This is a genomic window from Halogeometricum sp. S1BR25-6, assembly GCF_031624495.1.
GTDB classification, from domain to species: Archaea; Halobacteriota; Halobacteria; order Halobacteriales; family Haloferacaceae; genus Halogeometricum; species Halogeometricum salsisoli.
The window spans coordinates 1-111,497 of record NZ_JAMQOP010000001.1; the positions used below are offsets into that span (position 1 = coordinate 1).

Annotated in this window: 109 protein-coding genes (1 of these 109 running past the window's edge); 41 read left to right on the forward strand and 68 right to left on the reverse strand. The window is 68.2% G+C overall.

The genetic code is table 11. From position 1 onward, the window contains the following. Positions 1-514 precede the first annotated feature (514 nt). Positions 515-829 carry a non-histone chromosomal MC1 family protein gene (locus NDI76_RS00005; RefSeq protein WP_310921887.1) on the reverse strand — a complete coding sequence of 105 codons (315 nt, stop codon included), beginning with the start codon at positions 827-829 and terminating at the stop codon, positions 515-517. A gap of 222 nt (positions 830-1,051) precedes the next feature. Between NDI76_RS00005 and NDI76_RS00010 the strand changes: the two genes are divergently transcribed. The 3 genes from NDI76_RS00010 (at position 1,052) to NDI76_RS00020 (ending at position 3,840) form a co-directional block, all read left to right on the forward strand. Continuing rightward, the gene (locus NDI76_RS00010; RefSeq protein ID WP_049937926.1) at positions 1,052-1,249 is read left to right on the forward strand and encodes a hypothetical protein; all 198 of its coding nucleotides are present in this window, start codon (positions 1,052-1,054) and stop codon (positions 1,247-1,249) included. Positions 1,250-1,292: 43 nt separating this feature from the next. Further along, positions 1,293-2,351 carry a quinone-dependent dihydroorotate dehydrogenase gene (locus tag NDI76_RS00015; protein WP_310921888.1) on the forward strand — a complete coding sequence of 353 codons (1,059 nt, stop codon included), beginning with the start codon at positions 1,293-1,295 and terminating at the stop codon, positions 2,349-2,351. Positions 2,352-2,427: 76 nt separating this feature from the next. Continuing rightward, the gene (locus tag NDI76_RS00020; RefSeq protein WP_310921889.1) at positions 2,428-3,840 is read left to right on the forward strand and encodes an SGNH/GDSL hydrolase family protein; all 1,413 of its coding nucleotides are present in this window, start codon (positions 2,428-2,430) and stop codon (positions 3,838-3,840) included. A 64-nt stretch (positions 3,841-3,904) separates the two neighbouring features. Here the strand turns inward: NDI76_RS00020 and NDI76_RS00025 are convergent, their stop codons facing one another. The 4 genes from NDI76_RS00025 to pheS all read right to left on the reverse strand — a co-directional run bounded on the left by NDI76_RS00025 (position 3,905) and on the right by pheS (position 11,290). Continuing rightward, positions 3,905-6,529, reverse strand: a complete 2,625-nt coding sequence (locus tag NDI76_RS00025) for a valine--tRNA ligase (RefSeq protein WP_310921891.1) — start codon at positions 6,527-6,529, stop codon at positions 3,905-3,907. A gap of 107 nt (positions 6,530-6,636) precedes the next feature. Next, on the reverse strand, positions 6,637-7,842 hold the full coding sequence (locus NDI76_RS00030) for a trans-sulfuration enzyme family protein (protein ID WP_310921892.1): 1,206 nt from the start codon (positions 7,840-7,842) through the stop codon (positions 6,637-6,639). A gap of 143 nt (positions 7,843-7,985) precedes the next feature. Further along, positions 7,986-9,779: a phenylalanine--tRNA ligase beta subunit-related protein gene (locus NDI76_RS00035; RefSeq protein WP_310921893.1), complete on the reverse strand. Its 1,794-nt coding sequence runs from the start codon at positions 9,777-9,779 to the stop codon at positions 7,986-7,988. Next, complete coding sequence (pheS, locus tag NDI76_RS00040; RefSeq protein WP_310921894.1) at positions 9,779-11,290, reverse strand: phenylalanine--tRNA ligase subunit alpha; 1,512 nt, start codon at positions 11,288-11,290, stop codon at positions 9,779-9,781. Before pheS ends, NDI76_RS00035 begins: the two co-directional genes overlap by 1 nt. 615 nt (positions 11,291-11,905) lie before the next feature. Here pheS and NDI76_RS00045 point away from each other — a divergent pair. From NDI76_RS00045 to NDI76_RS00060, 4 genes are all read left to right on the forward strand, one after another. Continuing rightward, positions 11,906-12,313: a hypothetical protein gene (locus tag NDI76_RS00045; protein ID WP_310921897.1), complete on the forward strand. Its 408-nt coding sequence runs from the start codon at positions 11,906-11,908 to the stop codon at positions 12,311-12,313. Between the two features lie 106 nt (positions 12,314-12,419). Further along, positions 12,420-12,668: an amphi-Trp domain-containing protein gene (locus NDI76_RS00050; protein WP_310921899.1), complete on the forward strand. Its 249-nt coding sequence runs from the start codon at positions 12,420-12,422 to the stop codon at positions 12,666-12,668. Between the two features lie 127 nt (positions 12,669-12,795). Then, positions 12,796-13,266 (forward strand): SRPBCC family protein, encoded by a 471-nt coding sequence (locus NDI76_RS00055; RefSeq protein WP_310921901.1) that lies wholly within the window; start codon positions 12,796-12,798, stop codon positions 13,264-13,266. Beyond that, positions 13,263-14,231 carry an ornithine cyclodeaminase family protein gene (locus NDI76_RS00060; protein WP_310921903.1) on the forward strand — a complete coding sequence of 323 codons (969 nt, stop codon included), beginning with the start codon at positions 13,263-13,265 and terminating at the stop codon, positions 14,229-14,231. Before NDI76_RS00055 ends, NDI76_RS00060 begins: the two co-directional genes overlap by 4 nt. A gap of 35 nt (positions 14,232-14,266) precedes the next feature. On the opposite strand, the gene NDI76_RS00065 is transcribed toward NDI76_RS00060, so the two are convergent. Together NDI76_RS00065 and endA are read right to left on the reverse strand one after the other, a co-directional pair. Further along, the gene (locus NDI76_RS00065) at positions 14,267-15,883 is read right to left on the reverse strand and encodes a tryptophan--tRNA ligase (protein WP_310921905.1); all 1,617 of its coding nucleotides are present in this window, start codon (positions 15,881-15,883) and stop codon (positions 14,267-14,269) included. Beyond that, a complete protein-coding gene (endA, locus tag NDI76_RS00070) occupies positions 15,880-16,902 on the reverse strand; it encodes a tRNA-intron lyase (protein WP_310921906.1) in 1,023 nt (340 codons plus the stop codon). Before endA ends, NDI76_RS00065 begins: the two co-directional genes overlap by 4 nt. Before the next feature lie 234 nt (positions 16,903-17,136). Between endA and NDI76_RS00075 the strand changes: the two genes are divergently transcribed. Further along, complete coding sequence (locus NDI76_RS00075) at positions 17,137-17,631, forward strand: hypothetical protein (protein ID WP_310921907.1); 495 nt, start codon at positions 17,137-17,139, stop codon at positions 17,629-17,631. A gap of 34 nt (positions 17,632-17,665) precedes the next feature. On the opposite strand, the gene NDI76_RS00080 is transcribed toward NDI76_RS00075, so the two are convergent. Further along, a complete protein-coding gene (locus NDI76_RS00080) occupies positions 17,666-18,406 on the reverse strand; it encodes an endonuclease NucS domain-containing protein (RefSeq protein ID WP_310921909.1) in 741 nt (246 codons plus the stop codon). Between the two features lie 76 nt (positions 18,407-18,482). Here NDI76_RS00080 and NDI76_RS00085 point away from each other — a divergent pair, with 76 nt between their 5' ends. Next, positions 18,483-19,133: an HAD family hydrolase gene (locus NDI76_RS00085; protein ID WP_310921910.1), complete on the forward strand. Its 651-nt coding sequence runs from the start codon at positions 18,483-18,485 to the stop codon at positions 19,131-19,133. A 33-nt stretch (positions 19,134-19,166) separates the two neighbouring features. Here the strand turns inward: NDI76_RS00085 and NDI76_RS00090 are convergent, their stop codons facing one another. Further along, positions 19,167-21,521, reverse strand: coding sequence for a DEAD/DEAH box helicase (locus NDI76_RS00090; protein ID WP_310921911.1), 2,355 nt, complete (start codon positions 21,519-21,521; stop codon positions 19,167-19,169). Positions 21,522-21,958: 437 nt separating this feature from the next. Then, a complete protein-coding gene (locus tag NDI76_RS00095) occupies positions 21,959-22,645 on the reverse strand; it encodes a helix-turn-helix domain-containing protein (protein WP_310921912.1) in 687 nt (228 codons plus the stop codon). Between the two features lie 212 nt (positions 22,646-22,857). Between NDI76_RS00095 and NDI76_RS00100 the strand changes: the two genes are divergently transcribed. The 8 genes from NDI76_RS00100 (at position 22,858) to lpdA (ending at position 32,232) form a co-directional block, all read left to right on the forward strand. Beyond that, positions 22,858-23,337 carry a hypothetical protein gene (locus tag NDI76_RS00100; protein ID WP_310921914.1) on the forward strand — a complete coding sequence of 160 codons (480 nt, stop codon included), beginning with the start codon at positions 22,858-22,860 and terminating at the stop codon, positions 23,335-23,337. Positions 23,338-23,346: 9 nt separating this feature from the next. Further along, positions 23,347-24,903, forward strand: a complete 1,557-nt coding sequence (locus NDI76_RS00105) for an alpha,alpha-trehalose-phosphate synthase (UDP-forming) (RefSeq protein ID WP_310921915.1) — start codon at positions 23,347-23,349, stop codon at positions 24,901-24,903. Further along, positions 24,896-25,807, forward strand: a complete 912-nt coding sequence (otsB, locus tag NDI76_RS00110; protein ID WP_310921916.1) for a trehalose-phosphatase — start codon at positions 24,896-24,898, stop codon at positions 25,805-25,807. Before NDI76_RS00105 ends, otsB begins: the two co-directional genes overlap by 8 nt. A gap of 54 nt (positions 25,808-25,861) precedes the next feature. Next, on the forward strand, positions 25,862-26,797 hold the full coding sequence (lipA, locus tag NDI76_RS00115) for a lipoyl synthase (RefSeq protein WP_310921917.1): 936 nt from the start codon (positions 25,862-25,864) through the stop codon (positions 26,795-26,797). A gap of 274 nt (positions 26,798-27,071) precedes the next feature. Continuing rightward, positions 27,072-28,175: a pyruvate dehydrogenase (acetyl-transferring) E1 component subunit alpha gene (pdhA, locus tag NDI76_RS00120; RefSeq protein WP_310921918.1), complete on the forward strand. Its 1,104-nt coding sequence runs from the start codon at positions 27,072-27,074 to the stop codon at positions 28,173-28,175. Between the two features lie 5 nt (positions 28,176-28,180). After that, entirely contained in the window at positions 28,181-29,176 is a 996-nt protein-coding gene (locus NDI76_RS00125; protein WP_310921919.1) for an alpha-ketoacid dehydrogenase subunit beta, read from the forward strand. Between the two features lie 3 nt (positions 29,177-29,179). Continuing rightward, positions 29,180-30,805: a dihydrolipoamide acetyltransferase family protein gene (locus NDI76_RS00130; protein ID WP_310921920.1), complete on the forward strand. Its 1,626-nt coding sequence runs from the start codon at positions 29,180-29,182 to the stop codon at positions 30,803-30,805. Next, positions 30,805-32,232, forward strand: a complete 1,428-nt coding sequence (lpdA, locus tag NDI76_RS00135) for a dihydrolipoyl dehydrogenase (protein WP_310921922.1) — start codon at positions 30,805-30,807, stop codon at positions 32,230-32,232. The genes NDI76_RS00130 and lpdA overlap by 1 nt, the downstream gene beginning before the upstream one ends. A gap of 49 nt (positions 32,233-32,281) precedes the next feature. Here the strand turns inward: lpdA and NDI76_RS00140 are convergent, their stop codons facing one another. The 4 genes from NDI76_RS00140 to serB form a co-directional block, all read right to left on the reverse strand. Beyond that, entirely contained in the window at positions 32,282-32,998 is a 717-nt protein-coding gene (locus tag NDI76_RS00140) for a hypothetical protein (RefSeq protein ID WP_310921923.1), read from the reverse strand. Positions 32,999-33,091: 93 nt separating this feature from the next. Further along, positions 33,092-34,660, reverse strand: coding sequence for a methyl-accepting chemotaxis protein (locus NDI76_RS00145; RefSeq protein ID WP_310921925.1), 1,569 nt, complete (start codon positions 34,658-34,660; stop codon positions 33,092-33,094). A 1-nt stretch (position 34,661) separates the two neighbouring features. Beyond that, positions 34,662-34,946 carry a hypothetical protein gene (locus NDI76_RS00150; protein WP_310921926.1) on the reverse strand — a complete coding sequence of 95 codons (285 nt, stop codon included), beginning with the start codon at positions 34,944-34,946 and terminating at the stop codon, positions 34,662-34,664. A gap of 149 nt (positions 34,947-35,095) precedes the next feature. Continuing rightward, on the reverse strand, positions 35,096-35,785 hold the full coding sequence (serB, locus tag NDI76_RS00155) for a phosphoserine phosphatase SerB (protein WP_310921927.1): 690 nt from the start codon (positions 35,783-35,785) through the stop codon (positions 35,096-35,098). Positions 35,786-35,852: 67 nt separating this feature from the next. Between serB and NDI76_RS00160 the strand changes: the two genes are divergently transcribed. Further along, the gene (locus NDI76_RS00160) at positions 35,853-36,302 is read left to right on the forward strand and encodes a DUF7522 family protein (RefSeq protein ID WP_310921928.1); all 450 of its coding nucleotides are present in this window, start codon (positions 35,853-35,855) and stop codon (positions 36,300-36,302) included. Here the strand turns inward: NDI76_RS00160 and NDI76_RS00165 are convergent. Next, positions 36,296-36,964: a DUF7504 family protein gene (locus NDI76_RS00165; RefSeq protein ID WP_310921930.1), complete on the reverse strand. Its 669-nt coding sequence runs from the start codon at positions 36,962-36,964 to the stop codon at positions 36,296-36,298. The genes NDI76_RS00160 and NDI76_RS00165 overlap by 7 nt on opposite strands. A gap of 177 nt (positions 36,965-37,141) precedes the next feature. Between NDI76_RS00165 and serA the strand changes: the two genes are divergently transcribed. After that, positions 37,142-38,734, forward strand: coding sequence for a phosphoglycerate dehydrogenase (gene serA, locus NDI76_RS00170; RefSeq protein WP_310921931.1), 1,593 nt, complete (start codon positions 37,142-37,144; stop codon positions 38,732-38,734). A gap of 72 nt (positions 38,735-38,806) precedes the next feature. On the opposite strand, the gene NDI76_RS00175 is transcribed toward serA, so the two are convergent. From NDI76_RS00175 to NDI76_RS00200, 6 genes are all read right to left on the reverse strand, one after another. After that, positions 38,807-39,325: a hypothetical protein gene (locus tag NDI76_RS00175; RefSeq protein WP_310921932.1), complete on the reverse strand. Its 519-nt coding sequence runs from the start codon at positions 39,323-39,325 to the stop codon at positions 38,807-38,809. Between the two features lie 94 nt (positions 39,326-39,419). After that, complete coding sequence (thrC, locus tag NDI76_RS00180; protein ID WP_310921933.1) at positions 39,420-40,685, reverse strand: threonine synthase; 1,266 nt, start codon at positions 40,683-40,685, stop codon at positions 39,420-39,422. Positions 40,686-40,754: 69 nt separating this feature from the next. Next, positions 40,755-41,159, reverse strand: a complete 405-nt coding sequence (locus tag NDI76_RS00185; RefSeq protein ID WP_310921934.1) for a helix-turn-helix domain-containing protein — start codon at positions 41,157-41,159, stop codon at positions 40,755-40,757. 71 nt (positions 41,160-41,230) lie between these two features. Further along, positions 41,231-41,470, reverse strand: coding sequence for a DUF8001 family protein (locus NDI76_RS00190; protein ID WP_310921935.1), 240 nt, complete (start codon positions 41,468-41,470; stop codon positions 41,231-41,233). An 89-nt stretch (positions 41,471-41,559) separates the two neighbouring features. Beyond that, entirely contained in the window at positions 41,560-42,246 is a 687-nt protein-coding gene (locus tag NDI76_RS00195) for a DUF5828 family protein (protein ID WP_310921936.1), read from the reverse strand. A 117-nt stretch (positions 42,247-42,363) separates the two neighbouring features. Next, the gene (locus NDI76_RS00200; protein WP_310921937.1) at positions 42,364-42,609 is read right to left on the reverse strand and encodes a DUF8007 family protein; all 246 of its coding nucleotides are present in this window, start codon (positions 42,607-42,609) and stop codon (positions 42,364-42,366) included. A gap of 93 nt (positions 42,610-42,702) precedes the next feature. Here NDI76_RS00200 and NDI76_RS00205 point away from each other — a divergent pair, with 93 nt between their 5' ends. Together NDI76_RS00205 and NDI76_RS00210 are read left to right on the forward strand one after the other, a co-directional pair. After that, complete coding sequence (locus NDI76_RS00205; protein WP_310921938.1) at positions 42,703-43,089, forward strand: cupin domain-containing protein; 387 nt, start codon at positions 42,703-42,705, stop codon at positions 43,087-43,089. Next, on the forward strand, positions 43,086-43,730 hold the full coding sequence (locus NDI76_RS00210) for a DUF8052 family protein (protein ID WP_310921940.1): 645 nt from the start codon (positions 43,086-43,088) through the stop codon (positions 43,728-43,730). Before NDI76_RS00205 ends, NDI76_RS00210 begins: the two co-directional genes overlap by 4 nt. 75 nt (positions 43,731-43,805) lie before the next feature. Here NDI76_RS00210 and NDI76_RS00215 read toward each other — a convergent pair whose 3' ends face one another. The 3 genes from NDI76_RS00215 to NDI76_RS00225 form a co-directional block, all read right to left on the reverse strand. Beyond that, positions 43,806-45,638: a carbon starvation CstA family protein gene (locus NDI76_RS00215; RefSeq protein WP_310921941.1), complete on the reverse strand. Its 1,833-nt coding sequence runs from the start codon at positions 45,636-45,638 to the stop codon at positions 43,806-43,808. Positions 45,639-45,777: 139 nt separating this feature from the next. Further along, positions 45,778-46,746: an ArsA family ATPase gene (locus NDI76_RS00220; protein WP_310921942.1), complete on the reverse strand. Its 969-nt coding sequence runs from the start codon at positions 46,744-46,746 to the stop codon at positions 45,778-45,780. 2 nt (positions 46,747-46,748) lie between these two features. Next, on the reverse strand, positions 46,749-47,045 hold the full coding sequence (locus tag NDI76_RS00225; RefSeq protein WP_310921943.1) for a DUF7990 family protein: 297 nt from the start codon (positions 47,043-47,045) through the stop codon (positions 46,749-46,751). A gap of 225 nt (positions 47,046-47,270) precedes the next feature. Between NDI76_RS00225 and NDI76_RS00230 the strand changes: the two genes are divergently transcribed. Continuing rightward, on the forward strand, positions 47,271-48,629 hold the full coding sequence (locus tag NDI76_RS00230) for a CobW family GTP-binding protein (protein ID WP_310921944.1): 1,359 nt from the start codon (positions 47,271-47,273) through the stop codon (positions 48,627-48,629). A gap of 11 nt (positions 48,630-48,640) precedes the next feature. Here NDI76_RS00230 and NDI76_RS00235 read toward each other — a convergent pair whose 3' ends face one another. The 3 genes from NDI76_RS00235 to NDI76_RS00245 all read right to left on the reverse strand — a co-directional run bounded on the left by NDI76_RS00235 (position 48,641) and on the right by NDI76_RS00245 (position 49,505). Next, complete coding sequence (locus NDI76_RS00235; RefSeq protein WP_310921945.1) at positions 48,641-49,057, reverse strand: SRPBCC family protein; 417 nt, start codon at positions 49,055-49,057, stop codon at positions 48,641-48,643. 94 nt (positions 49,058-49,151) lie between these two features. After that, on the reverse strand, positions 49,152-49,343 hold the full coding sequence (locus tag NDI76_RS00240; RefSeq protein WP_310921946.1) for a hypothetical protein: 192 nt from the start codon (positions 49,341-49,343) through the stop codon (positions 49,152-49,154). Positions 49,344-49,346: 3 nt separating this feature from the next. Next, positions 49,347-49,505, reverse strand: coding sequence for a hypothetical protein (locus NDI76_RS00245; RefSeq protein WP_310921947.1), 159 nt, complete (start codon positions 49,503-49,505; stop codon positions 49,347-49,349). Between the two features lie 203 nt (positions 49,506-49,708). Between NDI76_RS00245 and NDI76_RS00250 the strand changes: the two genes are divergently transcribed. Then, a complete protein-coding gene (locus NDI76_RS00250; RefSeq protein WP_310921949.1) occupies positions 49,709-49,897 on the forward strand; it encodes a DUF8107 family protein in 189 nt (62 codons plus the stop codon). Positions 49,898-50,009: 112 nt separating this feature from the next. Then, positions 50,010-50,690, forward strand: coding sequence for a uracil phosphoribosyltransferase (gene upp, locus NDI76_RS00255; protein WP_310921950.1), 681 nt, complete (start codon positions 50,010-50,012; stop codon positions 50,688-50,690). A gap of 216 nt (positions 50,691-50,906) precedes the next feature. Here the strand turns inward: upp and NDI76_RS00260 are convergent, their stop codons facing one another. Beyond that, positions 50,907-51,284: a DUF8097 family protein gene (locus NDI76_RS00260; RefSeq protein ID WP_310921952.1), complete on the reverse strand. Its 378-nt coding sequence runs from the start codon at positions 51,282-51,284 to the stop codon at positions 50,907-50,909. Positions 51,285-51,625: 341 nt separating this feature from the next. Beyond that, complete coding sequence (locus NDI76_RS00265) at positions 51,626-53,707, reverse strand: S9 family peptidase (RefSeq protein WP_310921953.1); 2,082 nt, start codon at positions 53,705-53,707, stop codon at positions 51,626-51,628. A gap of 162 nt (positions 53,708-53,869) precedes the next feature. Between NDI76_RS00265 and NDI76_RS00270 the strand changes: the two genes are divergently transcribed. The 3 genes from NDI76_RS00270 to NDI76_RS00280 are packed head-to-tail and all read left to right on the forward strand — an operon-like array spanning position 53,870 to position 58,249. After that, positions 53,870-54,910 (forward strand): TAXI family TRAP transporter solute-binding subunit, encoded by a 1,041-nt coding sequence (locus NDI76_RS00270; protein ID WP_310921954.1) that lies wholly within the window; start codon positions 53,870-53,872, stop codon positions 54,908-54,910. Between the two features lie 10 nt (positions 54,911-54,920). Continuing rightward, the gene (locus NDI76_RS00275; protein ID WP_425498302.1) at positions 54,921-55,427 is read left to right on the forward strand and encodes a DUF1850 domain-containing protein; all 507 of its coding nucleotides are present in this window, start codon (positions 54,921-54,923) and stop codon (positions 55,425-55,427) included. Beyond that, the gene (locus tag NDI76_RS00280) at positions 55,424-58,249 is read left to right on the forward strand and encodes a TRAP transporter permease (protein ID WP_310921955.1); all 2,826 of its coding nucleotides are present in this window, start codon (positions 55,424-55,426) and stop codon (positions 58,247-58,249) included. The genes NDI76_RS00275 and NDI76_RS00280 overlap by 4 nt, the downstream gene beginning before the upstream one ends. A 3-nt stretch (positions 58,250-58,252) precedes the next feature. Here the strand turns inward: NDI76_RS00280 and NDI76_RS00285 are convergent, their stop codons facing one another. From NDI76_RS00285 to trpY, 5 genes are all read right to left on the reverse strand, one after another. Beyond that, the gene (locus NDI76_RS00285; RefSeq protein ID WP_310921956.1) at positions 58,253-59,431 is read right to left on the reverse strand and encodes an NAD(P)/FAD-dependent oxidoreductase; all 1,179 of its coding nucleotides are present in this window, start codon (positions 59,429-59,431) and stop codon (positions 58,253-58,255) included. 89 nt (positions 59,432-59,520) lie between these two features. Beyond that, entirely contained in the window at positions 59,521-59,793 is a 273-nt protein-coding gene (locus NDI76_RS00290) for a HalOD1 output domain-containing protein (RefSeq protein WP_310921957.1), read from the reverse strand. A 122-nt stretch (positions 59,794-59,915) separates the two neighbouring features. After that, positions 59,916-60,536: an IMPACT family protein gene (locus NDI76_RS00295; RefSeq protein WP_310921958.1), complete on the reverse strand. Its 621-nt coding sequence runs from the start codon at positions 60,534-60,536 to the stop codon at positions 59,916-59,918. Between the two features lie 71 nt (positions 60,537-60,607). Further along, a complete protein-coding gene (locus tag NDI76_RS00300; protein WP_310921959.1) occupies positions 60,608-60,889 on the reverse strand; it encodes an acylphosphatase in 282 nt (93 codons plus the stop codon). 53 nt (positions 60,890-60,942) lie between these two features. Continuing rightward, entirely contained in the window at positions 60,943-61,446 is a 504-nt protein-coding gene (gene trpY, locus NDI76_RS00305) for a TrpY family transcription regulator (RefSeq protein WP_310921960.1), read from the reverse strand. Between the two features lie 135 nt (positions 61,447-61,581). Between trpY and NDI76_RS00310 the strand changes: the two genes are divergently transcribed. Then, positions 61,582-62,604 carry a prolipoprotein diacylglyceryl transferase gene (locus NDI76_RS00310; protein WP_310921961.1) on the forward strand — a complete coding sequence of 341 codons (1,023 nt, stop codon included), beginning with the start codon at positions 61,582-61,584 and terminating at the stop codon, positions 62,602-62,604. 8 nt (positions 62,605-62,612) lie between these two features. Here NDI76_RS00310 and hisB read toward each other — a convergent pair whose 3' ends face one another. Together hisB and NDI76_RS00320 are read right to left on the reverse strand one after the other, a co-directional pair. Next, positions 62,613-63,242 (reverse strand): imidazoleglycerol-phosphate dehydratase HisB, encoded by a 630-nt coding sequence (gene hisB, locus NDI76_RS00315; protein ID WP_310921962.1) that lies wholly within the window; start codon positions 63,240-63,242, stop codon positions 62,613-62,615. Positions 63,243-63,288: 46 nt separating this feature from the next. After that, complete coding sequence (locus NDI76_RS00320) at positions 63,289-64,143, reverse strand: TrmB family transcriptional regulator (protein WP_310921963.1); 855 nt, start codon at positions 64,141-64,143, stop codon at positions 63,289-63,291. A 384-nt stretch (positions 64,144-64,527) separates the two neighbouring features. Here NDI76_RS00320 and NDI76_RS00325 point away from each other — a divergent pair, with 384 nt between their 5' ends. Then, a complete protein-coding gene (locus NDI76_RS00325) occupies positions 64,528-65,382 on the forward strand; it encodes a TrmB family transcriptional regulator (RefSeq protein ID WP_310921964.1) in 855 nt (284 codons plus the stop codon). Between the two features lie 18 nt (positions 65,383-65,400). Here the strand turns inward: NDI76_RS00325 and NDI76_RS00330 are convergent, their stop codons facing one another. Continuing rightward, positions 65,401-66,066 carry a helix-turn-helix domain-containing protein gene (locus tag NDI76_RS00330; RefSeq protein ID WP_310921965.1) on the reverse strand — a complete coding sequence of 222 codons (666 nt, stop codon included), beginning with the start codon at positions 66,064-66,066 and terminating at the stop codon, positions 65,401-65,403. A 360-nt stretch (positions 66,067-66,426) separates the two neighbouring features. Between NDI76_RS00330 and NDI76_RS00335 the strand changes: the two genes are divergently transcribed. After that, positions 66,427-66,612: a hypothetical protein gene (locus NDI76_RS00335; RefSeq protein ID WP_310921967.1), complete on the forward strand. Its 186-nt coding sequence runs from the start codon at positions 66,427-66,429 to the stop codon at positions 66,610-66,612. 83 nt (positions 66,613-66,695) lie between these two features. Here NDI76_RS00335 and hisA read toward each other — a convergent pair whose 3' ends face one another. After that, complete coding sequence (gene hisA / locus NDI76_RS00340) at positions 66,696-67,430, reverse strand: 1-(5-phosphoribosyl)-5-[(5-phosphoribosylamino)methylideneamino]imidazole-4-carboxamide isomerase (protein WP_310921968.1); 735 nt, start codon at positions 67,428-67,430, stop codon at positions 66,696-66,698. Positions 67,431-67,647: 217 nt separating this feature from the next. Here hisA and glmM point away from each other — a divergent pair, with 217 nt between their 5' ends. Beyond that, on the forward strand, positions 67,648-69,012 hold the full coding sequence (gene glmM / locus NDI76_RS00345) for a phosphoglucosamine mutase (RefSeq protein WP_310921969.1): 1,365 nt from the start codon (positions 67,648-67,650) through the stop codon (positions 69,010-69,012). Positions 69,013-69,179: 167 nt separating this feature from the next. Here glmM and NDI76_RS00350 read toward each other — a convergent pair whose 3' ends face one another. The 8 genes from NDI76_RS00350 to NDI76_RS00385 form a co-directional block, all read right to left on the reverse strand. Then, a complete protein-coding gene (locus NDI76_RS00350) occupies positions 69,180-70,319 on the reverse strand; it encodes a DUF7118 family protein (RefSeq protein ID WP_310921970.1) in 1,140 nt (379 codons plus the stop codon). Between the two features lie 6 nt (positions 70,320-70,325). Further along, the gene (gene hisI / locus NDI76_RS00355) at positions 70,326-70,691 is read right to left on the reverse strand and encodes a phosphoribosyl-AMP cyclohydrolase (RefSeq protein WP_310921971.1); all 366 of its coding nucleotides are present in this window, start codon (positions 70,689-70,691) and stop codon (positions 70,326-70,328) included. A gap of 74 nt (positions 70,692-70,765) precedes the next feature. Continuing rightward, positions 70,766-71,164, reverse strand: a complete 399-nt coding sequence (locus NDI76_RS00360; RefSeq protein WP_310921972.1) for a hypothetical protein — start codon at positions 71,162-71,164, stop codon at positions 70,766-70,768. Positions 71,165-71,215: 51 nt separating this feature from the next. Continuing rightward, positions 71,216-72,175 carry an A24 family peptidase gene (locus tag NDI76_RS00365; RefSeq protein ID WP_310921973.1) on the reverse strand — a complete coding sequence of 320 codons (960 nt, stop codon included), beginning with the start codon at positions 72,173-72,175 and terminating at the stop codon, positions 71,216-71,218. A 157-nt stretch (positions 72,176-72,332) separates the two neighbouring features. After that, positions 72,333-72,485, reverse strand: coding sequence for a hypothetical protein (locus NDI76_RS00370; protein ID WP_310921974.1), 153 nt, complete (start codon positions 72,483-72,485; stop codon positions 72,333-72,335). Between the two features lie 53 nt (positions 72,486-72,538). Beyond that, positions 72,539-72,886, reverse strand: a complete 348-nt coding sequence (locus NDI76_RS00375; protein WP_310921976.1) for a DUF7576 family protein — start codon at positions 72,884-72,886, stop codon at positions 72,539-72,541. Then, positions 72,870-73,223, reverse strand: a complete 354-nt coding sequence (locus tag NDI76_RS00380) for a HalOD1 output domain-containing protein (RefSeq protein WP_310921977.1) — start codon at positions 73,221-73,223, stop codon at positions 72,870-72,872. Before NDI76_RS00380 ends, NDI76_RS00375 begins: the two co-directional genes overlap by 17 nt. Positions 73,224-73,301: 78 nt before the next feature. Continuing rightward, positions 73,302-76,223, reverse strand: a complete 2,922-nt coding sequence (locus tag NDI76_RS00385) for a PAS domain S-box protein (protein ID WP_310921978.1) — start codon at positions 76,221-76,223, stop codon at positions 73,302-73,304. 405 nt (positions 76,224-76,628) lie between these two features. Here NDI76_RS00385 and NDI76_RS00390 point away from each other — a divergent pair, with 405 nt between their 5' ends. Continuing rightward, positions 76,629-76,850 carry a DUF7835 family putative zinc beta-ribbon protein gene (locus NDI76_RS00390; protein ID WP_310921979.1) on the forward strand — a complete coding sequence of 74 codons (222 nt, stop codon included), beginning with the start codon at positions 76,629-76,631 and terminating at the stop codon, positions 76,848-76,850. 194 nt (positions 76,851-77,044) lie between these two features. On the opposite strand, the gene fer is transcribed toward NDI76_RS00390, so the two are convergent. From fer to NDI76_RS00425, 7 genes are all read right to left on the reverse strand, one after another. Next, complete coding sequence (gene fer / locus NDI76_RS00395; RefSeq protein ID WP_310921980.1) at positions 77,045-77,434, reverse strand: ferredoxin Fer; 390 nt, start codon at positions 77,432-77,434, stop codon at positions 77,045-77,047. Between the two features lie 110 nt (positions 77,435-77,544). Next, a complete protein-coding gene (locus NDI76_RS00400) occupies positions 77,545-78,699 on the reverse strand; it encodes an inorganic phosphate transporter (protein ID WP_310921981.1) in 1,155 nt (384 codons plus the stop codon). 164 nt (positions 78,700-78,863) lie between these two features. Continuing rightward, positions 78,864-80,201, reverse strand: a complete 1,338-nt coding sequence (locus NDI76_RS00405; RefSeq protein ID WP_310921983.1) for an O-acetylhomoserine aminocarboxypropyltransferase/cysteine synthase family protein — start codon at positions 80,199-80,201, stop codon at positions 78,864-78,866. Positions 80,202-80,256: 55 nt separating this feature from the next. After that, entirely contained in the window at positions 80,257-80,634 is a 378-nt protein-coding gene (locus NDI76_RS00410) for a hypothetical protein (protein ID WP_310921985.1), read from the reverse strand. Positions 80,635-80,679: 45 nt separating this feature from the next. Continuing rightward, positions 80,680-81,045 (reverse strand): hypothetical protein, encoded by a 366-nt coding sequence (locus tag NDI76_RS00415; RefSeq protein WP_310921986.1) that lies wholly within the window; start codon positions 81,043-81,045, stop codon positions 80,680-80,682. Next, a complete protein-coding gene (metX, locus tag NDI76_RS00420; protein ID WP_310921988.1) occupies positions 81,042-82,250 on the reverse strand; it encodes a homoserine O-acetyltransferase MetX in 1,209 nt (402 codons plus the stop codon). The genes NDI76_RS00415 and metX overlap by 4 nt, the downstream gene beginning before the upstream one ends. Before the next feature lies 1 nt (position 82,251). After that, a complete protein-coding gene (locus tag NDI76_RS00425; RefSeq protein WP_310921989.1) occupies positions 82,252-83,535 on the reverse strand; it encodes an O-acetylhomoserine aminocarboxypropyltransferase/cysteine synthase family protein in 1,284 nt (427 codons plus the stop codon). A 109-nt stretch (positions 83,536-83,644) separates the two neighbouring features. Between NDI76_RS00425 and NDI76_RS00430 the strand changes: the two genes are divergently transcribed. After that, the gene (locus NDI76_RS00430; protein WP_310921990.1) at positions 83,645-86,035 is read left to right on the forward strand and encodes a HEAT repeat domain-containing protein; all 2,391 of its coding nucleotides are present in this window, start codon (positions 83,645-83,647) and stop codon (positions 86,033-86,035) included. Here NDI76_RS00430 and NDI76_RS00435 read toward each other — a convergent pair whose 3' ends face one another. Further along, positions 86,036-86,473, reverse strand: coding sequence for a hypothetical protein (locus tag NDI76_RS00435; RefSeq protein WP_310921991.1), 438 nt, complete (start codon positions 86,471-86,473; stop codon positions 86,036-86,038). An 81-nt stretch (positions 86,474-86,554) separates the two neighbouring features. Continuing rightward, the gene (locus NDI76_RS00440; RefSeq protein WP_310921992.1) at positions 86,555-87,772 is read right to left on the reverse strand and encodes a pyridoxal-phosphate-dependent aminotransferase family protein; all 1,218 of its coding nucleotides are present in this window, start codon (positions 87,770-87,772) and stop codon (positions 86,555-86,557) included. A gap of 144 nt (positions 87,773-87,916) precedes the next feature. Between NDI76_RS00440 and ligA the strand changes: the two genes are divergently transcribed. From ligA to NDI76_RS00455, 3 genes are all read left to right on the forward strand, one after another. Next, a complete protein-coding gene (gene ligA / locus NDI76_RS00445) occupies positions 87,917-90,031 on the forward strand; it encodes an NAD-dependent DNA ligase LigA (RefSeq protein WP_310921993.1) in 2,115 nt (704 codons plus the stop codon). Positions 90,032-90,140: 109 nt separating this feature from the next. Beyond that, entirely contained in the window at positions 90,141-90,545 is a 405-nt protein-coding gene (locus tag NDI76_RS00450) for a DUF7344 domain-containing protein (RefSeq protein WP_310921994.1), read from the forward strand. Between the two features lie 7 nt (positions 90,546-90,552). After that, on the forward strand, positions 90,553-91,287 hold the full coding sequence (locus NDI76_RS00455; protein ID WP_310921995.1) for a DICT sensory domain-containing protein: 735 nt from the start codon (positions 90,553-90,555) through the stop codon (positions 91,285-91,287). Positions 91,288-91,328: 41 nt separating this feature from the next. Here NDI76_RS00455 and NDI76_RS00460 read toward each other — a convergent pair whose 3' ends face one another. From NDI76_RS00460 to NDI76_RS00470, 3 genes are all read right to left on the reverse strand, one after another. Next, a complete protein-coding gene (locus tag NDI76_RS00460; RefSeq protein WP_310921996.1) occupies positions 91,329-92,258 on the reverse strand; it encodes an ABC transporter permease in 930 nt (309 codons plus the stop codon). Further along, positions 92,255-93,292: an ABC transporter ATP-binding protein gene (locus NDI76_RS00465; RefSeq protein WP_310921997.1), complete on the reverse strand. Its 1,038-nt coding sequence runs from the start codon at positions 93,290-93,292 to the stop codon at positions 92,255-92,257. Before NDI76_RS00465 ends, NDI76_RS00460 begins: the two co-directional genes overlap by 4 nt. A gap of 98 nt (positions 93,293-93,390) precedes the next feature. Next, positions 93,391-93,702, reverse strand: a complete 312-nt coding sequence (locus NDI76_RS00470) for a DUF7967 family protein (protein WP_310921998.1) — start codon at positions 93,700-93,702, stop codon at positions 93,391-93,393. 183 nt (positions 93,703-93,885) lie between these two features. Here NDI76_RS00470 and NDI76_RS00475 point away from each other — a divergent pair, with 183 nt between their 5' ends. After that, a complete protein-coding gene (locus NDI76_RS00475) occupies positions 93,886-94,260 on the forward strand; it encodes a DUF7344 domain-containing protein (RefSeq protein ID WP_310921999.1) in 375 nt (124 codons plus the stop codon). A 156-nt stretch (positions 94,261-94,416) separates the two neighbouring features. Continuing rightward, positions 94,417-96,150 carry an excinuclease ABC subunit C gene (locus NDI76_RS00480; RefSeq protein WP_310922000.1) on the forward strand — a complete coding sequence of 578 codons (1,734 nt, stop codon included), beginning with the start codon at positions 94,417-94,419 and terminating at the stop codon, positions 96,148-96,150. A gap of 15 nt (positions 96,151-96,165) precedes the next feature. Here the strand turns inward: NDI76_RS00480 and NDI76_RS00485 are convergent, their stop codons facing one another. The 3 genes from NDI76_RS00485 to mdh form a co-directional block, all read right to left on the reverse strand. After that, positions 96,166-96,537, reverse strand: coding sequence for a hypothetical protein (locus NDI76_RS00485; protein WP_310922001.1), 372 nt, complete (start codon positions 96,535-96,537; stop codon positions 96,166-96,168). A gap of 276 nt (positions 96,538-96,813) precedes the next feature. Beyond that, positions 96,814-97,725, reverse strand: a complete 912-nt coding sequence (locus tag NDI76_RS00490; RefSeq protein ID WP_310922002.1) for a CPBP family intramembrane glutamic endopeptidase — start codon at positions 97,723-97,725, stop codon at positions 96,814-96,816. Positions 97,726-97,826: 101 nt separating this feature from the next. Next, positions 97,827-98,741: a malate dehydrogenase gene (mdh, locus tag NDI76_RS00495; protein WP_310922003.1), complete on the reverse strand. Its 915-nt coding sequence runs from the start codon at positions 98,739-98,741 to the stop codon at positions 97,827-97,829. A 188-nt stretch (positions 98,742-98,929) separates the two neighbouring features. Between mdh and NDI76_RS00500 the strand changes: the two genes are divergently transcribed. After that, positions 98,930-99,655 (forward strand): Sjogren's syndrome/scleroderma autoantigen 1 family protein, encoded by a 726-nt coding sequence (locus tag NDI76_RS00500; RefSeq protein WP_310922004.1) that lies wholly within the window; start codon positions 98,930-98,932, stop codon positions 99,653-99,655. 391 nt (positions 99,656-100,046) lie between these two features. On the opposite strand, the gene NDI76_RS00505 is transcribed toward NDI76_RS00500, so the two are convergent. The 4 genes from NDI76_RS00505 to NDI76_RS00520 all read right to left on the reverse strand — a co-directional run bounded on the left by NDI76_RS00505 (position 100,047) and on the right by NDI76_RS00520 (position 103,566). After that, the gene (locus NDI76_RS00505) at positions 100,047-100,319 is read right to left on the reverse strand and encodes a hypothetical protein (RefSeq protein ID WP_310922005.1); all 273 of its coding nucleotides are present in this window, start codon (positions 100,317-100,319) and stop codon (positions 100,047-100,049) included. A gap of 101 nt (positions 100,320-100,420) precedes the next feature. Further along, the gene (locus NDI76_RS00510; protein WP_310922006.1) at positions 100,421-102,919 is read right to left on the reverse strand and encodes a DEAD/DEAH box helicase; all 2,499 of its coding nucleotides are present in this window, start codon (positions 102,917-102,919) and stop codon (positions 100,421-100,423) included. A gap of 103 nt (positions 102,920-103,022) precedes the next feature. Beyond that, positions 103,023-103,160: a hypothetical protein gene (locus tag NDI76_RS00515; protein ID WP_310922007.1), complete on the reverse strand. Its 138-nt coding sequence runs from the start codon at positions 103,158-103,160 to the stop codon at positions 103,023-103,025. A 163-nt stretch (positions 103,161-103,323) separates the two neighbouring features. Beyond that, positions 103,324-103,566, reverse strand: a complete 243-nt coding sequence (locus NDI76_RS00520) for a ferredoxin (RefSeq protein WP_310922009.1) — start codon at positions 103,564-103,566, stop codon at positions 103,324-103,326. A gap of 112 nt (positions 103,567-103,678) precedes the next feature. Between NDI76_RS00520 and NDI76_RS00525 the strand changes: the two genes are divergently transcribed. Together NDI76_RS00525 and cgi121 are read left to right on the forward strand one after the other, a co-directional pair. Continuing rightward, entirely contained in the window at positions 103,679-106,180 is a 2,502-nt protein-coding gene (locus NDI76_RS00525) for an ATP-dependent DNA helicase (protein WP_310922010.1), read from the forward strand. After that, entirely contained in the window at positions 106,177-106,665 is a 489-nt protein-coding gene (cgi121, locus tag NDI76_RS00530) for a KEOPS complex subunit Cgi121 (protein ID WP_310922011.1), read from the forward strand. Before NDI76_RS00525 ends, cgi121 begins: the two co-directional genes overlap by 4 nt. A 1,168-nt stretch (positions 106,666-107,833) precedes the next feature. Here the strand turns inward: cgi121 and NDI76_RS00535 are convergent. From NDI76_RS00535 to NDI76_RS00545, 3 genes are all read right to left on the reverse strand, one after another. Next, positions 107,834-108,898, reverse strand: a complete 1,065-nt coding sequence (locus NDI76_RS00535) for a mannonate dehydratase (RefSeq protein WP_310922012.1) — start codon at positions 108,896-108,898, stop codon at positions 107,834-107,836. 453 nt (positions 108,899-109,351) lie between these two features. Further along, the gene (locus NDI76_RS00540; protein WP_310922013.1) at positions 109,352-110,587 is read right to left on the reverse strand and encodes an outer membrane protein assembly factor BamB family protein; all 1,236 of its coding nucleotides are present in this window, start codon (positions 110,585-110,587) and stop codon (positions 109,352-109,354) included. After that, positions 110,577-111,497, reverse strand: partial view of an outer membrane protein assembly factor BamB family protein gene (locus tag NDI76_RS00545; protein WP_310922014.1) — the 3' portion only. Its footprint extends 258 nt past the window's final position; the window shows 921 of its 1,179 coding nt (coding positions 259-1,179); its start codon lies off the right edge, out of view; it ends in the stop codon at positions 110,577-110,579. The genes NDI76_RS00540 and NDI76_RS00545 overlap by 11 nt, the downstream gene beginning before the upstream one ends.

Consider the following 111,497-nt stretch of genomic DNA (forward strand, 5'->3'; position numbering starts at 1 on the left):
CGAGGGGACCGTGTCCGAGTGTGCGACGGGTTTGAACCGTCGCACGGTCGCGGTGTGTCGTTCGCATTCTTCCGAAGTGGGCTCGAACACTTAAGGGCGTCGTCTCGCGTTCGTCGTGAGAGTGCGAGGCACTCCCCCGGACGGAGACGAGGCGGTTCGGGCGTACTCGGAAAGTGGCGCTCCGGGCCTCGGTGGCCCGGGGCGCCCCGCGTATTTCTACGAATGGCCGGGTAACATAAAAGGTCGTCGAACCGAACCCGCCGCGTCATGCGATTTCATACCCCGTCGCCCCGGAGTCGAGAGCAAAAGGCGAGGGCAGTCGCTCGCGAGCGAAGAGATATCGCGCGGTCGGAGGCCGGTCGGTCATCCCTCGCGTCTCGCGTCGGGTCGGACCGGGTGGTGTCCGCGCGAGTACGCATCGCCCGGCGACGGTCAAAGCCGTGTCGGATGCGTCTTCGCGCGGGGTTCGCGCGTGTGCGTGAAGAAAAAGCGAACGGCGACGTCGTCATCCTCGTTACTCGTCGAGGTGTTCGATACCCTGCTTCGAGACGTTCCCTTTCGTGATGTCGCCCTCCATCCAGTCGGGCTTGTCCCCGGGAGCGTCGTCGACCCACGCCCACGCGTGAAAGATGTGCACCTTGTCGGTGCCTTTCTCGCGGAGATGGATCTCTGTGGCGTGTTCTTTGGCTTCGTCCTCCGACTCGCGCGGTTCGAGACGTCGGGCGGCCTTCAGGGCGGCTTGGCGGGGCATGCTTCCGGAGAAGACACTCGACTCCGAACCGTCCTCCTCCCGCAGCACGAAGTTCCGCTTACCGTCCTCGCGTACCATGGTTTGTGACCTCCATGGCAACCGAACACATGGCTCGGCTTAAATATATCGGCAAAATTGGGAGGCGGCGGCGAGGTACTTATATACTCGGCCGGTCTCGGCGGTCGCTCGGGTCCGACCGAAGGCGAAGACGCGCGAAGAGACGCGACGTCGGGGGGCCAGCGGTCGGGTAGACAACACTTATGTACGTCCTACGGCGAAGCATCGAACAGAGAGACCCCGATGGTCCGGAAAAAGAAGCTCAGCCCAAGTGGCGCGAAAGACGAGAACGGCGAGTACCACAACGTCCACGTGAACCTCCACGAGGACGAACTCGCCGTCGCCGGGATGGACATCGGTGACGAAGTGTTCGTTCGGGTCCGTGACGGTAAGATCATCATCCAGAAGGCCGACCCAGACGACGTCGAGCACGACTTCTGAACCGTCGCGCACGCCGACCGACCGCCGACACACCCACACACGGATGCGAACCCTCTACCGAGCACTGAAACCCGCACTCTTCTCGTTGCCGCCGGAGACGGCGCACGGACTCGTCCACCGCGGCCTCCGGACCGCACAGCACACCTCGCTGGCCGACGCGTTCGCCGCCCGGTACCGCGTCGACGACGACAGACTCCGAACCGAGGCGTTCGACTGCTCCTTCGAGAACCCCGTCGGCGTCGCCGCCGGGTTCGACAAGAACGCGGAGGTGCCCGACGTCCTCGGTAACCTCGGCTTCGGCCACGTCGAAGTGGGTGGCGTGACCGCCGAACCGCAGGACGGCAACCCGCGTCCCCGGATGTTCCGCCTCCGCGAGGACCGCGGCATCGTCAACCGCATGGGCCTGAACAACGAGGGCGCCGACGCCGTCGGCGACCGACTCGCGGCCGGACCGGACCCGGACGTCACCGTAGGCGTCAATCTCGCCCTCTCGGAGTCGGCGGACGCCGAGGACGCCCCCGCGGACTACCGCTACACCTACGAACGGGTCGGCGAGCACGCCGACTACGTCGCGGTCAACGTCTCCTGTCCGAACAGCGAGGGCTTCCGCGACCTGCAGAACCGTGAGTCGCTCGAAGCCATCCTCGGCGAACTCGTCGACGCGGGCGCCTCCCCCCTCCTCGTGAAACTCTCCCCGGACCTTCCGGACCCCGCCGTCGAGGACGCCCTCGCCGTCGTCGACGAGTACGGCCTCGACGGCGTCGTCGCCACGAACACGACCACCGACCGCCCCGCGGGACTGCGCAGTCCGAACCGCGCCGAACGCGGCGGCCTCTCCGGCGCCCCCATCGAGGACCGGGCGACCGAGATGGTCCGCTTCGTCGCCGAACGGACGGACGTGCCCGTCGTCGGCGTCGGCGGCGTCTCCTCGGCCGAGGGCGCCTACGCGAAGATTCGCGCCGGGGCGAGTCTCGTCCAGTTGTACACCGGCCTCGTCTTCGAGGGGCCGACGCTCGCGCGCGACATCAACGAGGGACTCCTCGAGTTACTCGACCGCGACGGCTTCGACTCGATAGACGAAGCGGTCGGCGCGGACCTGTAGCGCGCCGTTCTGTCACTTCCCATAGATTGGCCGGTAGACATTTCTACCCCGAACCGGAACCGCGAGTCGTATTCGCATGATTAATCGCAGAGAATTTACCAAGGCGGTCGGCGCGGCCGTCGGGACGGCCGCTCTCGGAACGGGTGCCGTCGCGGCGACGGGGTCGGACTCGGACTCGAAGTGGAACGGTCGGACGGACGGGACGGGAGACGGACACTTCGTCGGCGCGTGGTCGGCGGCGCCCGCCCCGCCCGCCGAGAGCGGCCTCTCGGAGGAGGGGTTCGAGAACCGGACGGTTCGGCAGATGGTCAACCCGAGCGTCGGCGGGTCCGTCGCCCGCATCCGACTCACGAACCGGTACGGCGAGGACCCCGTCACCTTCGAGAAGGTCACCGTCGCGGACCGCGACGGCGGCGCGAGCGTCGTTCCGGGGTCGACGGAGACAGTGACGTTCGGCGGCGAGGAGTCCGTCTTCCTGCCGGCCGGTGCGGCCGTCTACAGCGACCCCGTGGAGTTCGACGTGAGCGCGGACGAGGACGTCGCCGTGAGTTTCTACGCGGTGGACGCGACGGGACCGGCGACGCGGCACCCCCTCGCCCTGAAGCAGACGTACTCGGCGCTCGGCAACTACACCGAGGCGTCCGACGGCGACGCCTTCGAGGAGGCGGCGACGTCGTGGTTCTTCCTGAAGGGGGTCGACGTTCGCGCCGACGAGGAGGTGGGAACCGTCGTCGCGTTGGGCGACTCCATCACCGATGGCTTCGCGTCGACGCCGGGCGCGGATCACCGATATCCGGACTACCTGGCCCGTCGGTTCGTCGCGAACGGCGTCGAGCGCTCCGTCGTCAACGCCGGCATCTCGGGGAACCGCGTGCTCTACGACTCCGTCTCCGGGACCGGGTTCGGCAACAACGCCCTCGCCCGCCTCGACCACGACGTCCTCGCCCAACCCGGCGTGACGGAGGTCATCCTTCTGGAGGGGATAAACGACATCGGCCAGTACCCGCCGGCCGTCGGCGCCGACCGCATCATCTTCGGGTTGAAACAGATAGCCCGGCAACTGCACGCGCACGATATCGACGTCTACGCGGGCACGCTGACGCCGACGCAGGGGGCGTCCTACGAGGAGGACTACGACAGCGCGGAGGCCGAGGCGCAACGACAGGCCGTCAACGAGTTCATCCGGACGACGGACGCGTTCGATGGCGTCGTCGACTTCGACGCGGCCCTGCGCGACCCGGACCACCCCGAGCGGATGCTGCCGAAGTACGACAGCGGCGACAACCTCCACCCCGGCGACGCCGGCTACCGCGCGATGGCCGAAGCGGTCGACCTCTCGCTGTTCGAGGACGGCGGGAAAGGGGAGAGCGGTCGGGAGGGCGAAGCCGAGGACGGGACCGAGAGCGAGGAATCTGACGGGACGACGGCCTCCGAGACCGAGTCGAACCGGAACTCGATGTCGACCCGGACGGCCCCGCCGGCCGAGTGACGAAGGGGGACGGCGGGCGGCGGGAGACGAGCGGTGGTCCGGTCCGGCGCGGTTCGAGCCCTCCTCAGTCGCCGTGCTGAACGATGACGACGGCGTCGCCCGCTTCGAGCATCTCGCCCTCGCCGGTGTACCGGCGCTCCTCCTCGATGGTGAACATCTCGGGGTCGAGTTCGGCGCCGCCGGCGCGGAGGTTCCCGTCGACCACTTCGTACTCCTCCGCTTCGATGTCCGCCTCGATGTCCGGCACCTGCGAGCCGAACTCGGGACCGACCAGGGAGTAGTCGAGGTCGACGCCGGTGACGACCGACTCTATCTGCGGTTCTTCGTCGAGGGTCTCCAGTTCCTCGACGTGCATCACGCCGCTGATGTCCTCCTCGAAGCCGTGCACGTCGCCGTACACCTGCACGCGGTCGACGGAGGCGTTCATCGACAGTTGGTTGTCGCTCTTGTACTTGCGGAGGGCGCCGACGACGGCCATCGCCGTCTCGCCGGCCGCGACGTCGGCGTCGACGTCGAGCGACTCGGGCCATGCGGCGCGGTGGACGCTGTCGGCCTCCTCGCCGTACATGTCGCGCCACAACTCCTCCGTGGCGTGCGCGAGGACGGGCGCGAACAGTTTGACGAAGCGGCGGTGCGCGGTCTGAAGCGTGTACTTCGCGGCGTCGTCGTCCGACTCGCGGACCCGCTGTTTGGCGATTTCGAGGTAGTCGTCGCAGAACGTGTTCCAGAAGAAACTCCGGAGACCGTCGCGCGCCTTCGAGAACTCGCGGTTCTCCAGTTTCTCCGTGAGGCGCGTTCGCTCGCGGTCCAACTCCGCGAGGAGCCACCGATCGAGTGCGCGGAGGTCGTCGTGGTCGAACTCCTCGGGGGCCTCGTCGGTGAGGCTCTCGACCAGTTTCGAGGCGTTCCAGAGCTTCCGGATGAGTTTCTCGCCCGCGCGGAGTCCCTTCTCGGAGTACGGCAGGTCGTCGCCGACGGCCGACCCCGCGGCCCAGTAGCGCGCGGCGTCGACGGGGTACTTCGAGACGACTTCGTCCGGCGAGACGACGTTACCCTTCGACTTCGACATCTTCTCGCGGTTCTCGTCGAGGACCATCCCGTTTATCATCACGCTGTCGAACGGCACCTCGCCGGTGTGCTCGTAGCACTTCACGACGGTGTGGAACAGCCAAAACGAGATGATGTCGTGGCCCTGCGGGCGCAGGTCGAACTGGAACAGTTCCGGCCGTTCGAGCGTCGTCTCTCCGGCCTCCGGGTCCCAGTCCCACCCGGCGTTGATGAGGGGGGTGAGAGAGGAGGTGGCCCACGTGTCGAACACGTCGTTCTCCGGGACGAACTCGTCGTGGCCGCACTCGGGACACGAGTCGACCGGCGGGTCGTCCGCGAGGGGGTCGACCGGCAGATTCTCTCGCTCCGCGACGACGACGTGTTCGCACTCCCCGCAGTACCAGACGGGGAACGGAATCCCGGAGGAGCGCTGCCGGGAGATGGACCAGTCCCACTGGAGCCCCTCGATCCAGTTTTTGTATCGCGTGAACATCTTCTCGGGGTACCAGTCCATCTCCCTCCCGGCTTCGAGGTACTCGTCGGTCTTGTCGAGGAGTTCGACGTACCACTGGTCCTTGACGAGGAACTCGACGCTCGTCCCGCAGCGCTCGTGGACGTTCACCGTGTGCGTGATGGCGCGTTTGTCGAGGAGCGCTCCGTCATCCTCTAAGTCGTCGACGATGGCCTCGCGCGCCTCCGCCGAGGACATCCCGGCGTACTCGCCCGCGACGTCGGTCAGCGTGCCCGACTCGTCGATGGCGATGCGGAGGTCCAGGTCGTGCGCCTGATACCACTCGATGTCGGTTTGGTCGCCGAACGTACAGCACATGACGATGCCCGACCCGGTTTCGAGGTCGACGCGGTCGTCCTCGATGACGGGCACCTCCTGTCCGAACAGCGGAATCCGCGCCTCCTCGCCGACGAGGTGCTCGTTCTCCTCGTCGTCGGGGTGGACGAACACGGCGACGCAGGCGGGCAGGAGTTCGGGTCGCGTCGTCGAGATGACGAACGACTCCGCCGAATCGACGACGTCGAACTCGATGTCGTGGAAGTGGCTGTCCTGCTCGTCGTCCTCGGTTTCGACCTGCGAGATGGCCGTCTCGCACTCGGGACACCAGATGGCCGGGGCGCGCTGGCGGTACTCCCGGCCCTCGTCGTACAGTTCGATGAAGGAGAGTTGGGAGGTGCGCTGGACCTCCGGCGAGATGGTCTGGTAGGTCTGCTCCCAGTCGATGGAGATGCCGAGGCCCTGCATCTTCTCTGCGAATTCGGCCTCGTACTCCTCGCAGACCTCCCGGCACATCCGCTGGAACTCCCGCCGGTCGTAGTCCTGGTGGCGGACGTCGAGTTCCTCTTCGGTCAGACGCTCGGAGGCGATGCCGTTGTCGTCGAAGCCGAACGGGAAGAAGACGTTCTCCCCGCGCATGCGCTCGAACCGAGCGACGAAGTCCTGCAGGGTGAAGCCGTAGGCGTGGCCCCAGTGCAGACTGCCCGAGACCGTCGGTGGCGGCGAGTCGATGGAGAAGGCGGTGTCGGGGTCTACCGCGTCCGCGTCCTCGGCGTACGCGTACGTGTCCTCGGCAACCCACCTGTCCTGCCACTTCGCTTCGACCGTCTCGGGGTCGTATTCTCCGCTCGGCATTCTTGTGCAGAAGTACCGCCGGACGTCGTGTTAAGTCACTCGATTGAACCGGCGAGACGACCCGACGGGGACGATACCGGACGAGGGGGGCGGCGCGCGGACGACGGTCAGAGGGCGTCGAGTCCGGTCGCGAGGTCCGACAGCAGGTCGGCCTCGTGCTCGACGCCGACGGAGATTCGAAGGAGGCTGTCGGTGATGCCGAGGTACTCCCGTTCGGACGGCGAGAGCGGCGAGTGCGTCATCGTCGCCGGGTGTTCGATCAGCGACTCGACGCCGCCGAGGCTGACCGCCAGCGGGAAGTGGTCGAGTTCGGAGACGAAGCGCGCCGCGCCGTCTAAATCCGTCGCCAACTCGACGGAGAGGACGCCGCCGTAGCCCGACATCTGCCGCGCCGCGAGGTCGTGTTGCGGGTGGGAGTCGAGGCCGGGGTAGTGGACCGCCGACACCGCCGAGTGGTCCGCGAGGAACTCCGCGACGGCCTGCGCGTTCGTGGCGTGCTTCTCCATCCGGAGCGGGAGCGTCTTCAGGCCGCGGAGGGTGAGGTAGGCGTCGAACGGCGCGAGCACGTTCCCCATGCCGACGCGTTGAAGGAACGCCACCTCCTCGGCGAACGCCGCGTCGTTCGTCGCGAGTGCGCCGCCGATGGAGTCGGAGTGACCGTTGAGGTACTTCGTCGTCGAGTGGACCACCACGTCGGCGCCGAGTTCGAGCGGTCGCTGGAAGTACGGCCCGACGAACGTGTTGTCGACGCCGAACGTCGCCCCGTGTTCGTCCGCGACGGCGGCGACGGCCTCGACGTCGCAGAGTCGGAGCAGGGGGTTCGTCGGCGACTCCATCCAGACGAGCGTCGTCTCCGGACGCATCGCCGCCGCGACTTCCTCGGTGTCGCGCGCGTCGACGAGCGTGACGGCCACGCCGAGGCGGTCCTCGAAGAACCGCGAGAGCATCGACTTCGTGCCGCCGTACAGGTCGTCGAAGGCGACGACGTGGTCGCCGGGTTCGACGGCGGCCGAGATGGCGGTCACGATGGCCGCGGTTCCGGACCCGAACGCGAAGGCGTGCTCGGCCCCGCAGAGCGCCCCCAAGCGGTGTTCCAGCGCGTTCCGCGTCGGGTTCGACAGCCGCGAGTAGAGGAACTCGCCCGCGTCGGGGTCGAGCGTCTCCAGCGACGCGTCCGGGTCGATGTCCGGCACCGCGTACGTCGAGGAGAGGTGGACGGGGACGGCCACGTCCTCGACGCCCTCGGCGGGTCGCTGTCCGCGTTCGCCGTGCGTCACCGCGAGCGTCTCGAACTGCTCCTCAGCATCGTTCATGAAGGATAGCGAGGCGACGGCGTACTAAACATTTCGATGGTTAAGAGATAAATACTTGGAGATAATTTCGAATTCGTAAAGATTCTCGCGAGTTATTTTTCTCCGGAGCGAGGCGGGGTGCCCTGCCGGTGCGAGCGGGCGGCTTACCGGAGTGCGTCGAGGTCGAACTCGAACGCCGCGACGGGCAGTTCGAGGTCGTGTTCGACCAGTACCTTCGGATGAACTTCCCCGACGACGCCGACGTCCTCGCCGTCGATTACGACGCTCGCCGCCCGGCCGTCGATGAAGGAGGGGTGTTCGGTCGGCGGCGTCTCCAAGTCGACCGCGAAGTCACGGCAGAGCGTCTGCAGTCGGGCCTTCGCGTCCTCGAACGTCGCGTCGTGCCGGGCGAGGACGGCCGCGACGTGCCGGCGTTCCTTCACGCGGGTGTTCACCGAGTCGTCCCGTTCGGCGACGAGGCCGATTTCGGCCAAGTCCTGCGGGTACGCCCGGTGGGTGTTGTTCTCCAGCACCATCAGCAGCGACGGGAGCGCCCACGTCCGCAGGACGGTGTAGTCCTCGCTGTACGGCCCCGTGATTTCGGCGGGGTCGCCGCCGCCGAGCACCTCCGACCCGGCCTCGACGCCCATTCGGTCCTGAATCTCCGCCTCGCTCGTCATGTGGAAGTTGAGCATGTCCTCGAAGCCCAGTCCGACGAGCGAGTTTCGGGCGGCGTCCTCCAGTCGGGAGCGCTCGTGTCGCCCGCCGACCGTGCCGACGTTCGGGTAGCGCGGGTCGAGTTCGTTGAAGCCGTACGCCCGACCTACGTCGTCGACGAGGTCCAAGGGGTGAAGCACGTCGACGCGGTACGGCGGAATCGACACCTCGTAGACGGTCTCATCGTCCTCCTCGCCATCGTCCGCCCCGTGGCCGGGTGCGTCGTCACCGGCACCGGCACCGGCGCCGGCGTCCCCGTCGGCCTCGTCGTCCGCGAGTTCGGCGTCCAATCCGGAGCGCTCGAACAGGTCGGCGACCTCCCGCCGTTCGAACTCGACGCCGAGCATCGTCTCGATTCGGTCGTGGGAGACGCGCTTGGTGTCCACCTCGAAGTCGGGCTTTGGGAGCGTCCCCGACTCGTACTCGACTTCCACCTCCTCGATGGTCGCGCCGCGGGCCGCCAGCGCGTAACAGACGATGTTGCACATCCGGTCGATGGTCCACTGGTCGGTGCCCGTCAGTTCGACGAGCAGTTCGCGCGACTCCGTGGACACCTCCGTCCGACGGCCGTTGATGACTGGCGGGAACGAGAACAGACCGAGTTCGTCGTAGATGGCCGGGTAGCGCTCGTACTCGCTCACCAGGTCGGCGTACTGCTGTCCGGTCTGGTGCTCTTCGAGCACTTCGGCGGGCGTCATCTCCCGGTCGCCGTCGAGGGGGACGAACGTGTCGCCGTCGGGGTCGACGCCGCGGTAGGTGATTGAGTTCCCGCCCGACTCCTCGCGCAGGGCGTCGCCCTTGAGCATCGTCAGGTCGTGGATGCCGATGGCGCCTTTCGCGCGCTTGCGGCCCATCGTCGCGTGCAGCTTTTCTTGAAGCTGGATGAGCGAGTCGAGGCCCTCCTCGTCGAGGTCGACGCCGCGAATCACCGCGCCGGTGACGTACGGACGCTCCTCGGGCACGCTCTCGTCGACGACGAACGTGAAGTCGGGGCTGTTCGTGTTCGGCACGTAGACGCCGCGGTCGTCGCCGTACTGGTAGCGCAGCGACCGCGCGACGCCCTCGACGGAGAGGCGGTCGAGTCGGTCGGGACCGAACTCCAGTTGGAACGCCCCCTCCTCGGTCTCGCCCTCGAACTCCAAGCCGAGGGCGAAGAGGTCCTCCTTGAACGCCTCGTCGGATTTGTCCTCGTGGCCCGTCAGCCGTCTGAGTTCGTCGGGGTGAACGTCGACGACGGGCATTATCTGAGCACCTCCGTCTCCCGCAGCAGTTCGATGTCCGACATCGTCCCGTGCACGTCGCGGATATCGTCGAAGCCGTACATGAGCATCAGTAGTCGTTCGAGGGCGAGGCCCCACGCCATCACGTCGCACTCCACTCCGAGCGGTTCGAGCACCTCGTCGCGGAACATTCCCGAGTTCCCGATTTCGATCAGTTCGCCCGTCTCGGGGTGCCGTCCGAACAACTCGAAGGACGGCTCCGTGTAGGGGTTGTAGTGCGGTTTGAACTGGATATCCGTAATTCCGAACTGCGCGTAGAACTCCTCGAAGGTGCCCATCAGGTCGCGCACCGAGAGGTCGTCGGCCATCACCCAGCCCTCTATCTGGTAGAACTCCAAGAGGTGGGTCGGGTCCAAAGTGTCGTTGCGGTACACCTTCTCGACGGAGAAATACCGCTGCGGAGGTTCCAACTCGCCAACCTCGTGCCCCGAGAGGTAGCGCATCGACAGCGAGGTGGTGTGTCCGCGGAGGGCGATTGCCCGCGCGAAGTCCTCCGACCACGGCGAGTGGTAACCGTCGCCGTCCGGGCCGACGCCGCGACGGTGGGCGTCCTCGACTCTATCGACTAAGTCCTCGGGCAACTCCTCGATGGGCGGCACGTCGAGGGCGAAGCGGTCCCAGTGGGTTCTGGCGGGGTGGTCCTGCGGCATGAACAGGCAGTCGTTGATCCAGAAGTCCGCGTCGGCGTGCGGCCCCTCCATCTCCTGAAAGCCCATGCCGACCAGGACGTCCTTCACCCTATCGGCGGTCTGTCTGAGGATGTGCGTCTTCCCGCCGCGCGCCTCCGCCGCGTCGGCCTCGACGTTGTACTCGGTGAACTCCACGTCCTCCCACTCACCGGACGTGAGCATCTCCGGGGTGAGTCGGTCGACCGTTTCGGCGGCCTCGACGCCCTCCATGAGGAGCGTGACGCCCTCGTCGGTGAGCGTCACCGAGCGGACCGTCTCCTCGCGGCGGTCGAGGAGGTTGCGCGAGACGAGTTGTTCCAGGGTCGACTCGTCCGCGTTCTCGATACCGTCGCCGTCGGCGAGGGCGGCCAGAACCGTCGACTCGGGGTCGCTCCCGGCGTCCGCGTCGGCGTCGGCCGAGAGTTCGCCGCTGTCTATCTCGCCGTAGCCCTTCCGCCCGAAGTTCGCGAGGGCGATGTCGACTTCCGGACCGCCAAGGCCCGACGCGCCGATGACCTGCCCCATCGGGACGGGGTCGTCGGCCGCGCCCGCCTCGACGGCGGCGCGGTAGAGTCGCACCTCTGGGAGGCCGTCCGCGACGTACTCGCGTCCCTCTTCGGTGAGTTCGTACTCGACGTCGGTTCGCTCCTCGACGGCGACATACCCGTCGTCTCGCAGTTCGAAGGCGGCCTGCGTCACCGTCTCCGGTTTCAGGCCCGTCTCGTCGGCGAGGCGTTCGATGGTCTGTGCGTCCGTCGCGCTCGCGGCGTTCAACACCGCGAGCTGTGATTCGGGTACTCTCATTGGCTCGGATTCGCGTCGGTCGTTGTCGTGTCTACTGGCTAAGACCCAGTTAGCAGTTCCGAAGGGCGCGGGCGGCAGTGACCGCGCCCGCGTCGGGCCGATTCGGACGGGTTCGTCGCCGCGGACGCCGGGGCGGGAGTGCGCCCGCCGCGTCGGTCCTCGGGGAGTCCGCCGTCGTCGCGAGAGCGATTGTGACGGTACGACGGTGGTCGCCGCCGTCGCGGCGGCGACTCCGGCGCGGGACTACGGTCGCTCTCGGTTCGGGACCCGAAAGAAGAAACCGGACCCGTCGGTCGCGGTCGGTTCGCGCGCGTCGCTCCCGCCGTCGGTGGGTCCGGTCGGCATGGTCGTGGGGTACCGGCCGCGGGGCAAAACGGTTCCGAATCCGTGCGAGGTGCTGTCAGCGCGTCGAGCGGGGGAGTAGACCGAGACGAAGCGGTCGCCGCGGCCCCGCCGCCGGCGCTCGCCCCGCCGAAGTATCTCGACGTCCGTATCGCCCCCCAGACTCATACCCGCCGCGTCCGTTTAATCGGACGAGATTATGAGCGGAGAGACACCGACGCGCGAGCGCGGCGAATCGACGGGTCGAACGGCGGAGTCAGGGAGGCGGTCGAGATGAGCGGTCTCGGTCTCCTCACGTTGCAGGGGGCGGGGTCGAACGCCGGGTCGCTCGCCGGCGCGGTGCTCGTCTTCGTCGTCAACCTCCTCATCGGCGCCGTCGGCATCCACACCGGCGCGCGACTCATCGTCGACAAGGACGTGGGCTACCGCAGAGCCGTGTTCACGGCCCTCATCGGCGCCATCGTGTGGGCCGTCGTCGCGTTCTTCCTCGGGTGGATTCCGCTGCTCGGACCCATCCTCGCGCTGGTCGCGTGGATCGGCGTCATCAACTGGCGCTACCCCGGCGGGTGGGGGGCCGCGGCGCTCATCGGCTTCATCGCCTGGATCGTCGCCGCCCTCGTCCTCTACGCCCTCGCCGCCATCGGCCTGTTCGAGTTCTCGGCGCTGGGCATCCCCGGATAGCCGTCGAGTAACGGGCGACTGAACGACGAATCGGTTCCCGCCGTCGGAGACCTCTCGACTCGCCCTCGGCCGTGCGCTTTATTCTCACCCCGTCCTACGGGTCCCTATGGTCAGCAAGACGCTCAACGCCGAGAAACTCTCCCGAGAGGAGACGGCCGATCGACTGCGAGCGCTCGCGGACGCCATCGAGGGCAACGACGACGACGCCGACGTTCGCGTCGGGAACAAACAGATAACGCTCCGTCCGCGCTCCTCGGTCGGGTACGAAATCGGCGTTCGAGAGCGGTCGTCCGTGCTCCGCGGCAGTCGCGAGAGCGTGACCGTGACGCTGGAGTGGAAGGCGCGCAAGGACTGAGAACGGCCCGCTTTTCCGTTCGGCTCCGACCCGCCCCGACGAGCGACGGCGTCGGCGTGTCGGCGTCCGAGACAGTCACCCGAGAGCGGCGCAGGAACTGATACCCCCGGCGCGCGAACGCGCACCCGTGCGAACGATACGAACGGAACGAGAGATAGCGGCCCCGGCGGGAGCGGTGTGGGAGGTGCTGACCGACCTGTCGGCGTACCGCGAGTGGAACCCGCACGTCGTCGACGCCGGCGGGCGACTCCGCGAGGGAGAGACGGTGGAGATTCGCGTCTCCCGCGGCGGCGGCCGGGCGCGGGCGCTTCCGGTGCGCGTGACGGAGGTCGACCCGCCGCGGACGCTGTCGTGGGTCGGCCGCGTCCTCGCCGCGCCCCTGTTCGAGGGGCGACACACCTTCGAGTTGCACGAACTCGGGGAGCGACGAACGCGGCTGGTGAACCGCGAGACTGCGACGGGGTTGCTGGTACCCCTGCTCGTCGCTGCGGACGCCGAGGCGGACTACGAGGCCATGAACGACGCGCTGGCCGCGAGGGTCGAGGCACGGGTCGAAGAGAGCGGCAACGACGGCGGTCGGGGAACGGGGGCGGCGTGACCGACGTTCGCGTCCTCTCGGACGACGACGTGGCCGCCCTGCTGTCGCTCCCGGACCTCCTCCCTGAGATAGAGCGGGCGTTCGTGAAGCAGGGCCGCGGCGAGGTGGAACGCCCCCCGCGCCCGCACTACCCGGTGGGGGCGGAGACGCCGGGCACCGCGCTGACGATGCCCGCGTACCTGCACGGCGACCCGACGTACGCGACGAAACTGGCCGCCGTCCACGAATCGAACGCGGAGCGAGACCTGCCGACGGTGAACGCGCAGGTGGCCGTGACGGACGCCGAGACGGGCCTGCCGCTCGCGTACCTCGCCGGCACCCGCGTGACGAGCGCTCGAACCGGCTGTATCGGCGGCCTCGCCGCGCGCGATCTGTCGAACGGCCCGGTCAGACTCGGCGTGTTCGGCGCGGGCACGCAGGCGCGGTGGCAGACGCGCGCCATCGCCGCCGCGGCGGACCTCGAACGGGTGCGTGTCTACTCGCCGTCCGAGTCGCGCGAGGCGTGCGCGACGGACCTGCGCGGGCGACTGCCCGACGTCGATGTGAGCGCCGTCGACTCGCCGGAGGAGGCGCTGTCGGGGTCGAACGTCGTCGTCACCGCGACGACCAGCGCCGAACCGGTGTTCGACGGCGACGAACTGGAAGAGGGAACGCTCGTCGTCGCCGTCGGCGCGTTCACCCCCGAGATGCGCGAACTCGACGCGACGACCGTGCGACGGGCGAGTCGACTGTTCGCAGACGTGCCCGAGGAGGCCGTCGAGACGGGCGACTTTGCGGACGTCGGCGTGGACGCGACGGACCTGACGCCCCTCTCGGACGTCTTCGAGGGCCGCGCCGGCCGCGAGTCCGACGGGGAAATTCTCGTCGTCGCCAGCGTCGGGTCCGCCGTGCTGGACGCGGCGACGGCAGGGTACCTGTACGAACGCGCCGACGACGAGGACGCGGGGACCGTCGTCGAACTGTAGGCGGGTCGGGCGTCGCTCGGACCGTTCCGTACCGCTCAGTCGTCGCCGGGGGCGACGCCGCGTCGCGCGGACTCCGTGGAGATGTCAAGGTCGTCGAGCACTTCCTCCATCTCCGCGCGCTTCTCCTGGTGGTCTTCGAGGAACTCCTCCATCAGTTCGGCGGCCTGCTCCTTACACCCGCCGCAGAGGCGTTCGCCGCCGACGCACTCCTCGTACACCTCCGTGGCGAACTCGTCGTCGTCGCCCGAGAGGAGGTACGCGTACAGTTCGTAGACGGGACACTCGTCGGCCTCGCCGCCGAGTTCGCGCTGTTTCTCGGCCGTCTCGCGGCCGCCGGTCGTCGCGGACTTCACCTTGTCGTAGCCCTCCTCGGGGTCGTCGAGTAGGGAGATGTGACTCGCCGGAATCGAGGATGACATCTTCCCGCCCGTGAGGCCGGTCATGAAGCGGTGGTAGACGGACGATGGGGCGCGGAAGCCGTAGCCGCCGTGGTCGAGTTCCACCGCGCGGGCGAGTTCGTCGGCCTCCTCGAAGGAGAGTTCGAACGCGTCGACGTGTTCGTCGTAGCGGCGCTTCTCGCCCTCGACGGCCTCGATGAGCGCCTCGAACGCATCGTCGGTGGCGTTGGCGTCGAGGAAGCGAACGCGCGGGCGGAGCGGTTCCATGCCGGCGTTCTCCAGTTTCTCGACGGCCGACTCGCGGGCCGACTCGGCGGCGACGACGCCGTGCGCGTCGAGGTTCGCCGCAGAGAGCCACTCGCCCGCTTCCTCACAGCGCGGCGTCTCGGGGTCCTCGGCGTACTCCTCGCGGGCGTCGTAGGTGGCGGCGACGAGAGGGCGTTCGGCGTCCCGAAGTTCGAAGCTCGCGTACGCTTCGGTCACCTTGAAGAAGCGCATCCTGTCGGCCAAGTCGCGCGCGAGGCGGACGTGCGGGTCCTGGTCCGGGCCGACGGGGATGACCGTCGGTTTCGGCTCCTCTAATTGTGGATAGAGGATGTCGGCCATCTGCGTGACGACCGACTGCACGTGCGAGACGTTCGTGCTCCCGTCGAAGCCGTAGATGGCCTCGAACTCCGAGTAGTTCGCCTTCGAGCCGAGTTCGAAGGCGAGGTCCTGCAGTTCCCTGTTGTCCGACTGCCGGTAGAGTTCGCCCTCCTCGGGGTCGAACCCAAGCGCCAAGAGCGAAAGGAGGTAGTCGCGCGCGTGTTCGTCGATCTCCGCCCACGTCATCCCGCGGGCCGAGTGGGCCTCCAAGTCAGCGATGAGGCCGTACGCGTCGCCGCCCTGTTCTTGATGCCAGATTATCTCGTCGAAGACGAGTTTGTGGCCGATGTGGGGGTCGCCCGTCGGCATGAATCCGGAGAGGACGGCGAACGGGTCGCCGTCGCGCATCGCCTCGGCGACGGGGCGGTAGTCGCGGTGGCCGAAGATGACGCCGCGGCGCATCAGGTAGTGAGGGTCCGGCACCTCCGGCAGCACCGCATCGAACTCCTCGATGCCGAACTCCTCGAACAGCTTCCGGTAATCCGAAATGGTCGAGGAACCCCACGGGTCGAGCGACGTGTCGTCCGCTCCCTCTGCGGAGGCGCCCCCGTCGGTTCGGGCGTCCTCGCGTACCGACTCGTCGGTCTCGGTGTTGTGGTCTCGTGTCATGGGGTGAGCCGGGCTACCGAAAGCCAGTCTATCTGTTCGTTGGCGCCGGTGAGCGCAAAAACCATTCGCTTGCGGACCCCGCCGGCGAGGCGGACGTCCAAGGAGAGGTCCCGCGGCATGAACGCGTGGTCGGGCGCCACGACGCGTACCAAGTCCGCGGAGTGACTCAGTTCCGAGACGGACTCGAAGTCGGTGTACAGCCGAAAGTCCGCTCCGAACTTGAACCCGCTCTTCGGGACCGCGTCGGCGTCTCTGAGCGCCGCGTAGGCGCGCAGGCGGCGGTCGAACCGGTCGCCCTCCACGTCGCGGGCGAGACCCACCACGTCGGCGGCGTCGACGTCGAGAGCGCCGCGTTCGGCGAGGTACGCGCCCTCGATGAGCGACAGTTGGAGGGGGCCGTCGTCGGCGTTGCGGCCGAACAGGCGCTGGCCGTAGAAGCCGTGCTCGTACACCTCGTCGGGCGACTCGTAACAGACGACGCGGTCCGAGAGGAGGTCCGCGTCGAGGCCCGCCGGCGGGTCGTAGTCGCCGGTGCCGCTCACATCGGGGTTCGAATCGGTGTCGAAGTACGTCAGGTCGCCGTCCTCGTCGACGACGGCCAGCACCACATCGCCGAGCGACGACGCGGCGACGCGTTCGCGTTCGCCGATGACGCGGACGCGGTGCTCGACGACGCCGTCGGTCGGACCCTTTCCCCTGGGGTAGACGACGAAGTCGACGCCGTCGGGGTCGTCGACGCCCGGCCACTCCTCGCGGGCGGGCGAGAGGTAGAACCCCCTGTCCCGGAGGTCTTTGTAGACGACGAACTCCAGCACCGCGCCCGTCGCCGCGAGAAACTCGCGGAAGTCCATCCCGTTGATGCTGTCGAGGTCCCCCCGAGAGAGCAGGTGCGCCGCCTCGACCGGCGCGAGTTCGAGGCGGTCCCCGTCGAGGGGGCGACCGTACCCCCTCGCGTCGTAGAACCGCTGACGTGCGTCGTCGGCCGCCCGGACGACGCCGTCGTGCAGTGTCGCGTCCATGTTCGGAAACGGGACGGGTGGCGACATAGGGCCTGCGATGCTCTCGCGGTTCCGCGGCCGACGAACGGCGGCGACCGCGAGGGCGATGTTCCGCTTCGGTCTCTCGGTGGTACCACAGAGACGTTCGATTCCGGGAGGAACGCCTCTCTCCCGCCGAGACCGCGGCGCGAAGAGGTCGAAGAGACCTGTCGGTCTGAACGGAATACCCATACGTCGACGCGACGTATCGTGGGCATGGTCCACTGGTCCCCGTCTCGGGCGGCCCGGCGACGCCCATCGGTCACGTTCGGCGTCGCCGGAGGGGTGTCCGCCCTCGTCTTCGTCGCGGTGGCGACGGCTCAACGCGCGGCCGGCGGTGGCGGATACCTCCCGTCGGGACCGGAGATGCTCATCGTCGTCGGCGGGGCCCTCGGTGGCGCACTGCTCGCGCGGGTGCTCTGGACGCGCCTCGGCGGGGCGGAATCACCGCTTCGGGGGGCCGCCGTCGGCGCACTCGTCGGGTTACTGGCGATGCCGGTGCCGATGTACCTCCTCGAATTCGCGCTGGTCGTCGTGGACGGGATGCCGTTCGAGGCGGTGCCCGGTGTGTCGCCGTGGATGCAGGTGGGGAGCGACCTACTGCTCTTACTGGTGACGCCGCTCCTTCTCGCCGCGTTCGGCCTCGTCGTCACCTACGGGGGAACCGTCGTTGTCGGCGCCGTCACCGGCTATCTGCTCGCCGGCCGGTGAGCGCCGCCGGAGTTCGTCCGCGAAGCGCCTCCGCTCACCCCGCGAACCGCTCGCACGTCCCGTCGAGACACCGTCGCCCTCGCGCCGTCTCGAACACCGGGAGGCCGCAGTCGCAGTCGTCGACGACGACGCCGGCGGGAATCGAGAAGGCCGTCTCGCAGTCGGGGTACGCCGCGCATCCCGCGAGGAGGCGGCCGCCGCGCCGGATGATTCTCAGGTCGGACCCGCAGTCCGGGCAGGTCCACTCGCCGTCGAACCGGTCCCGCACGGCGTCGTCGAGTGACTCGCAGGCGCGGTCGATACAGAGTTCGAAGACCGCACCGCACTCGGCGCGCATCGTCGGGAGACCGCAGTCGTCGCACGTCTCCTCCAGCACCGTCGCCCCCGCCGGGAGTTTGTACTTTCTCTCGGTGTCGAGGGCGACGACGGCCCCGCCCGTCCGCACCAGCGGTTCGCCCGTCGACGGGTGCGACCCGACGGGGACGCCCGCCTCGGTGACGGGGTACTCGGCCCGTCCGCTGGAGTCGTGGCTCCGGACGCGCAGGACTTGTTCGTCCGCGCGGGCGACGAGGCCGAACCCCGAGTCGTCGGTCTCGACGGTCAGCGAATCCGGGCGAGTGAGCCACGACACGGGTTGGTAGCCGTCGGCGTCGTGGACGAGGACCGTCCGGTCCGGCTTTACTACTACGACTACGCGTCCGCGCTGTGTACGGGCGCGCGCCCCCTCGAAGGTGGTCGTACAGTCGCCGGCGAACACGCGAATCGTCTCGGACATAGGGGGCGCTGGCCGCCCCATCGGTGATAAACCGTCTCACGAAGGACTTTGAGGGGTGGCGCGCGTTGGACCGCGCATGGAAGTCCCCGACGACGCGGTGTTGTTCGACATGGACGGCGTGTTGGTCGACTCCGAGACGTACTGGCACCAGTTCGAAGACGAGTGGGTGTTCGCCGAGGCCATCGAGTCCGGCGACCCGGCCCACGAGGAGGTGACCGGGATGAACTACCGGGAGATACACGACTACCTCACCGAGGAGTACGGCACCGCCGTCACCAAAGAGGAGTTCGTGGAGGCGTACAACGAGCGAGCGGAGTCGCTGTACGGCGAGCAGGTCGAACTGATGGACGGCGCGAACGAACTGTTCGACGACATCCGCGCGTCGGGGCGAAAGCTCGCAATCGTCTCCTCGGCGCCGCAGGACTGGATCAAAATCGTCCGCGACCGCTTCGGCCTCGACCCCCTCGACTTGGTCCTGAGCGCCGACGACATCGACGAACCCGGCAAGCCCGAACCGCACATCTACGAACGCGCCGCGGACGAACTCGGTTTGAACCCCGAGGAGTGCGTCGTCGTCGAGGACTCCGTCCACGGCGTCGAGTCGGCCGCGCGGTCCGGCGCGTTCACCGTCGGCTACCGCTCGACGCACAACGCCGAGTTAGACCTCTCGGAGGCGGACGTCGTCGTCGAGGGACCCGGGGAACTGCGCGAGACGATTCTCGGCTGAGTCGATTTCGAAGCCGGAGCGCTCGTCCGACGCTCACTCAACGCGGACGGTCCGCGTCTCCGTAATCGGGTGAAGCGGTGCGTCGGGGAACGTCACCTCGACGCGGTAGGTCACCTCGTCGGCCGGCGCGCCGAACACGCCGACGTGGACCGTCGTCTCGTCGGTGAGGTACGTCCGCTTGGTCGTCATCTCCACCTCGTCGCCCTCGTCGGCGACGGCCGAGACGCGGAGGCCGACTGCGGCGCCGCCCGCGCGGTTGCGGATTCCGACCTCGCACATCCGGTTTTCTCCCGTCGCTATCGACTCGGGGAAGTCGCCCCACGAGACGTCCACGTCGGGGAAGTTCTGCGCGTTCTTCACCACCTGTTTCGCCACACCCTCCGAGAGGTCGGCCTGCCGGAGTTCGGCGGCGCCGGCGGCCACCACGTCCCGCGGGGAGCGCAGACCGCCGGTGGCGAGTTTGTTCGCGCGGTTCGGCCCGATGCCGTCGACGGCGGTGAGGGCGACGGCGTCGCGGGAGACGCCGTGTTCGACGCGCGCCTCGACGCGACGGGCGAGGTTCGCCGCGCGCGGCCCGGCGAACTCGTCGAGGAACTCTCTGAGCGCCGAGAGCAGGCGGAGCGCGTTCTGCCGGATGACCCACGCGTCCGAGCGGAGGTCCGCGGGGGTGCTGTTCGACATGCTCGCCTGGAGGATGGCAAACACCTTCCGCGGGCCGTCTTCGAGGGTGGTGTCGACGCCCCGCAGCACCGAGTTCACGGCGTCCATCTCCGAGGAGCGGGCGGAGACGTCGTGGAACTCCGCGGCGCCGGCGACCGTCTCCAGAATCGAGTCGTCGGTGATGGTGTCGCGGTCGCAGAGCGTGGCGAACCGGCGGGCGGTGTCGAGGCGGAGGTAGTATTTCGAGGCGAGGCGGCCGAGCGTCGTCGCCTCGATGGAGAGGTCCGACCCCATCTCGACGAACCCGCGGGCGACGAGCGATTCGAGCGTCTCGCGCACCCGGTCGCGCAGGCCATCGAAGTCGTACGCGTCGGGTTTCGAGCGGGCGCGCTGGTAGAAGAACGTCGTCTCCAGCCACGACATCACGTCCTCCAGGTCCCCGATGGTACCCATCGCGATTTCGGCGTTGAGGTGCGAATCGAGGTCCTCGGCGAGTCGCGACTCGATTTCCTTGCCCTCGCGGAGGAGTTTGCGATATTTGTCGGCGTCCGAGCGGTCGCAGACGACCCAGCCGTACCCCACGTCGTCGTAGCCGGGGCGACCCGCCCGCCCGAGCATCTGGAGGATGTCCAGCGGCGAGATGTCGACTTCGCCTTCGAGGGGGTCGTGGTACTTGGTGTCGCGGATGACGACGCACCGCGCGGGGAGGTTGACCCCCCACGCCAGCGTCGACGTGGAGAACAGGAGCTGAATCTTCCCCTGCTTGAACCACTCCTCGACCCTGTCGCGGTCGTCCTTCGCCAACCCGGCGTGGTGGAAGCCGACGCCGTCGGGGGCGGCCTTCCTGAGCGAGTCGTTGCTCAGTTCCTTCGCGTCGTTGTGGAAGTCGTAGTCGCCGCGCGCGCCCATCGGGATGTCGCGCTTACCGAGTTCGTCTCGGGCCTTCCCGGCGGCGCGGACGGTGTCCTGTCTGGAGGAGACGAACACGAGGGCCTGCCCGCCGTCGCGGATGTGCTCTTCGGCGAGGTCGATGGCGCGGTAGAGCCGCCGGTACTTGTCGGCGAACGCGTTGTCGCCGTGCGAGTACGTCTTCACGCCTGCGTGGAGGTCCACCGGGCGGTAGTCGTCGCCGAACTCGAACGTCGTCTCCGGCGGGGCGTCCAGCCAGTTCGCCACGTCCTGAATGTTCGGCATCGTGGCGGAGAGCGCGACGATGCGGGGGTCGCAGATGCGCCGGAGGCGCGAGACGGTGACTTCGAGGACGCCGCCGCGGGTGTCCGAATCGAGGAGGTGCACCTCGTCGATAACGACGCAGTCGACGTCGGTGATGAAGGAGTAGCGCGCGGAGTCGTGCTTTCTCGTGGCCGAGTCCGTCTTCTCGGGCGTCATCACGAGGATGTCGGCGCGTTCGGCGCGTCGGGGGTTCAGGTCGCGTTCGCCGGTGACGACGTAGACGGAGTATCCGAGCGACTCGAAGCGCTCCCACTCGGCCTCCTTCTCGTTTGTGAGCGCGCGGAGGGGAGCGATGAAGAGGGCGGTGCCGCCGCGCTTCAGCGTGCGGCAGATGGCCAGTTCCGCGAGGGCCGTCTTTCCGCTGGCCGTCGGCGCAGCGGCGACGACGTTGTCGTCGCGTTCGAGGATGGCGGGCGCCGCCTCCCGTTGCATCCGATTGAACTCGTCGAACCCGAAGGCGTCGGCGAACTCGGGGACGACGGACGCGACTTTCACGGGAGGGGCCTCCGCGGAAACGAGACGGGGAGAGTCATACGCGACACCGGGTTCTACGGACTAAAAGGCGTTTCTCCACGGGGGCGTCGCCGGTCGGCGAGTCGGAGTCGGTATCTAGGTGAAGAGTCGAACGGCGCGTGAGGCGCGCACGCGCCCTTACGCGGCGCCGAGGGCGGCGGCGATGAACGACCAGTCGGTGCCGCTCGTGGCTTCTTCTTTCTTCGCTTCTGCGCTCGTGCGGTCGCGGCGGTGTTTCCAGTTCACACCTGCGTTAGGATTTACTCGAACTTGAGTTTTCCGCTTATCTGATATATACATCACGGTCTTCGATGCTGAATGCGGAACTGTCGTGACGGTTCGGGCGGAATCGTGAACGACTCGGAGCGAGGGGAGAAGAGACCGGACGGCCCTCCGGACGCCCGAACCGGGAGACCGACTCACTCCAAGTGCTGTTTCGTCGGTTCGCCGAAAGAGCTCTCGCCGAGTTCGAGGGTGCTCTCGAGGAGGTTCTTGTGTCCGCGGCGGAGTCGCTCGGAGACGGCCTGCTGGGAGATGCCGAGCGTCGCCGCCAGGTCGCTCATCGTGGCGCTACGCGGCACGTCGAAGTAGCCCTGGTCCATGGCCGTCGTGAGCACCTCGTACTGGTCCTTCGAGAGACCGTACTGGCCCCGTCCGACGGACCCGGTGACCTCGTAGATGTGCTTGATGACGAACGTGAGGTTCCGCCCCTCGCAGAACTGGGCCGTCTCGGTGAGCGACTCGCGGTCCGGCAGGAGGACGCGGAGGCGCCAACCGTCCTGGTAGCCGTTCATCTCCAGGACGACCCCCTCCTCGTCCAACAGGAGGTGGACGACGACGAGGATGTCTTCGACCCACTCCATGCGGTACAGGCGTTCGTCGCCGAGGTCGTCGACGAGTCGCCACTCCTGCACCGTCGGGTCCTCGTCCAACGCCTCGCCGAACGAGTCGAAGTCGTCCGCCGACACGCGGACGTACGGGACGAGGGTGTCGCGGTTCGTCGCGGCCACCCGGATGACCTCTAGCTCGCCGTTCTCCAGTTTCGGCAGCGACCGGCCGAGCGCGAACTCGTCCACGTCCAGTTCGACTGACGCGATGGTACTCATCACGAGAGAGGGTGCCCGCGACGGATATGAAACCGTCGGCCAGTGACCAACAGATAGACAGTGCAACTCAGAAGAGTGTAATTTTCCTCGTATAGTTGGATATGATGTATTGTTGCGAGAAACTACATTAATTTACGCAGAGGGGTTATAAAATACAAGAATATACAACCACAATCAAGTACGGCGAAGCGAGAGTACTTTATTTCACGACGATGGACCCCTACAACCGACTCGACAGGGGACAACTCCCCTATCACTGGCACGTGGTGTCCTCGCGGGACTGTCTCGGTTTCAGACACCGCGAGCGGAGCATCACGGTCGAGGCGGTGGAGGCCGACGGCCCCCGCCGCGAGTTCGAAGGTCGGTGGCAGCTACAGTGTCGGCAGCAGTGCAACGAGGCCGAGTCGCAGCGTATCGTGGGCCACGTGACGACCGAGTCCGAGGCCCTCAGCGCGCTGTTCACCTGGATGGAGCGTATCAACACCGCCGCGGCGGAGAACGAGGCCACGGTCGACGTCGTCGGCCTCGGGAAGATGGCCGCGGCGGACACGGCTCCGCAGAGTAGCACGCATTGGGTACCGGACGAGAACGACGCGACGGAACCGCGCGACCCCGGTCCGCAGACGCGGAACGGCCGCGACGGACCGAAGGACGTGCACGGAAGCGGTCCCCGCGAACGAATTCGGAAGTAATCACAGTTCATGGCAAAGACCCCACCGGCGGAGAGTGTAGACGATATTCGTCTGGAGACGGACGACGGGATAGAGCCGAACGGACGAGCGGACGCCGACGAGACGGCGGGGAGCCGCCACCTCGTCGTCGTCTCCAACCGGGAACCGTACCAGCACCACTACGAGGACGACGGCAGCATCGGCGTTGAGGAACCCGTCGGCGGACTGACCGCCGGACTCGACCCCGTCCTACGGAAGACGCGCGGCGACTGGGTCGCCTGGGGCGACGGCGACGCCGACGCCGTCGTCACCGACGACGAGGACTGCGTGGCCGTCCCGCCCGGCGACGAACGATACACGCTGCGCCGGGTGTGGCTGACCGACGACGAGGTGTCGGGCTACTACTACGGCTACAGCAACCGGGTGCTGTGGCCCCTGTGTCACGACCTGGTCGACCGCATCGAGATGGAACCGGCGTACTGGGACACGTACAAGTCGGTCAACGAGTCGTTCGGCCGCGCGGCCGCCGAACGCGCGACGGAAGACTCGACCGTCTGGATACAGGACTACCACTTCTGTCTCGCGCCGAAGACCATCCGGGAGTCCCTGCCGACGGGCGCGAACATGGTGCAGTTCTGGCACATCCCGTGGCCGGCGTGGGACACCTTCCGCGTCGTCCCGCACCCCGAGGAACTCATCGAGGGCCTCTTGGCCAACGACGTGGTCGGGTTCCACGTCGAGCGCTACCGGGACAACTTCCTCGAGTGCGCCGCCCAACTCGACGGGACGGACGTCGACCGCGAGGCGGGTATCGTCCGCATCGACGGGCGCGAGGTCCGCGTCGGCGCGTTCCCGATGGGCGTCGACGCCGAGCGCATCGAGTCCATCGCCGACGGCTTCGGCCGCGACGACTGGGTCGGCCTGGCGGAGCGGTACGGCATCGACCCCGACACGCGCATCGCCGTCGGCGTGGACCGCATCGACTACACGAAGGGTATCCCCCACCGAATCGACGCCCTGGAGACGTTCTGGGAGACCCACCCCGAGTGGCGCGGCGAACTGACGTTCGTCCAGAAGTCGAGCCACAGTCGCTCGCAGATTCCTGCCTACCAGGAGATAGCCGAGGACGTCTGCGAGGCCGTCCGGCGGGTCAACGAACGGTTCGGCACCGACGAGTGGACGCCCATCGTCCACGTCGACGACTACCTCTCCCAGCGCGAACTGTTCGGCCTCTACCGCCACAGTGACGTGGCGCTGGTGAGTCCGCTCCGCGACGGGATGAACCTCGTCGCCAAGGAGTACGTCGCCGCGCAGGTCGAAGAGGACGGCGTCCTCCTCCTGAGCGAGTTCGCGGGCGCGCACGAGCAGATGGACGAGGCCGTCCACATCAACCCCTACTCGCCGGACGGCTTCGCCGAGTCGATTCACGACGCGCTGACCATGCCGGCCGGGGAACGCCGCCGCCGGATGCGGTCGCTCCGCGACCACGTCCGCGAGGACGACTTGGACGCGTGGGTGGCCGACCTGCTGGAGGCCGCGGGGCTGACCGCCACGGAGCGACTCCTCGCCGGAGGGCAGGATGTCTGAGGCGCGGAGCGCGGCGTTCACCTCGACGGTCGAGACGCTGGGCGCGAAACTCCGGGAGCGCGAGGAACTGCTCCTCTGCGTCGACTTCGACGGGACGCTCTCGCCCGTCGTCGACGACCCCGACGCGGCGACGATACTGCCGGAGAACCGCGCCGCCTTGGAGGCGCTACAGAGCCACCCGAACGTCACCGTCGCGGTGGTGAGCGGGCGGGAACTCTCCGACGTCCGCTCGCGCGTGGACCTCACGGGCATCACCTACGCCGGGAACCACGGCCTCGAACTCCGCACCGAGGGGACGACGAAGGTGCACCCCGTCGCCGCGGAGCACAAATCGGACATCGAACGGCTGAGCGCGGAACTCCGCGAGACGTTCGAGACGGTCAGGGGCGTCCACGTCGAGGACAAGGGCAAGACGCTGACGGTTCACCACCGCCGCGCGGCGGACGCCCACGCCGAACGGGCCCGCCGGACCGTCGCGCGACTCGTCGGCGAGTTCGGCGGCGAGACGCTCACCGTCGGCGGCGACGAGGAGATAGTCGAGGTGCGCCCCGCCATCGACTGGGACAAGGGCAGCGTCGTCTCCTCGCTCCTGCACGACCACGCGTCGTGTCTCCCCGTGTTCGTCGGCGACGCCCGGACCGACGAGGCCGGGTTCCGCGCCGTCGAACGCGACGGCGTCGGCGTCCGCGTCGGCGACCCCGACGACCGGGCGACGGTCGCGACGGAGTTCGTCAGCGACCCCGCGGAGACGGCTGCCCTGCTGGAGTGGTTCCGGCGGACGGGCATCGACCGACTGGCGGCGCCGCTGGAAACAACGCAGGCGAGGCAGGCGGGGCAGGCGGGGCGGACGGGCACGTCGCCGACTTCGTCCTCGGACGACCGACCGGACGCCGCGGGCGGCTGAATCCGTCACCGTACCTATCCTTATGTTTTTCACCTCCGCGCCGAACGGTTTCGTATGAGCGGCAGGCGCAAACCCGACTGGCTGAAGATGCGTCCGCCGTCGGGGCGACGCTTCACGGACATCAAACAGACGCTCAGGGACCGCGACCTCCACACCGTCTGCGAGGAGGCGAACTGTCCGAATATGGGCGAGTGCTGGAGCGGTACCGACGGCCCCGGCACGGCGACGTTCATGCTGATGGGCGACCGCTGCTCCCGCGGCTGTAACTTCTGCGACGTACAGACCGGCGGGATGGAGCCGCTGGACCCCGACGAACCCGCGAACGTCGCCGCGGCGGTCGCGGAAATCGGCCTCGACTACGTCGTCCTCACCTCCGTCGACCGGGACGACCTGCCCGACCAGGGCGCCGCGCACTTCGCCGAGACCATCCGCGAGATAAAGCGCCGGGACGATTCGATTCTGGTAGAGGTGCTCATCCCCGACTTCCAAGGGGACGAGGACGCCGTTCGGAAGATCATCAACGCCGAACCCGACGTCATCGCCCACAACATCGAGACGGTCGACCGCCTCCAGTGGCCCGTTCGGGACCGGCGGGCGAACTACGAGCAGACGCTCTCGGTGCTCGAACAGGTGAAGCGCGAGTCGGACATCTACACGAAGACGAGCGTCATGCTCGGCCTCGGCGAGTACGACCACGAGATATACCAGACGCTGTCGGACCTCCGCGAGGCGGACGTGGACGTGGTGACGTTGGGACAGTACCTCCAACCCTCCAGGACGCACCTCGACGTGTTCGAGTACGTCCACCCCGACGCGTTCGAGACGTGGCGCCGCGTCGCCGAGGAGGAGTTGGGCTTTCTCTACTGCGCCTCCGGGCCGATGGTCCGGTCGTCGTACAAGGCCGGCGAACTGTTCGTCGACGCCGTCCTCCGCGACGGCAAGAGCGTCGAACGGGCGCGTCGCGAGGCCCGCACCGCGGCCGGGGATTGATACCGTATCGCACGACCGCGGCGCGACGAGAGGTCGCTCGGACCGGAAGCCGGCGCATGATTTCACACATTCGTCCATTATCGTCCGGCGTCAGTTCCGGACGGGGGACGAATCGTCGTCCTGGGAGAAGGAAAATCGAAGGATTCGATTTCTCTCCGGGACCAGATGGACGCTTTTCGCGTGGCCGGCAGTATTTCTTGGCATAGTAAACTATTTACGAAAACACTTTACGCGGGGCGGGTGAGGACCCGAACATGAGCAGGTGGGTTCACCCGTGAGTGTACTACAGCGAGACCCGCAGGACATGCTTCGCGTCCTCGAGGAGGACGGCACCCCCGTCGGCGAGGTTCCCGACCTGAGCGACGACGAGTTGGTGACCATGTACCGCGAGATGTACCTCGCGCGCCACTTCGACACGCGGGCCGTCAGCCTCCAGCGACAGGGTCGGATGGGGACGTACCCCCCGCTGTCCGGGCAGGAGGGCGCCCAAATCGGCAGCGCCTTCGCCCTCGACGAGGAGGACTGGTTGTTCCCCAGTTACCGCGAGCACGGCGCCGCCCTCCACCGCGGCCTGCCCCTGAAGCGGACGCTGCTGTACTGGATGGGCCACGAGAAGGGTAACCGCATCCCCGAGGACGTGAACATGTTCCCCGTCGCCGTCCCCATCGCGACGCAGGTGCTCCACGCCACGGGCGCGGCGTGGGCCAAGAAGTTGCAGGACGAGGACGCCGCGGTGATGTGCTGCTTCGGCGACGGCGCCACCTCGGAGGGCGACTTCCACGAGGGGCTGAACTTCGCGGGCGTGTTCGACACGCCGAACGTATTCTTCTGCAACAACAATCAGTGGGCCATCTCGGTCCCGCGGGAGCGACAGACGGCCTCCGCGACCATCGCGCAGAAAGCCACCGCCTACGGCTTCGAGGGCGTCCAGGTCGACGGGATGGACCCTCTCGCCGTCTACGCGGCGACGCGCGCCGCCGTCGAGAAGGCCAAGAATCCCGACGAGGGCGAACGTCGGCCGACGCTCATCGAGGCGGTGCAGTACCGCTTCGGCGCGCACACGACGGCCGACGACCCGACCGTCTACCGCGACACCGACGAGGTCGAAGAGTGGAAGAAGAAGGACCCGATTCCGCGGTTGGAGGCGTTCCTGCGGGAGACGGGCCGCCTCGACGACGAGAAGGTCGAGGCCATCGAGACGAGCGTGAAGGACGAAGTCGCCGAGGCCATCGAGGCGGCGGAGTCCGAACCGCGACCCGAACCGAGCGAGATGTTCTCGAACGTGTTCGCCGAGCAGACGCCCGAGATTCGGGCGCAGGCGGAGGCGTTCGCGGAGATGTACGAACGACACGGCGACGAGGGGTTCCTCCGGGAGTAATCTACATGAGTCAGAGCCAACAGACGCAGAATCTCACGCTGGTACAGGCGGTGCGGGACGGTCTCCACACCGAGATGACGAACGACGACCGGGTGGTCGTGATGGGCGAGGACGTCGGGAAGAACGGCGGCGTCTTCCGCGCCACCGAGGGCCTCTGGGACGAGTTCGGCGACGACCGGGTCATCGACACCCCCCTCGCCGAATCCGGCATCGCCGGCACCGCCATCGGCATGGCGACGATGGGGATGCGTCCCGTCGCGGAGATGCAGTTCTCCGGGTTCATGTACCCCGCGTTCGACCAAATCGTGAGCCACGCGGCCCGCCTGCGCACGCGCAGTCGCGGCCGGTTCACCTGCCCCCTCGTCGTCCGCGCACCCTACGGCGGCGGCATCCGCGCGCCCGAACACCACTCCGAGTCGAAGGAGGCGTTCTACGCGCACGAGGCGGGCCTGAAGGTGGTCATCCCCTCGACGCCGTACGACACGAAGGGGCTGCTCATCTCGGCCATCCGCGACCCCGACCCGGTCATCTTCCTCGAACCGAAACTCATCTACCGCGCGTTCCGCGGGGACGTCCCCGAGGGCGACTACGAGGTGCCCATCGGCGAGGCGGCGGTCCGACGGGAGGGGACTGACGTCTCCGTCTACACCTACGGCGCGATGACGCGGCCGACGATGGAGGCGGCCGAAAATCTGGAGGAAGACGGCGTCAGCGTCGAAGTTGTCGACCTCCGAACCGTCTCGCCGATGGACAAAGAGACGATAGTGGAGTCGTTCGAGAAGACCGGGCGGGCGGCCGTCGTCCACGAGGCGCCGAAGACGGGCGGTCTCGGTGCGGAGATAACGGCGACGCTGCAGGAGAAGGCGCTCTTACACCAAGAAGCGCCCGTCGAACGCATCGCCGGCTACGACGTTCCCTATCCGCTGTACGCGCTTGAAGACTACTACCTGCCCTCGGTCGCGCGGGTCGAAGAAGGTATCCGGAACGCCGTGGAGTTCTGAACGATGGCTATCAAGGAATTCAAACTGCCCGACGTGGGCGAGGGCGTCGCGGAGGGCGAACTCGTCACGTGGCACGTCGCCCCCGGCGACACGGTCGAAGAGGACCAGGTCGTCGCGGAGGTGGAGACGGACAAAGCCCTCGTGGACGTTCCCTCCCCGTACAACGGGACGGTGAGCGAACTCCGCGCCGAGGAGGGGGAGATGGTCCCCGTCGGCAACGTGATAATCACCTTCGAGGTCGAGGGCGAGGACGGAGACGAGGCGGCGAGCGGCGAGACCGGGACCGAATCCGAGTCCGAAGCCGAATCTGCTGGCGGCGACGGCGACGCACAGTCGGCCGACGAAGGCGCCGAGGAGACCACCGATACCGCCGAGACCGAGACCAAGTCGGGCCGCGTGTTCGCGTCGCCGAGCGTCCGCCGACTCGCGCGCGAACTCGACGTCGACATCGCTTCTGTCTCGGGGTCCGGCCCGAGCGGTCGGGTGACCGAATCCGACGTGCAGGCGGCCGCCGAGTCGGGGAGCGGCGACGGAGACGCCGACGCGGCGTCCGACGGTCCCCGCTCGGTGTCGTTCTCCGGGAAGTCGGCCGTCTCAGAACGCGGTGACGCCGGAAACGGCGAAGTCGCGTCCGGTTCGGCATCGGCGGACGCTGCCGGCCGGGAGAAGACGCTGGCCGCGCCCGCGACGCGCCGCATCGCCGACGAGGAGGGCGTGAACATCGACGACGTGCCCGCGAGCGAGGAGCGAGACGGCGAGGCGTTCGTCACCCCCGAGGCCGTCCGCGAGTACGCGCAGGCCCAACGCGAGGCGCAGGCGGCCGACGCGAAGGCGCTCTCCGAGGAGGCCGAGGCCGGCGAGGCGACGGCCGAAGCCGAGACGGAAGCCGATGCAACGGCCGGCGGAGCGGACGCGGCCGAATCCGGCCCCGCGGCCGGCGAACGCGTCCCCTACCGGGGCGTCCGCCGCGCCATCGGCGACCAGATGGAGCGCTCGAAGTACACCGCGCCGCACGTCACCCACCACGACGACGTGGACGTGACCGAGTTGGTCGAACTCCGCGAGGACCTGAAACCTCTCGCGGCGGAGCAGGGCGTCTCGCTCACCTACATGCCGTTCGTGATGAAAGCCGTCGTCGCGGCGCTGAAGGAGTTCCCCTACGTGAACGCCCAACTCGACGAGGAGAACGAGGAGATCGTCCTCCGCGACGAGTACAACCTCGGCGTCGCCACCGCGACGGACGCCGGTCTGATGGTCCCCGTCGTCCACGACGCGGACGCGAAAGGGCTCTCGGACCTCGCGCGCGACATGAGCGAGAAGGTGGAGAAGGCGCGCGAGCGCAAGATTTCGCGCGAGGAGATGCAGGGCGGCACGTTCACGATAACGAACATCGGCGGCATCGGCGGCGAGTACGCCACGCCCATCATCAACTACCCCGAGGTGGCCATCCTCGCGCTCGGAGCGATAAAAGAGAAACCGCGCGTCGTCGACGGCGACGTGGTGCCGCGGAAAGTGCTGACGCTGTCGCTGTCGGTCGACCACCGCGTCGTCGACGGCGCGGTGGCCGCGCAGTTCACGAACAAGGTCAGGGAGTACCTCGCGAACCCCAAACTCCTCATGCTCGAATAATGGTCGTCGGAGACATCTCGACGGGAACGGAGGTACTGGTCATCGGCGCGGGTCCGGGCGGCTACGTCGCCGCCATCCGCGCCGCACAGCGCGGTCTGGACACGACGCTCGTGGAGCGAGACGCCTACGGCGGCACCTGCTTGAACCACGGCTGTATCCCCTCGAAGGCGTACATCACGGCGTCGTCGCTGGCGCACGAGGCGGGCAGCGCCGAGGAGATGGGCATCCACGCCGACCCGGCGGTGGATATGTCGCAGATGCGGAGTTGGAAGGACGACGTGGTCGACCGACTGACGGGCGGCGTCGAGAAACTCTGCAAGGCCAACGGCGTCAACCTCATCGAGGGGACGGCGCGGTTCAAGGACGACTCCTCGGTCCGCATCGAACACGGCGGCGAGGGGCAGGGTTCGGAGACGGTGGAGTTCGAACGCTGCATCGTCGCCACCGGCTCTCGACCGGTGCAGATTCCGGGCTTCGAGTTCGCGGACGACCCCGTCTGGTCCTCGCGGGACGCCCTCGCGGCGGAGTCGGTGCCCGACGAACTGCTCGTCGTCGGCGCGGGCTACATCGGCATGGAACTGTCCACCGCGTTCGCCAAACTCGGCGCGGACGTGACCGTCGTCGAGATGCTGGACGACGTGCTCCCCGGTTACGAGGACGACGTGGCTAACGTCGTCCGCCGGAGCGCCGAGGAACTCGGCGTCGAGTTCCACTTCGGCGAGGGCGCCAGCGGATGGTCGCTCGACGGCGAGGACGTGGTCGTCGAGACGGAGACCGAAGACGGCGAGACGTCGTCGTACCGCGCGGACAAAGTGCTCGTCGCCGTCGGCCGGTCGCCCGTCACCGACACCGTCGACGCCGAGAACGCCGGGTTGGAGACGGACGAGAAAGGCTTCTTCGAGACTGACGACCGGATGCGGACCTCCGTCGACCACATCTACGCCGTCGGCGACGTGGTCGCCGACTCGCCGATGCTGGCGCACGTCGGGTCGAAGGAGGGCATCGTCGCCGCCGAACACGCCGCGGACGAACCGGCAGCCTACGACGCGCAGGCCGTCCCGGCGGCCGTGTTCACCGACCCCGAGATAGGGACGGTCGGCATGACCGAGGCGGAAGCCGAGGAGGCGGGCTTTTCCCCCGCCGTCGGTCAGATGCCGTTCAACGCCTCCGGGCGCGCGATGACGACGGGTCACACGGAGGGCTTCGTCCGCGTCGTCGCCGACGAGGACAGCGGGTTCGTCCTCGGCGGACAGATAGTCGGCCCAGAAGCCTCGGAACTCGTCGCCGAACTCGCCCTCGCGGTGGAGATGGGAGCGACGCTTGAGGACGTGGCCGGCACCGTCCACACCCATCCGACGCTGGCGGAGGCGATAATGGAGGCCGCGGAGAACGCGCGCGGCGAGGCGATTCACACGCTGAATCGCTGAATCGCCAATCCGCTGAATCGCCGAATCGTCGAACCGTCGACCCTATTTCTCACTCCCCGCGGAGGTCCCCCGCGTCCACGGCTTCGACGAGTGCCCGAACCTGCGCCGGCCCGTTCTCCAGTAGCGCCCGCGGCAGTCGCCGCATCCCGTTCGCGACGGCGTCTTCGAGCGCCGCCGCGGCGTTCTCGAACACCCCCTCGCCGTGGCCGACGAGTATCCGCTCGGGGTCGTAGCCAAGGAAGAACTTCGGCGCGACGAGTCGCTGGAGGAGGTAAAGGCCGAGTCGCTCCTCGCCGGCGGTGAACGGGGGAGCGGTGCCGAGCGTGTCCGGCGCGTACAGCGTGTCGTCCGCGCGACGATACGCGATTGCCTCCGACCACCCCGGGAGCGGCGCGTACTCGCGGACGCGGAAACCCGTATCCGCGAGTTCGCCGTCGAATCGCTCGACGGGCGCGTCGACGCGCGCTTCGACCCGAGGGAGCCACCGCGGGAGCGACACCGGCACGTCGTAGCGGTCGGCGAACGCCGCGGCGTCGCGCGCGTGGTACGCCGAGAGGACGGCCACGCCCGCGACGGGGCCGAGGTCCGCGAGGGCGTCGTGCACGTTCCCGGCGTCCAGGGGGTCGAGCACCCAGACGCCGTCGGCGCCGCGGACGGCGTGACTGCTCCGCGCCGCCGTCTCCTCGGGGAACGCGAGCCAACTCATCCCCCCGTCCCACCGCCGGAGGCGGGCCTCGGCCGACACCCCGCGGTCGTACATCGTCATCGCTCGGTCAGTGGACCACCGGTGCAAAAAGCGTGTCCTGTCTCGACGTCCGAGAGCGACGCGGCGAAAGCGATGAAGAAGACGAGAGAGCCGTCAGCGGTCGAATCCCGGCCGCCAGCCGAGGGGGTCGGACCGGCCGCCGTCCGTCGACATCCGGGCGGCGGACCCGGCGGTCGCCGGCCTCGACACCGCGTTCGGCGCGGGAGACGAGGGGTCCGTCGCCGCTCCGACGCCGGCGGAATCGCCCACCTCGAAGCGGGCGAGACGGTCGCGGAGCGCCGTCGCCGCCGTCGAGAGGTCGCCGATGCTGGTCGCCACCTCGGAGACGGAGGCGGTCTGCTCCTCGGAGGCGGCGGTGACGCTCGAAACCTCCTCGCTGGTGCGCTCGCCCGCCTGTCGGGCGTCCTCGACTTTCAGGAGGGCGTCCTCCGTGGAGGTCGCCTGCTCGGTCGTCGCGCGGTCTATCTCCTGGATGCCGCCGTTGAGTTCCTCGACGCGCGTGGCGATGTCTTCGAGGGCGGCCAGCGCGGACCCGACCGTCTCGGTGCCGGAGGCGACCCGGTCGCCCACCTCGCGCATGTCGCCGGCGGTGCCCGCGGCCGACGACTGGATGTCCGTGACGAGCGTCTCGATGCGGCCCGTGGCCGTCGTCGACTCGCTGGCGAGTTCCTTTATCTCGGCGGCGACGACGGCGAACCCCTTGCCGGCCTCGCCCGCGCGGGCGGCCTCGATGGAGGCGTTGAGAGCGAGGAGGTTCGTCCGGTCGGCTATCTCGGTGATGAGGTCGACGATGGCGACGATTTCGTCGAGTTCGTCGCGGAGCGCCTCGACCTCTCCCACTGTTCGGTCGGTCGTCTCCCGGACGTGGTCCATCTCTTTGAGCGCCTCGGTCGCGGACGCGCGACCGTTCTCGCCGAGTTCGGACGCCTCGTTCGACGTCTCGGCCACCTGCGTCGTCGACGCCGCCACCTCCTCGACCGTCGCCGAGAGCGTGCTCATCTCGTCGGCGGCCGCCGAGAGATGTCGGTGCTGTTCGTCGGTCTCGCCCGCGACGGCGGTCATGGAGGTGCTCACCTCCTCGCTGGCCATCCGTATCTCGTCGGCGCTGGCGTCTATCTGCGCCGTCGAGTCGGCGACGTCGCCCGCGAACGACTGGATGTTCACGACGGTCGTCTCCAGGTCGGCCATCATCCCGTTGAACGACTCGGCCACGCGGGCCATCGCGTCGCTCTCGCCGTCGCGACTCATCCTGACCGTGAGGTCGCCGGCGGCCGCGGCGTCCATCACGCGGTCGAACTCGACTGCGCCGGACTCCAGCGACTCGGTCAGCGACTCCGCCGCCGCGCGGGATTCGGCCTCGCTGGCGCGGGAGCACTTCATGTCCTCGACGACGGCGTAGGTGCCCGTCGCGCCGACGGCGAAGACGGCGATGGTCGCCGTCAGGAGCGACACGCTGATGATATCGAACACCTCGCCGCCGATTCCGAGGTGTTCGGCGCTGACGACGCCCGCCCAGAAGAACCCGAGCAGGGCCGCCAGCCCGAAGTTCAGCCAGAACCCCGCCTCGGCGTCGGCCCGCCGGTACGTCCGGAACGCGACGACCGCGGCGCCGAGATACGCGACGGTGCCGACCACGTCGAAGACGGCGGTGAACTCGACCATCTCACTCCTCCCCCTCCGCGAGGACCTGACTCCGCTTGCGGGCCGCGATGAAGAACACGATGCCGGACGCGGCGATGCCCGCACCGTGTTCGACGACGTTGAACAGACCGCTCAGCGCCAGCGCTTCGAGGTTCGTCGCCAACGCACCGGCACACAGCAGGAGATAGCCCCCCATGAACCACTTCGACTGCGAGGAGCGAAGGAGCAACACCGGGACGATGCCCACCAACGCGATGAGTATCAGCACCAGTTCTTTCGGGTCCAATGCGGTAAGTTCGGCTGCCATGTCTCTGCGAGGACGTACCAAGGTTCCCGATATAAGCGTGTGCGCCCGAATATCAGAACTGGGAGTCCGGGACGTCCGAGTCCCGGACGAACTGGGCGTTCGCCGGGTGAACGACGGAACAAAGTCGAACTGGGACGTCGGAGGTCCGTCTACTGCTCCGTCTTCCGCACGATGCCGTAGCCCTCGAACACCTTGCCGAGGCGGTACATGGAAGCGACGACGGCGTCGCAGGACGACCGAACGGCGGGTTTGGGGACGAAGCCGACGGCGAGACCGGCGACTTCGAGCATGGGGAGGTCGTTCGCGCCGTCGCCGACGGCGACGGTCCGGGAGCGTTTCACGCCGAGTTCGTCGGCGAGCGATTCGAGCGCCTCGTCCTTCGTCCCCTCGATGAGCGACCCTTCCACCTCGCCGGTGAGACGGCCGCCGCGAACGGGCAGGCGGTTGGCGACGACGGTGTCCACCTCGACGCCTTCCTTCTCCAGGGCGCGTTCGACGCCGCGTTCGAACCCGCCCGTGAGCACGGCGACGTGGTGGCCGGCGTCGCGCAGGCGGCCGATGAGTTCCGCCGCGCCGGGGCGGAGCGTCACCTCGTCGTACGCCTCCTCGGCGTCCTCGGCTTCCAGTCCGTCGAGGAGTTTCGCCCGCTTCCGGAGGCTGTCGGCGTAGGATATCTCGTCGTTCATCGCCCGTTCGGTGATGTCGGCCATCTCGTCGGCCACACCCATCCGGCGGCCGAGGAGCACCGTCATCTCCGAGTCCGAGAGCGTTCCGTCGAAGTCGAAGGCCACGAGTCGCATACTCCTCACTCGTCGGCGGGCGGTTTGAAACCAACTCATCCGCCCGCACGCGGTCCGTCCCGGGGACGACTAGCTATATCTACCGGCGACGAGACAGTACGCAACAATGACTGATTTCCCGGACGCGGACGGCGAGGACGACTTGGCCGACGTGGAACAGGAGCTTCGAGCGGACATCGAAGAGGAGGGCGGCCGGCCGGGGCAGGCGCTGGAGGCGTTCGTCGAGGAACTCAGAGAGGAGAACGACGACTCGGTCCGGGGAATCGGGTTCTACGACCACGAGGGCGTCGAGATACTCTACCTGCGCGAGGAGATTCGGGCGAAACTGACCGACGAGGAGATACAGGAGCGACTGAAGACGTTCGCGATGATTGGGCTGGCCGAGTCGCCGTCCGACAGCACGCTCGAAGAGTACGGCCGCCTCGACGCGACGCTCCGGTGGTACGACAACGCCATCGTGGCCGTCTACCCGCTGACGGAGTGGTCGGGCGTCATCGCCACGTTCGAGCGCCGCGCCTCGCCGCTCATCGACGCCGCGATGACCCACCTCTACTGAACCACGGCCTCGAACCCGACCGGAGTCCATCGGCTGGGTCCGAAGTCGGCGCCGCGGACGCGCAGTTCCGTCCGCTCCTCGTCTCTGACCTCCATGACGGCGTCGAACGGTTGGAGCATGATCGTCTCCTCGCGTTCGGAGACGACATTGTCGTCGAGGACGAACACCCCGGAGAACCCCGAGGTGGCGATGCGGCCCGTGACGACGTGGAGAAACTGGAACACCCGCTTGAGGTCGACGTACATCAGCATCGTCGAGAGCGTGTGGAGTCCGATGCGGGCGTCGCACCCGCGGTCGTAGAACCGGCGCATGAACTCCGTCATCGCGATACCGATGCCCGTCAGGTCGCCGGGGTCCGAGATGTACCGCCGTCCCGGCGTTGCCGCGGCGAGACCGAACCCGCCGGAGCGACTCACGCAGTCGACGACCGAGAACTGCTCGTCGGGAACGTCGGCGAGCGCTCGGAACTCCCGTTCGACGGTGTTCCCCGGCTTTCGGGTCGTGACGATGGCCGTCCCCCGCGCCGCCGGGTCGCCGGCCGCGAGCAGCGAATTCATGAGCCGACGTTTGCCGGTCAGCACCGGACCGGTGACGAGGAGACTCGTCCCGTCGGGAATCGAGACGAGGTCCGAGACGGCGTTGTTGTCGGTCAGTTCGACCACCGGTGAGATCCCATCACACGGGGGTATATCGTCGGGAATCATAGTTCTAGCGAGTCGGATACGAACCGGAGCGCCGACGCCGAAACGAAAACGCCGTCGTGAGCCACGAGAGCACCTAACATAACCAATACCGCCTTCGAAGAAACTCTTAACCGGGAACCAGCGGTCGGTAGGGGTATGAAGGTACTCGTCACGGACCCCATCGACGATGCGGGTCTGGAACGCCTTCGTGAGTCGGGTCACGAAGTCGAGACCGCCTACGACGTAACAGGGGAGGCGCTGTTGGACGCCGTCGCGGACGCGAACGCACTCGTGGTTCGCTCCGGGACCGAAGTGGACGAAGCGCTGTTCGAGGCGGCGCCGGACCTCGTCATCGTCGGCCGCGCCGGCATCGGCGTCGACAACATCGACATCGACGCCGCGACGGACCACGGGGTCATCGTCGCCAACGCGCCCGAGGGGAACGTCCGCGCCGCCGCCGAGCACACCGTCGCGATGGCGTTCGCCGCCGCGCGCTCTATCCCGCAGGCGCACGCCCGCCTCAAGAACGGCGAGTGGGCCAAGGGCGACTACCTCGGCACCGAACTGAACACGAAGACGCTCGGCATCGTCGGCCTCGGGCGCGTCGGGCAGGAAGTCGCGAAACGGCTCGACGGCATCGGCATGGACCTCGTCGCGTACGACCCCTACATCAGCGAGGAACGCGCCGACCGACTCGGCGCCGAACTCGTGGAGTTCGAGGCCTGTCTCGAACGCGCGGACTTCCTGACGGTCCACACGCCGCTGACGCCGGAGACGGCGGACCTCATCTCCACCGACGAGTTGGAACTGATGGGCGGCGGCTACGTCGTCAACTGCGCCCGCGGCGGCGTCGTCGACGAGGACGCCCTCGCCGCCGCCGTCGAGAACGAGACGCTCGACGGCGCGGCCATCGACGTGTTCGCCGACGAACCCGTCTCGCCCGACAATCCGCTGCTCTCGGTGGAGGACGTCGTCGTCACCCCGCACCTCGGCGCCTCGACGGAGGCCGCACAGGAGAACGTCGCCACCTCCATCGCCGACCAGATAGACGCCGCGTTCGCAGGCGAACCCGTGATGAACGCGCTGAACGCGCCGTCGGTCGACGAGGCCGCCTTCCCGCGCATCCGGCCGTACATCGACCTCGCGGAGACGGCCGGCAAGGTGGCCGCCCAACTCTTCGACAACCGAATCTCTTCGGTGGAGGTCTCCTACGAGGGCGAAATCGCGGAGGAGGACATCGAACTCGTCACCGCCTCGGCGCTGAAAGGCGTCTTCGAACCGCTGGAGTGGCAGGTCAACGCCGTCAACGCCCCGAGCATCGCCGAGGAACGCGGCATCGACGTGACCGAGTCGAAGACGCTGCAGGCCGAGGACTTCCAGAGTCTCGTCACCGTCACCGTCGGCAACGACGAGGACTCCCTGGCCGTCTGCGGGACGCTGTTCGCCGGCGACGACCCGCGCATCGTCCGCATCGACGGCTTCCGCGTCGACGCCATCCCGCACGGACAGATGCTCGTCGCTCGAAACTACGACAAACCGGGCGTCATCGGCTTCATCGGCGGCGTCCTCGGCGACAACAAAATCAACATCGCCGGGATGTTCAACGCCCGCAGACACGAGGAGGGTGGCGAGGCGATAACCGTCTACAACCTCGACGACCCCGTCTCCGAGGCGGTCCAGGAGAAACTGCTCGCGGACGAACGCATCACCGACGTGAAGTACCTCACGCTGAACGGCGCCGACGAGTAATCCGAACGACGCGGGTTCCCGCGTTCGATCCGTTCGATTCCGGTTTTTCGCACGGCGCGACCGACGACCCCGTTAGAGCCCGGTCTGTCGCTGCCAGGCGTTGTAGCGCCGCCGGAGGCGCGTCCACTGCGCGTCGAGTTCGTCGGCGACCCGCCCCGCGAGCGACGTTGTCGGCGCGGGCGAGGTTCGCGGCGGCGACGGCGGCGACTGCGCGGACGCCTCCGGCGTCGACGGCGACGGGTCGGTCTCGGTCTCCGTTTCCGTTTCGGTCCCGAACCCGGCCTCGGCCGCCGCCTCCGCGTCCGAATCTCCGTCGAGGAGTCGTTCGTACCGGTCGATGACGTCCTGCCGTCGCTCGCGCGTCTCCCGCAGCGCCCGCCGGAGGTCCTCGTTCTCCGCTCGGAGCCGTTCGACTTCCGCTTCGGGCGTCGGCGGCCCGCCGCCGCGTCCGTCCGTTCGGGCGTTCGATTCGCTCGCGTCCGAGGCGGCGTCGCGGGGGCGGTCGAAGCGATGTTCGTCGCGAATCGGAAACGTCCGCGACCCGTTCGACCCACCGCTCACCGTTCCGGTCGGCATCCTTGGCGAGGGCATGTGCGTGGGGAGGTACCACGGCGGTATGAAGCTACGTCAGACTGCCGTCATTCGGCGTTTGGATAGATTGAATGTCAGATAGTTTGTCCGGTTCTCACTCGGCGCCGATGTGGTCGAGCACCGCTTGCGTGTCGTTCGCCACCGGTTCGGGTTCGTTACCCGCCTCGAACGCCGCGTCCGGGTCCTTGAGCAGGTGGCCGGTGGTGAGACAGACCACGTCCTCGTCGGCGTCGACAACGCCGTCGGAGCGGAGTTTGCGCAGGCCGGCGACGGAGGCCGCGGAGGCGGGTTCGACGCCGATACCTTCGCGGGCCAAGTCTCGCTGCGCCGAGGTTATCTCCGCGTCGGAGACGGCGACGGCCGTCCCGTTCGTCTGGCGGATGCCGGGCAGGGCTTTGGGCGCGTTGACGGGGTTGCCGATGCGGATGGCCGTCGCGCGCGTCTCCACCTCCTCCCAGCGCTCGGTGTCCGCCCACCCGTTCTCGATGGCTTCGACCATCGGCGCGGCGCCCTCGGCCTGCACGCCGGTGAGTTTCGGCACCTCCTCGGGGTCCAAAGAGCCCGCCTGGACGAGTTCGCGGAACGCCTTGTACAGCGCCGCAGTGTTGCCCGCATTGCCGACGGGGAGGACGATGCGGTCCGGGAAGCGGCCGTAGTCGTCGCGGAACTCCTCTAAAATCTCCAGTCCGATGGTTTTCTGTCCCTCGAGGCGGAAGGGGTTCAGCGAGTTCAGCAGGTACACCTCGCCGCGTTCGGCGAGGTCCTGAACGATATCCAGACAGGAGTCGAAGTTGCCGTCGACTTCGAGGATGCGGGCGTCGTGGAGGGCCGCCTGCGCTATCTTGCCGGCGGCGACTTTGCCGGAGGGGAGGAGCACGAGCGTCTGCATCCCGCCGCGGGCGCCGTAGGCGGCGAGGGCGGCGGACGTGTTGCCCGTCGAGGCGCAGGCGAGTCGGTCGACGCCGAGTTCCTTCGCCACGCGGACGCCGACGGTCATCCCGCGGTCCTTGAAACTGCCTGTCGGGTTCATCCCCTCGTGCTTGATTCGGAGGGTGTTCACGTCGATGTCCTCGCGCAGGCGCGGCGCCTCGTGGAGGGGCGTGTCGCCCTCCGGGAGGCTGACGCCCTCCTCGAACGGGAGCGCCGAGCGGTAGCGCCAGACGCCGCGGCCCTGCCCCTCGAAGTCGTCGAGGGAGGGCGGGTCGGCGTACTTGACTTCCAGCAGGTGGCCGCCGTCGCTGGTGTAGCGTATCTCGTCGAAGGGGGCGTACGCCTCCCCCGTCTCGATGCACTCCAGCCACACGCCGTCCTCGGCGACGTCCGGGGCGTCCGGCGCGGGCGCGGTGAGGTCGAGGCTCATTGTCCGATGCGACACGTTCGGTGGGCAAAAGGGGGACGGTTCGGGCGCGTGCTGCCGGACCGCCGGGGGTTACGGCCGGCCCTGTTCTCCGTCCTCGTCCCCGCTCTCGCGTCCGTACCCCTCGATGCTCGCGTGGACCTGTTCGACCCACTCGTCGAGGGCGGCGTGGAGCATCTCCTTGGCCTCCGGCAGCGGCGTCGCGGTGTACTGATAGACGTAGCCGCCGGGGTCGAGCAGTCGCCGCTCGCGGTCCGCGAGGCTCTTCTCCATCAGCGTCGTCAACGAGCGGTTGACGTTGCTCCGGTCGCGCTCTAAGATGTCCGCGAGTTCGGCGACGGTGCTGCCGGGGTTGTCGAGGAGGGTGAGGTAGGTCCGACTCTCGTGGGTCTGGATGCCGAACACGCACGCGAGCACGTGCTGGAAACTCGGGTCGTCCGTCTCGATGAGGTCCCCTATGGCTGGCGTGTCGCTCATATCCTCCTCTTGACCGCCCGGCCGATTAAAACGACCTGCAACCGGCGGCCGCCGCGGACGCCGGCCCCGCCTCAGTCGCTCCGCGCGTAGCCCATCTTCACGATGCAGTCGCGCATCCCCTCCTCGTCGGCGTGTTTGTGCAGCGTCGTCGGCGTGTCGCAGTAGTACGTCGTGCCGTCGTGCCGGAGCGACACCTCGTGGACGCCGCCGAGCATCTCCGCTTCGACGACGACGCGGCGGCCCTCGCGGACCGCGTCGATAATCTCTTCGACCGTCAACTCGCCGGACTTCGCGCGAAGCGGCTCGGACATCGGCCGTACCGAGGGACCTCTCGATAATGAGGGTACCGTCGGCGGAAGCCCGTGGCGGGGAGAAGGGACTCGGCGCGAACGCGACGACGTCAGTTCGTGCCGGGGTTCGACTCGGGTTTCGACGTCGGCGGTTCGACGCCCTCGGCCGCCTCGGCGTTCGTCGTCTCCTTTTCGACGTCGACGTGCCAGCGGTCGACGGTGTCGTCGTACTCCCCCAACCGCGTGCTGACGGCGGATTTCAGCTCGTCGTCGTTGATGTTCACCTCGAAGATGAACGTCACCTCCTCCTCGCCGCGGTGGGATTTCTGGATGTTGGCGCTGATGAGTTCGTTGTCGAAGTAGTACGGCGCGAGTTGGGTCATCACCTTTCGGTAGACGGTGTCCTCCACCTTCCGGAGCGCCCGCCGGCCGGCGGAGTCGGCGGCGCGGGCGACGTAGCCGATGGACTCGCTCCAGCGTTCGACGGCGCCGTCGTTGTCCCCCTCGTCCACCTTCTGGTAGGACTCCGAGAGCTTCTCGCCCGCCGTCTGCAGGTCCTCGTTGGGCTCTTTGCCCGCCTTCTCCCCTTCACCCTCGCCGACGCTGGCCTGCGCCGCCGTCTTCTCGTTCACGTCCTCGCCCAGTCGCTCGTGCGCCTTCGGACGCCACTCGTCCCACTGCTCGAACGCCTCTCCCTCGACGCCGGCGTCGCGGAGCGCGCGGGTGATACGCTCGCCGTGTTCGACGACGTCGCCCCACGACCCGCGGATTTTGAAGCCGGAAACGCTCTCTTCCATCTGGTTGATGGGTGATAAGTCCGGAGCCGTATAAAACTCTACTTGCGGCTTGCATCCGTCGAACTGTCACACGGTACCCCGTCTCAGAGCCGTCGACGCGGCCGAATCGGGGCGAGTCTAGCGCGACCCGTAGACGAACCGCGAGGCGGCCGAATCGAGGCGGGAGACGGCGCTCGAAAGCCACGCGGCGGGCGAGGTGGCCCGCAACTCCCGGTCGGAGAGTTCGATGCGGTCGTCGCCGAACGCCGACGCGCGCCCCCCGTTGTCGTCGCTGCCGTCGTCCGTCGCCTCTTCCGCTCCGACGGCGTCCACGACGGTGGACATCGCACACCGACCGCAGGACTCGGTTCGTTTTTCGGACATCTCGTTCGCTCTCTAGCAAGAACCATCACGATTAAAGCGTTGCGACCACAGCGGACCCGAGGCGCTTTTCAGAACGTGCGGAGTGTGAGCGGTATGGGATACCGCGTCGTGGACTGCGAGGACGTAGCGCCGAGCGACGACAGGGACTGTGAGATGCGCCGCCTGTCCGAGCCCGCGGGGTTGGAGAACGTCGCGCTCAATCGGTTCCGCGCGGAACCGGGGCAGGAGATTCCGCTGGCGTATCACTACCACGAGGAGCAAGAGGAGGTGTTCTACGTGCTCTCGGGGACGCTGGCGGTCGAGACGCCCGAGGAGACGTACGAGGTGGGCGAGGGCTGTCTGTTCGCCGTCGAGCCGAAAAGCCCGCAACGGGCGTACAACCCCGCGGACGCCGACGACGCCGTGAGCGTCCTCGCCCTCGGCGCGCCGCCCGTCTCCGGCGACGCGGTGCCGTACGACCCGGAGGACGGGGAGGAATGAGCGAGGCGGCCGACGACGCGGACGACTCGTTCGACCCGAAGGCCGCCGCCGAGGAGGCGGGCGTCGACCTCTCGGCGGTGCCCGACTGGGCGGACGAGTACCTCGACAGGGTGTCCGACCGCCTGATGTTCAACTACGATTTGGAGAAGGACCGACGCGTCCGCGGCGAGCGGTTCGACCTGTTCGGCGAGATGCGCATCGAATCGGAGAAGCGGTTCTTCCACCCCGCGCTGAACTACGCGAACCACGAGACCCGCGAGTTCCTGTTCGCCCGGCGCGTCTCGACGGCGACGAGGGCGGAGTTAGAGCGACTGGTCGACCTCGGACACCAACTAGCGGGCGAATGGATAGACGCCGACGAGGAGCACTTCGGCACCGACTTCACGTTCGTCCTCGTCGCCGACGCGGTGCCCGAGGACGTGCGCGCGTTCGTCGCCGAGTTCTCCGACCGGACGCTCCTGAAGTTCGGCTACTACGGCCACTACGAGGTGAACCTCGCCGTCGTCGCGCCCGACTCCGAAGACGCCGTCGCCAGCGAGGGCGCCGACGCGGCGCGGGCGTTCACGCTGTGGGACGACGCGGACCCCACTCGGAGAGAACGGGGCGTCGTCGCCCGCTTTCTGGACCGTCTGCGCCGCTGAGCGGGCGGAATCGAAGGAAAGCGAGAAACGAGAGACGAGACGCGAGGAGGCTCGGGACGGCGGTTCGCGCGCGGTTCAGTCGTCGCCCGGCGAGTACCCGCCCTCGCCGGGACGGTCGCGGACGCGGTTGATATTGCGGTAGCCCATCACCACCAAGGAGAGTGCGAGGTAGATGAGCACGAACGCGATGGCGATCTGAACCACCGCCGAGAGCATGGCGAACGCGCCCGCCTGAGCCATCCACTCCGCGTTGAGGAACTTCGCGTAGATGTTGTCGTGCACCGCCAGCCACAGCAGTCCGATGACGGTGACGAACGTCATCAGCGCCATCGGCGCGCCGGTGCTGATGAGCTGTTTAGACTCGCTCCAGTTGGCCAGCCACACCGTCGCGGTGAGCAGCGCCAGGGCGGCGAGCAGTTGGTTCGCGCCGCCGAACAGTTGCCACAGGGTCAGCCACGAACCGCTGGTGATGAGGACGTACGCCGGGAGCGCCTGCACGACGGCGTTGCCGTAGCGGTCCGCCGCGAACGATTCGACCGAGGACTCGGGCGTCCCGATTATCTCCTCCATCATGTACCGGCCCAGACGGACGGCCGTGTCCGTCGAGGTGAGGAGGAAACTGACGAGCACGAGCGCCATGAACGGCCCGCCGAAGGAGGCGGGGACGCCGAAACTCGTCAGGATGATGCCGCCGCCCGTCGCGAACGTCGGAAGCGCGAGGCCGATGCCGCCGCCGACTTCGGGCGCGACGATGGCGACGGTGATGAGCGCCACGGTGGCGAGCAGACCCTCGCCGAGCATCCCGCCGTAGCCGATGACGCGCGCGTCGGACTCCCGATTCAGCTGTTTGGAGGTGGTGCCCGAGGAGACCAGCGAGTGGAAGCCGCTGATGGTTCCGCAGGCGATGGTGATGAACAGGAGCGGGAACAGCGGCGCGCCCGAGCGACCGATGAAGCCGTAGTACGGTTCGAGGTTGGTCGTCAGCGGTTGGCTCGGCGTCACCGCCGCGATGCCGAACGTCGCGCCGACGGTGCCGACGATGACCGCGAGGAGCGCACCGCCGACGCCGGTGTACAGCAGGAATGACGACAGGTAGTCGCGCGGTTGCAGGAGCACCCAGACCGGGAGGGCGCTCGCGAGCGCACCGTACAGGAGGATGACGGGCACCCACGCCGCGGTGTTGGTGCCGAGCGAGGACGTCCCCGGAATCCACGACCCGCCGCTCGCGAACAGCACGAGGGTGTCGGCGGGCGCCCGCGAGGCCGGTTCGAAGAGCGCGAGGGGATACATCGTGCCCAACCAGACGCCGACGAACATCGCGACGACGAACGCCACGGTGCCTGGGATAAAGGGGAGGTTCAGTTGGTAGAGGTAGACGCCGAAGACGACGGCGAGTCCGATGTAGATCAGACTGGCCGTCGCCGCCTCGGGGTAGGCGTTGAACACGATGGCGACCACGAGGGCGAACACCGCCACGACGAGGACGATGGTGAGAAAGGCGAACCACAACAGCATGTTCTTGCCCCGTTCGCCGACGTACTCGCCGATGATGTAGCCGATGGACTTCCCCTCGTGTCGGAGACTCGCCGACAGCGAGACGAAGTCGTGGACGCTGCCCATCAGCGGGTTCCCGATGGCTATCCACGCCAGGGCCGGGACCCACCCCCAGACGACGCCGGCCGTGATCGGGCCGACGATGGGCGCCCCGCCCGCGATGCTCGAATAGTGATGCCCGAGTAAGACCGGCTTCTTCGCCGGGACGTACTCCTGCCCGTCCTCGTACTTGTGCGCCGGCGTCTCGCGACTGTCGTCGAGTTCGACGAACCGGGCGAGATATCTCGAATACCCCAGATACCCCGCCGTGAAGAGCACGAGTACCGCCGCCACGAGCCAGATGACTTGTACCATTGTATGACAGCCTCACTCACCCCTCATGGATAACAGCGGTTTAATGGTAACGATTGTTATCGTTCGAAACCGGACGCTGAAAACCTCTCGCCGGCGATACTCGGCAAAATGGTCCGATTTCCGGGGAGAGTACCGGTCGCTACGCGGGCCGTTCGGCGGTCGCGTCGATGTCCAACTCGGCGGCCACCTCTTCGAGGAAGTCGCCCTTCACCTCGGAGACGCGGGTGGCTATCTCGGCGACGACCGGGTAGTCGAACGACTCGCGGAGTTCGCGCAGGCGTTCGCGTTCGGTCGCAACCCGGTCGCGGAGGAAGCGCGCGCCGCGGCCCTCCTCGTGCGGTTCGGGTTCCGGCGTGAGGCGGTTGACGGCGAGGCCGCCGACGGTCAGCCCGTAGGATTCTAAGTCGTCGGCCGCCCGGCGGGTCTCCCGCAGGGAGAGTTCGTCGGGGTTGACGACGAGGAAGAACGTCGAGGACTCCCTCAGCGTCTCGCCCGCGAACTCGAAGCGCTCCTTCCTGCCCCGCAGGCGGGCGAGGATGGGGTCGCCGTCCATCACGCGCCGGGGTTCGTTGTTGCCGATGGCGGCCTTCTCGTAGAGGTCGATGGACTTCTCGCGCTTGTGCGCGAGGCGGTCTATCCACCCCTCCAAGAGGTCGGGCAGGGAGAGCAATCGGAGCGTCCCGCCGGTCGGCGAGGTGTCGAAGACGACGCGGTCGAACTCCTCGGCGGACTGCATCACCTCGATGAAGCGGTCCATCAGCGCCGACTCGTACGCGCCGGGCGTCTGGTGGGCCATCTCGATCTGCCTGTCGATTTCGTTGACCATCGCCGGACTCACCTGACTGCTCATCGCCCGCTTGGTCTCCATCAGGTGCCGTTCCACCTCGCTGTCGGGGTCCACCTCCATCGCCGAGAGGTTCTCGACGCCCTCCACCGACCGGGGGTCGTTCCCGAACTCCTGGTCGAACACGTCGGAGGTACTGTGCGCCGGGTCGGTGGAGACGACGAGCGTTTCGAGGCCGGCGCGGGCGCACTTTACTCCGTAGGCCGAGGAGAGGGTGGTCTTGCCGACGCCGCCCTTGCCGCCGAAGAAGACGAACTTGCGCATCGTCAGAAGTGGTACTGGTGGCCCTTGCGTTCGAGCAGCGACCCGCGGTCCCACATCCGCCGCTCCCACGCCTCGAACTCGTCTTCGAGGTACGGGAGGAGTTCGGCGGTGTAGTAGGAGACAGGACTCGGAATGCCGAATGCCTCGGGGAAGCACGCCAGCATGAACGCGTCCTCCTGGTCTTCGGCCTCCTGCTCTATCTTCTCGTACGCCGGGTGCGAGATGAGTCCGTGGTAGAAGCCGCGAAGCCACTCTGCGAGGGCCTCGCGATAGTCGCCGATGCGGTCCGCGAGCGTCATGCGTTCACGTCTCTCCTCCGAGATGGAAAGGATGTCGTTCGCGGGCATCGACGGGAATTCCGCCGGTTCAGCCCGCGACGTACCGAAAGCCGTCTCGGAGTGATTCGGTGCGTCGGGCGGGACGTTCGACCCGGTAACGGCGTCGGATTCGACGGCGGTACCGCGAGGAAAGAGCGCGCGAGGAGGCACCGCAGGTTGAAATACCGTGCCGAACCAGTCTGGAACATGAGTCTGGGCGCGGCGGACGCGATTCCGGTGACCGTGCTGACGGGGAGCCTCGGTGCCGGCAAGACGACGCTTCTGAACCACCTCCTGCGGAACGCGGGCGACCGGAAGGTGGCCGTCCTCGTCAACGACATGGGCGAGTTGAACGTCGACGCCGAACTCGTCAGCGAGGACTCCGACCTCTCCGTCGCCGACGGCACCGTCGCCGAGTTGTCCAACGGCTGTATCTGCTGTGAACTCCGCGACGACCTCGAAACCGCCGTCGTCCGCCTCGCCCGCGAGCGCTCGTTCGACCACCTCGTCGTCGAACCCTCCGGCATCAGCGACCCCGCGCCCGTCGCGCGCCTGTTCACAGGCGGGTCGCCCGCGGCCGCCAGATACGACGTGGACGCCGTCGTCGCCGTCGTCGACGCCCGCCAGTTCGCGGATACGTTCGACGTCGACGAGACGCGTGGCGTCTCGTCTGCCAACCGGAACGCGAAGCGTTCCGGTGACGTGGACGGCGAGGGAATGCCGACTCGGACCGTCGAGGCGGGAGCGGACGGCGAACGCCGCCCGCTCTCGGACCTCCTGGTCGAGCAGGTGGAGTTCGCGAACCTGGTCGTCCTGAACAAATGCGACCTGGTGAGCGACGCCGAACGGGAGCGGGTGGAGTCGGTCGTCCGCGCGCTTCGACCCGACACCGAAATACTGACTGTAGAGTACGCTGCGGCGCCGGTCGACCGACTGCTCGACACCGGCCTGTTCGACCCGGGGACGGCGGCCGAACGCGCCGGGTGGCGACGGATGCTGGACGCGGACGGGAGCGGCGACCGAGACGACGGCGTCGGACACGACCACGACGACCACAGCGACCACGACCACGGCCACGGCCACTCGCACCCCGAGGAGGCGTACGGCGTCGACTCGTTCGCCTACCGCCGCCGCCGGCCGTTCCACCCCGCGCGCGTCGCCGCCCTTCTGGCGGCCCTCCCCGAAAGCGTCCTCCGGGCGAAGGGGTCGATGTGGGTCGCCGGGCGCGAGGACGCCCACCTCACTTACAGTCGGGCCGGCCCCTCGGCGTACGCCGAAGTGACGGGTCGGTGGGTGGCGAGCCTCCCCGAGTTCGAACAGGAGGCGTACCGCAGAAACCGCTCGGACCTCGGGTTCGAGTGGGACGAGGAGTGGGGCGACCGGCGCACGGGATTGGTGTTCATCGGCCGCGAGATGGACGAGGAGGCGTTGGTCGCGTCGCTGGACGACTGCCTGCTCACCGACGCGGAGTTCTCAACCGAGTGGGACGCTTTCGAGAACACCTTCCCCGCGGACCCCGGCGGGCGGACGACGCTGTCGGAACCGACGCCCGGAGAGCGGGAGTAGTCGACCCGCGTTCACGCGTTCGCGACGTCCGCGGCGAGGGCGTCGAGGGCGCGTTCGAGTTCGCCGCGGCGCTTCCACGCCGCGAGGCGGTCGGTCAGCGAGGGGAAAGGAAGGCCGAGTGCGACCGACGACCGGGCGGTGACGGTGACGCCGCCGTCGTCCGGGTCGACGGCGACGACCGTCTCCATCGACTCGAACGGTCCGGCCTCGCCGTCCTGTTCGTAGCGGAGGCCGTCCTCGATAGACTCGAAGCGGAGGGCGAACTCGACGCCGCGCGCGCCCACGACCACCACCGTCTCCGCGCCCTCGTCGCGGACTCCCCGCACGTCGAAACTTCCCTCGTACCGCACCATCGCCTCGGGGGCGAGACGACGGAACACCGTCGGCTTCGACCGCGGGACGAATCGGGAGACCGACACCTGACGCATACGCTAGTTGGGTGGAACGGCCGCGTATACCTGCCGACTCCGTTCGACGGCGAATCGACGGAATCGACAGGTCGGGGTCGGACGGCGACGGCGGTTAGCGGACGCTGTCGAGCGACCGGGCGACCGAGCGGTCGACGGTGATCCACTCTGTCGCCAGCGTTCGCTCGCCGGGCGAGAAGATCGTCAGTTCGGACGGGTTCGCGCGGTCGTCGTACAACCACTCCAACTCGACGTCGGGCGCGTCGTCGGATTCCTCGGGCGTCCGGGTCCGTTTCTTCGAGTTCATCGGTTAGGCGGTCGCCTCGGCCTTCAGGCAGTTCGCACAGCGAATCTTCCCGCCGCGCGCCTTCCCTGTCGAGACGTACTCCCCGCAGTCGAAGCACCGTACCCGACTGCGCGCGTACTCGGTGTGCGATGCGATGGGCGTCCGTCCACTGCGTTCGGTCATACTCCGAAGCATGCGGGCGGTATACAAAAGTTCTTTGGAAGAACGGACCATTATAGCGCAGTATGCTTCGTACACCAGCAACTATGACGCACTGCTCGCGAACTTCGAACTGTTCTCGGAGTACAGATGGACGAGCGGTCACAATACGTTCGGAAGGCGCGTACCGGGCGGTACTATAACGGTGCGAGGCGGAACCGTCCGGTATGGGAACGGACACCGCCTCGCGCGGCGACCCGCGCGTGCTGTTCGCGATGAACCTCGTCCTCTCGTCGGTGTTCGCGACGGTGGTCGTGTGGGGATTGGATTTCCTCGGGATGGCGACGCTCACGGTGGTGAACGTCGCGTCGTTGGCGCTCGTCGTGATGGCCGTGACGTATCTCGTGACGCGGTGACGCGACGGCGGCGTCTCTCCACGGCACTGCCTCGCGTGAACCACCCGCACGAGCGTGTCTGCGGGGGATTCATCGGAATTTATGTCGCTGGACGGTCCGCGTTTCGAACAACATGCCCATCGAAGACCGAGACGACGCGTACCTCATCACGCACGCGCTGGCGAAGGACACGCTGCTGCGACTCCGCGACGTGGAGACCGAGCAGGTGGCGTTCCGCAAGGGCCTCGTGAAACTCGGGCGCATCTGCGGCTACGAGATCATAGACGGCGTGATGGAGACGGAGTACGTGACGGTGCAGACGCCGCTGACGGAGACGACGGGCGAGCGGGTGAAAGGCCTCGACGACGTCGTCATCATCAACGTCCTCCGCGCGGCGACGCCGTTCGTGGAGGGACTGCTGAAGGCGTTCCCGCGGGCCAAACAGGGCGTCATCAGCGCCGGCCGCGACGAGGACGCCGGGATGGACGAGGAGGGGGAGTTCCCCATCACCGTCGACTACGTGAAACTGCCCGAGATAACCGAGAAGGACACCGTCATCGTGGCCGACCCGATGCTGGCGACGGGCAGCACGATGTGCGCCGTTCTCGACCACGTCCTGGAGAGCACCGACGCCGACCCCGCCGACCTGTTCGTCCTCTCGGCCGTCTCGGCGCCGGACGGTCTCCTCCGCGTCGGCGACCAGTTCTCCGAGGCGGACCTCCTGACCGTCTCCATCGACGACCACCTCGACGACGACGGCTACATCGTCCCCGGTCTCGGCGACGCCGGCGACCGGGCGTTCCGCACGAAATAGCTCCGTTCTCTCTCGTCCCGGCGCGGCTCCCGGCCCGGCCCGTCTCGGCTCAGTCGTCGGCGGGGGCCCGGCGGACGCCGCGTCCGTTGGAGACTCTTGCCGCCCCCGCGCGATCGACTCCCAGCGCTCGCTCGACCCGCGGAGGAGGCCGACGAGCGTCCGGAACTCACGAAATCGAAGAACTGCCGATAGCCCGTTCCGGTCGGTCATCTCTCCCTACTCGTCGTCGCCCGGCAGGTCGCGCAGGAGACCGAACCAAGTTCGATAGAGCAGAGTGCCGACGCCGCGGCCGAGACCGTAGCCGTATCTGAACGCGTCCGGGTCCGAGGACGCGCGTCGCAGCAGGCGCTGCCACCCGACGCTACAGAGGCCGAACAGGAGGCCGCGGCGTCGACGGGTCCGGATGCGGCCGACGTCGCGGTCGTAGAGGGCGCGATGTACCGCCGCCGTCACCGCCCCGGCGACGAGTCCGAGGGGCGAGAGCGGTTCGACGTCCTCGCCGTGTCGGCGTAGGAACCGTCGGAGCCACGCCGAGTACCCGAGCGTCGCGAGACTGAGGAGAAGTTCGAGGCGGGCGACCGTTCGTCGTTTCATCTGTTTGCTACTTCGTTCGCGCGCCTATCACTGTTGTGTCGACCGCGACGCGCCGACTCGCCGGCCCCGTCGACGGCCAAGCGAACCCCCTCACTTCGGATGGAATCTCGCCGCCGTCGGTCGTTTTTATTTCGAAGCGAACGAGGCGAAACGGACCATCCGACACCACCCGTGAGAAACGTAGGCACGGGTCGCCGTCGGGGAAGGGGCGGACGGACCGCGAAACCCCTTCACTTCGGCTCGAAAACGACAGACTGCGGCGCGGGAGAGCGACGAGAGGTGGAGCGGAAACGACCCCCGCGAGCGGAGGGGTGCGGTACGTACTCGTCCGGAGACGGCGGTTACTCGTCGGCGCCGTCGTCTCCGTCGTTTCCGTCGCCCGCGCCCGTCGAGAGGCCGTCGTCGCCGCGTTCGAGTGCCTTCGACGCGTCGTGGTGCTCGGAGTAGCCGTCGAACCAGCGGACGGTGCGTTCGAGTCTGTCGACGACGTGCCCCGGTTCGCCCGACCGGGAGAGTTCGTGTCCCTCGCGCGGATATCGGACGAGGCGGGTTTCGACGCCGTTCTTCTTCATGAACAGGTAGAACATCTCGCCGTTGTTGACGGGCACGCGGAAGTCGTTGTCCGCGTGCATCACGAGCGTCGGCGTCGTCACCTCGTCGGCGTAGGCGACGGGCGACTGTTCCCAGAGGAACTCGGGGTCCTCCCACGGCGTCGAATCGAAGTCGCCCTCGATGAGTTTGAACGCGTCCGTCGACCCGTAGAACGACGAGAGGTCGAACACGCCGCGTTGCGCGACGGCGCCGGCGAAGAAGTCGGTCTGGCCGACGATCCATCCGGTCATGAACCCGCCGAACGACCCGCCGGTGACGAACGCGTTCGACTCGTCGACGTCGTCGCGTTCGCACACCTCCTCGACGCCGTTCATCACGTCCGTCATCGTCACGTCGCCCCAGTCGGATTCGATGGCCGTAGCGAACCCCTCGCCGTAGCCGGTCGACCCCCGCGGGTTCGACCAGAAGACGGCGTAGCCGCGGGCGGCCAACAGTTGGTACTCGTGCCACATCGTCCCCGACCCGGTCCACATGGCGTGCGGGCCGCCGTGAATCTCGACGACGAGCGGATGGGGTTCGCCCTCGCCGGCGTCCGGCGGCGTCAAGAGCCACCCCTGCACCTCGACGCCGTCCGAGTCGAACCGTATCTCCTCGGGTTCCTGCACGTCGACGTCGGCGAGGTAGTCGGCGTTCACCTCCGTCAGGCGCGTCTCTTCGCCGTCCTCGAACGCGAACACGTCGCCGCGGTGGTCCCACTCGCTCTTGGCGGAGGCGACGACCGGGTTCTCGGGACTGCCGCCGACGGAGAGGCCCGTCGCGTGTCCCTCGCCGACGAGGAGTTCCGGTTCCTCGGACGCGTCTCCCCGCACGCGCCGGGAGACGTAGTGCCCCTCGTCGGGCGTGAGGAAGTAGACGAACTCCTCGCCCGGCCCCCACTCGAACCCCGAGAGGTCGACGGTGCGGTCGAGGTCCTCGGTCGGCGTGACGGTTTCGTCCGTCTCGGGGTCGTACACCCGGATATCGGAGCTTCGCATCGACAGTCGCTCCTCGGGCGTGTGACCGTACGCAACCCGGCCGTCGGCGGCCACGTCCATCACGAGGGCCCAGCAGGTCGTCCGCGTCACGTCCGAGAGTTCGTCGGAGTCGGAAGCGAGGTCCGCGGACTGGATGTCGATGACGACGCTGTCGTCGGGTTCGACTTCCCCTTGGGGATACTTCACGCCGAGGTAGAGTGTCTCGTCGTCGCGCCACGCGGGCGAGACGTGGTCGAGTTCGCCGTCGGTGAGGCGTTCGACGCGGTCCGAGTAGGAGTCTGCGTCGCCGGTCGCGTCCGCGACGTAGACGTGCGCGACGGTGCCGTCGCGGTAACGCTCGTGCTGGCGGTACACGAGTCGGTCGACGACGCGCGGGTCGGGCGTCTCGCGTTCGTACTCCTCGCCGTCGAGGCCGACGTCGAGGCCGTCTTCGCGCTCTCTCTCCGTGGTCGCCTGTTGGAAGGCGATTCGTCCCCCGTCGGGGCTCCACTCGATTCCAGAGACGCCGCCGGGGACGTCCGTGAGTCGCTCTGCCTCGCCGCCGCCGAGGGGAAGCACCCACAGTTGCGGCCGGTCGTCGTCGGCGCCCCGCGTGGAGACGAACGCGAGTCGGTCGCCGTCGGGGCTCCACCGGGGCAGGGAGTCGACGCCCTCCGCGATGGTGAGTCGCCGTGGGTCCGCGCTCCCGTCCGTTGGGACGACGTAGACGGTCTGTTCGTAGGATTCCTCGTCCTTCGGTTCCTTGCGGACGAACGCGACGCGCGTCCCGTCCGGCGACACCTGCGGGTCCTCGACCTGCACGATGTCGTGGTAGTCCGTCGCGGCGACGTGAGTCATACTCCGGCTTCGATACCTCCGCTGAAAGCGTTACGCCCACCGGCGGAGACGGCCGCTGGTGGGCGCTAACATGTGTCTTAGTTGAGAATACCTTCCGTATTTGAAGAGAATCCGGTAATTGATAAAAACCCGTATATATGTGGCGGCAGTAGGTACGGAGATATGGCAGATAATATGCGACGCCGTCAGTTCATCGCAGCGACCGGGGCAGCGGGCTTAGTCGGAATCGCGGGCTGTTCCAGCGGCGGGAACGGCGGCGAGGGCGAGACGACGACGACCGAGGGCGGCGAGTCGACGGAGACGGAGATGGGAACGGGCACGGAGACGGAGTCCTCGGGTGGCGGGTCCGGCGGCAGCGGGCGCCTCTCGTGGCACGCCGGCGGGACCGGCGGGACGTACTTCCCGCTGTCGAACGAGTTCAAGGCCGTCGTCGAGGACAACACCGACTACACGCTTCAGGTGCAGTCCACCGGGGCGTCGGTGGAGAACGTCGGCAGTCTCGCCCGCGGCGAGGCCGACTTCGCGCTCATCCAGAACGACATCGCTTACTTCGCGGTCAACGGCGAGGGCATCGACGCCTTCCAGGGGAACGCCGTCGAGAGCCTCCGCGGCGTCGCGACGCTCTACCCCGAGACCATCCACATCGTCACGCTCGCCGGGACGGGCATCGAATCCCCCTCGGACCTCTCGGGGACGACCATCAACACGGGCGACCTCGGGTCGGGGACGCAGGTGAACGCGACGCAGATTCTCGAAGCGCTCGGCGTCTCCGACTACGAGGAGCAGAACACCGGATTCTCGACGGCGTCCGACCAGTTGAAGAACGGCGACATCGACGCGGCGTTCGTCGTCGGCGGGTGGCCCGTCGGCGCCATCGAGGAACTGGCGGCGACCGAGGACGTCGTCATCGTCCCCGTCGAGGGCGACAACAGGCAGGCGGTCAAGGACGCCGCGCCGTTCTATGCCGACGACGAGGTTCCCTCCGGGACGTACGGCCTCGACTCCGCCGTTCCGACGGTGTCGGTGCAGGCGATGATAGCGACGACGACGCAGGTGGAGAACGCCACGGTCGAAGAGGTCACGGCGGCCATCTTCGACAACGCGGACCAACTCACCATCAAGACGGACTTCATCTCGGCGGAGTCCGCCCAGGAGGGGATGTCCATCGACCTCCACCCGGGCGCACAGGCGTACTTCGGGTAAGCGGTCCGTCGTGACCCCGAGACGAACCGCGCGCTCGCTCGCGGTTCTCGTCGTCCTCGTCCTCCTCGTCGCCGGGGCGGGGGCGGCGACGCCCGACGACCGCGTACTGGTGGTCGAAGACGCCGAGACCGGCGAGGAACTCTTGACGGTTCCCGTCTCGGAGGGAACGCCGGTCGCCCTCGAATACACGCACAGCGTGGAGAAGACGCGCGTCTTGGACGGCTACGCCGTCGACGGGACGAACCTCACGATGACGCGGATGGAGTTCGAGTCGTACGGGGCGGGACTCCCGGCGCGGGCGAACGTGACCGTCGAGAACGGGACGTTCGTCTTCGACCCCGAGGGCACCTACGAGGAACTGTACGTGAAGCCCGGCCGTATCGCGGGCCACGAACTCCGCGTCTGCGACGAGACGTACGACCTCGTCGCCCTCTCGGACGCCCGGTCGGTCCGGGTGGCGGTCGAACGCCGGTCCGCGCTCTCGCACGCCCTCTCGCTGGCAGGTAGCAAGCTATGACATCCGACACAGACGACCGCCGGAGCGGTGACGAAGCGGGGACGGACCCCGAAACGAACGCGCGGGACCGCGTGGTAGCCGACGGCGGCCGGGACGGCGCCGACCGGAACGACGACGGGCGAAACGACGCCGCCGACGCCGACGATGCGGACGTGCTGAGCGACGAGGAGGCCGAAGAGCTTCTCCAGGAGATAGAGCGGAAGCGCTCCCTGTCGGGCTTTGCGGCCCTCTTCGTCTCTATCGTCGGCATCGCGTTCTCGCTGTACCAGATGTGGCTGGCCGCCCGCGGCTTCACGTTCGAGGTCGACCTCCCCCTCCTCGGCGAGGTGGGCGTCGGACAGCTTCAACTGCTCCAGATAAACGCCGTCCACGTCGCGTTCGCCCTCGTCCTCGCGTTCGTGCTCTTCCCGCCGACCGACGGCTCCGGAGCCGTCGCCCGCCGTCTCGGACGCGTCGTCCCGGCGACGCGCGCGCGGTTCGGCGCCGACAGCCCGGTGACGAGGGGAGCGACGGCGGTCAGAGGCGGCGTTCGCTGGGCGGCCGTCGACGGCGACCGGAACCGCGTGACGCCCGCGGACCTCGTCTGCGTCGTCCTCTCGGTGGCCACGGCGCAGTACATGGTGACCGAGTGGTCGGAGATTCAGCAACTCCGCGTGCTGGGGTTGGCCGCGGGCCGGTCCGTCGCGGAGTATCTCGGCCCGTTCGGCGTTCTGGCCGAGGCGGTGAGCGCCGTCGGGATTCCGCTGGCCGACGTCTCCTACCCGTTCTTCCTCGGCGCCGTGGGCGTCCTCCTCGTGTTGGAGGCGACCCGCCGCGCCCTCGGTCTCTACCTCATGCTCATCGTCGCCTCGTTCATCGTCTACGCGCGGTACGGCTACTTCATCGCGCCGGACACGCCGGTCATCGGCGTCCTCTCCATCACCGAGGGGTCGTGGGCGAACATCATCCAGAACCTCTGGTACAACACCGAGAACGGCGTCTTCGGCATCCCCGTCACCGTGTCGGTGCAGTTCATCTACATCTTCATCCTGTTCGGCGCGTTCTTGGAGATGTCCGGCGCCGGCCAGTGGTTCATCGACCTCGCGTACGCCGCCACCGGGACGCGCCGCGGCGGACCGGCCAAGGCGTCCATCCTCGCCTCCGGGTTCATGGGAATGATATCCGGTTCCTCCATCGCCAACACGGTCACGACGGGGGCGTTCACCATCCCGCTGATGAAGAAATCGGGCTACCGTCCGGAGTTCGCGGGCGCGGTGGAGGCCTCAGCCTCCTCGGGCGGACAGATTCTCCCGCCGGTGATGGGCGCAGCCGCGTTCCTAATGATAGAGTTCATCGGCGTCCCGTTCTCGGACATCATCATCGCCGCCACCATCCCCGCCATCGTGTTCTTCTTCGGCGTCTGGGTGATGGTCCACCTCGAAGCCGTCCGGACTGATATCGGCGGCCTCGACCGCAGCGAAGTGGTCGACCTCGGCGCGCACCTCCGCATCGGCTGGTTCTACCTTCTCCCCATCGGCCTGCTGCTGTTCTACCTCCTGGTCGAACGCCTCACCGTCGCGCGGTCGGCGTGGTTCACGCTCGTCGCCATCATGGCGCTCGTCGCCTTCGTGGCGGCGTACGGTCCTCGAACGCGGGTGCCGCTGGTCGGCGCCATCGTCGTTCTCGCGGCCGCGCAGGTCGCTTCTTATCTCCTCACCGGCGTCGGCGCCCTCGCGGCGGCGACCGGCGGGGCGGAGGCGGCGATGGGTCCCGTCGAGGCCGTGTTCGCCGCGGGCGGGGACCTCGGAACCATCGTCGTCCTCGTCAGCCTCGCGTTCCTGCTCGTCCGCCCGCGCATCGACGCGCCGCTCCTTGATTTGGACGCCGCCGTCGACGACACCACCGAACGAGTCGCACAGTCAGTCGGCCGACCCGCGCTCGCCCGCCTGAACGCCGTCCGCTACGGCGTGTTCGTCGGCAAGTCGATGGACTCCGGCGCGCGCACCGCGACGGAAGTCGTCGTCGCCGTCGCCGCCGCGGGCATCATCCCCGGCGTCGTCAGCGCGACGGGTCTCGGCCCCAACCTGACGGCGCTCATCCGCACGACTGCGGGCGGGTCGCTCGTGCTCCTCTTGGTGTTCACCGCCGTCGCGTCCATCATCCTCGGGATGGGGATGCCGACGACGGTGACGTACATCATCCTCGTCTCGCTCCTGGGGCCGGCCATCGCGCAGTCCTCGGACATTCCCCTGCTCGCGGCCCACCTGTTCATCCTCTACTTCGGCGTCATCGCGGACATCACGCCGCCGGTGGCCGTCGCCGCCTACGCCGCGTCGGGGATAGCCAAGTCCGATCCGTTCCAAACGGGGGTGCAGGCGTTCTCGCTGTCGCTCAACAAGGCCATCGTGCCGTTCGCGTTCGCGCTCACCCCCGGCATCCTGCTCCTCCGCGGGAGCGGCGAGTCCGCCCGCGTCCTCACGTTCGCCGACGTGACCGACGTGGCGTACTTCCTCCCCGAGGTGGTCATTCCCGTCGCCGGGGTGTTCCTCGGCGTCGTCGCCCTCGGCGTGACGGTCATCGGCTTCCTCTACCGGACCGTCGGCGCCGGCGAACGCGCCCTCTACGCCGTCGCGGCGCTGCTGCTCATGGCGCCGATGCTGCTCCTGAACGCCGTCACCGACGTGCTCGGAGTTGTCGGCATCCTGACGAACCTCGGCGAACCGCTCGTCCTCGACGTGGGGATGCGCGCCGCCGGCGGCGTCCTGTTCGCTTTCCTCGCGTTCCGGAACCGCCGCGGGGCGGACGAGAAACCGAATCCGACGGCCGCGACGACGAGCGACTGAGGGTCAGAAACGGTCGACGGCGAACCGTCCGAGGTCCGCCCCGAACGATTCGGGCGTCTCGCCGCGCACGATATCGGCGACTACTTTTCCGCTGTACGGTCCCAACTGGAGACCCGTTGGCCCGTGGCCCGTGCAGAGATAGGCGCCCGCCACGTCCGGTACGGCTCCCAAAACGGGCAGGCCGTCGGGGGTCAGCGGTCGGAGACCGACGCGCGAGGCGCGGAGCGAGGCGTCCGCGAGGCCGGGGGCGACGCGGAGCACCTCGTCGAACACCTCGCGCAGGCCCTCGACGGTGGTGCGCGGGACGAACCCCGACCCCGCCTCGCGGGTCGCGCCGGCGGCGACGCGGCCGTCGTCCCACGACACCATGTAGTGGCCCCGAAAGGGGCTGACGATGGGCCAACCGTCGGTGTCGGCGTCCACGTCGAGGTGAACTATCTGTCCGCGTTGCGGTTCGACGGGAATCTCGACGCCCAACTGCGACCCGAACGACTCCGACCACGCGCCGCCCGCGAGGACGACGTTCTCGGCGTCGATGCGCTCGCCGGAGTCGAGGACGACGCCGTCGACTCCTCGGCTTCCGGCCCCGTCGTCGTCGTCTCCGTCGCCGCCGGTGAGAACGAGTTCGCTCACGCTCGCCTCGCGTTCGGTCAGGCCGTGCGACTCGCCCGCCCGCCGGAGCGCCGACTCGAACGTCCGCCCGTCGACCCGGGCGGCGTCTTCGTAGTAGAGTGCGCGTTCCACGTCGGCAAGCGGCGGGAACCGCGCTCTCGCCTCGTCGGCGTCGAGTTCCCGCAGCGACCCCGGTTCGGGGATTCCGAACCGCTCGCGTCGCCCGTCGATGAGTTCCATCGTCCGCTCGAACGCTTCGACTTCGTCGTCGTTGACGGCGACGCTCAGGACGCCGCGTTCGGCGTAGCCGTGCGGGCCGTCCTGCTCGCGTTCGAGCGCCGCGACCAGTTCGTCGTAGTAGCCGACGGCCTCGACGGCGAACTCGACCCACGGTTCGTTGTCCCTGCTGGTCGTCGCCGGCGAGAGGATACCCGCGCCGGCGTCGGTGGCCCGGCCCTCGTCGCGACGGTCCGCGAGGAGCGTCTCGACTCCCTCGCGGGCGAGGTGGTAGGCGACGGACGACCCGGCGATGCCGCCGCCGACCACGACCGCCTCGTATCGGTCTGTCATGGAGGCGAGACGGCGCTCCGAGACGTGATACTGTCGCTTCGTTTGTTCCGGAGCGGGACGGGGCGAGGAAGCCGACGGAGTCGGAGACGCTACTCCACTTTATCGCTGACGCGGATGTCGACGCCGCCGTCGCTCCACAGCCCCACGGTGAGGTTCTCGAGTTCGATGGTGACGCTGATATCGACGTCGCTCGTGTCTTTGAACAGCATGTCGATGGCGTCGGGGTTGATGTTGTCGTACAGGCGGAACTCGTCGCCGGAGAACGTCGCGTGCTCGTGTTCCTGGACGGCTTCCAGTATCGCCTCGCTGAGTGCGACGTCGTCGCCGGGGTAGTACCGTCGGCGTTCGGGGTCGTGGGTCATGGGTCCCTTCTGACAGATACGCCGACCGTTCCTAAATTTCTTTTTGCAGCGACGGGAAATATATGGTCGGCGCGCGGCGCGCCGCCGTACCGGGTGATTTCGCGGAGGGTCGACCTCCGCCGCTACCCGACGTCGGCCCGACCGCTGGTGGCGCTCCGAATCCGGTCGCGCAGACCGGACCCGTCCTCGACCGGAACCCGAACGTCGAAGGAGACGTCCGCCTCGTACGCCGCCTCGAACTCGACGCCCGCACTCTCTAAGATGCCGCGGACGGTGCCGGAGTCGTCGTAGGCGACCGTCACGGCGAACGTCTCGTGCGGCACCTCCTCCGCGATTCCGGCGGCGTCGACGGCGTCTTTCACGCCGCGGGAGTACGCGCGGGCGAGGCCGCCGACGCCGAGGTTGGTGCCGCCGTAGTAGCGCGCGACGACGGCGACGACGTTTCTGAGGTCCTGCTGAACGAGGACGTTCAGCGCGGGCTTCCCGGACGAACCGGAGGGTTCGCCGTCGTCCGAGGAGTACTCGCGGAGCATCGTCCCGGACCCGGCCGACTCCCCTCCGGCGGGGACGCGGTAGGCGGGCACGTTGTGCGTCGCGTCGGCGTGTCGCTCCCGCACCGCGTCGACGAACGCCTCCGCCTCCTCGACCGTGTTCGCGCGGTCGACGTAGCCGAGGAACTCGGAGCCGCGAATCTCGAACCTTGCCTCGCCGGGGCCGGCGACGGTGCGGTAGGCGTCGGTCACGGTCGGAGTTGGCGCGGGTTCGGGCAAAAGGGTTCGGTCGTCGCGGGCGAGGTCGGTTCGGGGTCCGAGCCCTACTCGTTCACCTTCCGAAAGCCCTCCAAGTCCCCCTGCGGGCTCCCCATCTCGATGTTGACGCCCTCCACCTCGGCCTTCGGCGGACCGCGCTTGCACCAGTCGATGACGTGTTCGACGTCGCCCTCGGCGCCCTCGAACACCGCCTCGACGCGGTCGTCTTCGAGGTTCCGCGCCCACCCGTCGACGTCGTGGGCGCGGGCCGTCTCGTGGAGATTGTCGCGGAAGTGAACGCCTTGAACGGTACCGGTGACGAAAACGTGCGCGCGTGTGTCGGCCATTACGGTCGCTACGGGCGGAGCACTCAAACGGCCTGTGGCCGAGGCGGGTCAAATCAGGCGATGCTGATACGGCGGACGAACGGAAGGCTCGACAGTTCGTTCAACAGGTCGCCCGGAATCGGTTCGTCGGTGACGACGTAGAGTTTCGGGTCGTCGGTGAACTCGGGGTCCTCGCTTATCGTCTGGCGGATGGAGATGTCGCGGTCCGCGAGTCGAGACGTTATCTCGGCGACGATGCCGGGGGCGTCGGCGTCGGCGACTTCGACGGTGAGGACGGAGAGGTCGAGGACGGGCGCGAGGTCCATCAGGCTGGGAATCGACGAGATGTTCTGGAAGATGCGGCGGAGTTGCTCGTCGTCGAGGATGGCACTGGTGGTGGAGTCGACGACGCGGCGGTCGACGCCGATTTCGCGGGCGATGCCGGTGTTCGGAATCTCGATGCCGCCGGAGACGACCCGCCCCTCGTCGTTGACGGAGAACCCGCGTTCGAGGAGGAGGCGGATGACCTCCTGTTGGCTCGGACTCCCCTCGAACTTCCGCATTATCTCGTCGAACATCGCTTTTCCGGGAGATTGGAAGGCGGCGGCATTAATCCCTCGCTCGTCGCCCGACGAGGCGGTCGCGGCGGGTCCGAAGACGGCCGACCCGCGGCGGCGAGAGGGTTTAACCGCCCGCGGTGAGCATCCTGAACCATGTCCATGCGACAGCTTCGTTCGTGTGACTTCTGCGGCGAGGACGCCAGCGGCATCTACGAAGTCCTGCCCGCGGAACTCTCGCCGACCGAAGACGAACAGCGTCGCGTCGTCCTCTGCGACGACTGCCTCCAGACGCTCGAAACCGTCGTCGACCCCCTCCTCGCCCGCCTCGGCTTCGACGCGGCGGCGAGCAGAGACACCGCCGTCGAGGAACGGGAGCGCGGCGAGTCACCCGAACCCGTCTCCGCGTCGGGAGTGAGCAACCGAGAGGGCGACATCACCGAACGCCCCGTCGCCACCTCGACGGCGAACACAGTGGACGCGCCAGACGCACCGGATGCACCGGACGCGACGGACGCGACGCCGATGACGACCGAAGCCGAGGACGCAGTCCGGAGCGCCGACGGCGGAATCGACGGCGACGACGAGGACGAATCGGCCCACGGTGAAACGGCCGACGTCGACGACGACGGGAGCAGAGCGACGTCAAGCGAGGAGACGAGCGACGAGGAGACGTTCGGGGACCGACCGGCCGAGGACTACGAGGTCGACGAGGAGACGGTAGCCGAAGAGACGGAGGCCGCGACGGACGCCGAGACTCCGGCCGCGACGGAGGACGGCGCTCCGACGGCCGACGAGGAGCGTCGGGATGAGACGAGCGACGAAGAGACGTTCGGGGACCGACCGGCCGAAGACTACGAAGTCGACGACGCCGACAGGCGGCAGTCCGCCGACGGCGACCCCGCCGAGGACTACGAAGTCGAAGACGACGTGAGAGAAGAAGTGGCGGCGGCGAGCGAGGAGCTAGACGACGCGGAGGCCATCGAGGCCGAACCGGAGAAGTTCCGGCGGGTGATGCGCCTCCTGAACAACCGCGACCTCCCGGTCGACCGCGACGAGTTCGCCGACGTCGCCGCCGGCGCGTACGAACTCGACCGCTCCGAGGTCGACGCCATCATCGACTACGCGGTTCGGCGCGACGTGCTGGAAGAAGAAGACGGACGGCTTCAGAAGGCCTGAGCGGGGGGCTACAGCGCCCCTTTCGTGCTCGGGGTGTCGCTGCGACGCGGGTCCACGCGCGTCGCGTCGTCCAAGGCGCGGGCGAGAGCCTTGAACAGCGCCTCGACCTCGTGGTGGGCGTTGTCGCCCTCGATTTCGGTGTGCAACGTCAGACCGGCGTGCATCGCCAGCGAGTAGCCGAAGTGCCGGGCCATGTCGCTGGTGAAGTCGCCGATTTCGTCCTGCGAGAACGCGCCGTCGAAATCGAAGTACGGGCGACCGCTCACGTCCACGACGACGCCGGCGACGGCCTCGTCCAAGGGGACCTTCCGGTCGGCGTAGCGGACGATGCCGCGTTTGTCGCCGAGGGCCTCGTCGAAGGCGTCGCCGAGGACGATGGCCACGTCCTCGACGGTGTGGTGGTCGTCGATGTGCAGGTCGCCGTCGCACTGGACGGTCAGGTCGAACAGGCCGTGCTTGGCGAACGCTTCGAGCATGTGGTCGAAGAACCCGACGCCGGTGTCGACGGCGCTGTCCCCGTCGCCGTCGACGGTCAGCGTCACGTCGATGGTCGTCTCGGCCGTCTCGCGGGAGATGGCGGCGGTGCGCGAGGCGGCCTCTCTCCGTTCGTCGGCGTCCCCGTCGGCGTCGTCGGTCATACCGGCGTGTCGTCGCGGGGCGGTATCACGGTTGCGCTCTCGCGCCTCACGACGCGTCCGAACTGCCCCCGTCCGCGGCCGGGTCCGCGTACGGGTCGTCGACGGGAAACAGCCCCGTCGACATCAATCGGCGGACGATGGTGACGAGTCCGTTCTCGAACCCGCGGCCGAAGACGGCCTGTTCGGACTGCTCGCCCGTCGCGCCGCCCGAGTGAGTCGTGCTCACGAGGATGGTGGTTCTGTCGACCAAGAGCAGTCGCGTTATCTCCGTGGCGTCGTCTGCCGCCGTCGACCGCAACCACTCCAACTCGGAGACGAACGCCTCCGCCCCCGGAAGCACCGCGCGCACGTCCTCGTGCAGCGACTCCGACACCGTACCGACGACGACGGAGACGCCGCGGTCCTGCGCCGATTCGAGCCGTTCCACCAAGTCGTCCGTCAGCGCCGACTCGTGGCCGACGATGAGGACGACTTCCGACTCCGCCTCGTCGACGAGTTGCGTCGTGCGGGTCGCTATCGCCGCGCTTCCCGAGAGCGCCCACACCTCGTGGGAGACGTCCACCTCGTCGTCAACGGTGGCCGCCTCGACTCCCTGCAACGTCTCCCGGAGCGACTCGGTCCGCGACTCGTACTCGCTCCGGAGCGTCTGCGCCGCCTCGTCGATGGAGACGGCGCGGAACCGCTGCGGGTTCGCGTGCTGAATCTCGACGAGCCCCTGCGTTTCGAGCACGCGGACGGCGTCGTACACGCGCGTGCGCGGCACCTCCGATATCTCGCTGATGTGTTTCGCTGTGCCGCTCGGAAGCTGCGTGAGTGCGACGAAGCACTTTGCTTCGTACTCTTTCAATCCGAGTTTCTGGAGCAGTTCGACCGCTCGTTCAACGTTCGTTAGGTCTTCCATGGGTCCCAACCTCTTTGACCGGCTACTCAGTCGTCACAGTGGAGTTGACGCGCCCGAGGAAAGACGCTTCCGCTCCGAAGCACTCGTCGAGACGAGCGAAACGGGAGAGCGAGACGCGGCCGTTCCGTCGACCGAAGGGCGGCGTTCGACGGCCTCTGAGGCAGTCACTCAGTTACTCACAGTATCGCTTTCGAGACTGATAGACTCCGCGCCGCTATTGGGGGGGGGGATGGAGTTGTTCACTCGGTTAATCACAACACAAATATATCGGTGGAGGATAGAACGACGAACGGCACGCCGACAGAATGGGTCCCAACCTCTCTGCGGCGGCGTGCTGCGACTGCCCCCTCGGGGCAGTTTCCGACCGCGGAGTCCGCTCTCATTATGTCTTCAGACCCGTCCGACGACCCCCACGCCGTCGCCGTCGAACAGCTCGAAGCGCTCGGGTTGAGCGTCTACGCCGCCCGGACGCTCGTCGCGCTCGACAGTCTCGAACGGGGGACGGCCCAGGAGGTCAGCGAGGTGTCCGAGGTCCCGCGGACGCGCGTGTACGACGCCGTCGAGGAACTCCGAGAGCGGGGACTCGTCGACGTCCAGCAATCCTCGCCCAAGCAGTTCTGGGCCGTCTCGGCGGAGACGGTGAGACGCCGGTTCGAGCGCGAGTACACGAACCGGCTGGACGCCCTGTTGGAAGCCCTCGACGCTGTCGACTCCCCGCCGCGGACGACGGAGCAGCGGGGGGTGTGGACCGTCACGGGTCGCGAGTCGGTCACCGACCGCCTCCTCGAGTTCATCGACGAGGCGACCGAGGAGATCGTGTTCATGACCGTCGACGAACTGCTCTCCGAGGAGGTGCTCGACCGACTCCGCGCCGCCAGCCGACGCGGCGTCTCCATCAAAGTGGCCGGCCTCTCGCAGCCCGTTCGGGACGACGTCCGCGAGGAGGTGCCGGGGGCCGACCCGTTCGAGTCGCTGTGGGCGTGGTCGGAGACCCCCGCCGGCCGACTCTTGATGGTCGACCGGGAGAAGACACTCGTGAGCGTGCTCGTGCAGGGGAACGGCGACCACCCGCCGGAACCTCGCGACGAGACGGCGATATGGGGGGCGGGCGAGACCAACGGACTGGTCGTCGTGCTGAAGGCGATGTTCACCTGGGAACTCGACGCGAAGTCGGACGCGAATCCGGGGTCGAATCCGAATCCGGATTCGGACCCGAGCGACGGCGACCCGTCGCGGTGACCGTCGAAATCCCTCTCGTCAGAGGGGCCGCTTCGAGGGAGTGGCGCCGTCCGAACCTCGGAGGTACGCGTCGAGGAGGGTGGCGGTACCGCGCCGCAGCGCCCGCGACGCCGCGGTCTCTGAGATATCCATCTCCTCGGCGAGTTCCGCCAGCGATAGCTGTTGCGGCACCTCGAAGTAACCGCCCTCCCACGCGCATCGAAGCACCCCCCGTTGCGTCTCGGTCACGCCGTTTCCTCCGGTCGAGGGCGTCGGGTCCGACGCGCCGACGCGGTGGATAGTCAGCGGGTGCTCGGGGTCGTCGTACGCCGTGTGGAAGTGCGACATCGCTCCTCTGTCCGAGAACCGGAGCGTGAGGCGCCACTCCCGGTCGCGCAACTCGGCCCGGAGGAGTGTCCCGCCGGTCTCCCGGAGACACGCTAACAGTTGCGGGAGCGTCTCGGTCCACGAGAGCCAGTAGATCGCCTCGCCGTCCGTCTCGCCGACGCGGACCGCCTCTTCGAGGACGGGGCTGGCGCGGAACTCGGCCGCCGCCGAGCGGGCGCCGTCACCGCTCACGACGACCAGCGAGGGCGCCTCGACGCCGAACGCGGTGCGTTCGAATTCGACGGCGACCGTCGGCGGGAGACCGTTCGAGCGGACTAATCCCAGTCCCCCGACCGGCACCGAGAGTTCGAGGCGCATCTCAGGACGGCCCCTCGGGCCGGGGGCCGGAGGCGAACCGGGCCCGGGCGGCGGCGATGGTCGCGTGCGACTCGTCCTGGCTGTAGGGAGTAGCTCGCCGTTTCACGTCGGCGGTCGGTCGATTCGACGATTCGGTCGTGGATAGTGTGATTTCGAAGAACATCTGTGTTGCGTTCGTGCGGTCGAAATCCCGACGAACGTGGTCTAGAGGAGGCAAGGTACGCCGGAAACCTTGTCGTTACTTCGCATCCTCACACTATCGCTCCGCAAATCCGACACACCGTGCATTCCGTTTTCATACCGTCTGACGGGTGTCTGCCGGATATTCATGCCTCTCGCGCGGCCAAAGAACAGGTAGCCATGCGCTTGAAGGGAACGGCAGTGGCGCTGTACACGCTGACGCTCGGGTGCCTCCTGCTGTTCGCGCAGTCCGGGACCGGGACCGCACTCGGGGTCGCGCTGATAGCGCTCGTATCGACGGCCGCGGTGGCGAGAGTCACCACCGACCGGGCGGCGCGCGGGAAGCGACGACGGGACGCGGAGTGACCGGGTACGAGCGGAACGGGTGTCACGGGACCGTCGACGCGACGCTCCCGAACGCGCCGCGAGCGACGAGGACGCGACGAACGCTACTCGCGGACCGCCTCTTGGGCTTCTCCGAGCGTAAACGCGCCCTCGTAGAGGGCTGTCCCGACGACGACGGCCGCCGCGCCAGCCTCCTTCAGCGCCCGAATATCGGGGAGCGACGCGACGCCCCCGGAGGCGACCACCGGGATGTCGACCGCATCGACGACGCGGCGAGTCACGTCGGTCTGAACGCCCTCTAACTGTCCTTCCACGTCCACGTCGGTAAACAGTATCGCGCCCGCGCCGAGGTCCTCGTAGCGCGCGGCGGCCTCGGCGGGGTCCAGCCCCGTCCCCTCGGTCCACCCCGAGACGACGACTTCGCCGTCCTTGGCGTCGAGGCTCACCATCACCGACCCCGGGTGCGACTCGCTTATCTCGCTCACGACGTCGGGGTTCTCGACGGCCGCGGTGCCGAGGATGACGCGTTCGACGCCGAGTTCGAGCAGTTCGACCGCGTCGTCGGCCGACCGGATACCGCCGCCCAACTGGACGGGCACGTCGACGGCGTCCACGACGGCCTCCACCGCCTCGGCGTTCTTTCTATCGCCCTCGAACGCGCCGTCGAGGTCGACGAGGTGGAGCGTCTCCGCGCCCTCGTCGACCCAGCGCTCGGCGGCCTCGACCGGGTCGCCGTAGCGCGTCTCGGTGCCGCGTTCGCCCTGCACCAACTGGACGACTTCGCCGTCCTGCATGTCGACCGCGGGCACCACCTCGAACGTCGGGAACGCCTCCGTCATACCGGAGCGTGGACGCCCGCGGCGCGTAAAGTCACCGGAGACGGCGGATTTGCCGCGCGGGTCGGGCCCGGAATCGGCGCGGCCGACGGAGGGAGAAGCGAACCCCGAACCGTCAGTTCCAGGGGGCGAAAACGTGGGCATCGTTCGGGAGAAACGCGAGCGATTCGAAGGACACGATTCGCAACCGCTTTGACGCCGGACGAATCAAAAAGAGGTAATGAAACTGTTCGGTTCGAGCGGGACCCGGGGCGTGGTGGGTGACGGTCTCACGCCCGAGTTCGTCCTGCGCGTCGCGAAGGCGGCCGGGACAGTCTGGGCGTCGGACCGTGTGGTGGTCGCGCGCGACACCCGAACGACGGGCGAGATGTTCTCCAACGCGGCGACCAGCGGCCTCGCCAGCGTCGGCGTCAACGTGGACGTGCTCGGTCCGGTTCCGACGCCGGGCGTCGTCCGCTACTGCGAGACGGAGGAGGTGCCCGCGGTCGTCATCACCGCCTCGCACAACCCGCCGGAGTACAACGGCATCAAACTCGTCGGCGACGACGGCGTCGAACTCTCGGTCGCCGACTTAGAGCGCATCGAAGAGCACATCCTCGCGGAGGATTTCGCCACCGCCGCGTGGGACGAGGTGGGCGAGATACGCGAGGTCGACTCCGCGAACCGCGAGTACGTCGAGGACCTGCTCTCGGCCGTCGACCGCGAAGCCATCTCCGAGGCGAACCTGACCGTCGCCCTCGACCCCGGCCACGGCGCCGGTTGTCTCACCAGCCCCGAGTTCTTCCGCGAACTCGGCTGTGATGTCGTGACCGTCAACGCCAACCCCGACGGCCGCTTCCCCGGCCGCGAGTCCGAACCGGTCGGCAGCAAACTGGGCGACCTCTGCCGCCTCGTGAAGGCCAGCGACGCCGACGTCGGCGTCGCCCACGACGGGGACGCGGACCGGGCCGTCTTCGTCGACGAACACGGCGAGTTCGTCGCCGGCGAGGCGTCGCTGGCCGCCCTCGCCGCCGCCCACCTCGGACCGAACGATACCACCGTCGCCGCGGTGAACGTCTCTCAGCGACTCGTCGACGTCTGCGAGGAGACGGGCGCGGACCTCGAACTGACGCCCATCGGCGCGACGAACATCATCACTCGAATCCGGGACCTGTGGGCACGGGGCGAAACCGTCCCCGTCGCCGGCGAGGGCAACGGCGGCATCTTCTTCCCGAACTACCGCCTCGTCCGCGACGGCGCCTACACCGCCGCGAAGTTCCTCGAACTCGTCGCCGAGCGTCCGACCAGCGAGGTGGTCGCCCCCTACTCCGACTACGTGAACGTGCGCATCAACCTCAAGTACGAGAGCGACGCGGAACTCGAAGCGATGCTCGACGCCGCTCACGAGTACGCCGAAGCGTCCGAGGCGACGCCGAACACCACGGACGGCTACCGCCTCGACTACGGCGACGCGTGGGTGCTCGTGCGCCCCTCCGGCACCGAACCGAAAGTCCGCGTCTACGCGGAAGCGCGGAACGAAGAGCGGGCCGCGGAACTCGCCGCGGGCGCCGAAGAGGCGCTCAAGGACGCGCTCGACCGAATCTGAACGGAATCGACGCCGGCCCCGTCTCGACTCCCGACTGGCTCACCCGCAGACCTGTCACTTCGATATCTGTTTTGTCGTCGCTCCCGGCGGCCGACGTTCCCGCGGACCGACACGACCACGAGCGAGCGACGGCGCGACCCGAGACGAGGAGTTCGTCCCGACGCGGGTCAGTCCTCGTCGAGTTCGGCGGTCAGGTTCTCGCGCGCCTCGCGGAGTTCGCGCAGGTCCGTCTCGACGGCGCCCGAGCGCAGTCTGTCGACTTCGTCGTCGGTCAGTTCCGTGCGGGCGCGCGCCGCCGTCCGGAGGCGGTCGTAGTCGTCCAGTCGCGTCAGTTTCCGTACCTCGCGCAGGCGGGCGACCGCCTCCTCGCTCGCGAAGCGGTCCAGCACCGAGACGAGTTCGTTCGCGCGGCGGCGGAGCGTCTCGGCCGGCGGCGGCGGGAACGACACGCGCAGGGGGCCGGCGTCGAGTCGTTCGAGGTAGGTCCGGTGGACGGCGACGGCCGTCTGGAGGGCCGCCGGGTCCTCGGCGTAGTGGTCGAGTTTCGACCCCGTGTAGTCGGCGAACTCCAGCAGTTTCGGAATCGGTTCGTCGGCGTCAGGGCTCTCGCGGACGAACGACCGGAGGTCCCGCGGCGGCGTCCGGTAGTCGACGAGCGAGTACCACTCGGCGGCCTCGATGGCCGTGACGACCTCGTAGGCCGACTCCTCGCGCTTGTACGTCCGGAACTCCTCGGTGACGGCGTCGTTGTACGTCTTCACGGGGTCGCGGAGGCGTTCGACCGGCGCGTCCACGTCCGCCTCGCCGAGTTCGAGCAGTCGCTGCAGTTCCTCGAGGCGGGCGTCGATGTCCTTCCGTCGGAGTTTCGCGTCACGCCGCGCGGCAGCCAGGTCCTCGCGCGTCTCGCGTCTGCGGTCGAGTCGGTCGACGGCCGCGGCGGCGGGTTCGAGGTCCTCGCGCGCGCCCTCGAAGTCGCGTTCGCGGAGGCGGCGGCGGTCGAGTCGGTCGGCCGCGGCCTCGAACGCGTCGCGGTGCGGCAGGTCCTCGGGGAGGTCCTCGACGAGTCCGAGGAACTTGTCCTGGAACTCGACGTACGCCTGGAAGTCGCCGGACCCGACGGCCGAGTCCTCGTAGCGGTCGAGGAGGCGCGTCGCCTTCCGGTAGGCGTCGGCGGCGGCGACGACGGACTCCTCGCCCGTCTCCGCGACCGCCGACTCGGCCTCGTCGCGGGCCGCGCGCGCCTCGACGAGTCGTTCCCGCAGGTCGTCGGCGTCGGCCGCGGTCGGAGTCGAGTTCTCGTCTGTCATCTCGAATCAGTAGACGTCGTCGGGGTCGAACACCGTCTCGCCGACCTCCTCGCCGTCGACGGTGCGGTAGAAACACGAGCGGTGGCCCGTGTGACACGCGCCGCCGGTCTGGTCGACGAGGTAGAGGAGAGTGTCGGCGTCGCAGTCGACGCGCACCTCCTCGACGGACTGGGTGTGTCCGCTCGTCGCCCCCTTCTCCCAGAGTTCGTCCCGACTGCGGGAGTAGTAGTGCGCGCGGCCCGTCTCGCGGGTGCGTTCGAGGGCCTCGGGCGAGACGTACGCGAGCATCAGCACCTCGCCGGAGTCGGCGTCCTGCGCCACCGCGGGGACGAGACCGTCCGCCCCGAAGTCGACCTCGACGTCGTCTGTCATCGACTGAGGACACGTGATTCCGGCCGATATGTCTTGTGTACCGGTGACAGCCGTCGAGTCGCGGACTATCGGTCTCAGTCCGCGCCGTCGCTCTCTCCGCCGCCGGATTCGGCCGTCGAACCGGATGCGGCGGCCCCCCGGCGTCCGAGGCCGATGCCGGCGGCGACGGCGGCGAGGACGGCGCCGAAGACGAGGGCGACCAGCGCCCACCGGAGCGAATCGGGGAGCGGAAGGCCGGCGTGGACGCCCATCGTCCCGACGGTGGAGAGGAGGACGGCCGGGACGGCGTTCGCGAGGGAGACGTCCTCGGACCCCCGTGTCCACGTCTCACGCTCCCGGTATGTGAGCGCACCCGCGACGCCCCACGAGAACGCGGCCGTCGCTGCGAGCAACAGGTCGGGGTACAGGAGGTACGAGACGACGCCGCCGAGCAGACCGCCGACGAGTGCGACGGCGCGGGTGGTTCGGGACACGCGCGACCGTTCGTCTGTGCGGTCCAAAAGTGTCGCGTCGGCGAAACGTACTCAGACCAGACCGAGTGCGCCGACGACGCCGAAGACGATGTCGCCGTAGGTGAACGCGACGACGGTGCCGAGGAACATCGGGACGAGGAACGGGATGCCCGGCGATATCCACACCTCCTCGCGGGCGGCGACCACTTGGAGGCCGTCGCGGAGTTTCTCCGGCGTCGTCCCGTATGCCGTCGAGTCGATGTCTTCGAGGAACGCCTCGGCACCCCAGGGGTCCTCAGCCGCGACCGAACCGCCGTCGACGGCCATCCCGTCGCCGACGGCGCCGTCCGTCGGGTCGTGCGTCTCGGTGATGCTGTTCGGGTCGCGGAGTCGGTCCGGTCGCTCGCGCAGTTCCGCCAGCGTCGTCCCCCGCCAGCGGAGGTACATCCGCAGGGCGTCGATGTCGAGGCCGTTTCTGGTGTACCCCGTCGTCGTCTCGAACAGGCGACCGTGCGCCGTCGATAGCGAGGCGACGGACACCCGGCGACCGAGGAGCATGAGGGGGAGTTCGGCGTGCCCGTCGAAGAGGTTCCGGACGCCGAGGGCGAGCGGATACCCCACCGCGAGCACGACGGTGTTCGTCAGGACGGTCATCGAGAACACGCCGAGCGTCGTCCTGACGACGGGGAGTCCGAACCCCGGCAGGAGGTACTGCGGGAACGTCGGCAGCAGTATCGAGATGGTGATGAGCGCCTTCGCGTCGGCGCCGCCGAACCCGCCGAGTCGCCAGAACACGTACGAGAGGGGCGCGACGAACAGGAGGCTGATACCGACGCGCAGGAAGTACAACTGGTCGACGGGTCGGAAGGCGAGATGTCCGAGCGACTCCCACGCGAGGAGCACCGCGCCGAGGGCGACGAGGGGATACCACACGACGGAGGGAACCCGTCGCGTTTCGATGTCCCGCCACGCCGCCCATCCCAGAAGGGGCAGGACGACGAGTCGGAGGAGGTCCGGTACGGAGGCGACCATACAGGTCGAACGAGTCCGGGGGGAGTTATCGTTTTGGAATATTGAAACGCCGCGACCGAAGACGGAGGCGCGCCTCCGGGCGCGACGTTCGGAGAGTAAGTGTTCAGGTCAGTCTGTCGACGCTTCGACGTTCGGGGAGCGGCTCACGCCGTCGCCGTCACGGTTCGACGGGGACGTGCAGCGTCGACTGAATCCACGCGTGGTGGTTCTCGGTGTCTTGGATGACGGTGAGAGTGCCGCCGTCGTCGGTGTACTGGATGTATCTGTAGCGGTCGGTGCTCCCCCGTTTCGAATCGGTGTTGGTGGACATGTATCAGGTGTGCGGTCGTGGTCGTGGTCGTGGTCGAAACGCGCTGTTCCCCGTTAGCCGTCGCGTCGGCCATGCTCGCCGTCGTCTATCCACGCTGTCCTGCAGACCGCGCTGCAGAACAGGTAGACCGTCGAGGGGTCCGCCGGCGCGACGGCGGCCGGATGGCGGCGCGTCGGGTCGACCGCCTCCCCACAGGCGGCGCACAGTTTCCCGTTCGCGTCGGCGTCCGAGCGGTGACACTCCTCGGCAACTTCGTCGTCCCGGCGACGGCTCTCGTCGGGGGCTTCGTCGTCCGGATACCGCATCAGCGTCCACCTGCCGACGGTGACGCGCCCGACGCGGAACTCCGTCGACGCCGGTTCGCCGGCGGGACGGTCGGTCGGATTACCGCGAGTCGGCATCGCCTCGGCCGCCCGCCGCCGTCTCCACGTCGGCGGCAGCGCTGGGGTGCTCGGACTCGAACCCCGCCGCCGTCGACGGCGCGCGCGTGGCCGAGACGGTTCCGTCGTTCTCGACGGTCACGTCGCAGCCCTCGTACCGGAACGACAGGTCGGCGTCGTGTCGGACGGTCCCGGACGGGGCCGAACCGAACAGCGTCTCAACGGCGTCGGTGTCGACGACGGTCCCCAGCGGTTCGAGTTCGAGCGGATCGGTGGCCGTGAGTTCGGACACGGCATCGACCACGGCGAAACAGACGTCCCCCTCCGAACTAACGCAGATAGTTTGACACTCACTCATGTTCTGACGACATACAGTATCGCGGCTAGCCCTATGGGGCTGTGGCGTATCCGGATATCCCCCCCGGAGGTCCGACCGCTATACTGATTCATCGTCCGGTCGCTCCTCCCCGAAGACGAGCGAGAACAGTTCGTACTCGCCTTTCCGGACGTGTCGGTTCACCGTCGGTTGCGAGACGTCGAGCAGTTCGGCGACCTGTTTTCCGGTCGCCTTCCGCGGCCAGTCGAAAAAGCCCGCGAAGTACGCCGTCCGGAGCACCTCTTCCTGCCGGTCCGTGAGCCGCTTGCGGTAGCGCGCGCGGAACTCCGATTCGGTCTGGATGGGCCGTTCGAGTTCGCGGCGGGCGACGAGTTCGACCCCCTCGTACGTCCGGAGAAGCATGTCCAGGAACGCCCGGATATCCCCGGTCCGCGGGAGTTCGACGGTGAGCGTCGCGCTCTCGGGCGTCGCGGTGAACCCGGTGGGGTGCGCGCCGTAGTCGAGGAGCGAGCCGAAGAAGTTGCCCTCTTCGAGCGTCGCCTCGAACAGGTGGCCCTCGTCGCGTTCGGAGATGAGACTCGGGTCGCTGATGGTCGTCGACTGCGAGGCGACGGAGAGCGCCTGGTCGGGGTCGATGCCGGCGACGGCGAAGAAGATGCGGACCTCGCCGTCGCCCCGTTCGACCAGCGCGTCGAGTTCGAACGTGCTCCCCGTCTCCGACGCCAGCGTGACGGGCGCGATGTCCACGCCGTCCATGCGGAACTCCAGTTCCACGGCCCGGTCGCTGACGAGCGCCTTCCGTCGTTCGAGGGCGTTGATGGCGAAGCCGATGGTCTTGCCGAGTTCCGCCAGCACGTTCACCTCCAGTTCGTCGAAGACGCCGGGTTCGCCCGCGTACAGATTCAACACGCCGTACATGGTCTCTTTGTACACGAGCGGAACGGAGATGGACGCGCGGAACCCCCGCTGGAGCGCCTTCGCGCGCCACGGTTCGAAGGGCGGGTCGGTGTGGAGGTTGTTCTGCACCTGCGGTTCGCGCGTTCGGACCGCTCGGCCGGCCGGCCCCCGCCCCGTCGGACTGTCGTCGGCGGTGACGGTTATCTCGTCCAGGTAGCCGCGGCCGACGCCGGCGGACGTCCGGGAGACGAGGTCGCCGCCGACGGTCTCCTGTTCGCCGATCCAGACGAACCGGTAGGGGTCCGCGTTGGCCAACTGCGTGCAGACGACCTGCTCTATCTCCTCGCGCGAGGTGGCCTCCGTGAGCGCCCGCGTCAGGTCGCGGATGACGGTGTTGATTCGGTTCACGCGCTCTAAGGAGGCCGTCCGCGCCTCCAACTCCTCCTTCTGCTCGCGGAGCGTCTGCTCTCTGTCCGTGCGCTCCAAGGCGGCGCGCACGTTCGCGACGAGGATGTTCGCCAGGATGACGTCCGTCTCGGAGAACGCGTTCGGCTCCGTCCGGCCGCTGACGAAGACGCCGTACTTGCCGATGGGGAGGACGACGGCGCTCCGGAGCGGCGACTCCGAGGACTCCTCGGCGGCCAGGTCGTCGAACACCGCGCTGGTGCTGCTGGCGTACACCTGCCACGGGATATCGGAGTCGGGGCCGAACAGCGACCCGTCGCCGACGTACGCCTCGGCGGCCTCGGTGCGCGCGGTGACGACGAGTTCGCCCGCCTCGTCGTACAGTTTGATGTTCGAGAGGGGGAACTCGAGCGTCTCCGCGGCCGCCCGGGCGGCCAGTTCGCACACCTCCTCGGCAGTCTCGGCAGTCGTCAGCGCCTGCGCCGTCTCGTTGAGCGAAGCGAGTTGCGCCTCCCTACGCTGTCGTTCGGTGACGTCGCGGACGACGCCGACGCGGCCGTACGTCCCGTCGCCCAGCGGGAACGGCGAGATGCGCGTCTCCGTGGGGACGTCGCCGTGCGGCGTCGGCACCGTCGTCTCGTAGGTGACGACGTTCTCGTCGTTCCGGAGCAGTTCCGCCAGCAACGATTCGACCTCCTCGTTGGTCTCTTCGTCGGACACGGTCGTCGCCGGTTCGCCGAGCAGTTCCTCCTCGGACCGCCCGACCAGTTCGGTGTACGCCCGGTTGACCGCGACGAACCGGCTCCGGTCGTCGAGGACGTACACGCCGTCCTGAACCGTCTGAACCATCGCCTCGTACCGCTCTAGCTCTCGCTCGCGGCGCTTGCGTTCGGAGACGTCGCGGGCGACGCCGACGAAGCGGCGCCCGTTCGCCGAGCGGAACTCGTTGAACGCGAGGCTCAGTTGGACCTCGTGGCCGTCGCGGTGGAGGGCGGGGAGTTCGACCTCCCCCCAGTCGAGGCGGCGTTCGCCCGTCGCGAGGTAGCGGGCCAGTCCGCGCCTGTGGCGGGCCCCCATCTCCTCGGGCACGATGACGTCCAACGACTCGCCCACGAGGTCCTCCGGCGGGTAGCCGAGGATGTCCTCGACGGCCGGGTTCACGAACCGGATGACGTTCTCCTCGTCGATGGAGAGGATGAGGTCCGAGGAGACGCCGAGAAGCGTTTCGAGCGTCTCCCGGGCTTCTCCGTCCGTCCGCTCGGATGGTGCCGTCCGAGCGGCGACGGCGTAGTCGCCGAGGACGGCGGCGCCGTCGGGACCGGTGTCCGGGACGTACTCGTCGACGCCGGCCTCGCGGACCCGACCGAGGAGTTCGGGCGAGTGGGCGGCGTCGAACAGGACCGTCGTGACCGACGGATACCGCGCGGCGACGGACGCGAGGAAGCCGACGCCGTCGGCGGCGAACGAGGCGTCTCCGTCGGTGTCGGGAGGCGCGTCGTCGTCGGGCGGGGGACCACCGGAGGATTCGACGGTCGGAAGTTCGAACCGAGCGACCACGCAGTCGACCGACGACTCCGAGAGCGCCGTCTCGGCGGCCGAGACGGTTGCGACGGTCCGGAGTCGGAGGTTCGGGTGCGACTCCCGGAGGGTCGCACGAAGGGCGTCAGTGCGGTCCCGGTCAGGGTCGACGTAGAGGGCGAGGGGTTCGTCTGAGGACATGGAAGGCGGGCGAGAGGTAGGCGGCGTTAGCGAATCTATGTGTCTGGCTATCTGATAAATGACTCGGCCGCGGCGAACGGTGCTGCGGAGGCGGCCGGAGACGGCGTATCGACGGCGCCGGGCCGCGGTTCGAACGGTATATCTCTGTCACGTCCGCTCGCCGCCGGGTCGACGTCGCGGTCGGTGATTCGTCGGAGTGCGGACCCGCTGCGGTCGCCCTCGGAGAAGAGGGCAATCGAGTTGCTAAGGTACGCTCGCCGTACTAGTCATGGACAGTTAATTTCCGATAAGCATAGATGATGTAAAAAGAGGTTTCAACGGCAGCGTGTAAACATATCATCGAAGTTATCGTCTTACGGTACGCCGGCGAGCGGTGCTCCCTCGACCGCTCGTCGTCCCCCATCCATGACAAGCAGACAGTCCAGCGACCCGTCCGGCGTCACCGAATCTACACTCAGACACTGCGAGAACTGCGGCGGTCGTCGAGAGCACACGGTCCACCTCGAGTTGCACCAATGCAAGACGAGAGACGACGTCCGAGTCGAGAACAAGCACTACGCGAAGAAACCGTACCGAATCGCGACGTGCGTCTACTGCGGTGAATCGTCGAGAGAGAAGATCATCTGACGAACGGTTCGCGCCGGATAGAAATCGGAGCACGCAGGTTTCGTCGGGACGTTCCGCGCGCCGTCCACAGTTCTCCCGGACGCGGGAACGGAGAGAGTCGAGGCAACGGCTGGTAGCACGGAGTATGTGAAAAAATCGGATCGGGAGTCGCCCGCAGTTCGCGGTCGTATATCCGTCGGATATACGGTCCGCGTTTAGATGACGCGGTTCTGGAGGTAGTCGAGGTGCTTCGCGTTGTAGACGATTTTGACCTCGTCTGCCTCCGGCGACCCGATGCAAGTGAGACGGACGTTCTTGTCAGAGACCTCCTCGTCGGAGAGAATCTGCTGCATGTCCATCTCGATTTCGCCCTCTTTCAGGATGGCCGCGCAGTTCGCGCAGGCGCCCGCGCGGCACGAGAAGGGCCAGTCGTAGCCCTGCGCCTCGGCCGCTTCGAGGATGTACTCGCCCTGGTTGACTTCGAGAGAGCCGTAGTCTTCGTCGTCGAAGTCCGCGTCTGCGGCCTTCTCGAAGAGGTCGTTGTCGTCGATTTCCCAGCCGTTGTCGTCGAGTACTTCGTAGTTGAGGTATTCTACCGTGGGCATCACCGCTTGGTTCACGACGCACGCCATTAGACTTTGCTGTTCTTCGCCGAAAATCGGACCCCCGGATCGGCCGAATTTCGGTTATTTGGCCCGCCTAAACCCAATCGCGGTCACAGCGCCGTGACCGAGAACAGCGCGTAGGAGGCGACGGCCGACAGCGACGGCGTGAGCAACCAAAAGAAGATGACGCGACCGGTCGTCCCCGGGTCGAACAGGTCTGACCCGGCGAGGTCCGTCTCCGATTCCTCGCCGACCGGCGGCACGTCCTCGCGCGTCTCGGCGGTCAGCGCGTTCACCGACATGCCGGGGGACTTCCCGCCGATGGCCTCGCCGATAGTCACCGTGCGGGTCGCCCGCCCCCAGCCGAGTCCGACGATGCACATCGTCGCCGAGACGGCGAGGCTGGCGGGGATGCCGATGTACGAGAGGAACGTGATGAGCGACGCCGACACCGTCTCGACGATGAGCGCCGCGAGGATGGGCAGTTCGGTGAGGTCGTTGCCGACGGTGTCGAGCGTCCTGCGGGCGATGGTGAACGCGCCGAGACCGATGGCGCCCGCGCCGAGGAGGATACCCTCGTTGATTCCGAGGGCGCCGTTGCCGACGAGGGGGGCGACGGCGTTGGCGGCGTTCGACGCGCCCGCGGAGTAGGCCATGTAGCAGGCGATGACGACGACGAGGACAGTGCTGGCCGCCTCGCGGACGGTCGTGTTCGGACCGAGTTTCGGCGTCGGGACGCCGTAGCTGTCTATCTCGACGAGCGGTCCCGGCGAACTGTCGAGTTTGAGTTTCGCGTCGAGATGCGGGTAGACGTACCGGCCCACCATGGCGCAGGTCCAGAAGGCGATGACGGGGGCGACGATCCACCACGAGACGATTTCGAGCATCACGCCCTCGTCGAGCGTCCCCGTCGCGACGCCGAGACCGGCGATGGCGCCGACGGCGGTCATCGAGGTGGAGGCGGGGACGCCGAACGTGTTCGAGATGAGAAGCGCGAGGCCGACGAAGAAGAGGACGGCGACGCTCGCCGCGAGCGTGAACTCCGACTGCGGGACGATCTGACCGCCCATCGTCTTGATAACCTCCCGCCCGGCGGTCCACGCGCCGAACAGGGCGAACGCGGTCATCAGCGCGGCCGCTGCGAGTTTGCTGAGGAGGCCGCTGCCGACGGCCGGGCCGAAGGCGACGCCGGTGGAGGAACCGCCGATGTTGAAGCCGACGAAGACGGCGACCAACAGACCGACGACGAGGAGTATTTCGACCACGGAAAAGCGTTCGTGAGTGCGGTGGATAAGCCTCATCATCCGGCTCGACCGTCGCGGCGCGACAGATAGTACGAAAGGAGCGGGTCGGCCACGTCCGAACCGAGGGTCGGGGCGTCGAACCGCCTACTCCCCCGTTCGACCGATTTCGGAAGCCGGGGGCCCTCTCAGTCCGTCGCCGTCTCGATGGCCTGTTCGAGGTCCGCGACGATGTCCGCGGCGTCCTCGACGCCGACGGAGAGACGGACCATGTCGGGCGTCACGCCCGCGGCCGCCTGTTCGTCTTCCGTGAGCTGCTGGTGGGTCGTCGACGCCGGGTGGATGACGAGCGTCTTCGCGTCGCCCACGTTGGCGAGGAGCGAGGCGAGTTCTACCTCGTTGACGGTCCCTCTGGCGGCCTCATAGCCCTCGGCGAGGCCGAACGTGATCATCCCGCCGTAGCCGCCGTCCAAATACTTCGAGGCCTCCTCGTGCGTCTCGTGGGATTCGAGGCCGGGGTAGTTCACCCACGAGACGGCGTCGTGGTCCTCCAGGAACTCCGCGACGGCCATCGCGTTCTCGCAGTGGCGGTCCATCCGCAGCGGGAGCGACTCTATCTTCTCGAGGGTGGTCCAAGCGTCGAACGGTGACTGGGCGTTACCCAAATCGCGCAGACCCCGGGCGATGGCCGCGTAGGTGAACGCCGCCTCGCCGAACCGCTCGGAGAAGTCGACGCCGTGGTACGCCGGGTTCGGCTTCGCTATCTCGGAGTACTTCTCGGCGTGTTCGGTCCACGGGAACGACCCGCCGTCGACGAGGACGCCGCCGACCGTCGTGCCCGCGCCGTGTATCCACTTCGTCGTCGACTCCCACACCAAGTCGGCGCCGTGTTCGAGCGGTCGGCACAGGTAGGGCGTGGCGAACGTGTTGTCGACGAACAGAGGGACGCCGTTGTCGTGCGCTACCTCCGAGAGACGCTCGAAGTCGGGCGTCACGAGCGCCGGGTTGCCGATGGTCTCGACGTGGACGAACGCGGTGTCCTCGTCGATGGCCTCGTCGTAGGCGTCGTAATCCAGCGTGTCGACGAACTTCGTCGTGACGCCGCGTCGCTCGACGGTGTGCGTGAGGTAGGTGTACGTCCCGCCGTACAGCGAGGACGCCGAGACGATGTTGTCGCCCGCCTCTGCGAGGAGAAACGTGGCGAGGTCGAACGCCGCCATCCCGGAGGCGGTGGCCGCCGCGCCCACGCCACCTTCGAGTGAGGCGAGGCGTTCCTGCAGCATCGCGACGGTGGGGTTCATCAGCCGCGAGTAGATGTAGCCCTCTTTTTCGAGGGCGAACTGCCCCGCGGCGTCCTCGGCGTCGTCGAAGACGTAGGAGGTGGTCTGGTAGATGGGCGGCGCGCGCGACCCGGTGGCCGCGTCCGGTTCCTGTCCGGCGTGGAGGCTCCTCGTGCTGAACCCCTGCGTTCCGTTCGCTTCGTTCCCGTCGGTTCCGTCGTCCGCGTTGTCTGTCTCGTCCGCCATGCGCGTGAGGACGCGTGACGGGGTGTTAAAACGAGGCGGCGCGCGGCGGGCGGCGCTACGTCGCGTCGCCCCGCGGCCCGTTCAGCGACGCCCCCGAGAAGAACAGGAGGAGACCGACGACGCCCGCGATAACGACGACGAGCGGCGAGAACGCGTACAGGACGAGTCCGAGGGCCGCGACGGCGACCAAGAGCGTGCCGACGGTGATGGCCCAGGACCGACCGCGACCCGCGACGAGCGCCAGACCGACGAGGGCGACGACGGCGCCCGCGAGGCCGACGACGACGAAGACGTTTATCTCGCCCACGAGGAGCGCATCGAGACCTCTCGGGACCGTCGCGGACCCGACGAGCAGGCCGTAGTAGGCGACGAAGGCGCCGACGGCAGCGGCGACGAGGCCGCCGAGTCGACCGAAGAGACGAGCGAACGACATACGAACGCCGTCGTTCGGCGACGGGAAAGTCGCTTCGGGTCCCGTTCACGTTCCGTCTCGACGACCGACCGATGCCGCCGCGAACAGCAGACAGAGACCGGTACAGCCGACGAGGACGACACTCTGTGTCGAGTTCGTGCCGACGGCGAGGAGGGCGACGGCGGCGAAGGCGACGACTCCGCCGACCGAGATACCGAGCGCTCGGCCGCGCCCGGCCGCGACCGCGAGACCGCCGACGAGAAACCCGAGACCGCAGAGTCCGGCGGCGACGAGGATGTTCAGCGGGTTGCCGCGGACGAGAAGCGCGAGCCCCGTCCCCCCGGCCACGCGAGCGAAGAATCCACCTCCGACGAGGACGGCGCCGACGACCGCGACGGCGAGACCGGCGAGTCGAGCGACGAGGCGAATCACCGACTGAACAGCGAGGAGTGCACCGGCGCGAAATCCCGGTCGTCCGGCAGCGACTCGGGTTCCTCCTCCGTGTCGTGAATCGCGCGGCCCTCCACGCCCGCGTCGAGGAAGTCCCGGAGCGGCGGGCCGACCTTCTCGGGTTCGACGAGGAAGGCGTCGTGGCCGTGGTCGGACTCGACGACGTGGTGGGCGACGGGGGCGTCGAGGTCGCGGAGCGACTCGGCCAGCGACTCGGACTGCTCGCTCGTGAAGTGCCAATCGCCCGTGAAGGAGAGCAGCAGCGTGTCCCCCTCGAAGGCGGCGAGGGCGTCGGCGTCGTCCTCGTAGCCCTCCGCGAGGTCGTAGTCGTCCATCGCGCGCGTGAGGTAGAGGTAGGAGTTCGCGTCGAATCGCTCGACGAACTTCTCGGCCTGGTAGTCGAGGTACGACTCCACGTCGCGGTAGGGGAAGTACGCGGCGGCGGGGTCCGTCGGGAACGACTCCCGTTGGGCGTCGCGGCCGGCGGCGCGCCGGCCGAACTTCCGCTCCATCGACGCCTTCGAGAGGTACATGACGTGTCCGAGTTGGCGCGCGAGGGCGAGGCCGTCCGTCGGGGGGTCCGAATCGTAGTAGTCGCCGCCGTTCCAGTCCGGGTCGGTGGTGATGGCGCGCCGGGCGATGGCGTCGAGGGCGAGACACTGCGGGTCGAGGCGGCCGGCGGCGGCGACGACGGCGAGGTGGCGCACGTCGTCCGGGTAGCGCTGCGCCCAGTCGAGGGCGTTCATCCCGCCGACGCTGCCGCCGACGACGGCGTGCAGGCGGCCGACGCCGAGTTCGTCGAGGAGGAGACGCTGGGCGCGCGTCCAGTCGCCGACCGTGACCGGAGGAAAGTCGGTGCCGTAGGGGTCGCCGTCCGGACCGGGCGAGGCGGGGCCGGTCGTCCCGTAGCAGGACCCGGGGACGTTCGCGCAGACGACGTAGTAGTCGTTCGTGTCGATGGCCTTCCCCGCGCCGACGATGTCGTTCCACCACGCGCGGGCCTGGCCGGCCGTGTTCGTCCCGTATCCGGCGACGTTCTGGCTGCCGGTGAGGGCGTGGCAGACGAGGACGGCGTTGTCGCCATCGAACTCGCCGTAGGACTCGTAGGCGACTTCGAGAGAAGGAATGTCCGCGCCGCACTCGAAGTCGAACGCGCCCACATCGACGGTGCCGTTGTCGGTCTGCATCTTACCGTGTCGCCTCCGCGGCCCGGCGAATCGACCCGTCCAGGTCGGCGACGATGTCTTCTGCGTCCTCGATGCCGACCGAGAGGCGGAGCATGTCGGGACCGACGCCCGCCGCCCGCTGTTCGTCGGCGCTCAACTGCGCGTGCGTCGTGGAGGCGGGGTGGATGAGGAGCGTCTTCGCGTCGCCAATGTTGGCGAGGAAGGAGGCGAGGTCGGTGTTCTCGCAGGTGCGCTTGGCCGCCTCGTAGCCGTCCGCGAGGCCGAAGGTGACCATCCCGCCGAATCCGTGTTGGAGGTATTCGCTCGCGTTTCCGTGCGTCGGGTGGTCCTCGAAGCCCGGATACGAGACCCACGCCACGTCCTCGTGGTCGCGGAGGGCCTCGGCCACCGCGCGGGCGTTCGCGCAGTGTTTCTCCATCCGAAGCGGGAGGGTCTCGACGCCCTGAATCGTCTGCCAGGCGTCGAACGGCGACTGCTGATTTCCCAAGGTTCGGAGCGAGCGCTGGCGGGCGGCCATCGCGAACGCTCGGTCGCCGAACCGCTCGACGAAGTCGACGCCGAACGCGGGGTTCTCCCCGGAGAGTTCGTCGTAGTCGGCGCGCTTCCACGGGAACGTCCCGCCGTCGACGAGGACGCCACCGACCGTCGTTCCCGACCCGTGTATCCACTTCGTCGTCGACTCCCAGACGATGTCGGCGCCGTGTTCGATGGGGCGGCACAGGTAGGGCGTCGCGAACGTGTTGTCGACGACCAAGGGGGCGCGCGCCTCGTGGGCGATGTCGGCCAGACGCTCGAAGTCCGGCGTCTTCAGCGAGGGGTTGGCGATGGTCTCGACGTGGACGAACGCGGTGTCCTCGTCGACGGCTTCCTCGTAGGCGTCGTAGTCGAGGGTGTCCACGACGCGCGTCTCGACGCCGCGGCGCGAGGCCATCTTCGTGAGGTACGTGGAGGTGCCGCCGTACATGTCCGCGGAGGCGACGACGTTGTCGCCGACGGAGGCGAGGATGCTCGCGGCGGCGTCGAAGGCGGCCATGCCCGAGGCGGTGGCGACGGCGCCGACGCCCGATTCGAGCGCCGCCAACCGGTTTTCGAGCACGCGCGTCGTCGGGTTCGAGATGCGCGAGTAGACGTCGCCCTCGGCGTCCAGCGAGTAGAGGTCCGCGGCGCGGTCGGCGTCCTCGAACAGGTACGAGGTGGTTTGGTAGATGGGCGGCGCGCGCGACCCGGTGGCCGAATCCGGCTCCTGCCCGGCGTGGAGGCTCCGGGTGTGGAACCCGTGTGTCATGTACTACACGCATATTCCCCGTGAGAGATATAACCTGCGGTTACGGTAGCCGGCGGCGGGGGTCGGGCGCACCGAAGTGTTTTTTCGCTCCGCAGAACGTCTCCGACTCATGTCGAATCAGACGGGCGCGGCGGACGCCCGAATCGAGGTGGGGTACGACGCCGCGGTGTACGAGCGATTCCGCGGCGGGGAGTCGAATCCCGACGCGGCCGTGCGAGTGCTGGCCGGCGGTCGGGAACTGGTACGGGGGCGCGACGGACTTCGCCGGTACTGCGACCGACTGCTCGACGCCGCGGAGTCGGTGCTCGCCGGAACCGCCGCGACCGTCGAGTGCTACGGCGGCGGCGGGCGATACCGCCTCGTCCCCGCGGGCGAGACGCTCCGAATCGTCCCGGACGCCGAACGGTGGCCGGGGGCGGGCGCGGACGACGAAGCGGAGGCGAGTGGAGAGATAGACGCGGATACGAGCGCGGACGGAGACAAGGACCGGGACGTGGCCGTCGCCGTCGACCGCGAGGAGTTCGTGACCGAGATACTGCGGACGGCCGAGACGTTCTGCGACGTGGCCGTGGGAGCGAACCCGGCGCTGGGGGCGGACGTCGCTCCGGTGCGCGAACGCGTCGGTGCCGTCCGCGTCGCCGCCGCGGGGTTCGGGGAGTGGGGCCTGCCCGTCCGCCTGCTCGACGCCGTCCCGGAGACGGCGTACGGCGGGACGGTGTACGCCCAGACGGCCGTCGTCGCCGCCGGCGACGCTCGCTTCGGCGCCTTCGACGGCGACACGCTTGCCGACGACACCGCGCGCGACGCGCCGGCCGCGGCCCGAATCTGGCTCTCGGACGTCGAGGCGGTCGCCCGCGGCGACGGCGTCGGGCGGTACATCGAACCCAACCCGGACGCCCTCGTCTGGCACGACCACGCCTTCGCCGGCGAGGTGGTCTCGGTCGGTCCGGTGCCGACGTCGGCGCGCACGCCCGCCGACCGCGCCCCCGAGCGGTACGCGCTGTTGGACGTCGGGGCGGGCACGGTGGCGTTCGACCCCGACGAGGTGGCGACGGGCGACGGAAACAGCGGAAACGGCGAAAGCGACGGTTCGGTCGCCGTCGGCGACCGTCTCCGACTTCGAGCCTCGCGCGTCCACCTGAGCGACATCGCCGTCACCGACGCGCCGTCGCTGAGCGACCGGTCGGACGCGTCGCTCCGCGACTCGCTGTCCGACCCCGCGCGCCGCGGCGCCGCCGCCGCGGAACTCGCCCGGCGCGGGGCCGACGACGCCGCGGCCGCCCTCGTCGACTGTCTGCGTTCCGACCCGCCGGTGGCGGACCGCCGCGCCCTCGTCCGCGCACTGGACGTGTTGGACGACCGAGCGGCCGTTCCGGGACTGGTCGACCGACTGGGCGACCCCGACCCCGACGTGCGCCGGGCCGTCGCGGGCGCCCTCGCCACCATCGGCGACCCCGAGGCGACGGACCCCTTGTTGGCCGCCGTGCGCTCGGAGTCCGACGCCGCCACGCGCCGCGCCGTCGCCCGCGCGGCCCGCGACGTCGACCCCACGGGCGCTCTCGACTACTTCGCCGGTCTCGTCCGCACCGACACCGACCCCGAGGTACGCGAGACGGTGGTCCGCGTGCTCAGCGGAACGCGGAGCGTCCACGCCGAGGCGCTGGTCGTGGAGGCCCTCGACGACCCGGACACCGCCGTCGCCTGCGAGGCCATCGACGCGGTCCGGTGGCTCACCGACGAACGGCCCGTCGGCGGCCTCCTGCGGCGTCTCATGGACGACGACCCGACCGTCAGGGCCGCCGCCGCCGGCGCCTTCGTCGAACTCGGCGCGCGCACCCCGGACTACCACGGCGAGGGGGCGTTCGGCCCGGAGACGCGGACGCGCGTGGTCCGCGGGCTACTCGAACGGTTGGACGACGAGCACGTCGCCGTCAGGACGACGGCGATAGAGGCGCTCGGGTCGCAGGCGCACCCCGAGTCGGTCGCCCCCCTGTGCGACGCCTACGACCGGGACGAGGAGTGTCGGCCAAGCGTCGTCGACGCCCTCGGCCGCATCGGCGACCCGCGGGCCATCCCCACCGTCGTCGCCGCGTTGGACGACGACCGGGCGGGCGTCCGCCGCCGCGCCTGCCGCGCCTGCGCCCGCCTCGGCACCGCCGCGGGCGTCTCCCGCCTCAGTCACCTCGCCCGCGAAGACCCCCGGCCGGCCGTTCGCGTCGAGGCCGTGGAGGCGCTGGGCCGCATCGGCGACGACCGCGACGAGGTGTTCGACGCGTTGGAGGCCATCCTCGACGTCCGGGAGGCGGGCGTCGACGCCCGCGGGGTCGAGCGCGACCGCTCCTCGGCGTTCGGCGGCGCGGAGAACGCGGACCTCCGCTGGGAGGCGGTGACGGCCCTCGGCCGACTCGACCACCCGCGCTCGCGCTTTCTCCTCCGGTGGGTGGCCGAGGAGGACCCCGACGACTCGGTCAGAGACCGGGCGCGCAGCCGATTGGAGTAATCACCCGGCGGCGTCCGCGTTCTCGTCGTCTTCGTCCCCGCCGCGGCCGAGTATCCGGTCGCCCGCGAACGCGAGCGCCGCGCAGACGGTGAGGAGCGCGAACGGGGAGACGAATCCGCCGATACTGAACCCCGTGAGGACGGCGAACGCCGCGACGAGCACCGCCAGCGCACTGAGCGCACCGAGCGCCTCGTCGACGACGGCGTTCCAGACGAGGAGCGCGAGGACGGCGAGGACCCCGGCCCAGAACGCCACGGTGGGCGCGTTCTCGGCGCCCAATCCGCCGCGGTCGACGAGGGAAACGCCGGACGGGGAGACGGAGACGTACGGGAGGACGAGATAGACGAGGAGTCCGACCGCACCCGCCAGTCCGGCGAGCGTCGCGAGCAGACCGAGTCCGCGGCCGAGCGACGCGAGACGCGTTCGCGAACTGTTCACGCGAGTAAATAGTTCTGTTCTGACAAAAGTTCGGCGAGCGCAAAGTGGGCGAACGAGGGCGGTGTCAGTCTGTTCGCGTAGTCAGTCGTCGGCCGGCGCGGATTCCACCGCGTCGAGTTCCGCGCGCGCGGCGTCCAGACCAGCCTCGACGTCCACGTCGACGCCGGCGTCGGCCATCGCTTCGCCGACGGTGCGGACGCCGCGGAGGATGGCGTCGTCGGGGAGGCCGCCCATGTTGCTGACGCGGAATATCTCTCCGCCGAGGTGCGCCTGTCCGCCGGAGATGCTGACGTTCCGCTCCGCGACGCCGTCGAAGAAGGCGTCGGAGTCGTCGCCGTACACCGCCTCGGGTAGCGAGACGGCCGTGACGGTGTTCGAGTAGTCGCTGCCCTCCTTCAGGTCGGCGAACAGGTCCAGTCCCATCGCGTCGAACCCCTCGCGGAACGCCGCCGCCTGCCGGCGGTGCCGGCGGATGCGCGTCGGCATCGTCTCCTCAACGATGTCCTCGACGGCGACGGCCAGCGCGCGGAACAGGGGGACGGCGCTCGTGAAGGGCGTCTGGTGGCTCTCCGCCTTGCGGAGGTGCCACTCCAGGTCCTCGTAGAACGGCGCGGACTCGCCGTCCAGTTTTCCTTCAATCGCGCTCGACAGCCACATCGCGCTGACGCCCGGCGGCGCGGCCAGCGCCTTCTGCGAATCGGTGACGGCGACGTCGACGTTCCACTCGTTTAGCAGGAACTCGTCGCCGCCGATGGAGGTGACGCCGTCGACGACGAACGTCGCGTCGTGTTCGGCGGCTATCTCGCCCACCTCGGCGACGGGGTTCAGGATACCCGTGCTCGTCTCGTTGTGGACCATCGTCACTACCTCGGTGTCGTCGGTGACGGCCTCGCGCACGCCGTCGAGGGAGAGCGAGGTGCCCCACTCGGCCTCGACGCGCGTCGCCTCGCCGGCGTGGCGGTCGGCGATACGGGCGAAGCGGCGTCCGAACTTGCCGTTGACGAGCGAGACGACTTCGTCGTCCCCGCCGGCGAGGTTGGCGACGGCCGACTCCATGCCCATCGTCGCCGTCCCGTTCAGGACGAGCGACGTGCCGCCCGACTCGGGGGCCGTCGACGACTCGTCGAGCGTCGACTGCGTGAACACGTAGTCCAACCCGTCCTGTGCGCGTTCGTAGACCGCCTCGAAGTCGGCGGACCGGTGCGAGACCATGGGTTCGTCCATCGCCGCCGACACCTCGTCGGTCACCGGCACCGGGCCGGGGTTGAGGAGGAGAAACTCCTCCGCGTCCTCTGTCATAGGTGGTCGATTGTGGTCCCCACGAATAAGCGATGCGGGTGCGTGCAAACGTCGCCGTCGCTACCGTTCGTTCACACGGGTCCGCGCGACTCGACCCGGGGCGTTTCCGATGACTTTTCGCGCCGGCGGACCGACGGGCAGGCAATGAGCGACGAGGCCGAGGCGGGTGCCGACGAACGCGGAGACGAACCGAAGTACGCCGACTCCTCGAACCCCTACCTCACCGACCCGGACGCCGACTTCGAACCGGTCGGCTCGCTCTCGCGCGAGGCGGCCGAACGAGAGGCCGAACGGCTCCGAGAAGCGATCAGAGAGCACGACTTCAGATACTACGTCGCCGCCGACCCCCTCGTGGCCGACCGGACGTACGACGCTCTGTTCTCTCGGTTGCAGGACCTCGAAGACGCCTTCGAACTCGACGACGAGTCGAGTCCGACGCGACGCGTCGGCGGCGAACCGCTGGACGAACTCGACACGGTCGAACACGTCGCGCGGATGCTCTCTATCGACCAGTCCGTCGAGGAGGAGGACGTGCGCGAGTTCGACCGGCGGGTGCGCGACGCGGTGGGGGAGGTGACGTACGTCTGCGAACCCAAGTTCGACGGCCTCTCCGTGGAAGTGGTCTACGAGGACGGCGAGTACGTCCGCGCGGCCACCCGCGGCGACGGTGACAGGGGCGACGACGTGACCGAACAAGTGAGAACGATTCGCTCCGTGCCGCTCCGCCTGCGCGGCGACCACCCCGAGTTCCTCGCCGTCCGCGGCGAGGTGTACATGCCGAAAGACGCGTTTCGGGACCTGAACCGCGAGCGAGTCGAAGAGGGTGAAGAGCCGTTCGCCAACCCGCGCAACGCCGCCGTCGGCACCCTCCGACAACTCGACCCCTCGGTCACCGCCGGTCGGCCGCTGGAGTGTTTCCTCTACGACGTGCTCGACGCCAGCGAGGTGCCCGAGACGCAGTCGGCGACGCTCGACCGATTGGAGGCGTGGGGCCTGCGGACGAACGGGAAGGTGGAGGCCGCCGAGACAATCGACGACGCCATCGACTACCGCGAGGAGATGATGGCCGCGCGCGCGGACCTGAACTACGAGATAGACGGCACCGTCGTCAAAGTCGACCGGCGGGACCAACGCGAGGAACTCGGCGCGACGAGTCGTTCCGTCCGGTGGGCGTTCGCGTACAAGTTCCCCGCCCGAACGGAGGTGACGACGGTGACGGACGTGGTGGTACAGGTGGGCCGGACGGGCCGCCTGACACCCGTCGCCCTCCTCGAACCCGTCGACGTGGGCGGCGTCACCGTCTCGCGGGCGTCGCTGCACAACCCCGAGGAAATCGAGCGACTCGGCGTCGACGTCGGCGACGAGGTGCGTATCAAGCGCGCGGGCGACGTGATTCCCGACGTGGAGGAGGTGGTCGAAAAACGCGCCGAGGGAACGTTCGCGTTCCCCGAGGCGTGTCCCGTCTGCGGGAGTCCGGTCGAACGCGAGGGACCGCTGGCGTTCTGTACGGGCGGACTGGCCTGCGAGGCGCAACTCGTGCGCGCCGTCGACCACTACGCGATGCGCGGCGCGTTGGACATCGAGGGTCTCGGCGGCGAACGCGTCGAGCAGTTGGTCGACGCCGGCCTCGTCGAGGGGCTTCCGGACCTCTACCGACTCGAACGCGAGGAGGTGGCCGAGTTGGAGGGGTGGGGCGACACCAGCGCGGACAACCTCGTCCGCGAAATCGAGGCGGCCAAATCGCCGTCGCTGTCGGCGTTCCTCGTCGGTCTCGGCGTGCCCGAAGTCGGCGGGTCGACGGCGCGGAACCTCGCCCGCGCGTTCGGCAGCCTCGACGCCGTGATGGACGCCTCGAAAGAGGAGTTAGAGGAGGTCGAGGACGTGGGGCCGACCGTCGCCGAGAAGATACGCGAGTTCTTCGACGCCGAGACGAACCGCGAGGCCGTCGCGGAACTGCGCGAACTCGGGGTCGAACCCGAGGCGGAGGAGACGTCGGGGGACGGCGGCGACGAACTGGCGGGACTCACGTTCGTCTTCACCGGGTCGCTGTCGGTGACGCGCGGGGCGGCGCAGGACCTCGTCGAGGCGCACGGCGCGAACGCAACCGGGAGCGTCTCGGGGAACACGGACTACCTCGTCGTCGGCGAGAACCCCGGGCAGTCCAAGCGCGACGACGCCGCCGAGAACGACGCGGCGGAACTGGACGAGGCGGCGTTCGAGTCCCTCCTCGAAGAACGCGGCGTCGACTACCCGCCGTAGCCGTCCGGACCGCCCGACCGAGACGCTAAGTTCTCACGAGACGACGGGTTTCGGTGGTTTGAAGCGTGCTGACAGCCCACATACAACTTGGTCTTCCGACCGAGTAGACATGATCGACGATGATTCGGCTCTCGCGGAGTACGAGGGGTACGACTGGGAGCACCTCTCGGGCGTCCCCTCGCCCGACGCGCTGTTCCGCGTGCTTTCGCACCGACGGCGGCGGCGCGTCCTCTGGTTTCTCCTCGAACGGCCGGAGACGACTCTCGGGGAGGTGGCCGACGTCCTCGTGGGGTGGGAACTGAAAGACGGCGACGACGCCGCCGGCCCCGACGACCACCGGCGGGTACTGATTGCGCTCCACCACCGTCACCTCCCGATACTCGAAGGCAGCGGCCTCGTGGAGTACGACGTCGAGACGGGGTCGATACGCTTCTCCTCGCCGCCGGAGCCGGTCACGGTGCTCATCAAGTTCAGCTACCAGTACGAGCGGGCCGTCGCGGGCCGGGGTGCATGAGGTAGGTATGGAAAGCGGCGAGGACGGTCTGGGGGCGATACTGGCGGCCGCCGAGCGGCGCCGCAAGACCGTCACGTACTACGCGCCGGAGACCGGCGACCTCGCGGAGCGATTGGACACCCGAAATCTCGACGTCGAGTTCCGGCCGACGCCGCCGGGGGGACCCGAACCGTTCCTCGTCGTCCGGGACGAGGGGGGGTTCCGGGGGGCGATGCCCGTCAGCGCCCTCCGCGAGCACGTGGTCGCTCGGAACCGGCGCGGGGCGGCGGCCGAGGACTCCGAGGCGCGCGCCATCGCCGTCGAACTGCTGGACGACACGGTGTTCGCGTCGCTGACCAAACGGCAACTGCTGCGGACCACGCGGGAGTTCGAGGACCGCGCGTGGCGAGTGGGAACCGGGGCGTTGCACGCGGGGTTCCAGTCGGCGGCGGCGTTCGCACCCCAGCGAGAGCTGTACCGCGCGTTGGCGGCCGAGACGGCGCTGGACCTGCACGTCTACGTCGCGGATGGAGACGGGGTCGAACCGCTCTCGGAACCGAACGCGACGCTGCACACCGACCCCGCCGCGGAGGTCGGCCGCTACTGGTTCTTCGTGTTCGACGGCGGGGAGGAACCCGAGCAGGCGGTGACGCTCGTCGCCGAAGAGCAATCCGACGGCTCCTTCCGCGGCGTCTGGACGTACGACCCGGACCTCGTCGACCGAGCGCTGTCGCTCCTCCCGTCGGTCGAGGGGGAGCGGTGAAGGAGGCGGGTCGAAAAAATCGCGGCGGCCGACGAACCCGGTTACAGGTCCCGTTCGCGGAAGACGTAGTAGCCGACGACGGTGGGGACGACGACCCAGGCGAGGAATATCAGCAGCATCACGCCTCCCGAGAGGTAGACGGGGACGCCGCCCTGCGCGGGCGCGAACTGGTTGCCGACGACGAACGCCTCGCCCGTCGTGGCGCCGGTGAGGCGGGCCTGCGCGGGTCCGTAGTACACCTGCGCGACGAGCGTCTCGTACGTCCGGAGCGGGTTGAGATACTTGAGGAACAGCCCGATTTTCACCCGCGTGAAGTCCGCTAAGGCGCCCGCGCCGGCTTCCTCGGCGGCGTAGTTGAGGAGTTTGGGGATGCCCTCGGCGATGGGCTTCCAGAGGATGCCGAAGATGAGGTACAGTCCCAGCGTCGCGAGCGTCGCCTCGCGGTTGGAGTCGGCGACGGCGGAGATGCCGAGACCGACGGAGACGAACGCGAGACCGAGGAGCACCGTCAGCGCGACGACGGGCGCCAGCGACTCGACGCTCATCGTCGTCCCCGTCGCGAGGAAGACGACGAACGCCGCGAGGAAACCGACGAGGAGGGAGGCGGCGACGACGGCGCCGCGGCCGAGGAACTTCCCGGCCATCAGGTCGCGCCGCGAGTTCGGCAGCGACAGCGCGAGTTTAATCGTCCCGGTCTCCCGCTCTTCAGTGATCGACCCGTACGACGTCGACAGCGCGACGAAACCGAGCACGAGGGCGAGCAGACCGGGGAACGAGAGCCTGAATATCCCGAGGTCGGCGAAGAAGCCGAACAGGTTGGAGGTGTCGTTCAACTGCGGGGGGAGGAGGACGCCGAACATGAGGAACGACGCGCCGCCGACGAACAGGACGAAAAAGAGCGTCGCCCCGTGGAGCCACCGCGAGCGGACGGAGTCGTCGAACTCCTTCCGGGCGACCGCTTGCCACGTCATGCGCGCGCCTCCTGTCCGTCGGCCGACTCGTCGGACGTCTCGTCGGTCCCGTCGACTCCGTGGCCGGTGTACGAGAGGAACAGGTCTTCGAGCGACGCCTCGCGCGTCTCGAAGTCGGTCACGTCGAGTCCCTGGGACTCCAACTCGTCGATGACGGCCATCTTGGCGTCGCCGACGCAGGAGACGGTGAGCGAGTCGGCGGCGTCGTCGACGGTGACGGAGTGGACGCCGTCGAGGGCGGTGACCGCCTCGGCGTTCAGCGCCGAGACGTCCCCGGACACTTCGACTCGGAGCGTGGCGTCGGCGTCGGACTTCTCGCGCAGGCTATCGACGCTGTCGACGGCGACGAGTTCGCCCTCGCGCATGATGCCGACGCGGTCGCAGACGGCGTCGACCTGTTCGAGAATGTGACTGGAGAAGAACACGGTCGTGCCGCGTTCGGCCTCCTCGGCGACGATGTCGCGCATCTCCTTGGCCCCGGCCGGGTCGAGGCCGGAGGAGGGTTCGTCGAGGACGAGCAGGTCCGGGTCGCCGACGAGCGCCATCGCCAGGGCGAGGCGCTGGCGCATCCCCTTCGAGTAGCCGCCGGCCTTCCGGTCGGCGGCGTCGGCGATGCCGACCCGTTCGAGGACGGCGTCTATCTCGGCCTCGTTCTCGTCGAGTCGCTTGGAGGAGGCGGCGAACTCGACGTGCTGCCGCCCGGTGAGGCGGTCGTACACGTCGAATCCTTCGGGGAGGACGCCGGTCCGCGCGCGGACGTCGACGCTCTCGGCGCGGGCGTCGAAACCGAGGACGCGAATCGCGCCCTCGGTGGGGCGGACAAAGTCGAGGAGCATGTTGATGGTGGTCGATTTCCCCGCCCCGTTGGGACCGAGGAACCCGAACACTTCGCCCTCCTCGACCGTCAGCGAGAGGTTTCTGACTGCGGTAACGTCGTCGGAACGCTCGGCGTTCCGAACGGAGTCGAGGAGGCGCGAGAGTCTCCCGCCCTCCTCGAATCGTTTCGTTACCCCGTCGAGTTCGATGGCGGCCATGGGCGTGGGTAGTCCGTTCTCGGGATAAAGCGTTTGGTGCGAAAATCAGCGTTGAGATTGGGAGCGGCTCTGGGGAGGTTTCGGGTCGGTAGCCGCGCTTAGAGTTCGTCGTCGGGGGCGTACTGCTCGCGGACGCGTTCGACCTCGCTTCGGTAGCGCTCGCGCGTCTCGGCGTCGTCGACGGGTTCGAGGTCCGCGGCCGCCACCGCCGTCGCTGCGGTGGCCTCGGTGCCGCGCTGGCGCATTATGGTCGCCGAAATCTGTTTGCGCCGCACCCTGTCGCCCGTCGGCGTCGCGTACACGAGGTCGATGAGGCCGCGGTCGGTGTAGGTCCGTTCGACGAGCCAACACCGGACGCTCTCGCCGGCGTCGGCGGAGTCAGGGTCGGGGTCGGAATCGGAGTCGCCCATGCCGACGCCTCGGACAGCGGACGCTTGACGCTGTCGACTAAGTGGCTTCCGAACAGTCTCGAAGTCGATCCGAGGGCAGCGCCGAGAAGTGAGTAACCCGCGACGCCCTCGGCCCCGAATTGTCATATTATAAATGTAATCTCAGAAAGTATTAACTTGTATCAAAACAGTCGTCCAGATAGCATGGGGCGGGAAGATATCGGAACACTGTACGAGATGCTATCGACCGACCGACGACGGCGTGCGCTCGCGGCGTTGAAGGAAGCGGAGGGACCGCTGGACCGCGGTGAGTTAGCGCGGCGAATCGTCGCCCGCCGTTCGGCCGACGGGCCGGGCGGCGCCGGACCGACCGAGGCGCCGGCGAGGAAGGTCGAGATATCCCTCAGTCACGTCCACCTGCCGAAACTGGAGGCGGGTGGGGTGGTGGAACGGACCGGAGAGGAGGAGTATGACGTGACCCCGCTGGGGCACGACCTCGAACGCGCCGCGCGGGCCTTCGAGACACGTCTCGACGCCGAGACGTGGGAAGTCGAAGACGGCCCGGCACCGACGAACTAGTCGCTAGTCGGGCCGTCGCGCCCGCCAACGACGCGACGGCGAGCGGCCGCGGCCGCCGCGAATAACCCGATTTTCCGCGCGGTCGCCGCGCTTCGAGAGCGTCGCGTCCGAACCCGCGCGTCAACCTCAAGCCGTTCGGGGCGTAACCTCGCGTAGATGGATGCGAGCGACGTCCGCGAGCGAGCGAGCGACCTCCCGACGGGGCCCGGCGTCTACCAGTTCCTCGACGGCGACACCGTGCTGTACGTCGGCAAGGCCGTCGACATCCGCGCGCGGGTCCGGTCGTACGCCGACCCGCGTGGCGAGCGCATCCGGCGGATGGTCGACCACGCTGCGACCATCGACTTCGCCGTCACGGACACCGAAACGCAGGCGCTCCTCCTCGAAGCCAACCTCATCAAGCGGCACCAACCGCGGTACAACGTTCGCCTGAAGGACGACAAGTCCTACCCGCTCGTCCAACTGACGGACCACTCCGTCCCGAGAATCGACGTGACGCGCGACCCGGAGGAAGGGTCGACGGTGTTCGGACCGTACACCGACAAGGGCCGGGTCGAAACCGTGGTGAAGGCCTTGCGGGAATACTACGGCATCCGCGGCTGTTCGGACCACAAGTACGCCAACCGCGACCGCCCCTGTCTGGACTACGAGATGGGACTCTGCACGGCCCCCTGTACCGGCGAGATATCCGAAGAGAACTACCTCGCGGACGTAGAGTCGGTCGTCCGTTTCTTCGAGGGCGAGACGGGCGTCCTCGCGGACCCCCTCCGCCGGACGATGGAGGAGGCCGCCCAAGAGGAGAACTTCGAGCGCGCCGCCAACGCCCGCGACAGACTCGAAGCGGTGGAGTCGTTCCACGGCGCGGGCGAGGAGGCGGTCTCCTCACAGTCCGACGAGCGCGCCGTCGACGTCCTCGGCGTCGCCATCGAGGGCGACGCGGCCACCGTCGCGCGCCTGCACAGCAAGCGCGGTCAACTGGTCGACCGCTCCCGCCACCGCCTCGACGCCCCCGAAGGCGGCGAGCGTTCCGCCGCCGTCCTCTCGGCCTTTCTGCCCCAGTACTACGCCGAACGCGAGTTGCCCGACGCCGTCCTCCTCTCGGAACGCCCGGACGACGAGGACGTGCTGGAGTGGTTGCGCGTCGAGGGCGTAAACGTGCGCGTTCCGGGCGCCGGCCGCGAGGCTAAACTGGTCGAACTCGCGCTGAAGAACGCCCGACGCGGCCCGGCCCGAAACGACGAACTCGGCGCGCTCTCGGACGCGTTAGGCCTTCCCGGGATTTCCCGCATCGAGGGGTTCGACGTGAGCCACGCGCAGGGAAAGGCCGTCGTCGGCAGCGACGTCTGCTTCGTCGACGGCGACGCCGTGAAAGCCGACTACCGACGGAAGAAGTTACCAGAACGAAACGACGACTACGACAACATGCGGGCGCTGATCCGCTGGCGGGCCGAGCGCGCCGTCGAAGGGCGGGACGACAGGCCGGACCCCGACCTGCTGCTCATCGACGGCGGGGACGGTCAACTCGGCGCGGCGACGGACGCCTTGGAGGAAGTCGGCTGGGACGTGCCCGTCGTCGCCCTCGCGAAGGACCGCGAGTTGGTCATCACGCCCGACCGGGTGCACGACTGGCCCGCCGACTCGCCGCACCTGCACGTCCTGCAACGCGTCCGCGACGAGTCGCACCGCTTCGCCGTCCAGTACCACCAGACGCTCCGCGACGACGTGCGGACCGTCCTCGACGACGTGCCGGGCATCGGCGAGAAGACGCGGCGCGCGCTCTTACGTCGGTTCGGCAGCGTCGAGAACGTCCGCGGCGCGACGGTGTCGGACCTGACGGACGTGCCGGGCGTCGGCGAGAAGACGGCGGCGACGCTCAAAGAGCGGCTGTAGGAACCGAGTCTCCACTCAGGGTTCGAGGCCCCGCGCCCAGTCCACCGCGTCCTGCGGCGTGTCGGGCGTCTCGACGACGGCGTTCGTGCCGCGGAGGCGCCCGCGGAGCGCAACCTGCTTGGCCGTCGGACCGACGAACGCCACGCGCCGGATGCCGAACTCGTCTATCTCGGCCGCGAGCGCGTCGAAGCGCTCGAAGAACCACTTGCTGATTCCGCCGCCGTCGGCGAGGACGAACACCGACGCGTCCACGTCGGGGCGCGAGTAGACGGCCGTGACCGTGTCAAAGAACCGTTCGAGGAGGACGCCGCCCCCGACCGAGAACTCGGTGAGGTCGAACAGGGCGACGCCGTCGACGATGTCGTATCGGTACACGTCTGCGCTCATACCGCACAGGACCCCCCGTTCGGACCTAACTACGCGGGGGCTACCGGAGCCGTAACCGGGAGTTAACCGCGGTTAACGGGGTTCTCACTCGCGGTACGCGGACCGTACCGTTTCGTCTCGCTCGTCTTTTCGGCGGCGACGCGGATGGCGCCCGAACCTCGAATACCTGCCGATAGAGACAGTCTCGGTCGCCGTTATTCGCACCATACGCGGCGGCGAGCGTCCGCGTGACTGCCGTGCAGTTCCGCGACCGGCACGAACGGAAGCGTCCGGCGTTCACGACGCGAACACGTCGGCCCGAGCGAGCAACCACGCCGCGAGCGCCAGCCACGGGAGCGCCGCGAGCACGCCGACCGGCGCGGGGCCGAGCAGCGAGTGGGGACGGCCGAGAACGAACAGCGTTCCGAGTCCTGCCACGGCGTTTATCGCGCCGTGGCCTATCGCCGCGGGCCAGACGCTGTCGGTCCGGAGCGTCGCCCACGCGAGGAAGACGCCGGTGGCGACGGTGAACACGCACATGGCGAGAAAGCCCGTCCACGGCGCGCCGACGTAATCGAAGCCGTAGTTGTACCCCATGACGATGACGGGCCAGTGCCAGACGCCCCAGACGACGCCGACGAGGAGCGTCGCACGCGTCGCGCCGAGGGGCAGGAGGTTCGGCAGCAGGTAGGCCCGCCAGCCGAACTCCTCGCCGAAGGCGAATATCGCGTTGATAAGCGGCGCGACCGTGAGCGCAGCGACGACCTGAACGCCGACGAGCGTCCACGGGTCGACCGGCACGCCGCCCGCGGCGGCCTCCAGCGCCGACCGATACGCCGACAGCGCGGGGTCGAACTGGCCGGGGAAGACCGCGAAGTACAGCGCCGCGCCGAGAAGCGTGAGGAGGGCGGGGGCGACCCACGCGGCGGCGTAGACGCGAAGCGACCCCGAAAGCCGCGGGCGGACGCGGAGGTCCGACCGACCCTGACCCGTGAGGAGTCGCGCGACGACGTTGCCGACGGCCGGCGCGAACATGTACGCCGTCGGCAGGAGGAGGGACGCGAGCGTGAGACCGAGACCGGGAACGACGACCGGACTGCTCGCGAGGCCGCCGGTGGCGTAGATGACGGCCGCGGTGGCCCACGCGAGGCCGAAGGCGACGGCGAGAAAAACGCCGACGCGGCGCGTCCGAACCGGTTCGGGAGGCATGACTCATCGTTCGCCGGGTGAGCGCAAAAAGGAATGGTGGTCGTACCGCCGTCGCGTCCGAGGCGCGTCGACGTCGGCGTCGGCGCCAGCGCGGGCGTCGATTACGAGATCTCGTCGTACTGGTCGCTCAGTTTCTCGGCGGCGTCGTCCATGAGGTCCTGCTCGTAATCGTCGAGGTCCCACTCGACGACCTCCTCGATGCCGTCCGAGCCGAGTCTGACCGGAACGCCGAAGGCGGTGTCCTCGTAGCCGTACTCGCCGTCGAGGACGAGCGACCCCGGCAGCACCTCGCCGGTGTCGTCGAGGATAGCCTCGACCATGTGGGCGACGCCCGTCGCGGGGCCCCACTGCGTCGCGCCCTTGCGCGAGATGACGTCCATGGCGGATTCCTGGAGGTCCGAGAGGATCTCCTCGCGTTCGTCGGCGGTGAACTCGGGGTCGGCGCCGTCGACGCGCACCTTCGAGAACGCGGGCACCTGCGCATCGCCGTGTTCGCCGAGGATGGTCGCCTCGACGTTCTTCACGGGCGTGTCGAAGCGCTGGCTGAGGACGTAGCGGAACCGCGCGGAGTCGAGTCGGCCGCCGAAGCCGACCACTTTGTGTCGGTCGCGGTCGCCCGCCTCGTACAGGTGGCGGTTCAGGAGGTCCACCGGGTTCGAGGTGGTGACCGAGACGAAGTCGTCGTTATGCTCGGCCAGAGACGAGCCGATGTCGGCCATGATGGGCGCGTTGTCGCCCGCGAGGTCGATTCGGGTCTGTCCCTCCTGCCGCGGGATTCCGGCCGTGATGACGACAACGTCGGACCCCGCCGTGTCCTCGTAGCCGCCCTGATACACCTCCGTGTTCGAGTCGTAGGCGATGCCGTGGTTCGTGTCGGCCGCCTGCCCGATCGTCTTGTCCTCCATGTCCGGGATGTCGACGAAGACGAGTTCGTCGACGACGTCCCGAAGCGCGAGATTGTATCCGGCGGCTGCGCCGACCGTCCCGGCCGCACCGACCACGCTAACTTTCGTCATACCACGTAAACGACGCGTCGGATTCCGATTAAACGCTTCGGAACCGGCTCCTCCGACGCTCTATCGTCGTATTAGTGTTCGTCGTCTGTCGAAAACGGTGGCGAGACGGGGGTGGGACACGGTCCGCCGGGTCGACCGAGTCGTCGGGTCCCGGTGGGTTTTTCGACGCACGTCCCCTCCGTCGAGGTATGAGCGACTTCGACAAGGAGGCGGAGCGACAGCGCCTCCGCGAGAAGTACGAGAAGGACACGGAGCGACGCGAGGAGACCCAGCGGATGAGCGAACTCCTCCTGCAGGGGGCGACGATGACGAACAAACACTGCAACCAGTGCGGAACGCCCATCTTCCGCTATCAGGGGACGGAGTTCTGTCCGAACTGCCAGAACAAGCAGGCGAACGCGGCGGCCGAGACGGCCGACGCCGCCGCCGCGGAGGTGGCTAACGGGGAGGCCGGCGAGGCCCCGGCCGAGGCCGCCTCGGGAGCGACGGAGGACGGCGAGGCGACCGACCAGGCGAGGCAGTCGGTGCCGACGCCGGAACCCGAACGGGACGTGCCGTCGGAAGTCGCCGACGCGGGCGGCGCGTCCGGCACGGGCGCGGTGAACGCGCAGGCCGCAGAACCGAGCCGCGAGTCCGCCGCGCCCGAGCGGACGACGTCGACCGAATCCGGACCCGAAGCGGTCGCCGGGAAGCCGTCGACCGCGTCGGCGAGCGAGTCGGATAACTCCGCGGGAGAAGCTGTCAGCGCGGCGAGCGCGTCAGACGGGTCGATGCAGGGCGCGCGCGAGTCGCTCCTGCAGGCGATAACGGAGCACGCGCGACGGTCGACCGCGACGGAGGAGCCCCAACAGGCGACGGCGCACCTCGAAGCGGCCCGCGAGGCGGCCGAGGCGCTGGACGCGCTGGACCGGTAGACGGACTGCACCCTTTCTCGGTCGCTCTGAGAGGCGCGCACGTGTTGTTCTCGCGCCCGTCGACGTCCGGCCGCAGCGACCGCCCCGTGGCGTTCACCGCTGAGCGTATCGCCCGGTTCGAGGCCGGCCTCCCCGTCGTCTACTTCGTCGACTCCGACGTCCGAATCCGGCGCCGACGCCGACGTCGACGCTGCACTCGACTCGCGACCGAAGCCCTCGGCTCTGGAGATGGCGTCACGTACCCGGTAACGAAGTCGACCGGGAGGTACTCGGTTTAGTCGAAGGACGAGGAGTTCGACCGCATGGTGACGGGCGACGCGGCTCCGGCGCCGTCGAGCGCGCTATTCCCGGAGCGCCGCCGACATCGTGGTTCGCGACGAGGGCGTGTCCGTCACCATCGCACCATGACGCCGCGCGGGCCGGGAGGCGACGCGGGCGAGGCCTCCTCGCTGCGCTCCCGTTCGGCGCGCCGGCGGAGCGCCTCGGCCAGGGCGCGTCTCCGCTCAGCGCTCGACTGCTTCGCGTACGAGCGCAGTTCGCGGTCGCTCGGCGGGGACGGCGCGGTAACGACGCGCGCTTCCTCCGGGTCGCAGGGCGGTCGCGTCTCGTGTTGCGGGGTCCCGTAGAACGCCCGCACCGCACCGGGGGGAAGTTCGGCGCTCATACGTCCTGTATACGCGCTGTGAGGTAATAGTAATTGCTCCGACAGCTCAGAAAACGGACAGTCCGTCCACCGAACGTGTCTCGAACGTGCGCTTCGTCGAACTATTCGTACTCCGATCCGACCACGTCGCGGATTCGTTCGGCGGTTACCTCTCCGATACCGGACACCTCCAGTAGGTCGTCCTCGCGGGCGGTCATCACCGCCTCGACGGTGCCGAACGTCTCGAGGAGGGTGCGCGCGGTGACGGGGCCGATGTCGGCGATGGCGGAGACGACGTACTCCTGCTGTTCGCCGAGCGTCTTCGTGCTCTTCCCGCCGTGGACGCTCACCGACCGCTCCCGTTCGGTCTGCTCGCGGGAGGCGACGGTCAACAGCAGTTCGGCCGTGTCCGCCTCGTCGCGCGTCTGCAGGACGCTCACGTCGAAGTCGACGGCGAGGGAGGCGAGGGCGCCGCGGATGGCGCCGGGATGGATGTTCCGCTCCTCGTAGAGTCCCTCGCCCTCCAGAATCAGAAGCGGCCGCGCGTACGCCCGCGAGAGGTCGCCCACCTGCTCGAACAGCGACCGGTCGCCGCCGGTGAGCGTGTCGAGGAAGTCGGAGACGGACTTGCGCTCGACGGCGACGCGGTCCGAGAGCACGTAGTCGCCCACCGCGAGCGTTTCCAGTCGTGTCTCGACGCCGTCGCGCGTCGAGAGGTCCTTCGCGATGGAGGAGTCGAGTTCACGCTGGTCGACGACGATTTCGACCACGTCGTCGTCGCGCCCGGCGGTGGCGACGGTTCCCTCCGAATCGTTCGCGTCGGTGTCGGCATCGTCGCTTTCATCGCCGTCGTCTTCGGCCCGCGCTAACTCCTCGTCCGTCGCGGAGAACTCCGTGAGTCCGGACTGGCCGTCGGTTTCGGCGGATGCGGCGTCCGCGCTTTCGACGCCGCCGTTCGTCGACGCGGCCGCGGCGTGCGCCTCGCCGTTCGTCGCCTCGCCGGCGGACGCGGCCGAATCGCCGGACGCGCCGCCGAACGCGTCCAACCCCTTCTGGGAGTCGTCGAGTTCCGCCTCCACCTCGTCGGCGACGCCCTTCAGGTCGCGCAGTTCGGACTCCATCTCCTTTTCGCGACGCCGGGAGATCCAGAAGTACGCCTCGTCGCGCGTGTCCTCGGCCATCAGAACGACGACGCGCCCCTCGGCCTGCCGGCCGGTCCGCCCCTTCCGCTGGATGGAGCGAATCGCCGTCGGCACGGGTTCGAAAAAGAGGACCAGGTCGACTTCGGGCACGTCCAACCCCTCCTCGGCAACGGAGGTGGAGACGAGCACCTCGAACTCGCCGTTCCGGAACTCGTTCAGCGTCTCCTGTTGCTCCTTCTGGGTCATCCCGTCGGAGCCGTCCTTGTCGCCCTGACCGACGAACCGCCGGACGTCGAACGACGCCGAGAGGAAATCGGTGAGCGCCTCGGCCGTGTCGCGCGATTCGGTGAAGACGATGACGCGCTGGCCGCCCTCGATGCCGAGCGTCTGCGCGAGGAGGATTCGCGTGCGGGAGAACTTGGGGTGGAGTTCGTCGAACGACTCGGCCTTCCGCATCGCCTCTCGCACCTTGGGTTCGGAGACGAGTCGCTGACTCGCCTTCGACGCCCCCGACGACCGGGCGGCGTTGCGCTGCCGTTCGAAGTAGCGCCGGACCGATTCGACGGACTGCGTCTCGACCAGTTCGACCGCCCGCCGGAGCTTCATCACCTCCGCGTGCGTGGACATCCCCTTGTAGCCCTCCGACTTGTCGTTGTTTATCAGCTTCTGCAACTCCGCGCGCATCCCGTTCAACTGCTTCTGCGAGACGTCCGGACTCGTCGTGTTCGTCACGCCGAGCGACTTCAGTTTCTCCAGTCTGTCCTTGATGACGTCGTTGAGCGCGTCCCGAATCGCCAGGATGTCGTCGGGCAGGTCGATGCGCTCCCACTCCACGTCGGTGTCGTAGGTGTACTCGTCGACGTCGGCGTCCTCTTCGGTCATCACCTCGACTTCGGAGAGGCCGAGGTTCTCACAGACTTCGAGGATGGACTCCTCGTCGCCGCCGGGCGAGGCGCTCATTCCCGTGACGAGGGGGTGCTCGGCGTCAGCGTGGTAGCGCTCCGCGATGTAGACGTAAGCGTAGTCGCCCGTGCCGCGGTGGCACTCGTCGAACGTGAGGTGCGTCACGTCGCGCAGGGAGATGCGGTTGCCGATGAGGTCGTTCTCCACGACTTGCGGCGTGGCGATGACGATGCGGGCGTCCTCCCACAGCGCCGCCCGGTCGTCCGGGCGCACGTCGCCCGTGAAGACGACTATCTCGTCGTCCGGTATCGTCAGCGCCTCGCGGTAGAAGTCGGCGTGCTGTTGGACGAGCGGTTTCGTCGGCGCGAGAAACAGGGCCTTGCCGCCGACTTCGTTGAGTCGCTCCGCCGTGACGAGGAGGCTGACCGTCGTCTTGCCGAGACCCGTCGGGAGGCAGACGAGCGTGTCCGCCTCGCGGGCGGCGCTCGCCAATCGGAGTTGGTACAGACGTCGTTCGATGAACGACGGACTCAGGAGAGGGTGATCGACGTGCGAGGGGTCGTCGGCGGCCGCCATTGGGCCTCGCTTGGGCGCGATGCGGGTTAAGGCTTAGCGAACCGGGGTGAAAGTGTATCTTCGGTCGTAGGCGGTGCCCGTCGGCGGGTATCGCCGTCGGCCGTCACCGTCGGTCGGCGTCGCGGTCACTTCCCGGGTCGCGTGTCCGTCGTTCCGTCGCGTCGGCGACGCCGTCCGGGACGGACTCGCCGACGAGATCTGCCCATTCGACGACGCGATGGCCGCGGGTGTCTTGGGTCATATGCTCTCGGCCGTCACATCTCCTCAGACGTATATAACGATTGTGCAAACCCCTCAGATAAGAGAACAGACAATAGATTAGCGAATGTCAGGGTATCGGAACCGGAGATACCGCGTCGTCACCGCGTTCGGGCCGTCGTCGGCGACGGCGGAGACGGTGTCGGCTAGACGACTTGTTCGCCGTCGTCGTCGTACAGTTCGATGGCGTCGACGGGGCAGACCCGCGCGGAGAACTCGGCGTCGAACTCCTCGTCTTCCGGGACTTCGACCTCGAAGATACCGTCTTCGACCTCCTCGGCGCCCGCCAGGTCGGCCTTGCCGTCGTCGAGGTCCTTCTCGAAGGCGTCCCACTCGTCGACGCACTGGAACATGCCGATGCAGGTGTCGCGGTCGTAGCGAATCTTCATGCCGGTCGTTCGGCCAGGGCGTACAAAGCGGTGACGACGCCACGGGACCGGCGCCGCCGGCCTCGGTGCCGGGTCCGACCATTTAAACCGGGTGACGGCTTACTCCGCGCCAATGAGACCGGAGGACGTGCCGGGCCTGCCGGAGGGGGTGCCCGAACGACTGCAGTCGGAGGGTATCGAGGAACTGTACCCCCCGCAGGCCGAGGCGGTGGAGGCGGGCGTGACGGAGGGCGAGAGCGTTCTCGCCTCCGTTCCGACCGCGTCCGGGAAGACGTTTATCGCCGAGTTAGCGATGCTGTCGAGCGTGCAACGGGGCGGGAAGGCGCTGTACATCGTGCCGCTCCGCGCCCTCGCCTCCGAGAAGAAGGCCGAGTTCGAGCGCTGGGAGGAGTTCGGTATCGACGTGGGCGTCTCGACGGGCAACTACGAGTCCAGCGGCGAGTGGCTTGCCTCCAGAGACATCATCGTCGCCACTTCGGAGAAGGTGGACTCGCTCATCCGCAACAACGCGGGATGGGTGAGCAACCTCTCCTGCGTCGTCGCCGACGAGGTGCACCTCGTAAACGACGGCCACCGCGGCCCGACGCTGGAAGTCATGCTGGGCAAACTGCGGAAGATAAACGCCGGCCTCCAAGTCGTCGCCCTCTCGGCGACGGTGGGCAACGCCGAGGAGGTGGCCGAATGGTTGGACGCGACGCTCGTGCAGTCGGAGTGGCGGCCCATCGACCTGAAGATGGGCGTCCACTACGGCAACGCCATCTCGTTCGACGACGGGTCCCAAAGAGAGGTTCCGGTCGGGAAGGGCGACAGACAGACGTCGGCGCTCGTCGCCGACACCCTCGACGAGGAGGGCTCCTCGCTCGTGTTCGTCAACTCCCGGCGGAACGCCGAGGCGGCCGCAAAGCGCCTGAAGAACGTGACCGCCGAGTACCTCACGGGCGAGGAGCGAAGCGAGTTGGCCGAACTGGCGGGGGAGATACGCGACGTCTCCGACGCCGAAACGAGCGACACGTTAGCGAACTGCGTGGCGAAGGGGGCCGCGTTCCACCACGCCGGTCTGGCCGCCGAGCACCGCCGGTTGGTCGAGGAAGCGTTTCGCGATCGATTAGTAAAGACCGTCTCGGCGACGCCGACGCTCGCGGCGGGCGTCAACACGCCGAGTCGGCGCGTCATCGTCCGCGACTGGCAGCGCTACGACGGCGAGTTCGGCGGCATGAAACCGCTGGACGTGCTCGAAGTCCACCAGATGATGGGGCGGGCGGGCCGGCCCGGACTCGACCCCTACGGCGAGGCCGTCCTCCTGGCGAAGGACTCGGAGACGCGCGACGAACTGTTCGAGCGCTACATCTGGGCCGACGCCGAACCGGTCCGCTCGAAACTCGCCGCCGAACCCGCCCTTCGGACGCACCTGCTCGCCACCGTCGCCTCCGGATTCGCACATACGCGCGACGGACTGTTGGAGTTCCTCGACCGGACGCTGTACGCGACGCAGACCGACGAACCCGGACGGTTGGAACGGGTGACCGACACGGTGCTGCAGTACCTCGAAGTGAACGGATTCGTCGAGATGGACGGAGAGAACATCTCCGCGACGAGCATCGGACACACCGTCTCCCGACTCTACCTCGACCCCATGAGCGCCGCCGAGATACTCGACGGCCTGCGCTGGGGCGCCGACCACCGCGAGGAGAAACTCCGCGAACTGGCGGGCGTCTCCGACGCGGACGCTCGACGCGCGGCGAGCGACGCCGAGAGCGAGGAGTCCGCCGGGTTCCGGCGGGCCAGCGAGATGGCCTCGGCGGCGGACGGCGAGGGTGAGAGCGAGAGCGAGGACGGGGATGGGGACGAAGCAGACGCGACGAGTACGGAACCCGTCGAGACCGAGCGTACCTACCCCACGGCGCTCGGACTGTTCCACCTCGTCTCGCGCACGCCCGACATGTACCAACTCTACCTCAAATCGGGCGACCGCGAGACGTACACCGAGGAGTGCTACGAGCGCGAACCCGAACTGCTCGGAAACGTCCCCTCGGAGTACGAGGACGTGCGCTTCGAGGAGTGGCTGTCCGCCCTCAAAACCGCCCGACTGCTCGAAGACTGGGCGGGCGAGGTGGACGAGGACCGCATCACCGAACGCTACGGCGTCGGACCCGGCGACATCCGGGGGAAAGTCGAGACGGCGCAGTGGTTGCTCGGCGCGGCCGAGCGACTCGCCGGGGAGTTGGACCTGTCCTCGACCGTGGCCGTCCGCGAGGCGAAAAAGCGCGTCGAGTACGGCGTCCGCGACGAACTGCTCGATTTGGCGGGCGTCCGCGGCGTCGGTCGCAAGCGCGCCCGCCGCTTATTCGAGGCCGGCATCGAGACGCGGAACGACCTCAGAGAGGCCGACAAGTCCGTCGTTCTCGCCGCCCTGCGAGGGCGGCGCAAGACGGCCGAAAACGTCCTCGAAGCCGCCGGGCGGCGCGACCCGTCGATGGACGACGTCGACGAGGACGAGGCCGACGTGCCCGAGGCGACGTTCGAGCGAGCGAGCGACCGGACCGACCGCGGCGGCGACGGAAGCGGCGACGCGGACGACCCGCAGGAGCAGGCCAGCCTGGGTGATTTCGGGTGAGATTCGTCGAGGGCGTCGCCGACGTGGAGAGCGTCGACGCGTTCGTCGCCGCCGTCGGCGAGGTGGCCGAGGAGACGGGCGCGACGGTGCAGGTGTTCGACGCGCGGTACGTCGCGGACGAGGAGCACCTCCGCCGGGCGGTCGAACTGGCGGACCGCGCCATCGACCGCGGGGAGAACGTCGCCCGCGACAGGGCCGTCGAGATTCTCCTGTACGCCGCGGGCCGCCGGCAGATAGACGACGCGCTGACGATGGGCGTCTCGGCGGGCGAGACACCCGCCGTCGCCCTCGTCGACGGCGGCGACGAGGCGGCGGCGGCGACCCGGCTACGCGAGATGCTGGGCGACGAACCGACGCTCGGGCGGGTCGGAGACGACCGCCTGCGCGAGTTCTTCGACGTGGGCGACGCCGAACTCGCGACCGTCGACGGCGACGTCGGGTCGCTCGTCCGCGAACGCGTCGCGCTGCTGAACGTCGAGAAGTAGCTCAGGAACCCCTCCGTTTCGTGTGGAGATTCGAACCGTTTTTCGACGCGTCGAACCCCATTGTTTCGACTGGAAAACGCAGGACTGAACGGCGACGGAACGTCGAGATGAAATTCCGAGCGACGGTGCCGCTCGGACGACTGGGTTACCGAGTAGCGGCGAGAGCCACTAAAGTGATTCGAATCGAGGGGCCGGCCGATACGGCGGCGGAGGAGAGCGACGGGTGGTGGAGTACTCGTCGCCAGTAGCGGATACTAGCACGGCGATACCACCGACCAGGCCCCCTTGCGCCCTATCACCGACGTGCGGAGCACGAACCTCCGGGACCGAATCGACCGGTGGGAGCCTACTGTCCGAGAGACGCGCGAATCCGAGCGAAAAGTTCACTTCGAGACGTACAAATCGATAGGTCGACGCAGACTTAGCGTTTTCATCTCTATATGGCCTACTTAGAATTATAGAAGACAACTAGAGAATCGTATATTCGTCTTTTGGCTCTGTTTTAGTTGATATAAACCTGCACCTGTGCAACTGTTCTCAAGTTCTCCGTCAATACAGCGGACGAAGGGATGAGAGAACGGCTATTTCGGATTCTCAGGGCGCGCCCGAGGAAAAAATGAGCGGCGAATAGCCGGATTTTGAATCGAAGAGATGCTTTTTAGAGTCAAATCTCGATTATCGTACGGCTCTCGGTGGCGGTACCCAATTCTCGTTTTCCGACGCCGGTGTCCTCGGGATGAACCCCGAACTGCACGTCGAAACCGCGGACCGCAGTGTCCACATCTTTGAAACGACGTTCGAGGACGAACCCGTCACGAGCGTAGAACTCGGTGCCGGGTTTCCTTTTGAACGGGTCCGCGAACCTCACAGTTCCACCCTACTTCCAATCGTAGCGGATTGACGATAGAGAGCCATGATGAGAACAGTACTATAAGCGTAATGCTCTCGCAGTGGGCCTGAAAAGTGTTCTCGAGTGAGTTGCTGCGGCGTTCGTCGCAGACGCCGAAGCGGGGGACGAGAGAAGGCTAGCGGGACGACCGCTGAACTCGATTGATCGGACCGCTTCGAGGGAGATACGTCGCGTTCAACGCGAAGCGACGGTGCGAGAGCACGTCATCCGACGAATCGGGATTCCCGACCGAAATCGCGAACACGGCGCTGTCGGCGCTCAGGACGACCGGACGGTGTCGATGACGCCTCGGAGGTATCCGACAGTGAACCCGCGCGCGCGGTGGCGCCAGTCGTCGTCACCCTCCATCTTCGGGACGTGGTCGGGGATGACTGCCCCCTCGAACCCGACGTCGTGTAAGGTCCGAATCGCTCCGGCGGTGTCGAAGTTCCCCTCGTCGACGAACGTCTCGTTGAACTTCGGGACGGTCCCGACGACGTCTCGGAAGTGGATGAACACGATCTGATCTTTCTCGGCGAACCGGCGCAGCACGTCGTTGACGTCCTCGCCCATCTGCGAGAAGCAGCCGAGACAGAGCTTCAGGCCGTGGTTGTCGCTCGGAACCGTCTCCATCGCGCGCTCGAAGTTCTCGACGTTGCGGAACAGACGGGGGATGCCGCCCATCGATTCGAGGACGGGCGGGTCCACCGGGTGCAGCGCCATCCGCACGCCCGCCTCCTCGGCGACGGGGACGATTTCCCGCAGGAACGCCTCGTAGTTCTCCCAGAACTCCGCCTCGGTGTACGCCCGGTCGAGACCGGGTGCGAGCGCGTCCGGGTCCTCGACCTCCTCGAGGTCGAACGCGGTGCCCTCCGCCCCGCCGCGCAGTTCGGCCGGCGTCGTCCGCATGGGAACGACGCCCCGAGGGTTCCACTGGTAGCCCAGAATCGGGATGCCGGCCTCGCCGAGGTTGCGAAGCAGCGTTCGTATCTGTTCGAGGGCCTCCTCTTTCCCCTCGCGGTCGAACATGATGTCGCCGTATAGGGAGTACGGAAGCGACTGGATGCCGGTGAGAGACAGCCCTTGCGACTCGACGCGTTCGCGGGCCGCCGCCAACCGCTCGACCGACGGAATCGAATCGCGCCCCACCGCGACCGTCGCCGCGCCGTCCCGGTCGTTGAACTCGTCGGGTTCCTCGTCGGTATCGGCGTGGTCGACGAAGACGTCCGTCGCACCCAACTGACGGATGTATCGAAGGCGTGACTCCGAGAGCGTACGCGTCCGGACGCCCACACGAACGTCGCTGTCGACGCCGGCGTCGGCGTCTGTGGTCTGCTCAGCCATACCAGCATTGTCGGAGGCGACGATATAAAAACCGGGGTCGGGGCGTTGCGCTACCTGAATCGAGGAGAGAGCACCTCAGATTACATGCGGACGGAGGAAACTACTACGGAGAGGATACCCACCGGAGAGGCGACGAACCATGGAATACGCTTCTCCTCGTATCGGCATCGACTCTTCGACGCGTCACACCTCCTGCCAAGTCAGAGTAAAATAGTCGGTTTCGAACCTACTCTTCTAATTTATGTGTGTATAGTCGATCTATTCGTCTTTTTAGTTTCGTTCAAACATGTATATACATCCATCTGCGAAATTAGAACCTATATCTGCCGTATATTGAATTCTATATGCCGGCGTAGAGATGTTATTCGCATATGGAATTGTATCGAGCGTCGAGAATCAAGTCAGGGCCGGAAGCACCGGCGGTCTCTCGGTCGATTACCCGTCGGCGAACGCTCACAGTCCGAAGCGCGCGACCGCGCCGTCGTCGAGATACGACACGTAGAGTCGGTCGTCGGTCGCCGAAATGTCTAACCGACTGTACGACTCGGGTTCGTGCGACCAACGCGTCCCGCCGGACGCGCGGTCGAGTACCACCGCCTGGCGCCCGCCGGAGACGACGACGGCGTCGACGCTGACGTGGAGTTCTTCAACGTCCGGCGCCTCCGTCACCGTTCGCCAGCGGCGCACACCGTCCGAGTCGAATCGGTCGACACGGCCGAGTATCCCGCCGTCGGGGTCGTCGACGCGGCTTCCGACGAACACGGCATCGTTCGCCGGCGTCACCTGTCGGATGTCGTACCCGGCGGTGTGCCGCCACGCGACCGACCCGTCGCGTCGGTCGAGAGCGATCAGTTCGTCGCTCGAATCCGACCGTTCGTTCCGGAGGTACACCTGCGGACCGAGCGTCGGGTCCCGGTAGGAGTCCGCGTCGACCGTCGATTCCCACCGGACGGCGCCGGTCCGGGGGTCGTACGCCCGAACGGTCGACTCGTGGACGGAGACGGCCAGACGCTCGTCGACCGCGAGGCCGGGATACCACTCGCTCGCGTCCGTTCGCCACAGCGGGCGCCCGTCGTCCGTCGAGAGTGCGACGAGGCGCGTTCGGTCCTCGCTCACCGCCTCGCGGAAGACGAACGTCTCGTCGAGCAACCCCGTCAGCCGGTAGCCGGCGACCGCACGGCCGAACCGCCTCGCTCCGGACTCGGCATCGAACCCCCGGACGTCGCCCGTGTGGCGGTCGAGACGTGCGAGCAGCGACCCGTTGCTGGCTATCGTCCCGCGTTCGTGCAGTCCCTCCTCGCGCCACCGCAAGTCGCCGGCCGCGTCGACGGTGTAGACGTCGCCGTCGGTGCTGTGGACGTGGAACGGGCCGCCGTCGCCGGACGCCGCGGGACGCGCTTCGACGGGGCCGCCCGTTTCGTACCGGAACGCGGTCTCCCCGTCGTCGAGACAGAGTCCGTACAGCGCCTTGTCCTGCGCGCCGACGAGAACGTGCGCCGCCGAGACGGCGAGCGGACTCGCGGCGCTGGCGTCCGCGAACTCGCGTCGCCACTCCGGGTCGACGCCGCCGAGTCGAGGAAGGGAGCTACACCCCGCGAGCGCGAGGCTTCCGAGCGCCGCGATGCCGCCCAACGCGCGCCGACGCGAAACGTCCCGACACCTATCGCCGCCCGCACGCTCACGCCGCATCCAGTACCTCCGGGGCGAGTCGGGCCACCTGCCACTCCTGACCCAGGTAGACGCCCTCGCCGATGGCCGCCGCCCAACTTAGTTGTCCGCCGCTCTGGTACCCCTCGAATCGCTGTTCCGTAATCTGCGTCCCGTCGGTGTCGTGGACCGAGAGGACCGTCGGCGCGAAGGGGACGGTGCCGCTCGCCCCGCGGACGCGGGCGTCGCCGCCCGACAGCGTCACCAACTTGCCGTCGACGGTCGTCGGTCCGGCGGTGACGGCGTTCGGCGTCTCCGTCCGCCAGCGCCGTTCCCCGGAGTCGGCGTCGAACGCGTACAGGTAGTAGTCCGCCGCGCCGACGAACACGCGCCCGTCGGCGACGAGCGGTCGGGTGAAAACGGTGTTTTCGAGGTCCGCTCGCCACCGTATCTCGCCGGTCGCCACGTCGACCGCCAGCACCGACTCGGTCGCGCTTCCGACGTAGACCGTCCCGTCGTCGACGGCGACGTCCGACATCGCGGCGCCGACGTCAAGGCGCCAAGCGTCGATGCCGGTGCCGTCGGTCCCGACGCGGCGGAGCGTCCCGTCCAACAGTGCGAAGACGACCCCTTCCCCGTGGCTCGCCGGAGCGCCGGCGAGAGAGGCCGGGAGGTCAACGCTGAACCGCTCGGCTCCGTCCGAACGCGCGAACCCGACGAGTCTGTCGGGGACGTCGTCCTCCGTTCCGGAGACGGGCACGACGACCGTCTCGCCGGCGACGACCGGCGCGAACTGCACGACCCCCGGGTCGGCCCGGTTCACCGCCGGAATCGACGCCTCCCAGACCGGCGCGCCCGTTTCGTGCTCGAACGCGAAGACCGCGCCCGTCTTCGAGAAGACATAGACGCGGCGCCCGTCCGTCGCGGCCGGCGAACACCGCTCATCGGGACC

Excerpts from the sequence above, each read along its gene's own strand:
- NDI76_RS00005 (WP_310921887.1), bottom strand. The coding sequence starts at position 829 with ATGGTACGCGAGGACGGTAAGCGGAACTTCGTGCTGCGGGAGGAGGAC.
- NDI76_RS00010 (WP_049937926.1), top strand. The coding sequence starts at position 1,052 with ATGGTCCGGAAAAAGAAGCTCAGCCCAAGTGGCGCGAAAGACGAGAAC.
- NDI76_RS00015 (WP_310921888.1), top strand. The coding sequence starts at position 1,293 with ATGCGAACCCTCTACCGAGCACTGAAACCCGCACTCTTCTCGTTGCCG.
- NDI76_RS00020 (WP_310921889.1), top strand. The coding sequence starts at position 2,428 with ATGATTAATCGCAGAGAATTTACCAAGGCGGTCGGCGCGGCCGTCGGG.
- NDI76_RS00025 (WP_310921891.1), bottom strand. The coding sequence starts at position 6,529 with ATGCCGAGCGGAGAATACGACCCCGAGACGGTCGAAGCGAAGTGGCAG.
- NDI76_RS00030 (WP_310921892.1), bottom strand. The coding sequence starts at position 7,842 with ATGAACGATGCTGAGGAGCAGTTCGAGACGCTCGCGGTGACGCACGGC.
- NDI76_RS00035 (WP_310921893.1), bottom strand. The coding sequence starts at position 9,779 with ATGCCCGTCGTCGACGTTCACCCCGACGAACTCAGACGGCTGACGGGC.
- pheS (WP_310921894.1), bottom strand. The coding sequence starts at position 11,290 with ATGAGAGTACCCGAATCACAGCTCGCGGTGTTGAACGCCGCGAGCGCG.
- NDI76_RS00045 (WP_310921897.1), top strand. The coding sequence starts at position 11,906 with ATGAGCGGTCTCGGTCTCCTCACGTTGCAGGGGGCGGGGTCGAACGCC.
- NDI76_RS00050 (WP_310921899.1), top strand. The coding sequence starts at position 12,420 with ATGGTCAGCAAGACGCTCAACGCCGAGAAACTCTCCCGAGAGGAGACG.
- NDI76_RS00065 (WP_310921905.1), bottom strand. The coding sequence starts at position 15,883 with ATGACACGAGACCACAACACCGAGACCGACGAGTCGGTACGCGAGGAC.
- endA (WP_310921906.1), bottom strand. The coding sequence starts at position 16,902 with ATGGACGCGACACTGCACGACGGCGTCGTCCGGGCGGCCGACGACGCA.
- NDI76_RS00075 (WP_310921907.1), top strand. The coding sequence starts at position 17,137 with ATGGTCCACTGGTCCCCGTCTCGGGCGGCCCGGCGACGCCCATCGGTC.
- NDI76_RS00080 (WP_310921909.1), bottom strand. The coding sequence starts at position 18,406 with ATGTCCGAGACGATTCGCGTGTTCGCCGGCGACTGTACGACCACCTTC.
- NDI76_RS00085 (WP_310921910.1), top strand. The coding sequence starts at position 18,483 with ATGGAAGTCCCCGACGACGCGGTGTTGTTCGACATGGACGGCGTGTTG.
- NDI76_RS00095 (WP_310921912.1), bottom strand. The coding sequence starts at position 22,645 with ATGAGTACCATCGCGTCAGTCGAACTGGACGTGGACGAGTTCGCGCTC.
- NDI76_RS00100 (WP_310921914.1), top strand. The coding sequence starts at position 22,858 with ATGGACCCCTACAACCGACTCGACAGGGGACAACTCCCCTATCACTGG.
- NDI76_RS00105 (WP_310921915.1), top strand. The coding sequence starts at position 23,347 with ATGGCAAAGACCCCACCGGCGGAGAGTGTAGACGATATTCGTCTGGAG.
- otsB (WP_310921916.1), top strand. The coding sequence starts at position 24,896 with ATGTCTGAGGCGCGGAGCGCGGCGTTCACCTCGACGGTCGAGACGCTG.
- lipA (WP_310921917.1), top strand. The coding sequence starts at position 25,862 with ATGAGCGGCAGGCGCAAACCCGACTGGCTGAAGATGCGTCCGCCGTCG.
- NDI76_RS00125 (WP_310921919.1), top strand. The coding sequence starts at position 28,181 with ATGAGTCAGAGCCAACAGACGCAGAATCTCACGCTGGTACAGGCGGTG.
- NDI76_RS00130 (WP_310921920.1), top strand. The coding sequence starts at position 29,180 with ATGGCTATCAAGGAATTCAAACTGCCCGACGTGGGCGAGGGCGTCGCG.
- lpdA (WP_310921922.1), top strand. The coding sequence starts at position 30,805 with ATGGTCGTCGGAGACATCTCGACGGGAACGGAGGTACTGGTCATCGGC.
- NDI76_RS00140 (WP_310921923.1), bottom strand. The coding sequence starts at position 32,998 with ATGACGATGTACGACCGCGGGGTGTCGGCCGAGGCCCGCCTCCGGCGG.
- NDI76_RS00145 (WP_310921925.1), bottom strand. The coding sequence starts at position 34,660 with ATGGTCGAGTTCACCGCCGTCTTCGACGTGGTCGGCACCGTCGCGTAT.
- NDI76_RS00150 (WP_310921926.1), bottom strand. The coding sequence starts at position 34,946 with ATGGCAGCCGAACTTACCGCATTGGACCCGAAAGAACTGGTGCTGATA.
- serB (WP_310921927.1), bottom strand. The coding sequence starts at position 35,785 with ATGAGTTGGTTTCAAACCGCCCGCCGACGAGTGAGGAGTATGCGACTC.
- NDI76_RS00160 (WP_310921928.1), top strand. The coding sequence starts at position 35,853 with ATGACTGATTTCCCGGACGCGGACGGCGAGGACGACTTGGCCGACGTG.
- serA (WP_310921931.1), top strand. The coding sequence starts at position 37,142 with ATGAAGGTACTCGTCACGGACCCCATCGACGATGCGGGTCTGGAACGC.
- NDI76_RS00175 (WP_310921932.1), bottom strand. The coding sequence starts at position 39,325 with ATGCCCTCGCCAAGGATGCCGACCGGAACGGTGAGCGGTGGGTCGAAC.
- thrC (WP_310921933.1), bottom strand. The coding sequence starts at position 40,685 with ATGAGCCTCGACCTCACCGCGCCCGCGCCGGACGCCCCGGACGTCGCC.
- NDI76_RS00185 (WP_310921934.1), bottom strand. The coding sequence starts at position 41,159 with ATGAGCGACACGCCAGCCATAGGGGACCTCATCGAGACGGACGACCCG.
- NDI76_RS00190 (WP_310921935.1), bottom strand. The coding sequence starts at position 41,470 with ATGTCCGAGCCGCTTCGCGCGAAGTCCGGCGAGTTGACGGTCGAAGAG.
- NDI76_RS00195 (WP_310921936.1), bottom strand. The coding sequence starts at position 42,246 with ATGGAAGAGAGCGTTTCCGGCTTCAAAATCCGCGGGTCGTGGGGCGAC.
- NDI76_RS00200 (WP_310921937.1), bottom strand. The coding sequence starts at position 42,609 with ATGTCCGAAAAACGAACCGAGTCCTGCGGTCGGTGTGCGATGTCCACC.
- NDI76_RS00205 (WP_310921938.1), top strand. The coding sequence starts at position 42,703 with ATGGGATACCGCGTCGTGGACTGCGAGGACGTAGCGCCGAGCGACGAC.
- NDI76_RS00210 (WP_310921940.1), top strand. The coding sequence starts at position 43,086 with ATGAGCGAGGCGGCCGACGACGCGGACGACTCGTTCGACCCGAAGGCC.
- NDI76_RS00215 (WP_310921941.1), bottom strand. The coding sequence starts at position 45,638 with ATGGTACAAGTCATCTGGCTCGTGGCGGCGGTACTCGTGCTCTTCACG.
- NDI76_RS00220 (WP_310921942.1), bottom strand. The coding sequence starts at position 46,746 with ATGCGCAAGTTCGTCTTCTTCGGCGGCAAGGGCGGCGTCGGCAAGACC.
- NDI76_RS00225 (WP_310921943.1), bottom strand. The coding sequence starts at position 47,045 with ATGACGCTCGCGGACCGCATCGGCGACTATCGCGAGGCCCTCGCAGAG.
- NDI76_RS00230 (WP_310921944.1), top strand. The coding sequence starts at position 47,271 with ATGAGTCTGGGCGCGGCGGACGCGATTCCGGTGACCGTGCTGACGGGG.
- NDI76_RS00235 (WP_310921945.1), bottom strand. The coding sequence starts at position 49,057 with ATGCGTCAGGTGTCGGTCTCCCGATTCGTCCCGCGGTCGAAGCCGACG.
- NDI76_RS00240 (WP_310921946.1), bottom strand. The coding sequence starts at position 49,343 with ATGAACTCGAAGAAACGGACCCGGACGCCCGAGGAATCCGACGACGCG.
- NDI76_RS00245 (WP_310921947.1), bottom strand. The coding sequence starts at position 49,505 with ATGACCGAACGCAGTGGACGGACGCCCATCGCATCGCACACCGAGTAC.
- NDI76_RS00250 (WP_310921949.1), top strand. The coding sequence starts at position 49,709 with ATGGGAACGGACACCGCCTCGCGCGGCGACCCGCGCGTGCTGTTCGCG.
- upp (WP_310921950.1), top strand. The coding sequence starts at position 50,010 with ATGCCCATCGAAGACCGAGACGACGCGTACCTCATCACGCACGCGCTG.
- NDI76_RS00260 (WP_310921952.1), bottom strand. The coding sequence starts at position 51,284 with ATGAAACGACGAACGGTCGCCCGCCTCGAACTTCTCCTCAGTCTCGCG.
- NDI76_RS00265 (WP_310921953.1), bottom strand. The coding sequence starts at position 53,707 with ATGACTCACGTCGCCGCGACGGACTACCACGACATCGTGCAGGTCGAG.
- NDI76_RS00270 (WP_310921954.1), top strand. The coding sequence starts at position 53,870 with ATGGCAGATAATATGCGACGCCGTCAGTTCATCGCAGCGACCGGGGCA.
- NDI76_RS00280 (WP_310921955.1), top strand. The coding sequence starts at position 55,424 with ATGACATCCGACACAGACGACCGCCGGAGCGGTGACGAAGCGGGGACG.
- NDI76_RS00285 (WP_310921956.1), bottom strand. The coding sequence starts at position 59,431 with ATGACAGACCGATACGAGGCGGTCGTGGTCGGCGGCGGCATCGCCGGG.
- NDI76_RS00290 (WP_310921957.1), bottom strand. The coding sequence starts at position 59,793 with ATGACCCACGACCCCGAACGCCGACGGTACTACCCCGGCGACGACGTC.
- NDI76_RS00300 (WP_310921959.1), bottom strand. The coding sequence starts at position 60,889 with ATGGCCGACACACGCGCGCACGTTTTCGTCACCGGTACCGTTCAAGGC.
- trpY (WP_310921960.1), bottom strand. The coding sequence starts at position 61,446 with ATGTTCGACGAGATAATGCGGAAGTTCGAGGGGAGTCCGAGCCAACAG.
- NDI76_RS00310 (WP_310921961.1), top strand. The coding sequence starts at position 61,582 with ATGTCCATGCGACAGCTTCGTTCGTGTGACTTCTGCGGCGAGGACGCC.
- hisB (WP_310921962.1), bottom strand. The coding sequence starts at position 63,242 with ATGACCGACGACGCCGACGGGGACGCCGACGAACGGAGAGAGGCCGCC.
- NDI76_RS00320 (WP_310921963.1), bottom strand. The coding sequence starts at position 64,143 with ATGGAAGACCTAACGAACGTTGAACGAGCGGTCGAACTGCTCCAGAAA.
- NDI76_RS00325 (WP_310921964.1), top strand. The coding sequence starts at position 64,528 with ATGTCTTCAGACCCGTCCGACGACCCCCACGCCGTCGCCGTCGAACAG.
- NDI76_RS00330 (WP_310921965.1), bottom strand. The coding sequence starts at position 66,066 with ATGCGCCTCGAACTCTCGGTGCCGGTCGGGGGACTGGGATTAGTCCGC.
- NDI76_RS00335 (WP_310921967.1), top strand. The coding sequence starts at position 66,427 with ATGCGCTTGAAGGGAACGGCAGTGGCGCTGTACACGCTGACGCTCGGG.
- hisA (WP_310921968.1), bottom strand. The coding sequence starts at position 67,430 with ATGACGGAGGCGTTCCCGACGTTCGAGGTGGTGCCCGCGGTCGACATG.
- glmM (WP_310921969.1), top strand. The coding sequence starts at position 67,648 with ATGAAACTGTTCGGTTCGAGCGGGACCCGGGGCGTGGTGGGTGACGGT.
- NDI76_RS00350 (WP_310921970.1), bottom strand. The coding sequence starts at position 70,319 with ATGACAGACGAGAACTCGACTCCGACCGCGGCCGACGCCGACGACCTG.
- hisI (WP_310921971.1), bottom strand. The coding sequence starts at position 70,691 with ATGACAGACGACGTCGAGGTCGACTTCGGGGCGGACGGTCTCGTCCCC.
- NDI76_RS00365 (WP_310921973.1), bottom strand. The coding sequence starts at position 72,175 with ATGGTCGCCTCCGTACCGGACCTCCTCCGACTCGTCGTCCTGCCCCTT.
- NDI76_RS00370 (WP_310921974.1), bottom strand. The coding sequence starts at position 72,485 with ATGTCCACCAACACCGATTCGAAACGGGGGAGCACCGACCGCTACAGA.
- NDI76_RS00375 (WP_310921976.1), bottom strand. The coding sequence starts at position 72,886 with ATGCCGACTCGCGGTAATCCGACCGACCGTCCCGCCGGCGAACCGGCG.
- NDI76_RS00380 (WP_310921977.1), bottom strand. The coding sequence starts at position 73,223 with ATGAGTGAGTGTCAAACTATCTGCGTTAGTTCGGAGGGGGACGTCTGT.
- NDI76_RS00385 (WP_310921978.1), bottom strand. The coding sequence starts at position 76,223 with ATGTCCTCAGACGAACCCCTCGCCCTCTACGTCGACCCTGACCGGGAC.
- NDI76_RS00390 (WP_310921979.1), top strand. The coding sequence starts at position 76,629 with ATGACAAGCAGACAGTCCAGCGACCCGTCCGGCGTCACCGAATCTACA.
- fer (WP_310921980.1), bottom strand. The coding sequence starts at position 77,434 with ATGCCCACGGTAGAATACCTCAACTACGAAGTACTCGACGACAACGGC.
- NDI76_RS00405 (WP_310921983.1), bottom strand. The coding sequence starts at position 80,201 with ATGGCGGACGAGACAGACAACGCGGACGACGGAACCGACGGGAACGAA.
- NDI76_RS00410 (WP_310921985.1), bottom strand. The coding sequence starts at position 80,634 with ATGTCGTTCGCTCGTCTCTTCGGTCGACTCGGCGGCCTCGTCGCCGCT.
- metX (WP_310921988.1), bottom strand. The coding sequence starts at position 82,250 with ATGCAGACCGACAACGGCACCGTCGATGTGGGCGCGTTCGACTTCGAG.
- NDI76_RS00425 (WP_310921989.1), bottom strand. The coding sequence starts at position 83,535 with ATGACACACGGGTTCCACACCCGGAGCCTCCACGCCGGGCAGGAGCCG.
- NDI76_RS00430 (WP_310921990.1), top strand. The coding sequence starts at position 83,645 with ATGTCGAATCAGACGGGCGCGGCGGACGCCCGAATCGAGGTGGGGTAC.
- NDI76_RS00440 (WP_310921992.1), bottom strand. The coding sequence starts at position 87,772 with ATGACAGAGGACGCGGAGGAGTTTCTCCTCCTCAACCCCGGCCCGGTG.
- ligA (WP_310921993.1), top strand. The coding sequence starts at position 87,917 with ATGAGCGACGAGGCCGAGGCGGGTGCCGACGAACGCGGAGACGAACCG.
- NDI76_RS00450 (WP_310921994.1), top strand. The coding sequence starts at position 90,141 with ATGATCGACGATGATTCGGCTCTCGCGGAGTACGAGGGGTACGACTGG.
- NDI76_RS00455 (WP_310921995.1), top strand. The coding sequence starts at position 90,553 with ATGGAAAGCGGCGAGGACGGTCTGGGGGCGATACTGGCGGCCGCCGAG.
- NDI76_RS00460 (WP_310921996.1), bottom strand. The coding sequence starts at position 92,258 with ATGACGTGGCAAGCGGTCGCCCGGAAGGAGTTCGACGACTCCGTCCGC.
- NDI76_RS00465 (WP_310921997.1), bottom strand. The coding sequence starts at position 93,292 with ATGGCCGCCATCGAACTCGACGGGGTAACGAAACGATTCGAGGAGGGC.
- NDI76_RS00470 (WP_310921998.1), bottom strand. The coding sequence starts at position 93,702 with ATGGGCGACTCCGATTCCGACCCCGACCCTGACTCCGCCGACGCCGGC.
- NDI76_RS00475 (WP_310921999.1), top strand. The coding sequence starts at position 93,886 with ATGGGGCGGGAAGATATCGGAACACTGTACGAGATGCTATCGACCGAC.
- NDI76_RS00480 (WP_310922000.1), top strand. The coding sequence starts at position 94,417 with ATGGATGCGAGCGACGTCCGCGAGCGAGCGAGCGACCTCCCGACGGGG.
- NDI76_RS00485 (WP_310922001.1), bottom strand. The coding sequence starts at position 96,537 with ATGAGCGCAGACGTGTACCGATACGACATCGTCGACGGCGTCGCCCTG.
- NDI76_RS00490 (WP_310922002.1), bottom strand. The coding sequence starts at position 97,725 with ATGCCTCCCGAACCGGTTCGGACGCGCCGCGTCGGCGTTTTTCTCGCC.
- mdh (WP_310922003.1), bottom strand. The coding sequence starts at position 98,741 with ATGACGAAAGTTAGCGTGGTCGGTGCGGCCGGGACGGTCGGCGCAGCC.
- NDI76_RS00500 (WP_310922004.1), top strand. The coding sequence starts at position 98,930 with ATGAGCGACTTCGACAAGGAGGCGGAGCGACAGCGCCTCCGCGAGAAG.
- NDI76_RS00505 (WP_310922005.1), bottom strand. The coding sequence starts at position 100,319 with ATGAGCGCCGAACTTCCCCCCGGTGCGGTGCGGGCGTTCTACGGGACC.
- NDI76_RS00510 (WP_310922006.1), bottom strand. The coding sequence starts at position 102,919 with ATGGCGGCCGCCGACGACCCCTCGCACGTCGATCACCCTCTCCTGAGT.
- NDI76_RS00515 (WP_310922007.1), bottom strand. The coding sequence starts at position 103,160 with ATGACCCAAGACACCCGCGGCCATCGCGTCGTCGAATGGGCAGATCTC.
- NDI76_RS00520 (WP_310922009.1), bottom strand. The coding sequence starts at position 103,566 with ATGAAGATTCGCTACGACCGCGACACCTGCATCGGCATGTTCCAGTGC.
- NDI76_RS00525 (WP_310922010.1), top strand. The coding sequence starts at position 103,679 with ATGAGACCGGAGGACGTGCCGGGCCTGCCGGAGGGGGTGCCCGAACGA.
- NDI76_RS00535 (WP_310922012.1), bottom strand. The coding sequence starts at position 108,898 with ATGGCTGAGCAGACCACAGACGCCGACGCCGGCGTCGACAGCGACGTT.
- NDI76_RS00540 (WP_310922013.1), bottom strand. The coding sequence starts at position 110,587 with ATGCGGCGTGAGCGTGCGGGCGGCGATAGGTGTCGGGACGTTTCGCGT.